At 48.6% G+C, this 115,343-nt stretch carries 105 protein-coding genes and 1 tRNA gene (2 of these 106 cut by a window edge); 45 read left to right on the forward strand and 61 right to left on the reverse strand.

Annotated elements, in window-relative coordinates:
• Positions 1-133, forward strand: the 3' end of a protein-coding gene (locus tag HC229_RS08040) for a purine-nucleoside phosphorylase (protein ID WP_191019967.1). 677 nt of this gene lie to the left of the window's left edge; the window shows 133 of its 810 coding nt (coding positions 678-810); the start codon falls outside the window, past its left edge; the stop codon is at positions 131-133.
• 148 nt (positions 134-281) lie between these two features.
• Here HC229_RS08040 and HC229_RS08045 read toward each other — a convergent pair whose 3' ends face one another.
• The 4 genes from HC229_RS08045 to HC229_RS08060 all read right to left on the reverse strand — a co-directional run bounded on the left by HC229_RS08045 (position 282) and on the right by HC229_RS08060 (position 6,112).
• Positions 282-2,441: an ATP-binding protein gene (locus HC229_RS08045; RefSeq protein WP_191019968.1), complete on the reverse strand. Its 2,160-nt coding sequence runs from the start codon at positions 2,439-2,441 to the stop codon at positions 282-284.
• Between the two features lie 39 nt (positions 2,442-2,480).
• Positions 2,481-3,476 (reverse strand): type I glyceraldehyde-3-phosphate dehydrogenase, encoded by a 996-nt coding sequence (gap, locus tag HC229_RS08050; protein ID WP_191019969.1) that lies wholly within the window; start codon positions 3,474-3,476, stop codon positions 2,481-2,483.
• Positions 3,477-3,555: 79 nt separating this feature from the next.
• Positions 3,556-4,425, reverse strand: a complete 870-nt coding sequence (gene lipA, locus HC229_RS08055; protein WP_191019970.1) for a lipoyl synthase — start codon at positions 4,423-4,425, stop codon at positions 3,556-3,558.
• A gap of 442 nt (positions 4,426-4,867) precedes the next feature.
• Positions 4,868-6,112 (reverse strand): MFS transporter, encoded by a 1,245-nt coding sequence (locus HC229_RS08060; RefSeq protein WP_191019971.1) that lies wholly within the window; start codon positions 6,110-6,112, stop codon positions 4,868-4,870.
• 471 nt (positions 6,113-6,583) lie between these two features.
• Here HC229_RS08060 and HC229_RS08065 point away from each other — a divergent pair, with 471 nt between their 5' ends.
• Positions 6,584-6,793, forward strand: coding sequence for a zinc ribbon domain-containing protein YjdM (locus HC229_RS08065; protein ID WP_191019972.1), 210 nt, complete (start codon positions 6,584-6,586; stop codon positions 6,791-6,793).
• Between the two features lie 101 nt (positions 6,794-6,894).
• Here HC229_RS08065 and HC229_RS08070 read toward each other — a convergent pair whose 3' ends face one another.
• The gene (locus tag HC229_RS08070) at positions 6,895-7,704 is read right to left on the reverse strand and encodes an energy transducer TonB (protein ID WP_191019973.1); all 810 of its coding nucleotides are present in this window, start codon (positions 7,702-7,704) and stop codon (positions 6,895-6,897) included.
• A gap of 437 nt (positions 7,705-8,141) precedes the next feature.
• Between HC229_RS08070 and HC229_RS08075 the strand changes: the two genes are divergently transcribed.
• Positions 8,142-8,714: a hypothetical protein gene (locus HC229_RS08075; RefSeq protein ID WP_191019974.1), complete on the forward strand. Its 573-nt coding sequence runs from the start codon at positions 8,142-8,144 to the stop codon at positions 8,712-8,714.
• Between the two features lie 44 nt (positions 8,715-8,758).
• On the opposite strand, the gene HC229_RS08080 is transcribed toward HC229_RS08075, so the two are convergent.
• The 6 genes from HC229_RS08080 to recF all read right to left on the reverse strand — a co-directional run bounded on the left by HC229_RS08080 (position 8,759) and on the right by recF (position 14,740).
• Positions 8,759-9,307 carry an RNA polymerase sigma factor gene (locus HC229_RS08080; protein ID WP_408610258.1) on the reverse strand — a complete coding sequence of 183 codons (549 nt, stop codon included), beginning with the start codon at positions 9,305-9,307 and terminating at the stop codon, positions 8,759-8,761.
• Complete coding sequence (locus tag HC229_RS08085) at positions 9,304-10,407, reverse strand: glycosyltransferase (protein ID WP_191019976.1); 1,104 nt, start codon at positions 10,405-10,407, stop codon at positions 9,304-9,306. Before HC229_RS08085 ends, HC229_RS08080 begins: the two co-directional genes overlap by 4 nt.
• Positions 10,408-10,906: 499 nt before the next feature.
• Positions 10,907-11,920, reverse strand: a complete 1,014-nt coding sequence (murB, locus tag HC229_RS08090; RefSeq protein ID WP_191019977.1) for a UDP-N-acetylmuramate dehydrogenase — start codon at positions 11,918-11,920, stop codon at positions 10,907-10,909.
• Complete coding sequence (locus HC229_RS08095) at positions 11,920-12,588, reverse strand: DUF2461 domain-containing protein (protein WP_191019978.1); 669 nt, start codon at positions 12,586-12,588, stop codon at positions 11,920-11,922. The genes murB and HC229_RS08095 overlap by 1 nt, the downstream gene beginning before the upstream one ends.
• On the reverse strand, positions 12,588-13,292 hold the full coding sequence (locus HC229_RS08100; RefSeq protein ID WP_191019979.1) for a rhodanese-like domain-containing protein: 705 nt from the start codon (positions 13,290-13,292) through the stop codon (positions 12,588-12,590). The genes HC229_RS08095 and HC229_RS08100 overlap by 1 nt, the downstream gene beginning before the upstream one ends.
• A 368-nt stretch (positions 13,293-13,660) precedes the next feature.
• Entirely contained in the window at positions 13,661-14,740 is a 1,080-nt protein-coding gene (recF, locus tag HC229_RS08105) for a DNA replication/repair protein RecF (RefSeq protein ID WP_191019980.1), read from the reverse strand.
• A gap of 129 nt (positions 14,741-14,869) precedes the next feature.
• Here recF and HC229_RS08110 point away from each other — a divergent pair, with 129 nt between their 5' ends.
• From HC229_RS08110 to HC229_RS08135, 6 genes are all read left to right on the forward strand, one after another.
• The gene (locus HC229_RS08110; RefSeq protein WP_191019981.1) at positions 14,870-15,661 is read left to right on the forward strand and encodes a tetratricopeptide repeat protein; all 792 of its coding nucleotides are present in this window, start codon (positions 14,870-14,872) and stop codon (positions 15,659-15,661) included.
• Between the two features lies 1 nt (position 15,662).
• Positions 15,663-16,181 (forward strand): 6,7-dimethyl-8-ribityllumazine synthase, encoded by a 519-nt coding sequence (gene ribH / locus HC229_RS08115; protein WP_191019982.1) that lies wholly within the window; start codon positions 15,663-15,665, stop codon positions 16,179-16,181.
• Between the two features lie 922 nt (positions 16,182-17,103).
• On the forward strand, positions 17,104-18,993 hold the full coding sequence (mutL, locus tag HC229_RS08120; protein ID WP_191019983.1) for a DNA mismatch repair endonuclease MutL: 1,890 nt from the start codon (positions 17,104-17,106) through the stop codon (positions 18,991-18,993).
• The gene (locus HC229_RS08125; RefSeq protein WP_191019984.1) at positions 18,990-19,811 is read left to right on the forward strand and encodes a rhomboid family intramembrane serine protease; all 822 of its coding nucleotides are present in this window, start codon (positions 18,990-18,992) and stop codon (positions 19,809-19,811) included. The genes mutL and HC229_RS08125 overlap by 4 nt, the downstream gene beginning before the upstream one ends.
• A 1-nt stretch (position 19,812) precedes the next feature.
• Entirely contained in the window at positions 19,813-20,667 is an 855-nt protein-coding gene (locus tag HC229_RS08130; RefSeq protein ID WP_191019985.1) for a rhomboid family intramembrane serine protease, read from the forward strand.
• Position 20,668: 1 nt separating this feature from the next.
• Positions 20,669-21,721 (forward strand): endonuclease/exonuclease/phosphatase family protein, encoded by a 1,053-nt coding sequence (locus tag HC229_RS08135; RefSeq protein WP_191019986.1) that lies wholly within the window; start codon positions 20,669-20,671, stop codon positions 21,719-21,721.
• A gap of 19 nt (positions 21,722-21,740) precedes the next feature.
• Here HC229_RS08135 and HC229_RS08140 read toward each other — a convergent pair whose 3' ends face one another.
• The 6 genes from HC229_RS08140 to HC229_RS08165 all read right to left on the reverse strand — a co-directional run bounded on the left by HC229_RS08140 (position 21,741) and on the right by HC229_RS08165 (position 26,928).
• Positions 21,741-22,379, reverse strand: coding sequence for a WbqC family protein (locus HC229_RS08140; protein WP_191019987.1), 639 nt, complete (start codon positions 22,377-22,379; stop codon positions 21,741-21,743).
• Positions 22,380-22,381: 2 nt separating this feature from the next.
• Complete coding sequence (gene lepB, locus HC229_RS08145) at positions 22,382-23,938, reverse strand: signal peptidase I (protein ID WP_191019988.1); 1,557 nt, start codon at positions 23,936-23,938, stop codon at positions 22,382-22,384.
• 63 nt (positions 23,939-24,001) lie between these two features.
• Entirely contained in the window at positions 24,002-24,700 is a 699-nt protein-coding gene (gene dapB, locus HC229_RS08150) for a 4-hydroxy-tetrahydrodipicolinate reductase (protein WP_191019989.1), read from the reverse strand.
• Positions 24,701-25,255, reverse strand: coding sequence for a DUF5683 domain-containing protein (locus tag HC229_RS08155; protein ID WP_191020196.1), 555 nt, complete (start codon positions 25,253-25,255; stop codon positions 24,701-24,703).
• 2 nt (positions 25,256-25,257) lie between these two features.
• A complete protein-coding gene (locus HC229_RS08160; protein WP_191019990.1) occupies positions 25,258-26,157 on the reverse strand; it encodes a ParB/RepB/Spo0J family partition protein in 900 nt (299 codons plus the stop codon).
• A gap of 6 nt (positions 26,158-26,163) precedes the next feature.
• Positions 26,164-26,928, reverse strand: a complete 765-nt coding sequence (locus tag HC229_RS08165) for a ParA family protein (protein WP_191019991.1) — start codon at positions 26,926-26,928, stop codon at positions 26,164-26,166.
• 389 nt (positions 26,929-27,317) lie between these two features.
• Between HC229_RS08165 and trhA the strand changes: the two genes are divergently transcribed.
• The gene (gene trhA, locus HC229_RS08170) at positions 27,318-27,956 is read left to right on the forward strand and encodes a PAQR family membrane homeostasis protein TrhA (RefSeq protein ID WP_191019992.1); all 639 of its coding nucleotides are present in this window, start codon (positions 27,318-27,320) and stop codon (positions 27,954-27,956) included.
• A 313-nt stretch (positions 27,957-28,269) separates the two neighbouring features.
• On the opposite strand, the gene HC229_RS08175 is transcribed toward trhA, so the two are convergent.
• The 3 genes from HC229_RS08175 to HC229_RS08185 all read right to left on the reverse strand — a co-directional run bounded on the left by HC229_RS08175 (position 28,270) and on the right by HC229_RS08185 (position 30,321).
• Positions 28,270-28,752 carry a GNAT family N-acetyltransferase gene (locus HC229_RS08175; RefSeq protein WP_191019993.1) on the reverse strand — a complete coding sequence of 161 codons (483 nt, stop codon included), beginning with the start codon at positions 28,750-28,752 and terminating at the stop codon, positions 28,270-28,272.
• 34 nt (positions 28,753-28,786) lie between these two features.
• The gene (locus tag HC229_RS08180; RefSeq protein WP_191019994.1) at positions 28,787-29,545 is read right to left on the reverse strand and encodes an XRE family transcriptional regulator; all 759 of its coding nucleotides are present in this window, start codon (positions 29,543-29,545) and stop codon (positions 28,787-28,789) included.
• 326 nt (positions 29,546-29,871) lie between these two features.
• Positions 29,872-30,321: a hypothetical protein gene (locus HC229_RS08185; RefSeq protein ID WP_191019995.1), complete on the reverse strand. Its 450-nt coding sequence runs from the start codon at positions 30,319-30,321 to the stop codon at positions 29,872-29,874.
• Between the two features lie 193 nt (positions 30,322-30,514).
• On the opposite strand from HC229_RS08185, the gene udk reads away from it, so the two are divergent.
• Both udk and HC229_RS08195 read left to right on the forward strand, forming a co-directional pair.
• Positions 30,515-31,123 (forward strand): uridine kinase, encoded by a 609-nt coding sequence (gene udk / locus HC229_RS08190; RefSeq protein WP_191019996.1) that lies wholly within the window; start codon positions 30,515-30,517, stop codon positions 31,121-31,123.
• A 166-nt stretch (positions 31,124-31,289) separates the two neighbouring features.
• Positions 31,290-31,649, forward strand: a complete 360-nt coding sequence (locus HC229_RS08195) for an FtsB family cell division protein (RefSeq protein WP_191019997.1) — start codon at positions 31,290-31,292, stop codon at positions 31,647-31,649.
• A gap of 26 nt (positions 31,650-31,675) precedes the next feature.
• Here HC229_RS08195 and HC229_RS08200 read toward each other — a convergent pair whose 3' ends face one another.
• The 5 genes from HC229_RS08200 to HC229_RS08220 form a co-directional block, all read right to left on the reverse strand.
• Positions 31,676-33,178, reverse strand: coding sequence for an alpha-amylase family glycosyl hydrolase (locus HC229_RS08200; RefSeq protein ID WP_191019998.1), 1,503 nt, complete (start codon positions 33,176-33,178; stop codon positions 31,676-31,678).
• Positions 33,179-33,274: 96 nt separating this feature from the next.
• On the reverse strand, positions 33,275-35,194 hold the full coding sequence (locus HC229_RS08205) for a beta-L-arabinofuranosidase domain-containing protein (protein ID WP_191019999.1): 1,920 nt from the start codon (positions 35,192-35,194) through the stop codon (positions 33,275-33,277).
• A gap of 9 nt (positions 35,195-35,203) precedes the next feature.
• The gene (locus HC229_RS08210) at positions 35,204-36,571 is read right to left on the reverse strand and encodes a sugar porter family MFS transporter (protein WP_191020000.1); all 1,368 of its coding nucleotides are present in this window, start codon (positions 36,569-36,571) and stop codon (positions 35,204-35,206) included.
• Positions 36,558-37,388, reverse strand: a complete 831-nt coding sequence (locus HC229_RS08215; RefSeq protein WP_191020001.1) for a sugar phosphate isomerase/epimerase family protein — start codon at positions 37,386-37,388, stop codon at positions 36,558-36,560. Before HC229_RS08215 ends, HC229_RS08210 begins: the two co-directional genes overlap by 14 nt.
• Positions 37,389-37,390: 2 nt before the next feature.
• Positions 37,391-38,203: a phytanoyl-CoA dioxygenase family protein gene (locus HC229_RS08220; protein ID WP_191020002.1), complete on the reverse strand. Its 813-nt coding sequence runs from the start codon at positions 38,201-38,203 to the stop codon at positions 37,391-37,393.
• Between the two features lie 161 nt (positions 38,204-38,364).
• Between HC229_RS08220 and HC229_RS08225 the strand changes: the two genes are divergently transcribed.
• The 5 genes from HC229_RS08225 (at position 38,365) to HC229_RS08245 (ending at position 44,870) form a co-directional block, all read left to right on the forward strand.
• Positions 38,365-39,222, forward strand: coding sequence for an AraC family transcriptional regulator (locus HC229_RS08225; protein WP_191020003.1), 858 nt, complete (start codon positions 38,365-38,367; stop codon positions 39,220-39,222).
• 35 nt (positions 39,223-39,257) lie between these two features.
• Positions 39,258-40,634: a methylmalonyl-CoA mutase subunit beta gene (locus tag HC229_RS08230; RefSeq protein WP_191020004.1), complete on the forward strand. Its 1,377-nt coding sequence runs from the start codon at positions 39,258-39,260 to the stop codon at positions 40,632-40,634.
• Positions 40,631-41,107 carry an energy transducer TonB gene (locus HC229_RS08235; RefSeq protein WP_191020005.1) on the forward strand — a complete coding sequence of 159 codons (477 nt, stop codon included), beginning with the start codon at positions 40,631-40,633 and terminating at the stop codon, positions 41,105-41,107. The genes HC229_RS08230 and HC229_RS08235 overlap by 4 nt, the downstream gene beginning before the upstream one ends.
• A gap of 1 nt (position 41,108) precedes the next feature.
• The gene (gene scpA, locus HC229_RS08240; RefSeq protein WP_191020006.1) at positions 41,109-43,241 is read left to right on the forward strand and encodes a methylmalonyl-CoA mutase; all 2,133 of its coding nucleotides are present in this window, start codon (positions 41,109-41,111) and stop codon (positions 43,239-43,241) included.
• 267 nt (positions 43,242-43,508) lie between these two features.
• Positions 43,509-44,870 carry a peptidoglycan DD-metalloendopeptidase family protein gene (locus tag HC229_RS08245; RefSeq protein WP_191020007.1) on the forward strand — a complete coding sequence of 454 codons (1,362 nt, stop codon included), beginning with the start codon at positions 43,509-43,511 and terminating at the stop codon, positions 44,868-44,870.
• A 45-nt stretch (positions 44,871-44,915) separates the two neighbouring features.
• Here HC229_RS08245 and HC229_RS08250 read toward each other — a convergent pair whose 3' ends face one another.
• Positions 44,916-46,397, reverse strand: coding sequence for a T9SS-dependent choice-of-anchor J family protein (locus HC229_RS08250; RefSeq protein WP_191020008.1), 1,482 nt, complete (start codon positions 46,395-46,397; stop codon positions 44,916-44,918).
• Positions 46,398-46,600: 203 nt separating this feature from the next.
• On the opposite strand from HC229_RS08250, the gene HC229_RS08255 reads away from it, so the two are divergent.
• A complete protein-coding gene (locus HC229_RS08255) occupies positions 46,601-47,479 on the forward strand; it encodes an SDR family oxidoreductase (RefSeq protein ID WP_191020009.1) in 879 nt (292 codons plus the stop codon).
• 608 nt (positions 47,480-48,087) lie between these two features.
• Here the strand turns inward: HC229_RS08255 and HC229_RS08260 are convergent.
• Positions 48,088-48,162 (reverse strand) — tRNA-Pro (locus HC229_RS08260).
• Between the two features lie 332 nt (positions 48,163-48,494).
• Between HC229_RS08260 and trxB the strand changes: the two genes are divergently transcribed.
• Positions 48,495-49,457: a thioredoxin-disulfide reductase gene (trxB, locus tag HC229_RS08265; RefSeq protein ID WP_191020010.1), complete on the forward strand. Its 963-nt coding sequence runs from the start codon at positions 48,495-48,497 to the stop codon at positions 49,455-49,457.
• A 501-nt stretch (positions 49,458-49,958) separates the two neighbouring features.
• On the opposite strand, the gene HC229_RS08270 is transcribed toward trxB, so the two are convergent.
• The 9 genes from HC229_RS08270 to HC229_RS08310 form a co-directional block, all read right to left on the reverse strand.
• On the reverse strand, positions 49,959-50,789 hold the full coding sequence (locus HC229_RS08270; protein WP_191020011.1) for a GIN domain-containing protein: 831 nt from the start codon (positions 50,787-50,789) through the stop codon (positions 49,959-49,961).
• A gap of 204 nt (positions 50,790-50,993) precedes the next feature.
• Entirely contained in the window at positions 50,994-54,569 is a 3,576-nt protein-coding gene (locus HC229_RS08275) for an ABC transporter permease/M1 family aminopeptidase (protein ID WP_191020012.1), read from the reverse strand.
• 17 nt (positions 54,570-54,586) lie between these two features.
• Positions 54,587-55,459, reverse strand: a complete 873-nt coding sequence (locus HC229_RS08280; protein WP_191020013.1) for an ABC transporter ATP-binding protein — start codon at positions 55,457-55,459, stop codon at positions 54,587-54,589.
• A gap of 115 nt (positions 55,460-55,574) precedes the next feature.
• Entirely contained in the window at positions 55,575-56,348 is a 774-nt protein-coding gene (locus tag HC229_RS08285; RefSeq protein WP_191020014.1) for a nuclear transport factor 2 family protein, read from the reverse strand.
• Positions 56,349-56,704: 356 nt separating this feature from the next.
• Positions 56,705-57,442 carry a head GIN domain-containing protein gene (locus HC229_RS08290; RefSeq protein WP_191020015.1) on the reverse strand — a complete coding sequence of 246 codons (738 nt, stop codon included), beginning with the start codon at positions 57,440-57,442 and terminating at the stop codon, positions 56,705-56,707.
• Between the two features lies 1 nt (position 57,443).
• Positions 57,444-59,216: a PspC domain-containing protein gene (locus HC229_RS08295; protein WP_191020016.1), complete on the reverse strand. Its 1,773-nt coding sequence runs from the start codon at positions 59,214-59,216 to the stop codon at positions 57,444-57,446.
• Entirely contained in the window at positions 59,213-59,551 is a 339-nt protein-coding gene (locus tag HC229_RS08300) for a PadR family transcriptional regulator (protein WP_191020017.1), read from the reverse strand. The genes HC229_RS08295 and HC229_RS08300 overlap by 4 nt, the downstream gene beginning before the upstream one ends.
• The gene (locus HC229_RS08305; protein WP_191020018.1) at positions 59,548-59,775 is read right to left on the reverse strand and encodes a hypothetical protein; all 228 of its coding nucleotides are present in this window, start codon (positions 59,773-59,775) and stop codon (positions 59,548-59,550) included. Before HC229_RS08305 ends, HC229_RS08300 begins: the two co-directional genes overlap by 4 nt.
• A 128-nt stretch (positions 59,776-59,903) precedes the next feature.
• The gene (locus tag HC229_RS08310; protein ID WP_255508178.1) at positions 59,904-60,419 is read right to left on the reverse strand and encodes a DUF4870 domain-containing protein; all 516 of its coding nucleotides are present in this window, start codon (positions 60,417-60,419) and stop codon (positions 59,904-59,906) included.
• A gap of 401 nt (positions 60,420-60,820) precedes the next feature.
• On the opposite strand from HC229_RS08310, the gene HC229_RS08315 reads away from it, so the two are divergent.
• The 11 genes from HC229_RS08315 (at position 60,821) to HC229_RS08365 (ending at position 71,712) form a co-directional block, all read left to right on the forward strand.
• Positions 60,821-61,279, forward strand: a complete 459-nt coding sequence (locus tag HC229_RS08315) for a DUF4442 domain-containing protein (RefSeq protein WP_191020020.1) — start codon at positions 60,821-60,823, stop codon at positions 61,277-61,279.
• Between the two features lie 75 nt (positions 61,280-61,354).
• Positions 61,355-62,260 carry a TIGR01777 family oxidoreductase gene (locus tag HC229_RS08320; RefSeq protein ID WP_191020021.1) on the forward strand — a complete coding sequence of 302 codons (906 nt, stop codon included), beginning with the start codon at positions 61,355-61,357 and terminating at the stop codon, positions 62,258-62,260.
• Positions 62,261-62,669: 409 nt separating this feature from the next.
• A complete protein-coding gene (locus HC229_RS08325) occupies positions 62,670-63,224 on the forward strand; it encodes a nucleotide exchange factor GrpE (protein WP_191020022.1) in 555 nt (184 codons plus the stop codon).
• A 172-nt stretch (positions 63,225-63,396) separates the two neighbouring features.
• Positions 63,397-64,512, forward strand: coding sequence for a molecular chaperone DnaJ (gene dnaJ / locus HC229_RS08330; RefSeq protein ID WP_191020023.1), 1,116 nt, complete (start codon positions 63,397-63,399; stop codon positions 64,510-64,512).
• Positions 64,513-64,720: 208 nt separating this feature from the next.
• A complete protein-coding gene (locus tag HC229_RS08335; RefSeq protein WP_191020024.1) occupies positions 64,721-65,653 on the forward strand; it encodes an ABC transporter ATP-binding protein in 933 nt (310 codons plus the stop codon).
• A gap of 187 nt (positions 65,654-65,840) precedes the next feature.
• A complete protein-coding gene (locus tag HC229_RS08340; protein WP_191020025.1) occupies positions 65,841-67,142 on the forward strand; it encodes an ABC transporter permease in 1,302 nt (433 codons plus the stop codon).
• A gap of 366 nt (positions 67,143-67,508) precedes the next feature.
• A complete protein-coding gene (locus HC229_RS08345) occupies positions 67,509-68,672 on the forward strand; it encodes a sigma-54-dependent transcriptional regulator (RefSeq protein ID WP_191020026.1) in 1,164 nt (387 codons plus the stop codon).
• Entirely contained in the window at positions 68,669-69,094 is a 426-nt protein-coding gene (locus HC229_RS08350; RefSeq protein WP_191020027.1) for a PH domain-containing protein, read from the forward strand. The genes HC229_RS08345 and HC229_RS08350 overlap by 4 nt, the downstream gene beginning before the upstream one ends.
• A gap of 16 nt (positions 69,095-69,110) precedes the next feature.
• A complete protein-coding gene (locus HC229_RS08355) occupies positions 69,111-70,235 on the forward strand; it encodes a DUF695 domain-containing protein (protein ID WP_191020028.1) in 1,125 nt (374 codons plus the stop codon).
• Between the two features lie 15 nt (positions 70,236-70,250).
• Positions 70,251-70,901 carry a DEAD/DEAH box helicase gene (locus HC229_RS08360; protein WP_191020029.1) on the forward strand — a complete coding sequence of 217 codons (651 nt, stop codon included), beginning with the start codon at positions 70,251-70,253 and terminating at the stop codon, positions 70,899-70,901.
• A gap of 97 nt (positions 70,902-70,998) precedes the next feature.
• Positions 70,999-71,712 carry an alpha/beta hydrolase gene (locus HC229_RS08365; protein WP_191020030.1) on the forward strand — a complete coding sequence of 238 codons (714 nt, stop codon included), beginning with the start codon at positions 70,999-71,001 and terminating at the stop codon, positions 71,710-71,712.
• On the opposite strand, the gene HC229_RS08370 is transcribed toward HC229_RS08365, so the two are convergent.
• Positions 71,713-72,933, reverse strand: coding sequence for an MFS transporter (locus HC229_RS08370; protein ID WP_191020031.1), 1,221 nt, complete (start codon positions 72,931-72,933; stop codon positions 71,713-71,715).
• 145 nt (positions 72,934-73,078) lie between these two features.
• On the opposite strand from HC229_RS08370, the gene HC229_RS08375 reads away from it, so the two are divergent.
• The gene (locus HC229_RS08375; protein ID WP_191020032.1) at positions 73,079-73,612 is read left to right on the forward strand and encodes a GNAT family N-acetyltransferase; all 534 of its coding nucleotides are present in this window, start codon (positions 73,079-73,081) and stop codon (positions 73,610-73,612) included.
• A gap of 63 nt (positions 73,613-73,675) precedes the next feature.
• Here HC229_RS08375 and HC229_RS08380 read toward each other — a convergent pair whose 3' ends face one another.
• Entirely contained in the window at positions 73,676-76,915 is a 3,240-nt protein-coding gene (locus tag HC229_RS08380) for a reprolysin-like metallopeptidase (RefSeq protein WP_191020033.1), read from the reverse strand.
• Positions 76,916-77,324: 409 nt separating this feature from the next.
• Between HC229_RS08380 and abc-f the strand changes: the two genes are divergently transcribed.
• On the forward strand, positions 77,325-78,959 hold the full coding sequence (gene abc-f / locus HC229_RS08385) for a ribosomal protection-like ABC-F family protein (protein WP_191020034.1): 1,635 nt from the start codon (positions 77,325-77,327) through the stop codon (positions 78,957-78,959).
• A 79-nt stretch (positions 78,960-79,038) separates the two neighbouring features.
• On the opposite strand, the gene HC229_RS08390 is transcribed toward abc-f, so the two are convergent.
• From HC229_RS08390 to HC229_RS08410, 5 genes are all read right to left on the reverse strand, one after another.
• On the reverse strand, positions 79,039-79,440 hold the full coding sequence (locus tag HC229_RS08390) for a hypothetical protein (protein ID WP_191020035.1): 402 nt from the start codon (positions 79,438-79,440) through the stop codon (positions 79,039-79,041).
• A complete protein-coding gene (locus HC229_RS08395; RefSeq protein WP_223845559.1) occupies positions 79,427-81,361 on the reverse strand; it encodes a vWA domain-containing protein in 1,935 nt (644 codons plus the stop codon). The genes HC229_RS08390 and HC229_RS08395 overlap by 14 nt, the downstream gene beginning before the upstream one ends.
• A 60-nt stretch (positions 81,362-81,421) precedes the next feature.
• A complete protein-coding gene (locus HC229_RS08400) occupies positions 81,422-82,462 on the reverse strand; it encodes a hypothetical protein (protein WP_191020036.1) in 1,041 nt (346 codons plus the stop codon).
• 2 nt (positions 82,463-82,464) lie between these two features.
• Entirely contained in the window at positions 82,465-82,929 is a 465-nt protein-coding gene (locus HC229_RS08405) for an RNA polymerase sigma factor (protein WP_223845566.1), read from the reverse strand.
• 339 nt (positions 82,930-83,268) lie between these two features.
• A complete protein-coding gene (locus HC229_RS08410; protein WP_191020037.1) occupies positions 83,269-84,102 on the reverse strand; it encodes a DUF6929 family protein in 834 nt (277 codons plus the stop codon).
• Between the two features lie 54 nt (positions 84,103-84,156).
• On the opposite strand from HC229_RS08410, the gene HC229_RS08415 reads away from it, so the two are divergent.
• Positions 84,157-85,035: a PPK2 family polyphosphate kinase gene (locus HC229_RS08415; protein WP_191020038.1), complete on the forward strand. Its 879-nt coding sequence runs from the start codon at positions 84,157-84,159 to the stop codon at positions 85,033-85,035.
• Between the two features lie 145 nt (positions 85,036-85,180).
• Here the strand turns inward: HC229_RS08415 and HC229_RS08420 are convergent, their stop codons facing one another.
• Entirely contained in the window at positions 85,181-85,765 is a 585-nt protein-coding gene (locus HC229_RS08420) for a hypothetical protein (protein WP_191020039.1), read from the reverse strand.
• Between the two features lie 280 nt (positions 85,766-86,045).
• On the opposite strand from HC229_RS08420, the gene HC229_RS08425 reads away from it, so the two are divergent.
• Positions 86,046-87,431 (forward strand): MATE family efflux transporter, encoded by a 1,386-nt coding sequence (locus HC229_RS08425; RefSeq protein WP_191020040.1) that lies wholly within the window; start codon positions 86,046-86,048, stop codon positions 87,429-87,431.
• Positions 87,432-87,499: 68 nt separating this feature from the next.
• Entirely contained in the window at positions 87,500-87,727 is a 228-nt protein-coding gene (locus HC229_RS08430; RefSeq protein WP_191020041.1) for a hypothetical protein, read from the forward strand.
• Between the two features lie 28 nt (positions 87,728-87,755).
• Here HC229_RS08430 and HC229_RS08435 read toward each other — a convergent pair whose 3' ends face one another.
• The 3 genes from HC229_RS08435 to HC229_RS08445 all read right to left on the reverse strand — a co-directional run bounded on the left by HC229_RS08435 (position 87,756) and on the right by HC229_RS08445 (position 90,598).
• Entirely contained in the window at positions 87,756-88,898 is a 1,143-nt protein-coding gene (locus HC229_RS08435) for a TlpA disulfide reductase family protein (RefSeq protein WP_191020042.1), read from the reverse strand.
• A 95-nt stretch (positions 88,899-88,993) separates the two neighbouring features.
• Complete coding sequence (gene meaB / locus HC229_RS08440) at positions 88,994-90,094, reverse strand: methylmalonyl Co-A mutase-associated GTPase MeaB (RefSeq protein ID WP_191020043.1); 1,101 nt, start codon at positions 90,092-90,094, stop codon at positions 88,994-88,996.
• Positions 90,095-90,190: 96 nt separating this feature from the next.
• Positions 90,191-90,598: an Rrf2 family transcriptional regulator gene (locus tag HC229_RS08445; RefSeq protein WP_191020044.1), complete on the reverse strand. Its 408-nt coding sequence runs from the start codon at positions 90,596-90,598 to the stop codon at positions 90,191-90,193.
• 152 nt (positions 90,599-90,750) lie between these two features.
• Between HC229_RS08445 and HC229_RS08450 the strand changes: the two genes are divergently transcribed.
• The 3 genes from HC229_RS08450 to HC229_RS08460 all read left to right on the forward strand — a co-directional run bounded on the left by HC229_RS08450 (position 90,751) and on the right by HC229_RS08460 (position 93,937).
• On the forward strand, positions 90,751-91,662 hold the full coding sequence (locus tag HC229_RS08450) for an AEC family transporter (RefSeq protein ID WP_191020045.1): 912 nt from the start codon (positions 90,751-90,753) through the stop codon (positions 91,660-91,662).
• Positions 91,663-91,811: 149 nt separating this feature from the next.
• The gene (locus HC229_RS08455; protein WP_191020046.1) at positions 91,812-92,450 is read left to right on the forward strand and encodes a peroxiredoxin; all 639 of its coding nucleotides are present in this window, start codon (positions 91,812-91,814) and stop codon (positions 92,448-92,450) included.
• 68 nt (positions 92,451-92,518) lie between these two features.
• Positions 92,519-93,937 (forward strand): FAD-binding oxidoreductase, encoded by a 1,419-nt coding sequence (locus HC229_RS08460; protein WP_191020047.1) that lies wholly within the window; start codon positions 92,519-92,521, stop codon positions 93,935-93,937.
• Here the strand turns inward: HC229_RS08460 and HC229_RS08465 are convergent.
• The 7 genes from HC229_RS08465 to HC229_RS08495 all read right to left on the reverse strand — a co-directional run bounded on the left by HC229_RS08465 (position 93,932) and on the right by HC229_RS08495 (position 101,295).
• A complete protein-coding gene (locus HC229_RS08465; protein ID WP_191020048.1) occupies positions 93,932-94,093 on the reverse strand; it encodes a hypothetical protein in 162 nt (53 codons plus the stop codon). The two genes, HC229_RS08460 and HC229_RS08465, sit on opposite strands and share 6 nt — an antisense overlap.
• A 440-nt stretch (positions 94,094-94,533) precedes the next feature.
• Positions 94,534-95,118, reverse strand: coding sequence for a hypothetical protein (locus HC229_RS08470; RefSeq protein WP_191020049.1), 585 nt, complete (start codon positions 95,116-95,118; stop codon positions 94,534-94,536).
• A gap of 9 nt (positions 95,119-95,127) precedes the next feature.
• Entirely contained in the window at positions 95,128-95,700 is a 573-nt protein-coding gene (locus HC229_RS08475; RefSeq protein ID WP_191020050.1) for a hypothetical protein, read from the reverse strand.
• A gap of 82 nt (positions 95,701-95,782) precedes the next feature.
• The gene (secA, locus tag HC229_RS08480) at positions 95,783-99,139 is read right to left on the reverse strand and encodes a preprotein translocase subunit SecA (RefSeq protein WP_191020051.1); all 3,357 of its coding nucleotides are present in this window, start codon (positions 99,137-99,139) and stop codon (positions 95,783-95,785) included.
• A gap of 92 nt (positions 99,140-99,231) precedes the next feature.
• Entirely contained in the window at positions 99,232-99,453 is a 222-nt protein-coding gene (locus tag HC229_RS08485; RefSeq protein WP_022828503.1) for a DUF2795 domain-containing protein, read from the reverse strand.
• Positions 99,454-99,787: 334 nt separating this feature from the next.
• Positions 99,788-100,360, reverse strand: a complete 573-nt coding sequence (locus tag HC229_RS08490) for a cob(I)yrinic acid a,c-diamide adenosyltransferase (protein WP_191020052.1) — start codon at positions 100,358-100,360, stop codon at positions 99,788-99,790.
• 230 nt (positions 100,361-100,590) lie between these two features.
• Positions 100,591-101,295, reverse strand: a complete 705-nt coding sequence (locus tag HC229_RS08495) for an ABC transporter ATP-binding protein (protein ID WP_269808148.1) — start codon at positions 101,293-101,295, stop codon at positions 100,591-100,593.
• A 214-nt stretch (positions 101,296-101,509) separates the two neighbouring features.
• Here HC229_RS08495 and HC229_RS08500 point away from each other — a divergent pair, with 214 nt between their 5' ends.
• The 3 genes from HC229_RS08500 to HC229_RS08510 all read left to right on the forward strand — a co-directional run bounded on the left by HC229_RS08500 (position 101,510) and on the right by HC229_RS08510 (position 103,834).
• The gene (locus HC229_RS08500) at positions 101,510-102,178 is read left to right on the forward strand and encodes a hypothetical protein (protein ID WP_191020053.1); all 669 of its coding nucleotides are present in this window, start codon (positions 101,510-101,512) and stop codon (positions 102,176-102,178) included.
• A 269-nt stretch (positions 102,179-102,447) separates the two neighbouring features.
• A complete protein-coding gene (locus HC229_RS08505) occupies positions 102,448-103,137 on the forward strand; it encodes a hypothetical protein (protein WP_191020054.1) in 690 nt (229 codons plus the stop codon).
• Position 103,138: 1 nt separating this feature from the next.
• Positions 103,139-103,834, forward strand: coding sequence for a hypothetical protein (locus HC229_RS08510; protein WP_191020055.1), 696 nt, complete (start codon positions 103,139-103,141; stop codon positions 103,832-103,834).
• 18 nt (positions 103,835-103,852) lie between these two features.
• Here the strand turns inward: HC229_RS08510 and HC229_RS08515 are convergent, their stop codons facing one another.
• The 6 genes from HC229_RS08515 to HC229_RS08540 all read right to left on the reverse strand — a co-directional run bounded on the left by HC229_RS08515 (position 103,853) and on the right by HC229_RS08540 (position 110,849).
• Positions 103,853-104,632 (reverse strand): O-methyltransferase, encoded by a 780-nt coding sequence (locus tag HC229_RS08515; RefSeq protein WP_191020056.1) that lies wholly within the window; start codon positions 104,630-104,632, stop codon positions 103,853-103,855.
• Positions 104,632-106,083, reverse strand: a complete 1,452-nt coding sequence (locus HC229_RS08520) for a nicotinate phosphoribosyltransferase (protein WP_191020057.1) — start codon at positions 106,081-106,083, stop codon at positions 104,632-104,634. Before HC229_RS08520 ends, HC229_RS08515 begins: the two co-directional genes overlap by 1 nt.
• A gap of 19 nt (positions 106,084-106,102) precedes the next feature.
• Positions 106,103-106,933 (reverse strand): ribose-phosphate diphosphokinase, encoded by an 831-nt coding sequence (gene prs / locus HC229_RS08525; protein WP_191020058.1) that lies wholly within the window; start codon positions 106,931-106,933, stop codon positions 106,103-106,105.
• Positions 106,934-107,003: 70 nt separating this feature from the next.
• Positions 107,004-107,696 carry an NUDIX hydrolase gene (locus HC229_RS08530; protein ID WP_191020059.1) on the reverse strand — a complete coding sequence of 231 codons (693 nt, stop codon included), beginning with the start codon at positions 107,694-107,696 and terminating at the stop codon, positions 107,004-107,006.
• 372 nt (positions 107,697-108,068) lie between these two features.
• A complete protein-coding gene (locus HC229_RS08535; protein ID WP_191020060.1) occupies positions 108,069-109,928 on the reverse strand; it encodes an ABC-F family ATP-binding cassette domain-containing protein in 1,860 nt (619 codons plus the stop codon).
• 192 nt (positions 109,929-110,120) lie between these two features.
• On the reverse strand, positions 110,121-110,849 hold the full coding sequence (locus HC229_RS08540; protein ID WP_191020061.1) for a hypothetical protein: 729 nt from the start codon (positions 110,847-110,849) through the stop codon (positions 110,121-110,123).
• A 195-nt stretch (positions 110,850-111,044) separates the two neighbouring features.
• Here HC229_RS08540 and HC229_RS08545 point away from each other — a divergent pair, with 195 nt between their 5' ends.
• The 3 genes from HC229_RS08545 to HC229_RS08555 all read left to right on the forward strand — a co-directional run bounded on the left by HC229_RS08545 (position 111,045) and on the right by HC229_RS08555 (position 114,332).
• Positions 111,045-111,479: an Hsp20/alpha crystallin family protein gene (locus tag HC229_RS08545; protein ID WP_191020062.1), complete on the forward strand. Its 435-nt coding sequence runs from the start codon at positions 111,045-111,047 to the stop codon at positions 111,477-111,479.
• A 171-nt stretch (positions 111,480-111,650) separates the two neighbouring features.
• Positions 111,651-112,787, forward strand: a complete 1,137-nt coding sequence (locus tag HC229_RS08550; RefSeq protein ID WP_191020063.1) for a glycosyltransferase family 2 protein — start codon at positions 111,651-111,653, stop codon at positions 112,785-112,787.
• Between the two features lie 117 nt (positions 112,788-112,904).
• Positions 112,905-114,332 carry a dihydrolipoamide acetyltransferase family protein gene (locus tag HC229_RS08555; RefSeq protein ID WP_191020064.1) on the forward strand — a complete coding sequence of 476 codons (1,428 nt, stop codon included), beginning with the start codon at positions 112,905-112,907 and terminating at the stop codon, positions 114,330-114,332.
• Positions 114,333-114,379: 47 nt separating this feature from the next.
• On the opposite strand, the gene HC229_RS08560 is transcribed toward HC229_RS08555, so the two are convergent.
• The gene (locus tag HC229_RS08560) at positions 114,380-114,607 is read right to left on the reverse strand and encodes a hypothetical protein (protein ID WP_191020065.1); all 228 of its coding nucleotides are present in this window, start codon (positions 114,605-114,607) and stop codon (positions 114,380-114,382) included.
• A 174-nt stretch (positions 114,608-114,781) separates the two neighbouring features.
• Between HC229_RS08560 and HC229_RS08565 the strand changes: the two genes are divergently transcribed.
• On the forward strand, positions 114,782-115,343 hold the 5' portion of the coding sequence (locus HC229_RS08565; protein WP_191020066.1) for a 3'-5' exonuclease. 212 nt of this gene lie beyond the right edge of the window; the window shows 562 of its 774 coding nt (coding positions 1-562); it begins with the start codon at positions 114,782-114,784; the stop codon falls past the right edge of the window.

Below are 115,343 nucleotides of genomic sequence, written 5' to 3' on the forward strand. Positions count from 1 at the left end.
TGGTGTTTCGGTGATTACCGATATCGGGCATGAAGATTCGATAGCCGAAGTCAACCACGAAGAAGTGTTGCAGGCCGCGGCAAAAGCGGAACCGAAAGTGAGGGCGCTGATTCGCGAATTCATCGGGCGTTGATGTTGTAAGCCGCTATGCGTGAGGGATGGAGCGCCTGTATGAGCTCTTTGCGAAGTGCCAACGCAGCAAAAGCGAGTAGCGACAGCCCGACGGCGGCAACCGCATTTTCTCTATACCACTTTATTTTCGGCCGCCGGCACGCCCAAAATCAGGAAACGGTCATGGCGATTACCCTGTAAAACTCGTTTGGGTCGAATGGTTTTGTGATGACGTCGTTCATTCCGTACGACAACAGCATTTCGCGATTTTCGTTGAGTGAGATCGCCGTGAGTGCTATGATTCTCGTGTGCTGGTCGAAGGTTCGGATGGTTTGCGTGGCGATCGTTCCGTTGATTCCCGGCAAATGTACATCCATCAAAACCAAGTCGTAATAATTGTTCTTGACGGCTTCGATGGCGTCTTCCCCGTTGTCGATGATTTCCACGAGCATCTGCTTTTTCTCGAGCATTTTGGAGGTGATCATCTGGTTGATTTTGTTGTCTTCGATGAGCAGCACTTTTTTATTCACGAAAACATTTTCGTCGTAATCTTCGTCATGCGTGATGATTTGTCCCGAACTTACCTTGAAGTCGAGGTCGAACGAAAACGTCGATCCCTGTCCGATCTTGCTGAGCAACTGGATTTGGCCGCCAAGAATGTCAATGAGTTTTTTGCAGATGTTGAGCCCGAGACCGGTTCCTCCGTATTTGCGGTTGATCTCTATCGAACCTTGGGAAAAACTGTCGAAAATCGATTCCTGCTTGTCTTCGGGAATCCCGATTCCGGTATCGATGATCTTGAAATGTATCGTCGCGACTTCCTCCTCGAGTTTCATCATCTGGGCGATGACCTTGACCTGGCCGTTTTTTGTGAATTTTAAGGCGTTGTTGATGAGGTTCATGAAGATCTGGGACAATTTCGTTGGATCTCCGATGAGGATGTCCGGAATGCGCCCGTCGATTTCTATCGTGTATTTGTTGTTGTTCGAGGCTGCGAGTTCCTTGAGCGAATTCTGGATGTTTTCGAGTAACAGCTTGAGGTTGAAGTTGATGTTTTCGGCCACGACGTGGTTTGACTCGATGCGGTTGAACTCGAGGATCTCGTTGATGAACGTGAGCAGGTAATTGCCGGAAAACTGAAGCGAGGTCAGGTAATTGAGTTGGGATTTCTTAGGGTTTTCGTGTAGTAAAAGATGCGTGATCCCGTTGATGGCATTCAGCGGCGTGCGCAATTCGTGGCTTACGGTCGAAAGGAATTCCGCCCTTGCCTTCGACGCCTTTTCTGCTTTTTCCTTTGCCGCCTGAAGCTCGGTGTTTTTTTCCTTGAGCAGTACGTTCGACTGGTTCCGGATGATGTTGTTCTTGTAAAGCGACAAACTCAAAAGCGACAGGATCGAAATCAACGCGATGGCCAAAATCGAGATCAGTTTGGCGAATTTGCTCGCCTTTTCCTGTTGCTTGTTCTCGTGGTTGAGCTGCTCGATTTTCTTGATGCGCTCGTCTTCCTTGAATTTGACGTAATCGTCGGCGCCCATTTTGGCTTTGTTGACCGACGTGATGCTGTCGCGCAGTTCCAGGTGTTTTTTGAGGAAAAGATGGGAATTGCGCAGGTCGGATATTTTTTCGTATGCCTGGCTCAACACGATGTAAATCTGGGATTTGAGCTCGTAATTGCGATATTGCTCGTTGAGTTGAAGTGCCCGTGTAAGGTAATTGATCGCCAGGTTGTTGCGGTTGCGGCCGGTTTCTATGGCGCCCATTTGATACAAGGCGTCGGCTTTTATTTTATAGGTGTCGTCCTTATCCGGAATGGCGATGATACGCCCGAAAATATTCGCGGCTTCGTCGTTTTTGCCTTTTGCGCGATACAAAATCCCCTTTTGGAGATTCAGCAGTTCGATGGCGTCTGGAATCCGCAGCGCCTGATAGATCGTCTGGGCTTTGTCGAAAGTCGTTTCGGCATGGGAATAGTTTTCCTTCTGCATATAACACAAACCGAGATTGTAATAGGCATACGCTTGTTCGGCAGACGGTTTCAAGGTGTTGAACAATGCGATGGCGCGGTTGAGCACTTCGATGGCATCGTTGTATTTCTTGATTTCGATGTAGAGATTGGCAAGAGACAGGGACGCGCTGGCCTCGCTTTCGATGTCTTTGTTGCGACGCGCGTAATCGATTGCCTTTTGCGTGTAGTCGAGGGAATTGCGGTAATTGTTGATGCGGGTGTTGAACTGGGCGAGCTCGATGTAGTAGTCCGAACTATCCACCGGCTTTTTTTGGGAATAGGCGCACGCGGTAAGCAAGAACACTAAGAATAGCAATCTCCTCATCAGTCCAGTTTGTTCGGTTAGGGAGCTAAATTTAGAGAATTATTTCCGAATAAGGGAAATAAGGTCGACAAGACGTGCGGAATATCCGATTTCGTTGTCATACCAACCCACGACCTTTACCATTTTACCGATGACGGATGTGAGTTGGGCGTCGAAAAGGCAGGAGTTGCGATTGCCCAAAATATCAACCGAAACGATGGGATCTTCGGTATAAGCCAAAATGCCTTTCAGTTTGCCGGAAGCCGCATTTTTAAAAGCCAAGTTGATTTCCTCTATGGAAACCTCGTTTTTCACATAACAGGTAATGTCGGTGAGAGAGCCGTCAGGAACAGGGACGCGTATTCCGCTGCCGCCGATCTTGCCTTCCATTTCCGGAAAAATTTTGGTAAGCGCTTTGGCGGCGCCCGTCGTCGTCGGTACAATCGATTGGGACGCGCCTCTTGCCCGCCTGAGGTCTTTGTGCGGCTGGTCGTGCAGGCTTTGATCGGTAGTGTAGGAGTGGACCGTTGTGATATAAGCCTGTTCGATCCCGCAAAGCTCGTCGATAATCTTGATCATCGGGGCGGCGTTATTTGTCGTGCAACTCGCGTTCGAAAGAATCGTTTCCGATCCATCCAAAATGAAATCATTGACGCCAAGGACTACCGTTTTGATCTCATCGACCTCGCTCGGCGCAGCAAAAATCACCTTTTTCGCTCCGCTCAAAACATGTTCGTTGATTTCCTCGAACGTCTTGAATTTGCCCGTCGATTCGATGACGACATCCACATCGAATTTCGTCCAATCGATGTTTTTGATCCCGCGCTCGTGCAGGAATGCAAAGTGCTTTTCCCCGATAATGATACCGTCGTGGTCAAACGAGACGTCCCTGTCGAGCACACCGTGTATCGAATCGTATTTGGTAAGGTGCGACATCGTGCGGTTGTCTGCGATATCGTTGATGGCGACCACTTCAATCTCGGGATGATCCAAAAGCAGGCGAAAAAGATTTCTTCCGATTCGGCCGAAACCGTTGATGGCGACGCGTGTTTTCAAGGGTTATTTTTGGGTTTGAAGTTTAACGTTTAAGTTCAAATCTGAAGTTCGATCAGGCGCAACTTAAACGTCAAACAAATCAAAGAATATGCTTCTGGGCGTGATAAGACGAACGGACAAGCGCCCCGCTCTCTACATGACGAAAGCCCATTTCCTTGCCGATTTCCTCGTATTTCTTGAATTGCTCGGGTGTGATGAACTCCTTGACAGGCAAGTGTTTTTTCGACGGTTGCAAGTATTGTCCTATCGTGACCACGTCTACATTGGCGTCGCGAAGATCGCGCATTGTCTGTATTACTTCCTCTTCTGTTTCCCCAAGGCCGAGCATGATGCCGGATTTGGTGCGTCTGATGCCTTTTTCCTTAAGGTATTTCAACACTTCAAGGCTTCTTTCGTATTTCGCCTGTATGCGTACCTCACGCGTCAATCGCCTTACGGTTTCCATGTTGTGGGAGACCACTTCAGGATCGGCCGCGACGATGCGGTCGAGGTTGCGCTCGTTCATTTGGAAATCAGGAATCAGCGTTTCTAAGGTCGTCTCGGGATTCATCCTTCTGATGGCCTTCACCGTCTCATACCAAATGATCGAACCCATGTCTTTCAGGTCATCGCGATCGACTGAAGTCACGACGGCATGTTTGATTTTCATCAGCTTGATCGAACGCGCCACTTTTTCAGGCTCGTCCCAATCTACCGTTTCCGGGCGTCCGGTCTTCACGCCGCAAAATCCGCACGAACGCGTACATACATTGCCCAGGATCATGAACGTCGCGGTGCCTTCGCCCCAGCATTCGCCCATGTTAGGGCAACTCCCTGACGTACAGATCGTGTTGAGTTTGTATTTGTCGACCAGCCCGCGCAGCTCGGTGTATTTTTGCCCGATCGGCAATTTTACCTTAAGCCATTTCGGCTTGCCCTGAGGCGGCGCAGATTCTAGAACGGTATTCATGTCGTCGGTTTTAGAATGGCAAATTTAAGCAGAAAGTTTGTTAATTAAGTGCAAACTCAAAATGCGGTCGTGGTTATGAAATAAAGTGTTGGAATTTTGGGCGTTGCCGCTCCCCGAAAACTTGTCGAAAGGTCAAGAATCGTCGTCGCGGCCGGGCTGTCCGCTTCAATCTTTTGCTTCGCAGGCTGCGCAAAAGGATTTTCGCTATCATCCCTAACGCGGGCATCCCGGCACGAAGCGTGGTAGTTGGAGGAAACTACTTTTAGCGTGGAGCGCGATGCGTTTGGCGGCTCCGCTGCGCTGCGCCGCTGCTTTAACCCATCAAGGAAGTTGACGCAAATTAATGTCAATAAATGTTGAGGAGTTGGGCGTTTGGCGGCTCCGCTGCGCTGCGCCGCTGCTTTTAACCATTAGCCAGTTAACGGCTCAACAAAACAACGCCCTACTCCGTGAACTCCAGATCCCGTCCGTGCGTCTCGGGAATCGTAATCGTCGAATAGATCGCCAATGCGAAAACGACGATCCCGACGATGAGAGCCGAAAAAACGACATCAGTCCTGGCCTTGAAGAAATCAAATCCTAGCAACATCACCGGCAAAAGTCCGCGGACCATGTTAGGAACGGTCGTCGTAGCGGTACTGCGAACGTTGGTGCCGAATTGTTCGGCCGCGACCGTGACGAACATCGCCCAATAACCGGTACCCAAGCCGAGCCAGGCGCAAAAAAAGTAGTAATGCGCTTCGGATTTTGAACCTCCAAACAGCATAATGCAAATTCCGACAGCCGTAAAAAGCATCATATATAGGATGGCTTTCTTGCGCGAATGCAATGCATGTGAAATGAATCCGCTGGCGAAATCTCCCACCGAGATTCCGATATACGTCCACATGATGGCTTTGCCGGGATTGATGCTGTCGATGCCGAAATAAGGGGCAAATTGGTTGCCCATCGTGGCCAAAATACCGACGCAGAACCAAGTCGGTAATCCGATTGCGATACATTTGAGGTATTTAATGAGTCGTCTTGTATTGGTGAAGAACGACAGGAAATTCCCTTTGGCTATGTGTTCTTTGTGCTCGATCTGCTGGAACATGCCGCTTTCAAGTACGCCGATTCTCAGGAACAGCAACATCAATCCCAAACCGCCTCCGATAAAATACGCCGTGGTCCAGTTGCCGGCCATTTCAACGGTGAGCTGTGCGACGACCGCGCCTAGCAAGCCAAATCCGGCAACCATTGAGGTTCCGATCGCCCGCAGTTCTTTAGGCAAGCTTTCCGAGACCAACGTAATGCCCGCACCGAGTTCGCCCGCAAGCCCGATGCCGGCAATGAAACGCAGGCCGGCGTAAAGCCCCACGACGTTCGATGTTTGCAGATACGGAAGAAAGCCACATGCAATGTTGGCGAGCGAGTACACGAGAATCGATCCGAACAATACCGAAAGCCGACCTTTCTTATCGCCTAGGACGCCCCACAGAATGCCGCCCAAGAGCAATCCTGTCATTTGGAAATTGAGGATGAGTGTTCCCGCCTTGTCGATGTCCACGTCGAGCGCCTCGAGGCTCGGAATGCGAACGATGCCAAAGAGAAGTAGGTCGTAAATATCGACGAAATAGCCCAAAGCGGCTACGATGACGGGAAAACTGAACAGGTATTTCAGCTTTTCGGATAGGGTAAAGGTTTGCATGTCTGTTGGTTGGTTGGACGAAGTTAATCAGATAATTAAATAATTCGCCAATTCGATTATGGAATCTGACGAAACGCCACATTTGTTTATTTTAATAACTATTCTCCATCCTTCAGATCCAAATGTCCATCTTAAAGACCTTCATCCAATCACCTAATTGTCTATTCACCTAGTCGTCTAATCATCTAATTACCCAATTACCTAATTCCCCAATCATCTAATCCCCAATTATCTAATTCCCCAATCATCTAATTACCCAATTATCTAATTCCCCAATCATCTAATCCCCAATTATCTAATTCCCCAATTATCCAATTATCTAATCATCCAATTACCCGATTATCCAATCATCTAATTGCCCAATCATCTAATTCCCCAATTATCCAATTATTCAATTCCCCAATTATCTAATTATCTAATTGCCCAATCATCTAATTACCCAATTAATCTACCTTTGCCAAAAATCAAAAAATGGAAGTAAAAGACAGCAACGGCAACATTCTCAACGACGGAGATTCCGTGACCGTGATAAAAGACCTTAAGGTCAAAGGTTCAAGCGACGTGATCAAACGCGGTACTAAGGTAAGCAATATCCGCCTGACCGACGATCCCGCCGAAATCGATTGCCGCGTCAACAAGACCGCGATGGTGCTGCGCACGGAGTTCGTGAAGAAAGTATAAGGCTTTTTGAAATCCGAGATTAAATGATAAACTGCCAAATTCAGTACATATAGAAAAAGCAGGCTTTTGGCCTGCTTCGTCATTAAATCTCGTTTTGTGTTTTATTGTTGCGGCTGGATTACGATGGGCAGCGTAAAGATCGTGCGGACGGCTTTGTCGTTTCGGATGCCCGGCTCCCATTTTTTGTTTATCGATTTGAGGACGCGGACGGCCTCTTTTTCGAGATCGGCTCCTGGTCGGTTGAGCACTTTTATGTCCGTCATGCTGCCGTCCTTCTCGATCACGAAAGACATGATGATTTTGATCCGGCTATCGTCAAACATCTCCGGTTTTTCGAAATCACGCGCGATTTTTTTGTAAAATGCGTCCATTCCTCCCGGGAACATCGGTTGTTTCTGCAGCGTCGTCGGGATAGCCGGAGTGTTGTCTGCAACTCCTGACGCCCCTGTGCCTGTCGCTGTAGTTCCTTCCGAAGCTCCGTTTGAACTTCCCGGACCAGGTTCCTGGGCAGCCGTGTTCGGCGCGGAGACGGGACCAGGATCAGGTGTCGCTTGAGCCGCCGAAACCACCTGCGGATCGACCCAGCTCGCAGCCGGAATTTCCGTAACAGTATTTTCAATGGTTTTTGGTTTCATTGGAGCCGGCGGCGTAATCGGCTCATCGAGAGTTACGCGAACAGGTGTCAAAGGTTCGGCGATCGGGTAGGAGATGACGTGTTCGGATTTACTCCCGAACGAACTCAACAAGGTGATGGTTCCTCCGCTTGCGCCTACGAACAGCAATGCATACAACATCGCCAAAAACGTAGTCTTCGGATTCTCGAGTCGAAGTTGGTAAGCGCCGTAGGCTTTGTTCCTTCCTTCGAAGACCAAATCCAGCCAGCGTTTTTCAAAAATACTTGTTTTAGACATAATCAAAAGATTTAATTGGTTAGGTAATTATGCTGCATTTTTGAGTTGGTTTGAGTGATTACTTGTATAACTGTTAAAGGCTAGTGAAAATTGTATTTTGTTGTGATATTTTGTCTGATACTTTCCACTTGTTTTTTACTTAGCCACCCGAGACGCAATCCGGCCTTGGAATTACGTGCGCATTTGTGTAAGCCCGGATGTTGCAGTTCGTCGACAAAACGCATCGATGAACTAAACCTCGATTGTATTTCAACGTTTTTTAAAGCTAGTTACGGGGAAAATTATATCGAAAAGTGAGGCAGTCAGTAATTTAGCCCTCGAAATGAAAAGGTAATTTTTTGAGGAATATGAAACATTGTGCCCACATATTTTTAGTTTTGTCGTTAACCCTATCCGTAGGGTGTTTCGCACAGGGCGGAAACCATGCTCCAGTAAAGATGGGAATCACGCAATTGGTGTCCGAGGTCATGCCCGACAACGGATCGGTAATTATAGCCTACCGTGTCGAAGAGCGCATCAACATGAACTTTGGCGGCAGGATCACAACTTACACCGTACCCAATTTGAACATGGTCAGCACGAACGACCTGGGTCCGAACAATTCCCGCAAAATAACGCCAATTTACGGCAAAGCTAAAGTTCAGGCCATGACGTTGGTTGAGGCAAAGCTAAGTGCTGCTTCAGTTGCCGTTCCGATTGCCTCGGCTGCGATCAGGATTGGTGCGGTCAAGCCCAAGTCGGCGGTCACTTCGGTTAAGATCGATCTCATCGACACTTACGAACGCACGCTTGAGAAAGGGTTTAAATCGGTCGACATGTTAAAGCGTGTAGCCAATGCCCGTTATTTCGAAGGGAACATGGTTTCGGCCGTGAAATGGTACGGCCAGCTATTAGTCGCCGATAAGAATCCCGGCGCTGATTTCTACTATCGCTACGCCTTGGCGCTCAAAGCGGTCGGACAGGTACAAAAAGGAAATGAATTCATGAAAATTTACGAATCCAAAACGTAATAAGCCCAAAAACGAAAGAAGCCGGACCAACTATCCGGCTTTTTTTATTTCCGCTTGTTTTCGATTATTTCGGCAAGTAATTTCTTGGCCCTAAGCAACTTTACTTTGATGTTGGACAGCGGCTCTCCTAAAGTGTCCGCAATCTCCTGATAAGATAATTCCTGGAAATACCGCAACTGAATGACCTCCTGGTAGTGTGGCTTGAGCTGTTTGATGCAATGCAGCAGGCTCGAGAGATTTTGTTCCGTGATGAGTTTGTCTTCAGGCGAAGGAGCCGGATCGGCAACATCGTAAGCCAGCCCGTCGTTTTCATCGTTTATGTCGAGAAACAACGCTCGCTTGCGTTTCCGGATCTGGTCGATGTGGACGTTTTTCGCGATCGCGATAAGCCACGTATTGAATTGAAATTCCGGGTTATAAGCTACAATTTTGTCAAATGCCTTGGAAAACGTCTCAATCGTGATATCTTCGGCATCCGTTTCGTTTTCGGTGCGCTTGAGCATGAAGGCAAACACCTCGTTCCAGTAGCGATCGAGCAAAAACGTAAAGGCCGATTGGTCTCCGCGTATCGCTTTCTCTATGTAACGGCTCACTTCCAATGCACGGGTTTTGAAAAGATATTGGTAATAAAGATATTCATTTGTACGATCACCAGCACGATTTCCATTATCGGAAAAAAGTAAATCGTGTCTTTTTCCTTGAGTTTCCCGGCGGCAAGTCCGAGCGTGATCCAAGTAAACAAGTAGCGGAATCCGATGATCGCCGCCACGTAGATCCACATGAACTGAAACGCCAAAAGGACGATCGGAAGTATAAAGAAAAGTACTTGCACGACAAAAAACAGCCCGAGCTGCAACTGATCGAATAATTTGTAATGGGCGGCGGTCGAAACATGTCGCCGCTTTTGGGTAAACCATTCCTTGAACGATTTTTTTGGCTCGGAATACGTGAAGCTTTCCGGCGTGCGGCAAATCGTCGTATTTTTTCCAGTGGCGGCCTGGTTGATGAACAAGTCATCGTCTCCCGAACGTACTTTCATATGTTCGATAAAACCGTTCACTTTAAAGAATTCCTCTTTTTTATACGCCAGATTGCGCCCTACGCCCATATACGGATTTCCGATTTTTGCCCATGAAAAATATTGGACGGCCGTCATCAACGTCTCAAAGCGCACCAGCTTATTGAGGAAGCCCGGCAATTTTTCATAAGCGCCATATCCCAAAACGATCGTTTTCTCCTGCGTGAAGCGCGAGGTCATTTCCCGTATCCAGTCTTTCGAGGCCGGCCTGCAATCGGCGTCGGTAAACAAAAGGTATTCTTTGCGGGCGGCCTTGATTCCCAGCGTGAGTGCGTATTTTTTGTTTCCCCAAAATGCTTCGTTGTTTTCGACTTTGACCAATCGTACATTCGGATATTGTCGTTCAAATTCCTCAAACAGCTCAAGCGTGCCGTCGCTCGAAGCATCGTCTATGAGCACGAGTTCGAAATCCGGATAATCCTGTTCGGCCAGTATCGGAACGAACTTGCGCACATTCTCTTCTTCATTTTTGGCACAAACGATTACCGACACCGGGATGCGTTTGGGCGTGCTCTTTTGTGGTTTTGAGAACGCAAATTTTCCAAAAACCAGGACGTAATACAGGAATTGGATAAAAACTACCGAAGCGAATACACAAAAAGTAATGAGCAACATAGGCGGGTGTTTTGACGCGGCAAAGATATGATTTGGTTATGTAATCGACGATTTGTTTGGCTGTTTATTTGAAGCTGTTCCCGCTGTCCGCTCAATTCCTCGCCCGAATGCCAAATTTTTATGGTCGCCCCGCGAGCTTCCTGCAGTCGCTGCGGTTCTCCCTAAAAATAAGGCGTACGCGGCTGCGGGATTTCCGCTTCCATCGGGGCTAGGCGATCTCCAATTCCCGAACTCCCGATCCGTGTCAATTTCTCCATGACAAGGGACGTTGTAATAAGTTAGGAACGTGTTTGGCTTATTTCCCGCCGTCAAACCAAAACACATTGCTCGTCAGGCCCGCGGAAATAAATAAGGGTCATTGGCGCTTAAATCGCAACAAACCGGCGCTGTACATGCACTTTTTATGAATCCGGCGTCAGGCTAAGCAGGCGGTCGCAAACTGAAACGCGTCACTGGCTGAGGTCGGGACACATCCAAACGCAGTGAACCAATCGGAACATCATACTACATTGACTTCTGCCTCGATCTCGATCCCGAATTTTTCAAAGACGGCATCCTGGACCATTTTTGCCAATTCGAGTATCTGGGCGCCGGTTGCATTTCCGTAATTCACCAGGACAAGCGCCTGATTTTTGTGCACTCCCGCGTCCCCAAACCGCTTGCCTTTGAAACCGGCCTGCTCGATAAGCCAGCCCGCGGGCACTTTCACCTGGGTTTCAGATACGACATAATGCGGTATTTCAGGGTAATTTGCTTTCGCCTTTTCATAAGTTTCAATCGGGACGATAGGATTTTTAAAAAAACTGCCGCTGTTGCCAAGTTCCTTGGGATCCGGTAATTTGCTCTGCCGAATCGCGATCACGGCATCGCTTACCTCTCTCAAGCCCGGATTTACTATGTTTTTTGACGCCAACTGTTTGATGATGTCGCCGTAACCGGTGTTGATTTTATGATCGCGTCTCGTAAGTCTGAACACGACCGAAGTGATGATGTAGTTGTTCTTTTCGGCATTTTTGAATACACTTTCGCGGTATCCGAATTCACATTCATCCTTCGTGAAGGTTCGCATTTGCTGGGTTTCTATGTGCATCGCATCGCAGCTCACGAAGGTGTCCTTGATCTCTGCCCCATAAGCCCCTATGTTTTGGATAGGTGTAGTTCCTACGTTTCCCGGAATCAGCGACATGTTTTCGAGCCCGCCAAAATCCTGTGAAATCGTCCACAACACGAATTCGTGCCAGGATTCTCCTGCCTGTGACTCCACAAGGACGTAATCGTCATCCTGCCTCAGCACTTGTTTTCCCTTAAAATCAACGTGGATCACCAAGGCATCGATGTCTTTGGTAAGCAGCATATTACTTCCGCCACCAAGAATAAATTTATTCTCGAGCCGGTGCTGTTCCAAAACCTCCCTCAACTCATCGAGAGAATGGACGGCCACGAATTGCCTGGCTTTGGCGTCTATGCCAAAAGTATTGTAGTTTTTAAGCGAAAAATCCGAAATAAGCTGCATTATTCTTCAGTAGTTAGGGCGCGGTTCAAAAAATAGTTGAGCGGCTTGATCAGCGCCAGGTCGGCAGCCGATTTCTGTACGAAATCTTTGTCAAACAGCAATTTGTCGTCAATCGTTTTGGTAACGGTGAACGATTTTAGTTTCAGGTATTCAATCGCAGGATGATCTTTCTCGTAACCCTTCGGCATCGTCTTGAGCGCGTTGTCGCGATCGAACCCTCCAAAAACGGACGCGAACTTCCCGTCGGTAAAAATCGCATCCAACTCGTCGTGGAAAAATGCAATTTCCTTGCGGATTTTTTTGAGGTCGACGTTTTCCGGCTGCCATTTTCCGCCCGCAATAAAACTTTGCCCTTTCTCGATATGGATATAATAGCCGGCGAGGTTGGTGTTTTTTTGCCCCGTCGACAACCAGATTCCCATATGGGTTTTATAGGGCGATTTGTCCTTGGAGAAGCGAATGTCGCGGTTGATCCGGAACGTGCAGTCCTTTACATTCAGCGATTCGAGCGACGCGTCATAGGTCGACATCACCTTTATGAAATCCGAGACCAGGGCGTGATAGTTTTCCTTATACGATTCGTATCGTTTCTTTTGTCCCTGAAACCAGTCGCGGTTGTTGTTCTTGCGTAAATCCTCAAGGAATTGCAGGCTTTCTTTGGCTAACATCACAATTGTTTTTTAAGGTCTTCTTCTGATATGAACCCGTCGTGTTTCCAAGTCTGTTTACCGCCCACATACAGGATGAGACGCGGCAGCGAGTCGACTTTCATTTCTTTCATCAGGGTTTTGTGTTCGTCGGCGTTGAGCCGGACGATTTTGACATCTGTTCGCTCCTTTTCCATTTTGGTCAGGTAAGGCGCCATTTTTTTACATGGCTCACACCAAGGCGCGTAAAAGTCGACGAGCACCTTATCACTTGATTTGATCAATTCCGCATATTCAGGAGACCGCATACCGACAGCTATCTCAGATCCCGCCTCTGTCTGGCTCAAACCCTGGGCATTCCACTTCACATAGCCGCCCTGCAAATCGTACACATTGGCGAATCCCATCTCGGATAATTTAGCTGCCGCTTTTTTCGAGCGCGCACCGGCTGCGCAGTACACGAAAACCGGTTTGGTTTTATCCAGCTTTGCCGCCGACGTGACAAAATCGTCCTTATCATACCAATCGATGTTTTGAGCGTTGTTCAAATGTCCGCCGGAAAACTCCTCAGGCGTGCGTACGTCGAGGATTTGCGCTTCAGGATTACCGTCGAGTTTCTCGGCGAAATCTTTCGGTCCAACCGTTTTTACATGATCCGGAGTTTGTCCCTGACACGAAAAGAGCAAGGAAACGCAGGCGAAAAGGGCCAAAATCTGAGTTTTCATAATCGAAAATAAAAGTGAGCTAAAATACGGTTTTTAGTTTTGGGTTGGGAAACGGAAATTCGAAATGAAGCACCTACGCTCCAATTCCAAACTCCAAATCATATGAAAACGAATTTGTACATGGAATCCAAATCCCCAAACCCTTTCCGAATTTCAACTATCCATACGATCCTGAATCGGAAATCCAAAAACCTAAGGCAAAGGTGCAAAACACCAAACGATGCATCCGGTCATTAAACATTTACTGTCGTTTGTAAACGTTTGTAAACGTTTGTTGTCGTTTAATTCGAATGGGTCACAATCCCAAAAGCGGCGTCATGCCAGGGCAGGGACTTAGATTCGATTGGAGTTCGGAACTTGAGAATTTCTCAAAGATTAAAAATCTTATAGCTTTGATGCGTCTGCTTCACGATCGCCTCGGTGCGTTCAGGATGTGTGTCCGAAATAAAAAGCTGGCCGAACGCGTCGTTGTCTACCATTTCGACGATTTTTGACACCCGCGTTTCGTCCAGTTTGTCAAAGATATCATCGAATAAAAGAATCGGTTTTTGCCCCGATTGTTTTTTCACGAATTCGAATTGCGCCAGCTTGAGTGCGATCAGAAACGATTTTTGTTGGCCCTGGCTCCCGAATTTCTTGATCGGGTGACCATCGATCTCGAACGACAAATCGTCTTTGTGTATTCCCACGGAAGTATATTGCAATGCCCGGTCGCGCTGGACGTGGTCGCCCAAAAGTGCCAGCATGCCGTGCTGAGACAAATGGCTTTGGTAGACGATCTGGACATTTTCGGACGAATTGGAGATCGTTTGGTGGTACTCGTTGAAGATCGGCAGAAACTGCTCGAGAAAATCGCGCCTCTTCTCAAAAATAGGCTGGGCAAGCACGTCGAGCTGTTCGTCGTAAATCACTAGCGTTTCCTGGTCGAAATTACGGTTGGCCGCAAAATACTTGAGCAAGGCGTTGCGCTGCGTCAGTACTTTTTGGTATTGGATAAGCTTGTGGAGGTAAGGCGAGTCAAGCTGGGAAATCACGCTGTCGATAAAGCTCCGCCTGACTTCGCTGCCTTCGAGGATAAGGTCGCGATCGGTAGGAGAGATGATCACCAGCGGTATGAAGCCAATGTGATCCGAGAATTTCTCATAGGTTTTGGCGTTGCGCTTCAGGATTTTCTTCTGGCCTTTTTTGAGGCTGCACACGATCAGCTCGCTCCTGTCGTCTTTCTCGAATTCGCCTTCGACCACGAAAAAGTCCTGATTGTGGCGGATGTTCTGCATCGCAATCGGGTTGAAATAGCTTCGGCCATACGCCAGATGGTAGATCGCGTCGAGCACATTGGTCTTTCCCACGCCGTTTTTTCCGACGAAGCAATTGATCTTGCCGTCGAAATCGAAAGACGCATCTTCGAAATTTTTGTAATTGAGCAGGGAAATCTTGTTGAGGTGCATTGGCAAAAGCGGCTTCGGTAACGAAAATCGGGATTCGGGAAGCGGTCGCAAATTTCCGAAAAAATACAACTTTTAGCTTTCGTTTCTGAATAAAAATTTTATTTTTGCCCCGCATTAATTTAAAGTTAAATGGCAACATATAATAAGAGAGGTTTCAAAGCGCCCAAAGAAAAAGAGGAAAATGACCCAACGTTGGACAACAACTATCTTGAAGACGTAAAAGTCGATGAGAAAGACAGTGCCACGGCAGGTGTTTTCAATACGTTGGACGATACGGCCAACAAGACCGAAGCTTGGGTGGAGAAAAACCAAAAGATGATTTTCGGTATCGTAGGTGCCGTCGCTTTGGCTGCTATCGGATATGTTGCTTACCAAAAATTCGTTGCCGAACCTAAGGAAGACGATGCCGCAGCGGCTTTGTTCGTTGCCCAGCAGAATTTCCAGCAGGCGGTTGACGGCGTAAAGCCGGATTCTCTTTTCGTTCTGGCCCTTAAGGGATCAGAAGGACAGTACGGTTTTGTAGATATCGCCGACAATTATTCAGGGACAGATGCAGGAAACCTTGCCAACTATTACGCTGGAGTTTCTTATCTGAACACAGGAAAATACAATGAGGCTATAGAATCTCTTGATAAGTTCAAGACAGACGACGTCGTGCTTTCTGCATTGGCTCAAGGTTTGAAAGGGGATGCATTCTCTCAGAAAAACCAACCGAAAGAAGCGTTGGAATACTATGAGAAAGCCGCCGCTACGAATAAAAACGAATTCACAACACCAATGTATTTGTTGAAAGCCGGGAAAGCCGCTTTGTCTTTGGGACAAAAAGAAACGGCCCTGAAGCATTTCCAGGACATCAAGGACAATTACGACGCTTCTCCCGAGGCTGCTCAGGTAGACGCGCTTATCGGATTGGCGCAATAATATGGCCACAGCGAACAAGAACTTATCAGAATACGATAAAAACCAACTCCCGGATGCGAAAAACTTCACATTCGGGATTGTTGTTTCTGAGTGGAACACGAAAGTCACCGAAGGCCTTTTCAGCGGATGCGAAACGGCGTTGCTCGATTGTGGCGTAAAACCGGAGAACATCACGCGTTGGAACGTGCCGGGCAGTTTCGAGCTCATCTACGGAGCCGCCAGGATGCGCCAGGCGCTTACCGTCGATGCGATCATTACCATCGGATGCGTGATCAAAGGAGAAACCATGCACTTCGAATTCGTTTGCGAAGGCGTTACCCAAGGCATAAAAGATCTCAACATAAAAGGCGATATTCCCGTGATATTTTGCGTGCTTACCGACAATAACGAACAACAATCGCTCGATCGTTCGGGCGGAAGCCACGGCAACAAAGGTACCGAAGCCGCCATAACGGCAATCCGCATGGCAGATTTGCGAAAGCGCACCTCGGGTCAGAATTTGAAAATGGGATTTAAATAGCGTTTACCTTTTGATAGGAAGCTCGTTCGAAAGAACGGGTTTTTTTGTTTAAAGTTTAAGGTTTGAAGTTCAAAGTTTAAGGTTTAAAGTTTAAGGTTTAAAGTTTAAGGTTTAAAGTTTAAAGTTTAAGGTTTAAAGTTGGGCGTTGCGCCGGAACGGCAAACTGCTTCGTTCCGCGACCTGGGCCGGCGCCGCGCTTTCCACTGTATCTTTTGCTCGTGCCTCGCAAAAGGATGCCGCTGCAATCGCTAACGCAAGCACAATTCACCTACATTCTCACCGCATCAACCAAACCTCACCCAAAACCCTTAACTAAACTTAATTACCTTAATTGTTCAAGAAATCGAGAAATGCGAGTAAGCAGCGGCGCAGCGCAGCGGAGCCGCCAAACGCTTCGCATCCCGGCTCGTCAAAAATCGAAACTCCACACAAAAGCCTTAACTACACTTAACTATCTTAATTGTTCAAGAAATCGAGAAATGCGAATAAGCAGCGGCGCAGCGCAGCGGAGCGGCCAAACGCTTCGCATTCCAGCTCGTTAAATTGAAACAAAAACCCTTAACTAAACTTAATTACCTTAGTTGTTAAAAAAAATTAGTAACTAGCGGCGCAGCGCAGCGGAGCCGCCAAACGCTTCGCATTCCAGCTCGTTAAATTGAAACAAAAAACCTTAACTAAACTTAACTATCTTAATTGTTCAAAAAAATCGTAACTAGCGGCGCAGCGCAGCGGAGCCGCCAAACCTCACACGTTTCCCCTTCGACACACCACCGTCAAACTCAACAAAAAACTCACGTCCGCGCCCCGCCACGACTTCATGAAAAGCCAAACATTAGTGTGCAAAACTTTAACCCGCCCTTCACGTTTGCATCCCGGTTTTTTACGTTAATTGTGGTACATTTGACGTCCACTCAAACAGAACATGTCCAGTATTATCCAACTCCTTCCCGACCACGTTGCGAATCAAATTGCCGCGGGCGAGGTCGTCCAGCGACCAGCCTCCGTTGTCAAGGAATTGATGGAAAATGCCGTCGACGCCAAAGCCGATGACATCAAGCTCATCATCAAAGACGCAGGCAAAACACTCGTCCAGGTAATCGACAACGGCCAGGGCATGAACCCTGAAGATGCCAAATTGTGCTTTGCACGTCATGCTACGTCAAAAATCCGTCATGCAGAAGACCTTTTTTCATTGCATACAAAGGGTTTTCGCGGTGAAGCACTCGCTTCGATCGCAGCCATCGCCCACGTCGAGATGAAAACCTGCCAGCCCCACCAGGACCTGGGAACGCACCTTGTCATCGAAGGCAGTAAGTTCGTCTCCCAGGAGGTCGCCGTTTTGCCACAGGGAACCTCGTTTGCGATCAAAAATTTGTTTTTCAACATACCGGCGCGTCGCAACTTCCTGAAGTCGGACACGGTGGAATTCCGACATATCCTCGACGAGTTCCAACGAGTGGCCATGGCGCATCCGAACATTCATTTTACGATGTACCACAATGGTGGGGAAATGTTCAATCTACCCGCTTCCAACCTGAGACAACGCATCGTCAATATTTTCGGCGGGCGCACGAACGAAAAACTGGTTCCTATTTCGGAATCGACGGAAATCGTCACATTTGAAGGTTTTGTCGGGAAACCAGAATTCGCCAAGAAAAACAAAGGCGAGCAATTCTTTTTCGTCAACGACAGGTTTATCAAGAGCGGTTATCTGCACCACGCCGTAATGGCGGCCTATGAAGGGCTTTTGAAGGAAGGTTGCCAACCGTCGTATTTTATCTACCTGAACGTTCCGCCTCATACGATAGATATCAACATCCATCCTACGAAAACCGAAATCAAGTTCGACGACGAACACGCGCTTTACGCCATTTTGCGCGCTTCGGTAAAACACAGCCTCGGCCAGTTCAGCGTCGCTCCGGTGCTCGATTTTGAACGGGACGATTCTTTGGACACGCCATACGATTACAAAGATCGCGATGCGGTCGTGCCCGTTATAGAGGTAGATGGCGGCTTTAATCCGTTCGGGATGCCGTCCGAAAAGCGGTCAGCGGGCTCTGCTGCGGGAAATTCGTCTTTCGCCTCGGCCGGAAATTACCACCGCAAGACCGAACACGCCAGTTGGGAGAGCCTATACGTTGGCCTCAAAAGTGATTTTGAGACGATTTCCGAACCCGAAGAGATCCAGTTTGAGAGCGGGGAAGAGGTCACGGCCTCATTATTCGACGAATCGGACATCCAGGCCCAGGAAAACCGCATGTACCAGCTTCATCGTAAGTACATCGTAAATCCTATAAAATCGGGGATGGTCATCATAGATCAACAACGGGCGCACCAACGTGTCTTGTACGAGCAGTTCCTGACCAATATGACCGTTCGCCAGGCGTCGAGCCAACAATTGCTGTTCCCGCTGAACCTGTATTTTTCGACGTTGGAACTCAGTTTGATCCGCGAATTGCAATTGTCATTGGAAAATACAGGATTTGTTTTCAGTGAAATCCACCACGACCATATCGTCGTATCGGGATTGCCGATCAACGTGGCCGAAAGCGAGGCATCGATCGTAATGGAGCAGTTGCTCAGCGATCTCCAGGACGGATTGCCCGGAATGAGTTTCAGCCAAAACGATTCCATCGCCAAATCGATGGCCAAAAGCGTGGCCGTAAAAACGGGAACGTTTCTCGCCGAACGCGAACAGGAAAACCTCGTAAATGGTTTGTTCGCATGTAAAGAACCAGATGTTTCACCTTTCGGGAAACCGACTTTCATCACGCTTCGTGTGGAAGATATCGATAAGAAATTCGCACTATGATGCAAATAACGCCGGTTGTCAAGCAACTGCTCATACTCAACGTCATTTTTTTCCTGGGCGCGCAGGCCGTAGCTCCGGCTTATGACTTTCTTTCGCTTCACTATATTCAAAGCGATCAATTCCAACTGTGGCAGCCGTTTACCTACCAGTTCATGCACGCCGCGTTTCCTCGAATAGAGCACATTGTGTTCAATATGTTCGGTTTGTACATGTTCGGTTCGACATTGGAGCAGTTGTGGGGACCGAAGAAATTTTTGTTTTTCTACATATCCTGCGGATTGGGAGCGGCATTGGTCAACACGGGATACGTGTATTTCGAGGTGCATCAGTTCCTGAGCCAAGCGTCAGATTTGGCACTTTCATCCGATCAGGTCCACAAAATACTCAATTTTGATTTCGTCAGGGACAATGCTTATCGAGGGGAATTGTTCGAAGCCAGCTTGCGCAACGTACTGGATGCATCCCAGCAGTCGAGGATAAACGAAGAGAGTTTCGGTGCGCTGTTCCATGCCGCAGCCACGAGCCAAACTACGATGGTGGGTGCATCGGGCGCGATTTACGGTTTGTTGGTGGCATTTGCGTTTATGTTCCCGAATGCTGAGATGATGATGATTTTTCTTCCGATTCCGATAAAAGCTAAATTTTTTGTACCCGGAATCTTGCTTATCGATATATTTTCCGGTATTTCGTCGAGTTCGGTAATCGGTGGGCCAAGTTCAGGCATAGCCCACTTTGCGCATATCGGAGGCGCCTTATTCGGTTTCCTGATGATGTGGTACTGGAAAAAAAACAGTTTTAACGACAACCGCTGGAATTGATATGTCACGCATCCTAAATGATTTAAAGAACGAATATGCCCTTGGCGGCCCTGAAACGCGGCTGATCATCATAAATGTCGCAATTTTCATTGTATCGGCTTTGTATTTTGCGTTTGTGCCAGGCAGCGGTTTTCCGGAATGGCTGGCGTTACGCCCCGGCGTGGTCCTCTACTATCCGTGGACGGTCGTTACGTATTCGTTTCTCCATGCCAATTTCATGCATATCCTGAGCAATATGCTCGTGCTTAATTTTTCGGCTCGGTTGTTCCGCACCTACTTTACGATAAAGCAGTTCCTGGGTGTATATTTCCTCGGTGCAGTTTTCGCGGCCTTGGTCTATATCGCGAACTATTACATTTTTGGGTTGGGCAACGGGCTCGTCGGCGCATCTGCTGCGGTAATGGCCGTTTTGGTGGCGATCACGACATACAATCCGACGATGGAAGTACGGTTGCTGCTCATCGGAAACGTCAAGCTCTGGATCATTACGGGTTTGCTGATTTTCCTCGACCTCATTTCGATCCCAGCAGAAAGTTCCGTTAGCCATTTGTCGCATTTGTCGGCGGCGCTTTTCGGATTCGTATATATGAAACTTTTGCAGAGCGGAACGGACCTTAGCCGAATCGTCACGTCGGTGATCGAGTTTTTCGCCAACTTGTTCAAACCATCGCAAAAAACGAAATTTAAAAAGGTCCATCGCAATTACGACAACAAAGCGTCCCAAAAAAAGCCATCCGTCGTAACGAAAGACAGAACACAGCAACAAATCGATGAAATATTGGATAAAATAAGCCGTTCAGGTTATGACAGCCTGACTAAGGACGAAAAGGATTTCCTGTTCCGCGCAGGAAAATGATATGAAAAAACTCTCGTGGTTCAACAAGTTTATGTGGTTGCTCAACATCGTGCTTACGGTGCTGACGGTGATCGCCTATGTCTTGCCGTTCCTCGCACCAAAGATGTTTCCGCTGCTTTCGGTACTGACCCTTTTCATGCCGATGTTCTTGATACTGAACGCCTTTTTCTTTGTCTATTGGGCGGTTTTGCTCAAGAAACAAGTCGTTCTACCGGCTTTGTTGTTGTTGGCAGGCATCACGTTCATCAATAAATTTTACAAGTTCTCACCAACGGAACTCCCGGATTCCGAAAAGGATTTTACGGTGATGAGCTACAATGTGCGTTTGTTCAATCTCTTCGACTGGATTCCCAACGATGATGTGGGAGCGACCATCCAGGATTTCATCAACGATCAAAATCCCGACATCGTGTGTTTGCAGGAATATTCCGAACGCGCCAACGTCGACCTCAAAGTCTATCCGCACAAGTACATCATGATGCAGGGCAACCAGGTTAAGACGGGCCAGGCAATTTATTCCAAGTTTCCGATTATCGACCAGGGAAAACTCGAACTCCCGAATTCGAACAACAACGTAGTATATGCCGATATCCGCAAGGGCAAGGACACGATCAGGATTTACAGCATGCATCTGCAATCGATAAAAATCACGCCGGACGTCGACGAGATCAACAACGATCATCTCAACAAAATCGACGAGAAAAAGCGAAAGGCAATTTTTAGACGCGCGAGTGAAGCTTTCAAACGACAACAGCAACAAGCCGAGATTATTCGCGACCACAGGCGCTTGTGCAAATTTCCGGTAATTATTTGCGGCGATATGAACAACAGTGCGTTTTCGTATGTGTACCGCGTGATAAAAGGCAAGTTGGGAGATGCGTTCGAAGATGCCGGAAAGGGCTTTGGGCAGACGTATAAATTCAAATATTACCCGGCTCGAATCGACTATATTTTCGCCGATCCTAAATTACAGGTCAAAAGTTTCGTGAATTTTACGGAATTTGAGAACTCCGATCACTACCCGATTATGACGCGGTTGGAGGTTAGGGAGTAGGTTGGTTGAAGTTTAAAGCTTAAAGCTTAAAGTTGGCAGGTGCGATCAAGGTTTGTCTTTTGAGGTAGTCGAGCGCATATCGTCCTTCGTTGAATAGTAAATCAAGAATGCTCAAATTGTTCAGGTAACCAAATTTATCCCCGAAAACCTGGGTATATTCTTCAAACTGGTTTTCATCTTTTTTGCCGTTCGCAAGCATTCGAAGGTCTGCAACGTCGGGAACTTCATGGAAATATTCCGAGGTTTTGTTCACCTCAAACGGCAATCCAAGGCATTTGTAGACGATCTGCAGCGCTTCCATATTCAAATCCATCAGGAATTGGTGTTTCTTGAAGTAAATCGGCGCGATCTCATCCTCGTAATATTCAAAGAAAGGCGAACTTCTGTAAGCGGCTTCAAGCGATTTGAAATGCAGTTTTTGCCAATCGAAATTCTTTTCTATGCGAATGTCCTTCGTTTTCTGATGACCCGCCGAACTCGTGTGCTTTACCGGAACATTGAGCAACTGCTTGCCGTTCGGGCTGTAAATGTACATGCGGTTGCGGTTGGTTTGCTTCTGGAAATTGTCTTCCACTTCCAACGTGACGGAATCGGCTTGCGCAATCGAGACAAATTGGCTGATTGACGGGAAATAGGTGGGAAAAATAAGAATGTCCATTATTATTCCTTTGCGGCTTTTCGTTTGTTGATAAAATAGCTGGCCACGAAGTAAAGTCCCAATGCAATCAGGAAAAACTTAAAATAGGAAGTCGGTTCGCCTTCGCCTCCTACGGTTGTAAACATGCGCTCCCAGCGAATCTTGTCGAACCCGCCTTTGTTGGGATCCAAACTCATCCAAATGAACACCGGCTTTCCGACGACGTGGTTTTCCGGTACAAATCCCCAATACCGGCTGTCTTCGGACCGGTGGCGGTTGTCGCCCATCATCCAATAATAATTCTGCGCGAACGTGTAAGAGGTGGCTACTTTTCCATCGATGCGGATTTCTTCACCGTTTACCTTGAGGTCGTGTCCTTCGAATTCCTCAATTATTTTTTTGTAGAACGGTAGCGAAGTGCGTTTCAAAGCCACCGTTTTCCCTTGCTCCGGAATATAGATCGGGCCGTAATTGTCGATTGTCCAGTTCGTGTAACCTTTAGGGAAAACCACCGATTGGGCATTGCTCTTTTTATCGAGGTTTTTGGTAACGGAAACTACGCCGGGCACTTTGCGAAGCGCTTCGGCACCACGCTCGGTAATGGCGCTGATGAGCAATGTGTCGCGTCTCTCGCTGATAAAGCCTGCACCGTCCGTAACGTCGAGGCTGCGCAACAGGTATTCAAAGTCGATTGGCGTCTTTCCGTCAAATGTCACAAAGTAGGCGGTCTGTGGTCGCGATCTTTCCGGAAGGATGAGTTTCTTGCCGTTGATGACGACGTCCCCGTCCACTATCGAAAGACTGTCGCCCGGCGTTCCCACGCAGCGTTTGACGTAATTCGATTTCTTGTCGACCGGCTTGTTCACGCGAGGCCCCGGAACAAAAAAGCGCTCGACCGTATCGACGGGCCAGTTGAAGACCACAATGTCGTTCTTTTCGATTTTTTCGAATCCCGGAAAGCGGAAGCTCGGCAATTGCGGCTTAAACAGGTACGAACGCTTGTTGATGATCGGAATCGTGTCGTGTACCATCGGAAGCGCCACTGTCGTAGAAGGCGTACGCGCCCCATAATGGAACTTGCTCACAAACAGGAAATCTCCGATAAGCAACGATTTTTCGAGTGAGGATGTCGGAATTGTGAACGGTTGCATAATGTACGTATGCACGACGGTGGCCACGACAACCGCGAAAAGCAGCGAACTCAGCGTATCGCCCGCCTTCGATTTGGAACGCAACTCCCTGTCCGGAATGTGGTTCAGCGGCTGGGTGTAATTGACGTAGTAAATGTAAAGCCCTAAAGTAAAGATCCCAAGCAACGTGTCCTGGGTGGAATTTTTTCCGAAACTCCTGAGCGTCTCCACCCAGACCACCGGGAACATGATAAGGTTTACGACGGGAACGAACAGCAAAATCGTCCACCAAGTCGGGCGGTTGATGATTTTCATGAGCACGATGGCGTTGTAGATCGGCACGGCGGCTTCCCAGCGCTTATGTCCGGCGGCTTCGTATAATTTCCAGGTTCCTGCGAAGTGCACCACTTGCACGATCAGGAAAAAAATAAACCATTGTGTCAATGTCATGTCCGTAAGTTTTTATGCGTAAGTCGGAATCGCGTTCGAGGCGTTACCGTATTGTGATAAATTTTAGATTGCCAGCACGTCTTTCATTGAAAAAACGCCGGTTTTCCCGACGAGCCATTCGGAAGCGATCACCGCTCCGTAAGCAAAGCCCTCGCGACTGTGGGCGGTATGCGTGATTTCGATCCTGTCCACGTCGGAATCGTAAAAAACCGTGTGCGTTCCGGGAACATTTTCGATGCGTTTGGCCTCGATAAGGATTTCATCTGACTTTGCATCCGACAATGCCCAACTTGAATAATCGGAATTTTCGATGATGTCTTTTGCAAGCGAAATCGCCGTTCCGCTTGGAGCGTCAAGCTTTTGCGTGTGATGGATTTCTTTCATGCGGACTTTGTAATCCGGGAATTTTGCCATCATTTTAGCCAATTGCTCGTTGAGATTGAAAAACAGGTTCACGCCGAGGCTGAAGTTCGATCCGTAAAGGAAAGCGCCGTTTTTATCCTCGCACAATCCCGCCATCTTATGGAAGTTGTCGAGCCAGCCGGTCGTACCTGAAACAACGGGAATCCCGCCTTCGAGGCAAGCGGTGATATTTCCAACGGCGGCATCGGGCACGCTGAAATCAATAGCGACATCGGCATTTTCAAGACCGTCAAACGAATCAGCGCTCTTTTTGCGCAACACGATGTCGTGACCACGTTCCAAAGCGATACGTTCAATTATCTGACCCATTCGGCCATATCCCAAAAGCGCAATTTTCATCTAGAATCTATAATTTAAAGTAAGGCCAATCGTGGGTTTGGAATACATGTCCTGCTGGATCAGATCCGGTTCGAGCGTCAAGTCGTTGCTCACGTTGAACTGTTTCAGATGCGCATCGATATTGGCGTCGACGATGTTGAGCACGTAAAATCCGACGGCAAACAAAAGCGAATACTCACGATTTTTCTTATAGCCGCGTTGGGCGCTTATCAAACGCTGATCGTCAAGGTATTGATACTCATCGTCGTAATAGCCGGCAAGTCGTCGCTTGTAGGCATCGCGTACTTTTTTGTATTTGGTGTTCTGGTCGGAATAAAAATACAAGCTCGTCCCGATGGCGCCATAAACCAATGGCACTTTCCAATACCGCTTGTTGTAAACCTGGCCCAATCCCGGCACGATCGCGGAATAAAACGCCGCTTTCGCAGGCCGCAACGGATCGATCACCTTGTTGGTCACGGTCGTATCGGCCTGGGCCAACGCTTCCACTTTCTGCACTTTTTGGCCAAAAGCCGAAAGAGCCGAAAAAACCAGCAATGCTATGAAAGCCCGCATTTTCACGACCCTTGTATCAATTTGACGATGCGGTTGAAATCTTCTTCGGAATGGAACGGGATCGTAATTTTTCCTTTTCCGTTCGCGGCCACTTTCACATCTACTTTGGCGCCGAAATAACCTGCGATCGCTTTTTTGTCGTCAATGTCCACAGAAAATCCGGTCGCTTTCGACTTTGCGGTTTTGGGCTTCTGGCTTTCGTGGTAATTGCGCACCAATTCCTCGGTCTCGCGAACCGAAAGATTCTGGCTGATGATTTTGTGGTAGATATCGGTTTGGGCGTCGTGATCGTCTATGTTGATGATCGCACGGCCGTGTCCCATCGAAATAAAGCCGTCGCGGATACCCGTCTGGATGATAGGATCCAACTTGAGCAAACGCAAATAGTTCGCTATCGTCGAACGCTTCTTGCCGACGCGGTCGCTCATCTGCTCCTGCGTCAACTGGATTTCGTCAATCAAACGCTGGTAGGAAAGCGCAATCTCGATAGGATCCAAATCATGTCTCTGGATGTTTTCCACCAACGCCATCGTAAGGGATTCGTTGTCGTTCGCGATCCTGATGTAAGCGGGAATCGTGGCCAATCCGGCGATTTTGGACGCTCGCAAACGGCGTTCTCCAGAAATCAGTTGGTATTTGTTGAAATCGGTTTTGCGGACGGTAATCGGTTGGATCACGCCCAATTCGCGAATCGACGTCGCCAATTCCTGGAGCGCTTCCTCATTGAAATTCGAGCGCGGCTGGAACGGGTTGATTTCGATGGCCGCAAGGTCGAGTTCGATGATGTTGCCGATGACCTTGTCGGCGTTTTTGTCGTCTATAGATTGGATATTGTTCTCTGGATCCTTCAGCAAAGCCGATAAACCTCTTCCCAACGCCTGTTTTTTGATAGCCTGTGCCATTTCCGCTTAATTGTTTTTCTTGATAATTTCCTGGGCAAGGTGCAAATAATTCGTCGCCCCTTTGCTCGTCGCGTCATAATTGATGATGCTCTCGCCATAACTCGGCGCCTCGCTCAATTTCACGTTTCTCTGGATGATCGTTTCAAAAACCATGTCCCCGAAATGTTTCTGGACTTCCTCGACCACCTGGTTGCTCAAACGCAGACGCGAATCGTACATCGTCAACAGCAAGCCTTCGATATCGAGGTTCGGATTGTGGATTTTCTGGACGCTCTTGATCGTATTTAACAGTTTGCCGAGACCTTCCAACGCAAAATATTCGCACTGAATCGGAATTACTACAGAATCGGCCGCCGTCAGCGCGTTCAACGTCAAAAGCCCGAGAGAAGGAGCGCAGTCGATGAGGATATAATCGTAATTTTCGCGTGTCTCGGCAAGTGCCTGCTTGAGCATGTATTCTCGGTTTTCCTTGTCGACGAGTTCGATCTCGATGGCAACAAGGTCGATATGGGCTGCAATCATGCTCACGTTTGGAGCCGATGTCGGCACGATCGCCTCTTCCGCCGTGATGCTGTGTTCCAAAAGCTGGTACGTCCCTTTTGTCACGTTCTCTATGTCAAGCCCGAGGCCCGAACCGGCATTGGCCTGAGGATCGGCATCGATAAGCAATACTTTTTTTTCGAGAACACCAAGCGCGGCAGCGAGGTTGACCGAAGTTGTCGTCTTTCCGACACCGCCTTTCTGGTTGGCAATGGCAATGATTTTACCCATGAATCAGTTTGAAATTTTGAGCCGTAAAAATACAATTATTTGCGGGTAAATCAAGGCAATTGGCAATAGACAATAGACAATTAACAATTAATAATTAACAATTTCGGAAGCGGTTGGAAATTAAGAAGTTGTATTGTTTTTTTTGGCAGCTTTTTCCCGCTCTCCGCTGCAAGTTTTTCGCGGCTTGCGGCATTTTGCAGCGCCTGACGCGCGCTTCCTGCGGTCGCGTCGTCAGGCACGCAAAATGGGCCGCGATCCGGCAAAAAAGCTTTTCGCTGCGATCGGGGCTGGAACCTATCGCGCAAACCGACCAACGGTTAAAAAAACTTTATCATTTCCTTAAAATCACATCTCGCGGGCTCTTCCTAAATTTACGGCAAACCAGCCTTATGATACTCAAACGCAATCGGGCCAAAGAAGAATTTTGGAACGTCGCAACCCACGGACTGGGTGCATTGCTGTCTATTGTGGCGGCAGTCTTCATGTTTGTTTTTTCGTGGCGCAACGGAAGCGCGATCGACCTTGTGGCATCTGGTGTTTTTGGGTTCACACTGATTTTGCTGTACTCGGCCTCGACCGTTTACCACGCCATGACCCGCCTGCGGTGGAAGCGTCTTTTTCAGCGAATCGACCACCTCTGTATCTATTTGCTGATCGCGGGCACTTATACGCCTGTGGCCTTGCTCGGTTTGAAAGGAACTTGGGGCTGGATTTTATTCGGGATGAGTTGGGCGTTCGTGGTGGCGGGTTTCGTCTTTAAGTTTTCACCTTTGCGCCGTTCCGAAAAATTGTCGCTCGTTTTATACGGGCTCATGGGTTGGATGGCGATCCTCGTTGCAAAACCGCTTTTGGAAACCTTGGCGCCCGGCGCGCTGTGGCTGATTTTGGCTGGCGGTTTGTGCTATACTTTCGGGATTTATTTCTACGCGAAACAACGGAAACCCTATTATCACGCGATTTGGCACGTATTCGTTTTGGCGGGTAGCGCCTGTCATTTTTTTAGCGTTTTCCTGTATTTGGTGCCGTGAATCGTAGCGCAGGCATTTCGGTCAAAACAAAAAGGCGTCGACAAGATCGGCTAAAAAAGCGGGAGTCAGAAATTTCTGATACATAAAAAAGCCACCACCACCCACCCGTAAATTTATCGGAATTCAACATGCGGCCAATACAGAAAAACTGTACAAATCCTTAAACTTTTCCACGCAACACCTCCGCATCCCAACAAACCGACAACCCGCGGCGATCCCGCATCAAAACACAACCTGATCCGCATCATCATCCAAGCGTTTGCCAAGCTGCCAGCAATCAACTAAACGGTTCCGCTAAAAACCAAGCAGCCCTTTAATCCAATCTGTACACAAACTCCTCAATTTCCCTTTTTCGAGCGTTCGCATAACCTTTATCGGTTCCAATCCTGATAAAACCGCAACGTTCCAACACCTTTTGGGAACCGATATTGTCGAATGCGACGCGACCGAAAAGCGGCCGTTGGCGTTCCGTGGCGAGCAATTCCCCAAGCGCTGCCGATGCGATGCCGCCTCCCCAAAACGCCCGGTCGATCCAATACGTGATTTCTGCCTTCGAGTCGATCTCGAACTTGGCGATGCTTCCCACGATCACATCGCGTTGCCATATCGTGAAGTTGTTCACCGACGGATCTGCGAACAGTCTTGTGAATTTCTCGATGTAAGCCTTTTTATCGGCAGGGTCGGCAGCGGTAAAGGCGGCAAGATGGTTCGCTTTTTCATCGAGCTGGAACTCGAAAAGGCGGTCGAGATCGTCAAGCGTCGTCTTCCTGAGCACAAGGTTGTGTTTGGTTTCCATGCCGTTTGTTTTGTGTTTTGCTGACGGTTTGCAATCAGCCTTTGCCTAAAAGCGATTTCAGGCTCACGAAACCTTCCCTCATTTCTCGCGTAAGCTCGTCGAGCGAAGAAGCCGGGTGGCCCAGGTTACTTGTGATTTTTGCAGTCACCCGCCACATTTCCCTGACGTCGGCCGGTTGTAAGTCGATCGGCGGATAGAGGGAATTGAGCGATATGAGCCGCAGTCCCGAGGTCGTAAGTTGCGCTTTCTTGACCACTACGGTATCGGCCAGGACCACGACATAAACGGAGTTTTCAGACAGTCCGGCGAGCGATTCCTCGGCTTTTGCAATGACCCATTCGCCCTGTTGCAAAACCGGTAGCATGCTGTCGCCTTGCACCTGGAAAGCGCGGAAACTCGCATTCCGGTACTCGGGCAGCGGAAGCCGGAATGCCGGCAGTGTGTCGTACCATTCGGGATCCTGCAAATTGTGGGCGTAACCGGCCGAAGCTTTCACATTCACCATCGCGATGTTTTCGTTGCTCTCCACGTCGAGCGTAACCACTTTTGGCATAAGCGGAACGGTCACTTCGAGGTGCCGTTGCTCGCTTTCACCGTAAAGCCACAGAGGATTGATGCTGTAAACCTGTAACAAACGGGCTACGACCGCGCCGGAAAGACGGGTTTTGCCGCGCTCGATATCGGCGATGCTGCCTTTGATGCGCAAAGCTTTGGCAAACGCCTGTTGCGTCATGTTGAGTTCTTGCCGCAATTGCCTGAACCGCAGCGTTTCGATGAGGAGTTCTTCTGCCATGTCGGCAAATATAGCGATTGGAATTTGTTTTTCGAGGTGTTTGTAGGAGAAAATCCAGTAGGCGAATGGAAATATTCCAATGTGGTTTTGGACCGAAGTTTTGGAATCGTGACGGCTATTGCGTTTTGCACGTGCAGCCCCGATGGAAGCGGCAGCCCCGACGCCCTTTCCCGTACTTTTCACGCGGGGCGCGGCGACCGTAGGAAGCCCGCGCCCCGCCGATGAAAAGAAGAGGCAAGGGCAAGGGCTAAAGCGCACAGCGGGAAATGCTGCCTAAAAAAAAACCGGCACTAGGCCGGCATTTTCAAAAAATATCTCACAAGGTATTAGTCCACTTTCGAGAAAGTCAACTCTTCTGTAAAGTTCACGCCTTGAAGTGTCGTAACATATTTCACTTTTAGTTTTGTGGCAGAAACGCTCATTACTGTAAAAGTTTCAGCCTCTGTTCCTTCACCAACAGTGATGTCTTTACCGTCACGCGTCCAGGTTGTTACATCTGTGTCAAGATCGCACTCGCTGCTCCAGTAGTCGCCGTAAGTGAACGCTCCGGTTTCACCAAATTGGATAAAATCTTTCGCACATCCTGCTTCGTTGTCAGAATACGGCTGCTCTGGTTGCAATACTTGCCCTCCGGCTACGACTCTTTCTGTTTCGTGCGCCCATTTTCCTACAAGTTTAGCGTCAGAAACTCCTCCGCCTCCGTTGTCGTCTGAACTACATGAGTTAAGCGATAGAGCCAATACTGCTGCCGAAGCAAGCATAACTAATTTTTTCATGATTATCGTTTTAGGTTTGGGTGCAATAATAGAAAGAATTGGGATTGATTAACACATTTTTTACAAGAATTTTACGGTTTGCATATGACATTTTTATAAGTTATCTGAAAATCAAAACATTAGCGTAATGTCGGGCAATGTATCGATGAAAGCCGCGGTTTGTTATCTTTGCGGGCGAAAACCCAGAAACCTTATGCTGATTATTGGAATTGCCGGCGGTACCGGAAGCGGAAAAACAACAGTGGTACGTCAAATCATGAACGAGATTCCCGATGAGGAAGTGGGCGTGATTTCCCAGGACCATTATTATCGCGAGAACAACAACCTCTCTTATGACGAGCGCTCGCTGATCAATTTCGACCATCCGCGCGCCATCGACTTCGAGTTGCTCACCAAGCATCTCAAAGCGCTAAAGGCCGGGGAAACCATCGACCAGCCGGTGTATTCGTTCGTGACGCACAACCGCACCGACGATACGATTTCGACGCATCCGAGAAAAGTCATGATCGTAGAAGGCATCCTGATCCTGGCGAATCCCGAATTGCGCGAACTCTTCGACATCAAGATTTTCGTGCACGCCGATTCGGACGAGCGCCTCATCCGACGCCTCAAACGCGACATAGCCGAACGCGGACGCGACATGGACGAAGTGCTGCAGCGCTACCAAAAGACGCTCAAGCCCATGCACGAGCAATTCATCGAGCCGACCAAAGCCCACGCAGACATCATCATCCCGAACGACAAATACAATACGGTGGCCATAGACGTCGTGCGCGCGGTAATTCATCAGCGGATATTGTAAATTTGTTTACTTTTAGGAGCTTATCCGGCTATCCGCTTTAGCTTTCTTTTGTATCCCGGTTTTTGCGACAGCGCCAAATGGCTTCCTGCGGTCGCCTTTGCCACTGGCAAAAACACGGTCACAACGCGAAAGGCTGCCGCTGCTATCCGGGCTAAACCAAAACGACATGTCAGAGGAAACTGTAGAAAAGAAAGAAAAAAAGACCAAACGCAAATGGATGCGGTTCATTGGAAACCGCTACGTGCTCGTGTCTTTGTTTTTCATCGTCTGGATACTGTTCCTCGACAATTATTCCCGCTTGAACCACCGCATGCTCGACAAGGAAATCGAGGAACTTGAGGAAAACCGCGAATATTACAAAGGCGAGATCAAGCGGGATTCCCAGAACATCAAGCTGCTCAAAAATCCGGACCAGGTCGAAAAGTACGCTCGCGAGAAGTACTATATGAAGCGCGACAGCGAAGACATCTACATCATCGAATACGAAGGGGAAAAGAAAGATTCGAGCACGTACGTCCCGAACTGAGCCGACGACTAGATTTTGACCACCGATTAACCGTAAGCCGGCAATGTCACCGAAACGCGTCCGATTTCGAAGGTCGCGGTTTCACCCGCCAGGGTTTCGATGTTGCGCGTGTCTATCGTCGACAACGTAGCTTGCTGTTCGCCCGAAAGGTTCACAAAAATCAAGAGTTTTTCTCCTGAATCGCTTCGCCCGAAACTCAATACGTTGGGATTTCCGTTGGCAATCGCCGAGTATGGACCGCTGCGCAGCGCGCGATGGTCTTTCCGGAGTTTTAAAAGTGAGCGGTAAAAATGGAATAACGAGCCCGGGTCTTGCTTTTGCTCTTCATACGACACGCCGTCAGCTGATTTATTGAAGCGCTGTTCCCACCAAGGCCCAGTGTCTTTATACCAATTAGCTGTTCCCTTGCCTTCTTCGCTGCGATACCATTCAAACGATTCGCGCACGCCGATATCGTTCCCATCGGTCATCCCGAACTGGCGTTGCTGCCCTTTCATGCCGAGTTCCTGACCGTAATAAAGCGACGGGATTCCGCCTATGAGCAATTGGATCGCCGCGGCCGCTTTGGATTTTTCAGCGGTCATTCCGGGTTCGGACGCAAAGCGCTTCGTGTCGTGGTTCTCGATGAACACAAAGTGGTTTTTGCCTTTAGGATTATGCAGGAATGTACTGTCGGCGGCTTTTTCGATTAGTTGCTTGTCCATTTTGTCGATGGCGAATTTCAACCGGAACGCGAACACGAAATCGACGTTGCCTTTGGTAAAATAGTCATGCCCATACGAGCCCCAATCGGCTTGTTCGGCCACGAATTTGAGCTTCGGGTTTTTGGCGCGCAGGTTTTTGAACAATGGCGACCAGAACTTTTCAAACAGGTTCGTCAGCTTTCCGGCGTTGTCGAGGTTGTCCATCATGTGATCGAGGCGGAAACCGTCCACGCCGTCGTCGAATTTGCCGTCTTTGTTGGGATCGACCCAAAAACGCAACACTTTTTCGGTATAATCGAACACCTTTTTGTCGTACATGTTCACCACGATGATCTTCTCTTTTCGGTTGTCGTAGAGCGTGAATTCATCGGCTCCCCAAAAATACCAAGGCTTTTTGTGACCGGCATCTTCGTAAACCAGGTAATCGCCGAATTGCGATTTCGGATTTCCGTACGCTTCCTTGAACCACGGATGCGTCCCGGCTACATATTGCATTTCGACGTCCTGGTAGATCTTCATGCCGCGTTTGTGGACTTCCTTGACGAGCAGCAGATAATCGTCCATCGTGCCGTATTCCGGGTCGATTTTCTCAAAATCGGACGCGAAGTAATTATGGTAAAAATCCGATACGTACAAAGGCGTCAACAAGATTGTGTTCACGCCCAGTTCTTCGAAATAATCGAGTTTTTGGTGAATGCCTTTGAGGTCGCCGTGTCGGTCGCCGTCCGAATCGAAAAAGCTGCGTTGGAAGACATGGTAGAACACCTCGTTTTGAGCCTGGACCGAGGTAATGAGGAAAAGTAGGGGAAGGAGTGCTTTTTTCATGTTGCGGGAGAAACCTCAAAGGCTTAAAACATTTGAGGTTTGAAAATTAAAAATACTTAAAATCGAACCGTTGCGGCAAAACCGCACATTTCACAATCAACGCTTAAAGGTCACTTGTCTCAGGATCGTGCGGGCCATCGGCTGCAACACGACCTTTTCTTCGTTCCCGGTTTGCGGGTCGACCAATGAAGTCGCAAATTTTGAGTCGCCCAAAGCTACTGGTTTTGACGGTTTTCCGAATTGGTACACGACCGGATTTTCGGCGGTGTAGTTAACGTCCGAAAATTCACGCAGCGCATACGTTTTGGTGACTTGCGGTATTCCTTTGATCGGATGCGCCAAAACCAAAGCGCCATACGAAAAATAAAACTCGTCGTTCAGGTCCTGTCGGGTTTCGACGGTCGGGTGCAACGTCAAAATCACCGATTCCGTTCCTGACCACTTGCGGGAAAAAATTAAATATCCGTTTTCTTCCTTGTAAGATAAATTGCAGTCGAAACGCTTGAGCCATTCCGGTTTGCGTATTTTGAGGTCGAACTTTCCGTTTGCCGTGACCTGAAATTCGATGCGGTCCTCGAAAGGATAGGCGGTTTTTTCGACAACGCTTACTTCGATATTGCCGATTTTGGTCGTCACTTCAGACGGGCCCAGCAAAGCCGCCACGAGCGAATTTTTGTCTTTGAGCCACATGTGTTGCACGAAATACGGTGCGATTCGGCCAGCGTTCGGAACACAGCAGACGGCCGCTTCCTTGTGAACCGGGGAATAGCGGTAGCGGGTTTGTTTCGCATCAGACTTGTCCCCGTTGAGTCCGCCGGTCATTTCATATGAATTGTCTGATTTCAGGTAGGCGATGCAACTTTGTTCAGGATGGCGCGCGCCCTGAGCCGCATTGAAGAACAGTTTTTCGACCTTGTCGGCATACCCGGATTTTCCGGTTTTGGCCAACAAGCTTTCGTAGCTGTGCATCAATTCCTGTAGCGAGCAGTATTCGTAACCGCGATTGGTGGCGTCGGCTTTGCGCGAACCGATCCACTCGTCCCCGACGGGTCCGCCGCTGGCTGTGGTTTCCAATTTTATCTTGTTTTCAAAACGCTCCCGTGCTTTCAAAAGTTCGGGATTTCCCGAGGCATTGTAGGCAACGGCAAGCGATCGCAAATGTTCGTACGTGTGGACGCCGTGACCGTTGAGCATGAGGTTTTCATCCATAAGCTTGGCGTATTGGGCGTCTTCGTTGAGTTTGTTTTCCGAAAAATCCTTGTACAGGAACAGTGCGTAGTCGAGATATTTCTGGTTTTTGGTCAGACGATACAGATCTTCGAGCACATCGGTAAACGTCAAACCATGCGAAAGCCCGCCAACGTTCGCATTCTTGGAGTAAAACGGATGCGAGGCATTTATCGGGAAACCGTTCATGGTGTTGTCTACCGCTCGCTTGACGGAGTGAAGCACCTTTTCGTCCTTCGAATAATCGTACCACGCCAGAAGCCCGCGCAGCAACGACGCTTTAGCCCAAAGTTCCCCATTTTCGTTGTCGAATGTGTACCGCAATTCTTCGTCGTAAATCCCGAGATAACCATCTTTGTCCTGGCTCGCGAGAATCTTATCGACGTAGGTCTTGATTTTTGACAGATGCGCTTCGTCATTGGCCAGGATCGCACTTCGGATATAACCGTCCCGCCAATTGCTCTGGGTTTCGGAATTCCACCAAAGGAATTGCACCTGCCAGTCGCCTTCGCCACCAATGGCGCCCACGTCCTTGCTCTTGACTTTTTTGCTGAGGCGGTTTTTGTCGTAAATATCGTCTGAAACGATAAGGTCGGGAGCGAGTTGGTCGAGATGGCCAGTGAATCCGTCGAGGTTGTGGATGATTTGTTCTTTGATCCAACCGTGCGGCTTTACGGCGTTCAACGGCAAGATTTCCAGTTTCTCGGGTATCGGATTGGTTTTTTTATACGGATCGGTCTGGGCCGAAACGGTCAGGGTAAACAGTGATAGGTAAAGTATTGTTTTCATGATGATGCTTTAAGTGCTTCGTTTTTCCCACATTTCATCCATTTCTTCAAGGCTCATTTTCTTGGTCTCGGGAACAAATTTCCACACGAAGAAAAGCGCCAGAACCGTGAAGCCTGCAAATACAAGGAAAGGGAACGCTCCGTGAAACCGCTGCTGGAGGGATTCGGTTTCGACCAACATCGGGAAACTCTGGGAAACCGCGAAATTGGCTCCCCATTGTATGAAAACCGAAATCGACAGCGCAAGGCTCCTGACGCGGTTCGGAAATATCTCCGCCAAAAGCACCCAAACGACCGGTCCCCACGAAATCGAAAACGACGCCATAAAAAGCATAAGGAAGCCCAGCAGCCAAGGCCCGGTCATTTGGTTTTGCAGCGAATAACCCACGACGATCAGCGATACCAACATGCCCACACTGCCAATGTTGAGCAATGGTTTGCGTCCGATTTTATCCACCAAGCGAATCGAAATCAATGTAAAGACCAGGTTGACCACGCCGAGAAGGCTGGTTTCCAACAAGGAGGCGTTCACGTCGCTTCCGAAACTTTTGAAAATTTCCGGAGCGTAATATAAGATCGCGTTGATTCCGGTAACTTGTTGGAATATGGACAATCCGATTCCCACCACCAAAGCCAGTCGCAATTGAGGTGCGAGCAGTGCGCGCCATGGTTTTTCGTTGGAAACGTGCAGGGACGAGCTGATTTCTTCTGCCAACCGGGACGCATTTTCGCCAGGGTTGAATTTTTTAAGGACGTCTATCGCTTCTTTCTGCCGGCCCCGGCCAAGCAGCCAACGCGGGCTCTCCGGGATAAAAAAGATGAGGATCAGATAAAGTACCGACGGAATCGCTTCTGAGGCGAACATCCAGCGCCATCCCCAATTGAGGTTCCATTCCGCATCGCCCTGTAGCGCAATCAGGAAATTGACGAAATACACCACGACGATCCCGATGACGATCGCCAATTGGTTATAAGCCACGAGCTCGCCTCTTTTTTCGGCCGGTGCGATCTCGGCGATGTACATCGGCACGACCATAGAGGCCAATCCGACGCCGATGCCGCCCACGATCCTGAAAATCACAAAAACCGAGAACGATTCGGGTATCGCCGTTCCTACCGAACACGCCAAAAAGAGCAAGGCCGCGATGACCATGCTTTTGCGACGCCCGAACGTGTCGCTGCAATAATCCGATGCGAATGCGCCGAGCAGGCATCCTACCAAAGCGCTTGAAATCGCCCAACCGGTCTCGGCCGGAGAAAGTGTGAAGTATTCGGTAAGGTTTCCGATAGCGCCCGAAATTACGGCGGTATCGTATCCGAAGAGCAAACCGCCAAGGGCTGCGCTCAGGGTTACAAAGCGCAGGTCAGTGGCAGCCATTCAGTGTGGTATTTAAATAGTTTTTCATCTTTGAATTTATTTGCCATTGATCGGCGAGATTTTCGCGCGAATAAGGCATTTGCGGCATATAAGGGAAAGGTCCGGCTTCGGGTGTGATCGTCATTGATTGGCGTCCGGTCCTGATATGACGGTCGATTATTTTTTGCCACCACGAAACAAAAGTCGAAAGGTGATTTTCCCATTCAGGCGCGAACGGATCGTTCACTTGTGCCGATTGTTGCCATCCGACGCGGGCGTGGACATGGCTGACGTTCGGAATGATGCGCTCCAGCATGTCTTGTTGTTCCTCGAGCAAGCTTTCCGAGACGTTGCACCAATGCGAAATATCGGCGCAAAGCTGCATATCGGGGAATTTCCCGAGATAGGGTAGAAGCGTCGGCAAATGAAAAGTGAAGCGTCCGCGGTGCGTTTCATGTACGATAGGGATGCCGGTTTTTGCGCTAAAATTCTCGGCGCTTTCGATGATCCGGCAGTTGTCGTCGAACGAATAAAAATCCTTTCCCGTATGGGAATTGATGAAATCCGGCTCAAATTCCGACAGCATGTGCAAGCGTTCGTTCAGACGAAGAATGTGTTGCTCGACCGATTCTATTCCCGGATCGGGAACCTGCTGGGCGATGAACACGAATCCGTCCCCGCGCAAAACCTCGAGCGCCTCCCGGAATGTATGGTCAAAAAACCCGGCAGCCAGATTGATTTCGGCCCCAGAAAATCCGTCACGAACGACATCTTTCAAAAAATCAATCGGGCTTTTTTCTTCACAGCCCCAATGCGTACAGCAAAATTTTAATTGCATCTTCAGGGATATAAAACCGGGTTTATAGGTGTGTCTATCGTCTTTCCGATTTCGGCTCCCGGACACCAGGTGTGCCAATCGTGTTCCTGGTTCTTGTTTTCGGGCGCTTTTAGCTTCATGTCGGCATCCATGTAGATCACGGTCATTACCTTTCGCGTTTCGTCGGTTTGGTTGGCTCCGGCGCGATGGAAAACCCATCCGGAATGGAAGCTGATTTCGCCGGCGTCGAACGGTTCGATGACGTGTTTGAAATCGGTGACGCGCAATCTTTGGGTTATGATATTTTCAGATTCATCACCAATGGCGAGCTCTCTTCCGTCCACGATGATATGGCTTCCGGCGCTGAATTCGAGTGGTCCCATTTCGAGTGGCGTCGCCTGAAGCGGAATCCATGCGGTAACCGTGCGGTCGGAATCCAACGGCCAGTAGTATTGGTCTGCGTGCCAGGGCGTTATCCCTCCGCCTCCTTCTTTGAAAAGCGCCTGGTCATGGTATATTCGCACTCCGCGAACTTCCATTAGCGCTGCAGCGATACCTGCTATTCGTTTACTGAAAACCAGTTCTTTAGACGCTTCGTCTTCAAGCCATAAATTAAATAGCTGCAGAAACGCTTTGCCATAGGTGTCCCGGTTTTCGAGCGGCACTTCCTGTGTGTTCATGCGCGCTACCTGCTCGGAAATCACATGGTTGAAATGCGCTAAGGTCGGCTCGTCAAGAACGTCTTTTAATTTGATATAACGATTTTTCTGATAAAAGTCGATCTGTTCTTTTGTCAGTTCGTAAGGCTTGTCGAGAATGTCCCGATTGTGATCCATAATTCAAAAATTTATTGTGTGGGCCGACCGTCAATTCGTTGTCTTGTGCCTCGAAAACAAAACTATTCGAAATCGGTTTCGCAACCCAACACGTAAAAACCAAAATGTAACACTATATTGACTAACTTTGTTTTTATTGTCAGTTCAATAGTCCAATTGGTATGAAAGCCGCGTTAGAAAACGTACAGACGATCAAAGGAAAGGACGCGTTCGTCGCCTATGGATTCACGTTGCCATTCTTCGATTTCAAATGGCATTACCATCCGGAGTACGAATTGACGCTGATAACCGAAGGCTTCGGAAAGCGCATCATCGGCGACAGCCACGACAATTTCGTATCGGGCGACCTGGTGCTCATCGGGCCCGAATTGCCGCATACGTGGTCGAATGAAAAGTTCGGGGCCAGAAAATCCTCGGCCGTCGTGATCCAGTTCACGCGCGAGTTCAGCCAGCGCTTTTCGACGTTGCACGAGGGTCGGAATATCCTGGATTTACTCGAGCGATCGTCAAGGGGAAGTTTTTTTCCACACCCGGACTCCGAACTTATTGAAAAAATCCTCGCGTTACCCGACAAAACCGGGATTTCAAAAATTACCGCCTTGTTGGAAATCCTTGAAAAATTGTGCGGGACCGAAAGTACTTCACTGTCGAAAGCCGCGTATTCCGGCAGCCGCAACCCTGAAAACGCGACGCGCATCAACAAAGTCTGCCGTTACGTTTACGAAAATGCTGCCCAGGAAATTAGTTTGGAACAAGCGGCCGCCCTGGTGTCGCTTTCCAAAAGCGCATTCTGTAAGTTTTTCGGCAGGACGATGAATACGAATTTTTCCGATTACGTCAACGAGATCCGCATTGCCAACGCTTGCCTGTTGCTCGCCGACAGCGACAAGACCGTGCGCGAGATCGCATCGGATTCGGGTTTTGAAAGCCTTACGTATTTCAATCGCGTATTTCTCAAAAAGAAAGGCCTGACGCCCGTCAAATTTCGCGATAGCGTGGCAAAGACGCGTCCGGCTTAGGCGTTTTGCCTATATTTGCGCAAGAAGATTTTACAGTGAGCACAACTTCAAACCGATTATTCGAAGAGTTCGACGCCGTTTCGTCCAAGCAGTGGAAACAGCAGATACAATACGAACTCAAAGGAGCCGATTTTAACGAAACCCTCGTTTGGGAGTCGCCCGAAGGCATAAAAGTCAAGCCGTTTTATCACGCCGATGAACACCGCGACTTTTTTGATGCGAGCGCTTCGGAGCCGTTTTCGATCTGTCAGGAAATTTTTGTGTTCGATCTCGAAAAGTCGATCCGACGGGCAAATGATTCGCTAAACCGCGGAGCGGAAAGCTTGCGTTTTGTGATATCCGACGAGAAAATCGATGTGGCGCAACTGATCGCGGGATTGCCATCTGAAAAGCTTACCCTTTACTTCGATTTGAGGTTTCTTTCAATCGATTTCGTAGCCAAGCTCGACAATGCGCTCGAAGGACGTAATTTTGACGTTTTCGCCAGCATCGATCCGGTCGGACACTTGGTTGCCGATGGGAATTGGTTCGGAAAAACCGATGATTACGAAACACTCAAAAAAATGTCATCCGAAGCGAAAAACGTTTCGGTATTTTCGGTCGACGCGCGGATTTACCAGAATGCCGGGGCGAACATCGTCCAGCAATTGGCATACGCACTTTTGCACGCCACCGAATATTTCAACCGGATTGCGATCGATAAGCCGATGTTGTTGCAGGTTTCGGTCGGGCCGAATTACTTCTTCGAGATCGCGAAGTTAAGGGCTTTGCGTATTTTGTTCAGACTGGTCGCCGGCGAGTTCGGCATCACTTCCGGCATCCATATCCTGGCGACGCCTACGAAGCGCAACAAAACGCTTTACGATTACAATGTCAACATGCTGCGCACCACTACCGAATGCATGAGCGCGATTTTGGGCGGAGCCGACTCAGTGTGCAACCTTCCTTACGACGCGTTGTACCACAAGAGCAACGAATTTGGCGAAAGGATTTCGAGAAACCAATTGCTGATCATGAAGCACGAGAGCTACCTCGATAAAGTAGCGAATGCATCAGACGGTGCCTACTATATCGAAAACCTCACGGGCCAACTCGCCCAGCAGGCGCTTGCGCTTTTCAAGGAAATTGAAGCTCAGGGCGGATTGGTTGCGAAATTAAAAGACGGTACGATCCAGCGAAAAATAAAAGAATCGGCCGAAAAGGAACAGGCATTGTTCGATTCCGGCAACGAAATCCTTATTGGAACCAACAAGCATCCGAACAAAAACGATCGTATGAGCGACGATCTCGAACTGTATCCGTTCGTCAAGCAAAAGCCGCGAAAGACTTTGTTTACGCCTTTGGTCGAAAAGCGTTTGGGCGAAAAGTTGGAGCAGCAGCGACTCGAATCCGAAAAAAATGCGAACCTATGAAATCGATTTTCGCCCTTGCGTGCGTGATGTTTGCTGCCATCGGGATGAGCGGTCAGGTTACCGACAGATTTCCGGATGACAACACGCCAAAACCGTATCAGAAAACCGAAAAGGAAGCCGATGACGTCATTTATTCTCATGTTGGAATAGACAAATTGCCCGAATTTCCAGGCGGGATACGATCGTTTTACAAATTCGTCGACCTGAAATTCCGCAAACCATCGGCAGATTTTAAAGAAAGGATCGTCGTAAGCATGGTCGTGGAAAAGGACGGCAGCCTCAGCAATCTCAAAGTGATAGGGAAAATGCCGCCGGAGCTGTCAAATGAGATGATCCGCACGTTGAAAATGTCGCCGAATTGGGTTCCGGCACAGCAAAATGGCAAAGTGGTGCGCTGCGCCTATACGTTCCCAATAGTATTTCCACTTGAACTTTCCGATAGAAACGCGACGTCAATCCCAGATAAAAACTAACATGAAGAGAAAAGACCTGCAACAGCTCTCGCTTCAGTCCAAGGCAAAGGAAACAAATGACCGGCAATCCAAATCAGACCAATTCCTCACAGCCGAAGGAATTTTAGTAAAGTCGCATTACACGACCTCGGATGTCGAAAATCTCGAACACCTCGATTTCGCCGCCGGTTTCGCACCGAACCTGCGCGGGCCGTACGCGACGATGTACGTTCGCCGTCCTTGGACGATACGGCAATACGCCGGGTTTTCGACTGCCGAAGAAAGCAATGCATTTTACAGACGGAATCTCGCAGCCGGACAAAAAGGGCTTTCGGTCGCATTTGACCTGGCGACGCACCGCGGTTATGATTCGGATCACGAGCGTGTCGTTGGAGACGTTGGAAAAGCGGGCGTAGCGATCGATTCCGTAGAAGACATGAAAGTGTTGTTCGACCAGATTCCGTTGGACGAAATGTCCGTATCGATGACGATGAACGGGGCGGTTTTGCCCATTATGGCGTTTTACATCGTGGCGGCCGAAGAACAGGGTGTAAAACCCGAATTGCTTTCGGGAACCATCCAGAACGACATCCTCAAGGAGTTCATGGTGCGCAACACCTATATTTATCCGCCGGCTCCATCGATGAAGATCATTGCCGATATTTTTGCGTTCACGAGCGAGAAGATGCCCAAGTTCAATTCGATCTCGATTTCGGGCTATCACATGCAGGAAGCGGGCGCTACCGCGAATATCGAACTGGCCTACACTTTGGCGGACGGTCTCGAATATATCCGGACCGGATTGGCCGCCGGAATGAAAATAGACGATTTTGCGCCGAGGCTATCGTTCTTTTGGGCAATCGGCATGAACCATTTTATGGAAATCGCCAAGATGCGCGCAGGACGGATGTTGTGGGCAAAATTATTGAAACAGTTCGATCCTAAGGACGAGAAATCGCTGGCGTTGCGAACCCATTGCCAAACTTCGGGTTGGAGCCTCACGGAGCAAGATCCGTTCAACAACGTGGCCCGGACGTGTATTGAAGCCGCCGCCGCTGCCTTTGGCGGAACCCAGTCGCTTCACACGAACGCGCTCGACGAGGCTATCGCGCTTCCGACGGATTTTTCCGCAAGGATTGCAAGAAATACCCAGCTTTTTCTTCAGGAAGAGACCAAAATCACAAAAACCGTCGATCCGTGGGCCGGCAGTTTTTACGTGGAAAAATTGACTTCCGAAATCGCCGGGAAAGCGTGGGCCCTCATCGAAGAAGTCGAGGAACTCGGCGGCATGACCAAAGCGATAGAAGCCGGAATCCCGAAATTGCGCATAGAGGAAGCCGCCGCGAGAAAACAGGCGCGCATCGACAGCGGACAGGACGTTATCGTCGGTGTGAACCAATACAGGCTCGCCAAGGAAGATCCGCTTCATATTTTGGATGTTGACAACCAACTCGTTCGCAGCCGACAGATCGAGCAGCTTGACAGGATAAAATCCGAACGCAATTCCGATAACGTAAGACAATGCCTCGAGAATCTGACCGAGAGCGCAAGATCCGGAAACGGAAACCTGCTCGAATTAGCCATTGCAGCGGCGAGGAACCGCGCTACGCTCGGCGAGATCAGCGATGCGCTCGAATCTGTTTTCGGCCGATATAAAGCACAAATAAAATCCTTCAGCGGCGTGTACAGCAAAGAAATCAAGAATGACGAAAGTTTTGAAAAGGCGCGCCAACTCGCCGACGAATTTGCGAAATCGGAAGGTCGCCGACCTCGCATCATGATCGCCAAAATGGGTCAGGATGGGCATGATCGGGGCGCCAAAGTAGTGGCCACAGGTTATGCCGACGTCGGCTTTGATGTCGATATCGGCCCGCTTTTCCAAACGCCTGCCGAAGCGGCCAGGCAAGCGGTCGAAAACGACGTGCATATTTTGGGAGTTTCATCGCTTGCCGCGGGCCACAAAACACTTGTTCCCCAAGTAATCGCTGAGTTGAGCGCTTACGGGCGCGATGACATCATGGTAATCGTCGGAGGCGTGATTCCGGCCCAGGATTACCAATTTTTGTTCGATTCGGGCGCGACGGCCGTGTTTGGGCCCGGCACGAAAATCAGCGAGGCGGCCATAAAAATATTGGAGATCTTGCTTGAGAAATAAAATTTGCACCAATTATAAAGCGCCAGTCGAGGCGCTTTTTTTTTGACGCCCGCCCGCTGACGGCTCGCTTGATATGTCGTGGAAAAACAGGCCTGGCCGGCGTTTCGCACCGAGGTAAAAGCGGTTGACGTTGATAAATTATTCCCCGTCATGTGATTGGAATTGAATCACTATTGATATATTTGGCTAATTCCACAAACAAACCACCACTACGTCGTTCTGCCTGCTTTTGCAGGTTTTTTGTGTTTGTAACCAACTAGATTCACCATGATAAAAATCTACACGATTGCAGTGCTTTGTTTAAGCGCCGTTTCTTTTGCGCAAGAAGGGCCGTTCTCGGCCGAATACCGCTTTAATCCGGACAATGTCGATTGTCTGCCTGAACAATCGCGTTCGGCGATCAAACAGCGTCTGGCCGGAACAGTCGCCGAGTTGAAAAGCCAGGGCAGGTTATCGTCCCAAATGCCTCAGGGCGCTCACATACTATTTGACTGGCCCGTAGTGAAAAATCCCGGGACGACGTACAACAATGTCTGGAGCATCAGCAACCACGTCGATCACAACGCAGCGTTCCCGAACGCACTCAGCGATTACATGTGCGGTACACGCACCTATGACACCGGAGCGGGTTACAACCACAAAGGCGTCGATATTTTTACCTGGCCGTTTACCTGGTACCAAATGCAGAACAATCAATCGTGGGCCGTGGCTGCCGCCGATGGCGTAATCATCGGGAAAGACAATGGCAACGCCGATCAAAGTTGCACCTTCAACAGCAATCAATGGAACGCGGTTTACGTGTTGCACGAGGACGGAAGCGTGTCGTGGTACGGCCATCTCAAGAACAATTCGCTTACGCCGAAAGTGGTAGGCGATGCGGTGTCGAGCGGCGAATATCTTGGCGTGATAGGAAGTTCAGGGAATTCTACCGGGCCTCATCTCCACTTCGAAGTTTACGACGCCCAGGACAATTTGGTAGATCCATACGCCGGATCATGCAATACGTGGAACGACTCGTGGTGGGAAACGCAAAAACCATATCTAGACCCTAAGATAAACGCGGTGTACACACATAGCGCCCTGCCGATATTTCCGAATTGTCCTCAGGTAGAGACGCCTTTTTTCAAAGACGAGTTCAACGTTGGCGAGGCCGTATACGCTATGGGCTATTTCTCCGACCAGGCTGTCGGAGCTAGCGTGACCATCAATCTTTACAGGCCCGATAGCACTCTTGCGTATACTTCGTCCGCAGTGTCGAACAATTTGTGGTATTCCTCATATTGGTATTGGATTTTCGGTACGACCCAATTGAATCAGACAGGGATTTGGACGCTGTCCTTCACGTTCGCAGGCCAGACGGTTTCGCATCAATTCGCTTACGGAACATCGCTTGGTGCAGAAGCGTTCGAAGCGGATCGCCAATTGGCTTTTTATCCGAATCCGGCCAACGACAGGATTACATTCAACCGCGCAATCTCAAACGTACAAGCGATTACGGCCGACGGGAAGCGCGTCGAATTGTCCGTCAGTGGCGAAACTGCCGATATTTCTGGCCTTCCGACGGGGCTTTACATGCTCAGGGCGACATCGGAAGAAAAGCAAACCATACTGAAACTCGTCAAACACTAATAAAAAAGCGCCCGTAAAGAGCGCTTTTCGATAAGTTTGCGTGTGTTATTGCTTCATGATTTTAAGTCGTCTGCTGCCTTCACCAAACTCAACATCGACAAAATAAAGGCCATTTGAAAGATCGGACATATCGATTTGGGTTAGCCCGGATTCCGCATCACGCCGGATCACCGTTTGGCCGAGCTCATTGTAGACGCGAACCGATCTGATAATCGTTTGGTCGTGGGTCAAATTCAAAGTCGAGGTGACCGGGTTCGGATAGAAGCGCAAGCCGTCGCGCTCGAAGCCAGAGTTCGCCAACGATTCGCTGAACGCCGAAACGAGGAACGAGCCATCGATCACGCCAAGCAATCCGTTCTGATAAACGGCGATGTAAACCGTGCTCCCGGGATCAAGGCCGTCGACGGTCACGCTCGAGAAAAGATTGAGCAGTCCGGTGTTGTCGTTGCAAGCTACCTGGGTCAGATCGCCGCAAGTCCCGGTGTAGACGGCGACCACTGTGTCGAGATTCAGCGAGCCCAATGCAAGCGCGGTTTGGACCGTGAGGCTGCCATTGGTGGGAACGACGGCCGTAAACCAAACGTCGCCGCTGACTCCGATGCCGCAGCTAGGCGTATCTTCGTTACTCATGGTGGCGCCGATGCTTGTCGATAAAACCGCACCGCTCGCAAAATCGGTTCCTACTGCCAGGTTGATCGCCCCGGCACAATCATCATTATCGGTATCGGCGGTGAGACTGAGATCGAGTTGTATCCAATCGCTGAAGTTGCCATCGCCGCAATCGGTACGGATATAGACGTCAAGGTCGCCGTTGAGCGTGAGATTGGTAAGTGGGAGCAATAGCGTGTTGCTTAGGTTGACTACGGTACCTGTTCCCAGCGCAAAACCGGATGGCCCGTACTCAATCTGCACATTGTTGCCAAGGCCTGCGCTAAGCCAACTCAGGATGGCCGAATCGGCCGTGATGTCCGTTGCTATAAATCCGCTTGGCGCTTCGCAATCCGGCAATGCCGTGTTTACGATATCGTCGAGGTCGACCGCTACCGAAGCATCCGCGGAAGCGTGAAAAGCGAGGTGGATCGTCTGTCCGACATAAGCGCTGAGATCGATGCCGTAACGGAAAAAGTCAAGCCCGATCGGCGGATTTACCTCGGCTTCGAGCGTCGTATCGAAATCAACGAGGTCGGTTCCTGTTGTAGAAACCAATACGTCGATGTCTGCGGTAAGATCCAGACCGCGATTGCGCGCCCAAAAGCTTATGTAGTCGTTGACGCCCGCTGTAACGGTGATGGCAGGTGAAATCAGGTAATCGTCCTGGGCACTGACAGTGGCATCCAACGTAACCACATTGCTGCCGGAAACCGCCAGGAAGCCCGTGGCGGAGAGATCGAGAATCGTCCAGGTACTTTCGTCACCTGAATTTAACGTGAGCCAACCGGACATACCGGCCTCAAAGTCTTGTGTAAATTGCGCGCGGCCGACTAACCCGCAGCAAAAAGCCAATAGCGCAAGGGTAAATTTCTTCATGATAATGGGGATTTAAGTTACTTGAAGTTAGTTCGATATTCGCAAAATGTCAATTAAAGCTATAATTTTTAGGAAAAAATTAGTCAAAAAGCGAATATCGTTAAAGTCTAGGAATGAAATGCTCGACATTTCTTAACGATTTTGGCAACGCCCCATACTTTTTTGTTCGGTTCGGAATCGTTACATTTAGAAAAAACAAACAAATGGACTTTTCAGCCAAAATGCTCAGGGATGACGCCCTTGAAGGAAAAACGATTGTGGTTACCGGCGGTGGGAGCGGCCTCGGAAAATCAATGACGAAATATTTTCTCGAACTGGGAGCCAATGTCGCCATTACTTCGCGTGACATCGATAAGCTCAAGGCGACGGCGTCCGAACTCCAGTCCGAAACAGGCGGCAACTGCCTGGCCGTGGCCTGCGACGTACGCCATTACGAACAGGTTGAGGTCATGCTCAAGACAGTGCTTGACAGTTTCGGACGAGTCGACGTCCTGCTCAACAACGCCGCCGGCAATTTTATTTCCCCGACCGAAAGGCTGTCGGCAAACGCATTCGACACCATCATCGACATCGTGCTCAAAGGTTCCAAAAACTGCACGTTGGCCTTCGGGAAACACTGGATTGACGCCAAGCAGCAAAGTGCTGTCGTCCTCAATATCGTGACAACTTACGCCTGGACAGGATCGGCTTACGTCGTGCCCAGCGCTACGGCAAAAGCCGGCGTTTTGGCCATGACGCGCAGCCTGGCCGTGGAATGGGCCAAATACGGGATTCGTACCAACGCGATCGCGCCCGGGCCGTTTCCTACAAAAGGAGCTTGGGACAGATTGCTTCCCGGAGATTTGAAAGACAAGTTCGATCTCGCCAAAAAAGTGCCGCTAAAGCGTGTTGGCGACCATCAGGAGTTAGCCAACCTTGCGGCTTATCTCGTTTCGGATTTCTCCGGATATGTGAACGGGGAAGTTATTACGCTTGACGGAGGCGAGTGGCTCAAGGGAGCGGGGCAATTCAATCTGCTCGAGGCGATTCCGGAAGAAATGTGGGACATGCTGGAAGCGATGATAAAGGCGAAAAAGGCATGATTCAGGCCGCGACCCGGAACGAATAAAGGCTCCGATTGCAAATACAGGCCGGGTCGGGCTGTCCGCTGTATCTTTTACAACCTCAAAGGTTTTCAGGACTTTGAGGTTTGTAAAAGGATGCCGCTTCCATCCCTCGCGCAAAGCCGCCGAAACGCAAACACATTTTCCGGAACACGCTCCCGGCCGCTCCCGCAAAAAACTTATCCAGCGATGAACCAATACACCTGATTACTGAAATGTGGCCAAAAAAATTACACCTAAGCGAAAACCTTTGCTTCGAAGAAAAAAGTCAATTTCGCGAGTGCATGGATTGCATTTTTTCAGGGGAAAATCGCGATGGCGCACGACGTAATGTGGAGCTTCGGGTGGGAGTAAAGCTTGTTTCGGTGCGGTAAAACTGCGGACTACTTAATAAGTATAGGGATTTTTCAAGAGGCAGGATTACGCGGTTGCGTGATCCTGAGTGGTGGGTCGATTCAAAGGAAATCCTTTTCTGCAGCCTGCGGCCGCAGGTTTTTTTATTTTGTGTCAAGAATCTCAAGTGAGCTTGGCTTCTTGGCACAAAATAAAAAAATCCCTCCGCACTGCGTGCAGAAGGATTTCTTTTGTCGGGGTGGCAGGATTCGAACCTGCGACCTCCTGGTCCCAAACCAGGCGCGATGACCGGGCTACGCTACACCCCGAGTGACAGCTAGACTCATTTGTAAAGCTCGTGTCGGTCAATCAGGGTGCAAATATAGAACTTATTTTGATGTTGGCAAGCAAATTTTTTAATCTCGGGGAAATTCTTTCCAAGCAACCTGACCGTCAATGGCAATCGCGAAAAAAACGCGAATTAAATTTTGAGTCGCATCTGTATTTTTTTAATTAGGTAGCAGTGAACAGCTGGCTTGCCCGAGCACGCCCGGGCGCCAGCCTAAACTTATTCACATATAGGCAAAAGTAATCTACAAAGCGATTTTTGATCGGTCAAAATCAGCTAAATTTGCAGTCGAAAATCCAACAACAAAACGATATGTCAGATACAATCGAAAGAGTAAAATGTTTGATCATAGGATCCGGCCCCGCTGGTTATACGGCTGCAATTTATGCGGCTCGCGCAGACATGCACCCGGTGATGTACACGGGTCTTGAGCCAGGTGGACAACTCACGACCACTACCGAGGTGGACAACTTTCCGGGTTATCCCGAAGGAATTGACGGCCCTTCGATGATGGTACAGTTGCAGCAACAAGCCGAGCGTTTCGGAACCCAGGTGCGCATCGGTATGGTCACGATGGTGCAGTTCCACAAGGAAGAAGGCGGCTGGCACAAGATCATCGTCGACGGAACAACCGAGATCCATGCCCAAACCGTGATCATTTCCACGGGAGCGACTGCGAAATATCTGGGGCTTCCAAGCGAGCAACGATTGAGGGGAGGCGGAGTTTCAGCCTGCGCGGTATGCGACGGCTTTTTTTACAAAGGACAGGATGTCGCCATAGTAGGAGCCGGAGATACAGCAGCAGAAGAAGCGACGTATTTGGCCAATATCTGCAGAAATGTCACGATGCTTGTCCGCAAAGGCCATATGCGCGCCTCGAAAGCCATGCAGCACCGCGTCAACAATACGCCGAACCTTACGGTTTTGTACAATAGCGAAGTCGACGAAGTGCTGGGCGACCAGGTGGTCGAAGGCATACGCGTTTACGATAACGTGACAGGTGAAAAGCAAGAGATTCCGGTAACGGGATTGTTCGTCGCCATCGGTCACACGCCGAATACCGAAATTTTTAAGGGACAATTGGAAATGGACGCTACAGGCTATCTGATTACCCACGGAAAATCCACAAAGACAAATTTGCCGGGTGTATTCGCTTGCGGCGATGTCCAGGACAATATCTACCGCCAGGCGGTAACGGCAGCCGGAACAGGTTGTATGGCAGCCCTGGATGCGGAACGTTATCTCGTATCGATCGAGGATCACGCTACGGTGTAAGATTGCAAAACTGCTTTTAAATATAAAAATCCCGTCTTTGAACGGGATTTTTATATTTAGGGTAATTCAGTCCATTTTTTGGTAGCTGAGACTCAATCGGTCGGGGCCGTGCGGGTCGGAATCGATTGAACTGTCAATGAACTCAATTTCGAGGTTGGTCCCAGTAAGATTGATGACCCTGTACTTTTTTTATAGCCGTTGTCCATAATCATCACCAGCGATTTGCCTTTATTGGAAAAAACCATGTTTTGGGTCAAAACGTGACAAGGGTCCTCACTGACGGAAACCAGCATGCGCATAAGCGTGCCATCGTCTAAGAACTGGAGCGTTGACTTGAATTCACATGCCGTAATGGGACTTAATTGCCCTCCCCAGGTTCGTTTGTATTGTCTTCATTGACCGTAGATCAGTTGATTGTTTCCAGATTCGTCCGATGAGCAGGAAATCAATGCGAACAGTGAAAGGGCGGCAGCGAAACGGCATAATTTGACAGCCATAAACCTATTTTACTCTGTTATTTTTTTTCGAGATCATCGCATTGTCGCTGAATTTGTTGATCTCGATCTTTTGCTCGCCGTGAAGGTCGATTTCCGATTTTCCGGAAGCCGCGATCACCGCTTTTTCTACGATTTCAATACTGCAATTGCTCGAGCCCTCCGTGGTAAGGTCTGCGATTTTGGTGGTAAGGTTTTTTCCGACGAAATTCGTGTTGTTGTCCAACCGAAGTTTTAGCGAATTCACATCGCCTTCGATGGCAGCCGACGCCTTTTGGTACATGTCGAAAGTCAGTTTATCCGAGGAGATCAATGCCTTTAAATTCGCATTGTTGTTGAGTTCGACGACGGTTTCCGCAGCCGAAACATTGAGCTCGGTTTTGGACTTGTCGTTGGCCATCAACGTGAATTTTTTGCCTTTGACGGTAGCGAAAACTTTGGCATTGTCGTGCGATTTAATCGTGAAATCGTCGAGTTGAAGATCGGTTAGTGCCGTGACGTTGGCGCCTCCTTTGGCGGTGAGCAATTTCAGATCGTCCGTGTAAATGACTTTGACGCTGAACTTTTTATGGCTGCCGATTTGCTGTGTGGCCGAAATCCTCAAAATCCCGACGCTTTGCGTGATCGATATCGACTCGTGAAGGTTGTCGTCGGCTTCGATTTCAGCTTCTGATTTATCGCCTTTGGTCAGGAAAACCTCGACGTTATCGGTAACTTCTATCGCTTCGAAATTTTCGATTTCCTTGACGGACGTCGTTACGATTTTCGATCCCTTAAGTTTTTGCGCGCTTACCGAATAACTGATTCCGATAAGCAAAACGAGTAAAATTTGTTTCATGTGGTTTAACTACGCTCTGTTCGGCCGCCGGCCTGGATTGATTGTGCACAAATATAGAAATTCAGTCGACAGGTAGGTCAAGTTTCTTGCGATGCGTTCGGCGGCTCCGCTTCGCTGCGCCGCCACCCTCCCAAGATCAGCATCAATCAGCAAAAAAAAGTAAGCCGCGAATACACTAACCCGCGGCTTACAAAATAATTACTATCAGTCGAACTTCTTGACATTGTCGTCCGGCACCCTGTCAATGAGATAATTGTAGGGATCGATGCCTGCATTGAACGGTTTTTTCTTTACCGTAAACTGGAACACATTGTCTTTTTTGTTGACTTTGATGCGTTTCTTTGCGAGGATTTTCCCGAATTGGGCATCTTCTTTGGGTTCGGAAAACACTGCCACATCCATATAGTCCATAATTGGGACCGGTTTTTCATTCCCTATGGAATCCGACCGGAACTTCTCTGATTTTGTCTCCAAAGTCACCAGATAATCAGCACCTTTCTTTTGGTAACTCGCTTTCATCATGCGATTGCTGAATAACGTGATGTTCTCGAACATATCCGAAATCAGGTATTGCAGCGAATCCGGCGTGACTTTCCTGAATTCCCGTATCGCGTAGTTCGACGTCGCATAAGGTGGTTCCTTGTAGGCGAATTCGTTCAGCAGATTGCGCAACGCCTGGTTGGTTTTGTTCTCCCCGACCATTTCCTTGAGGTAGTACATTACGACGCTGGCTTTGTTATAGTGGATGTACTGCTGGCTTTCGGTCTTCATCAAAGGTCGTTCGGCTTCAGGCTCGGAGCTGCGTCCGGAAAGGTAATCATCCATTTCATACTTGAGGAATTTCTTCATTTTGTCTTTTCCATATTCCTTTTCCATAACCATCAGAGCCGAATATTGTGCAAAACCTTCGCTCATCATCTCGCTTCCCTGCATATTGGCGCCACAAAGCTGGTGCGCCCAATACTGGTGGCCCATTTCGTGTGCGACGACATAAAATACCATGTCGATGTCATTCTCCTTGACGTCGCGCAAATCCGTGATGAAACCTATCGATTCGCTATACGGCATCGTGCCCGGAAACGCCTGGGCAAAACTCGAGTAGCGCGGAAACTCTATGATTCGGCATTGCTTCTGGTAATAAGGGCCGAAATTTTCCGTGTAATATTCGAGCGATTTCTGCATCGAATTAAGCATGTTCGGAACGTTGAACGCATGTTTCTTATCGTAGTAAACCTCGAGCTCGATACCTCTCCACTTTCTGCGCGCCACTTCGTATTTGGCCGAAATGAACGAGTAAAAGTTGAGTGCCTGATGGTCGAGCTTGTATTGGAAATAACGGCGGCCGTCTTTTTTCCATTCCTTTATAAGCGAGCCCGGGGCGATGGCGATCTGGTCGGGAGCTGTGCTGATCGTGGTGTTTACCGAAACCCAATCGGAATCGTTGCCGATATACGTGTTCGAGCGTGCCTTCAGGTTGTGGTCGTCGAGCCTCGGCATGCGCTGGCGAACCGGAAGCTTGAGTTTGGCGCGCTTGTTCTTATCCTGGATTTCGTACTCGCGCTGGTAACCGAATCGCGGCAACAAATTATCGCTGTTGAAAAAAGTGCCGTTCTGGGTCAATCCGGTAAAGCTGACTTCGTTTTCAAAGCCGCGATTTACTTTGGACAGTTCAATCGTGATTTGCGTGGAATCTCCGGGCTGCAACGGTTTGCCAAGCGAATAGATGCGATAGAGCAGGCGGGTGTCCTTGAGTTTTTCCTTCGCATTCGCAATCGTGACTTTGACGCTGTCAGTCAAATCCGGCATCGTAAAATGTAGTTCGGAAATGGGCTTATCGGATTTGTTGACCGCCCAGGCCGTGACTTTGGCTTTCATGCTTCGCTGTTCCGGAATGAGGTCGATGGCGTAATCGAATCGGACATAACGCGGCTGGTTCAGCCCTTCGTACTTTTTGTATGTTTTTTCGTAAGCCACGATTTTGTCTTCGCTTTCCTTTCCGGAATCGTAGGTGTTGAGCACTAGTGTGTTGTAGTAGACGAATCCTCCACAAAGGATAAAAGCCGCCAAACTTGCTGCAATCGCAATACTTTTGCCGGCCACGCGACGTTTTGCATTATGCCATCTCGCTTTGAAATGTTCTTCCTTGCCTCGGATGTAAAAAGCCGAAATCACAAAAAACAAGAGCAGGCAAAACAGCGACCAATACAAACTGAACCAGGAAACGCCCTCGACGAAAGGACCGTAACCGTTCATGTCCGAATATCGCGTGTACGGGCGCGCGCCAAATGCGACCATGTTGGTCCCGATTTCCAGGACGCCCCAGATAAAACTGTTTACGATAAGGAACGCGATGAAGGCGAACCACGCAATATAGCGGTTGTTGATCAGGTAGTGGAACAATAGCGAAAGCGTCGTGAGGAACAGGATGCGCGACATCTGCAACAGGATAAGTTCCTTGAAGTACACGCCGGGCTCGAAGTTCGTGTAACCGTAAAAAAGCTGCGTCACCATTCCCAAGCCGATCGAAATCACCATCACGATAAGCAATGCGATAAAAATGGCGACGAATTTTGAGGTGAACAACATTCCCGAAAGAACGGGCGTCGCGTCTTGTATTTCGTTGATTTTCGCATCTCGTTCTTTCCAGACGAGCACGCCAGTGTAGAACGCAATGAATCCGTAGAAGAATATTACGTAAGAATCGGCTATGCTGTCGGCCACGATATAACTCGTCGGATAACGCGTCGTGCCGAAACTGTCGGTCAGCGTACAGAATCCGACGATCAAAATGATGAATCCGATCGCCATCACGGTAATGTAAACCGGGTTTTTGATCACGGATTTCGTTTCGAACTTAACCAGATGCAACCAGGATTTGAAAGTAAAGACGCCCGGATTCTTAGGTTCGAAAACCGCGTTCGTGATTAGAGGCGTTTTTTCCGATTTTACCCTTCGGACTTTTGCTTTCTGGCTTTTCATGTTGAACGAGAATTTCCAGTAGATCAGCAAAAGGGCAACAAACGCAATCCCGATCCAAAGCAAACGGTTCCAAAGCAATTCGCCTTCGAGAGGCACGACACTGTAATTCTTTTCGTTTATCGTCAGGTATTTGGTCATGATGTCGAACGGGCGTGTCCCGAAAGGGTCCGTAACGACAGAAATCCATTCGGTTTGCAAATCTCCGAGATAACTGTCCGAAACTGCATAGAACACGATCATCAGCACCGTTCCTACGAACGAAACGACCGTATTCCTAAAAATGATCGCAAGCCCGAAAATCAACGTTCCTGAGATGAAAACGTTCGGCAAACCGAAAGCGAGAAAGCCCTGCAAATGGGCCGTCCAATAAGTATCGCCATAGCGCTCAGCCGGCGTCAGATCGAAAGTGACAGCCAGGATAGGAGCGAGGAGCATGCCGATGACGATGCCCAACATCGGAACCAATGAGACGATGAAAGCACCGAGAAACTTCCCAAAGAAATAATCTCGTTTTTTGATTGGGGACGAAAAAACGAACTGGTACATGCCTGTTTCGAAATCGCGATTGGCCGTAGCGTTCATGAATGCCGTCGTGAGCACGAGGAAGATGATCGACAGCGCCGCGTAAAAACTTACGATTTGGTAAGGGGCGTTTTTGAAGATATTGGCCGGGTTGCCACCGATGATGATGCTGTCCGAAGCCGTGGCCCCAAAGGCGAACAGCGCGTAGATGAACATAAAGATCCAGACCATGGGAGTGCGCGACCAATACCGCAACTCATATTGTAGAAATTTCCACATAAGATTTTGGTTTTGGGTTAGACGAGTTCGTGGATTTTGGCAAAAAAGACATCTTCGAGATTTTCTTCGGCTCTGGTGAAGCCGCTCGAAGGATCGCTGTCTGAAAAAACGTGGATCAGCGGATTGCCTCCGACGAGCTTGTTCGAAATCACCTTGTAATCTGTTTGGTATTGCGCCAACGCATGCTTGTCGATTTTTTTCTCCCAAACGCGCCCTTTGATTTGTTCGAGGGCTTCGTCCGTATTGCCGCTGAACAGGACCTTTCCTTTGTCCATAATGGCCATTTGCGTACACAATTCGCGCACGTCCTGGACGATATGCGTCGACAGGATCACAATTACGTTTTCACCGATTTCGCTCAAAATGTTGTAAAAGCGGTTGCGTTCCCCGGGATCGAGCCCGGCTGTGGGCTCGTCTACAATTACCAGTTTCGGGTTTCCGATAAGGCATTGTGCGATCCCGAAACGCTGTCGCATCCCGCCGCTGTAGCTGCTCACGGCGTTCTTGCGATGCTCCCAAAGATTGACTTTTACCAAGAGTTCGCCTACGATCTGGTTGCGCTCCGATTTATTGTCAAAGCCCTTCAGCAGCGCGAGATGGTCGAGCAAGTCAATTGCCGAGGTGCGAGGATAGACGCCAAATTCCTGTGGGAGATAGCCGAGCACCTTGCGAAGCGATGCTTTGTCGTTCAGAATGTCAATTCCGCCCAAATGAGCCGATCCGCTATCGACGTCCTGTAACGTGGCAAGGGTCCGCATCAAAGAGGATTTTCCGGCACCGTTGGGCCCGAGAAGCCCGAACATTCCTTTTTGGATAGTTAGCGAAACATCGTGAAGTGCGTGAACGCCATTCGGATATTTCTTGTCGATGTTGTTGATGACAAGTTCCATAAATGCGATTTTTGATTGATGATGAATGTTTGTTGGTCGTTGTAATGTAAGGAATTATGCGCAAAAAAAATCCCGCATGGTCAAGACGGGAATTTTGTTGGCAGGGTTGCATGTGTCAATCCGATTTTTTTGCACGCGCCACGACACCGCCATTTTCCGTGACGACCAACTGCGCGATTTTGTTACCGGATTTAATGAACCCGAACGTGAGATCGCGTTCTTTCGTAAAGAATACCGCCGCCGATTCGGGAAAAATATCAAAATTTTTGTCTCCCAAGGAAAGCGACAGATACGTTTTATTTGGCGTGACTGTAATTACGCCGTCCGCACTGTCGTATTTGCCTTGGAATTGCCTGAGTTGTTTGGGTGACATCCTGATCGACTTGCGCATATTCACATAAGGAACAGGGCCGTGATCGTAACTCAGGATGCGCGTCATCTTCCAATTTCCGTTTTCGAGCAGCCACAAATGGGTGAATTTTGCTACTCCGGATGCGAATTCCGGTTGGCCGTTTTCAGTCACGTAAAATTTGTGGTCGCCGGATAGGATCGCGCCGTAGATTTTCCCGTTTGACGCCATCGGATAAAATTGGATGCTGTTCTCGATCGGTTCCCGTCTGAGTCGCCAACCAGTCCGCGAGCAAAGGTTTTTTCGCGAGGTTTCCTCAAATGTTTGCCAGCCTTTTTGTAAGCCGCCTTTGTCGTGGTAGAATTCTACGTCATCGGCTATGAAGCGATGCATGCCGTCGATGTCGCAATTGTTGTATGCGGTCCAGAACGACCGGTCGCTTTCGCGTATGATGTTCTCAACATCAGTGGTTTGTCCGAGGCAGGTGAGGTTCAAAAAAAGCAACAGCAACCCGGCCCAATTTTGTAAAAATGGTTTCATGACTATAAGATAATGGGTTGCTGGTACTTTCTGAATTAATGTAGCATCCGGAATGGAGCCCCGAGAATTAATTATCCAATCTTCAAATTATCTAATCTTCAAATTATCAAATTATCTAATCTTCAAATTATCCAATCTTCAAATTATCCAATCTTCAAATTATCCAATCTGCAAATTATCCAATCTTCAAATTATCCAATCTTCAAATTATCTAATCTTCAAATTATCTAATTTTCAAATTATCCAATCTTCTAATTATCTAATCTTCAAATTATCCAATCTTCAAATTATCCAATCTTCAAATTATCTAATTATCTAATCTTCTAATTATCTAATCTTCTAATTATCTAATTATCTCATTGTTTCGAAACGCTTCCGCCCGAACTTTCGTCCTTAGTGAACGATTTTGGATCGTTGTTGTATTTCACCGAACCTCCGCTTGAGGCGCTTCCGTCAAGTTTAACGAGCGGGTGCACCAACGTGCTGCTTCCCGAACTTGCATCCGAGGTAATGTCGTTGGCCAAAAGGTCGCCTGCCTTGATCACGCTTCCGCTGGACGAATCGGTCTGTAAATCGAGCGCTTTGCCCGAAACTTCCATATTGCTGCCGCTCGAGGCTTCGACTGTCAGCTTTTCGGCTTCTATCGTTACAGTCATTGCGGCCCCGCTTGAGGTGGACAAATCTGTTTTTTCGCTGCGGATGATGCCTTCCGACTTGATATTGGATCCGCTTTCGGCATCAAGTCCTGAAACCTTTGGCATTTTTATCGTCACTTTTTTCGATGAAACGTTCGAGTAACTGTTGTATTCCGAAGTAATCACAAGAGTTTTGCCCTCGAGTTTGGTTTCGATCTTCGGCAACAGATTGTCATCGGCCTCGACCACGACGCTCACTTGATCCGATTGGATGATTACCACATCCAGGCCTCTTTCTGACCTCACATGGTCGAATTCTCCCGCGATCTGTCTCGTTTCGGTCTTTACGTTTCCGCTGCCTACGATGGTTTTCATATCGAAGTCACCGCATGAATTAAGGCTTAGCGTCAACAGCGCGGCGGCTGCAAAGGTGATGGTCGATTGGATGATGTTTTTCATTTTATTCGGTTTTGATGATTACTCCGTTTTCGTCGAGTTTCAAACTTTTCAATTTTCCCGACTCTGATTTTTGGCCATTTTCGATGCGGACGCCGTTTTTGTCGATCGTGATGGTTTTGGTACTGTCTTTTTCATTTCGGATCACCCAGCCGCCTGTCGTGTCGTTTTCGTCAAGGTCGGTTGCTGCATCATCCCAATCGTTTTCGTCAGCAGGACAGTCGAGGCAACGTACTTTGTCTTTTTCTACCTTATAATTGTATTCCCCAGAATAGTGCAGATTGAAGAAGCTGTCGTCGCTCCAGTCGTAATTTTCGACACTCTCGTCAGGTTTCAGGTAGATTCCGGCCGGGACGAAAAGATAGATTTCGACCTTCTGCTTGCGGAATTTGTTCTCGACCTGCGTAAGCAAATAATTGTCTAAAGTTAACTTATTTCCTTCAATGGTAAAGCCATAGTTGATTTTTTCCGAACGTTTGCGGGCATCCGAAAGCGATTTTCCGCGTGCGATTTTCTCAATTTGGATGTAAGGCAGCTTCTCGTCTGTTGACTGGATTGTGATGTGGACGTTATTCGAATAAATCACGTCATTGCCTTTCTCATCCTGGGTGAATTCGAATTCCTCGTGTCGGAAATCTTTCGCATAATAGTCATTGTACCGGAATTTTACGTGAAGCGTGTCTCCGGCGGAAACGTTCATCGTTTGTTTTTCGACAGTCATGCCGTCATACCCGATTTCCGTAGCTTGCTTGACGCCAAGGACGATCAATATCCCGACCGAGATCAGCCACAAGGCCAGCAATGTATATTTGGCAATGTTACCAATCGATTTGAGGTTGCTCACCAACAGTTTCAATCCCAGGATGAGCAGGAAGAATGTCGGAATCCCGAGTGCGAAAAATATTAGCGTTGCTACCATCCACAGCGAAAGGTCGGTGTAATTCACGGCCTCTGCATAACGGTTCAGCGGCATGTCTATGAAAAACGTCGACGATCCTAACGTAAACAGGCTGATGAATCCTATTATTAGCCAAAATGCGCAGGTAACGACGATCAGCGCGCCGAGCACTTTAGCGAACGCCTTGAATATCTTTCCCAAAACGTCGAGGATGTTGTTGGCAACGCGCTCGGCTCCGGTCTTGGCCTGGCTGCCTATTTGGCCGTAATTGGCATTTTTGAACTTGTCGGTTACGTTCTCGAACTCTTCCCGAACCTTCTTTTCGATGTTCGAAATGTTGACCGGTTCTCCTCGCATTTCCAGCTTTTCGGCCGTGGTTTGGGCGGCTGGCGTCACGATCCACAACACGAAATAAGCGATGATCCCGGTTCCGAAACCGGCAAAAACGAAGATTAAGAACAGGATCTTGATCCAGACGGCATCGATCCCGAAATAATGCCCGAGGCCTGTCGCAACACCGCCAACCATGCCTTTTTCAGTATCGCGGTACAATTTCTTCATGCGCTTGGTTCCGGGAATATCATACGAAGCGGCAGCGGCGGGTTGTCCGTCGTCTTCGATGCGGTAATCTTCCGGCTGGCCCATGATGGTGATCACCTCGTCAACTTCGCGGGAATTGATGACCTGTTTGTCGTGGGCATGCTTTTCGGATATGATCTCCGCAATGCGCATTTCGATGTCCTTGATGATTTCATCCTGACCGGTAGAATTGTTCAGCGAGCGTTTGATCGCCTCGAAGTAGCGGCTCAATTTCTGGTAAGCGTCTTCGTCTATGTGGAAGAACATTCCGCCGAGGTTAATATTTACAGTCTTGTTCATGATTGCGATTTTTGGTTGGTGATTATGTTGACGGCATCCGATAGTTCTGTCCAGGTACCGTTGAGTTCATTTAGAAAAATTTTGCCGTTTTCGGTCAGTCCGTAGTATTTGCGCGGCGGTCCCGAAGTAGATTCTTCCCATCGATAGGTGAGAAGTCCGTCGTTTTTTAACCTTGTGAGCAGCGGATATACCGTTCCTTCAACCACAAGCAGTTTGGCGCTTTTCAATGTTTCAAGGATTTCTGACGTATAAGCTTCCTTTTCGCGAAGGACGCTCAGGATGCAGAATTCGAGTACACCTTTGCGCATCTGGGCTTTTGTGTTTTCAATATTCATAATTCCACTTTTAATTGTGATGACGCCATCGGGTATTCGAAATAAGCGATGGATTCTGATTCGATGATTCGGTGTTGCGGCGCGATGGCCGGGCAGAGCGTGATCGCCCTGATTGGGCTTCCGTCCCGAAGTTCCGGTTCGGAAGTCGTTTCGGAAGTGACATTTGGCGGCGGTGCCAGTGTTCCAACGAGGAACATACAAAGCTGAGTGATGATTTTTAACATGTCCGTTTTTTGATTTTTTCCGCTGCGCTCCGAACAATTGGTTGCGCCTCGGCGATGAATGAAACCCGTGATGGATGATTGATGATGATGTGGGCTGATTAGACCCGGTAATCGATACAACTGGTTGATTAGGCCGTTGTCTGGTTGATTGGCGATTGGACTTCTCCTTCTTGAGGTAACTGATCCGACGGTGCAACTTCCTGCGGTTGATTAGGCGCAGCAAGAAAAGGAATGCATAGCGGATAGCGGTATTCGACTCCGTCGACAGCTTTCACGGCCGCATAAATGACAAGGAAGAATTCGGCGACTTTAAGGAAGAAGCAAAGCACGACCGCCATGATGCCCAATATTACGATTCCTGAAATATTCTCAGGCGTGTGGTCGGGCCCGACATAAAAACCGTCGTTGACCATGTGCTCGAAAGGAACATTCTTGAAAACCGTGAAGATGAAGATCGGAATACCGATAAGCGCCAGTACCAAAATATACGTGAAGATGCTCAATTGAAAGTTGAGCGCCTGACGACCGTGGTGATCGATGAAACGCGATTCTTTTTTAAATGCGCTCCAAAGGATTAGTGGGAATACGAAGCTTCCGAAAAACGGGAAGATCCATTGACCGAAAGTGCTTAGGTGCACTAACATTGCGGTTGATTTGTTTGCTGATGTTTCCATGATGATTGATTGACCTAGTAATTTCTTATGCAAATATATATATGAAAGCAAGTATCTTGTTTTGCATAGTACTAATATTTAACAAAAAGTTAACAGATGCGATGTTTTGATACGCTTTTAATGTATGTTTAAAAGGCTTACTGCCAGATGATTCACGGCAATTTTCGACAAGTTCGCAAACTTCGGGCAAGCTAATTACTAAATTCGCAGACTGCTCCTGCCAGCATTATTCAGTAAGTTAAACGTAAGATCCATAAGACCTAACAGGTCTATAAGACCTAACAGGTTTAAGACCTAGAACTCTAAATCCTACCGACGCGCGCCAACCAGTTTTCCGGAAATCGTTAACTTAGCAAAAAACCGCAGTATTCATGGGTATTTCCGCGAGCCAGTTCAACAAATTCCTGTTTTTTAAATTGCCGTCCGCTTATTGGTGCGGCGTCCGCGTTAAATCTATAGACGCGCAAAAGTGCGAGACGTCCGTGAAATTCAAATGGATTAACCAAAACCCGTTCAACTCGATGTACTTTGCGGTTCAGGCGATGGCTGCCGAGCTGGCGACGGGCGCGCTTGTCACCAATGCGATCAGGTCGTCGGGCGAGCCGGTTTCGATGCTCGTCGCCTCTAACAAATCATCGTTTTCCAAAAAAGCGGTAGGGCGCATCACCTTTACTTGCTCCGACGGAGAAAAAATCCAACAAGCCGTCGACGAAGCGATCCTCACAAATCAGGGAGTGACGTGCTGGATGCAGACAGTGGCGGTAAATGATAAAGGCGAGCAGGTTTCCGTCATGGATTTCGAATGGACCCTTAAACGGCGCCAGCGTTAAAACTGTGATAATTAACGTCTCTTTTCCTACCGCGCCCAGTTGCCGGTGCTATCTTTAGGGGAAAAACCATACGAAATGAAAGTACTCATTAGCGGCGCGACCGGTCTCATCGGGAAGCAACTCATCGCAAGGCTCGCAGCCCATCAGGTAAGCGTGCATTACCTTACGACGAAAAGGCAGGAAATTAAGAGTGAGCCGCATCTCAAAGGTTTTTTCTGGAATCCGGCAAAGGAGTTCATCGATGAGAAAAGCCTCGACGGCGTTGACGCGATCATCCATCTTGCTGGCGCGAACATTTCCAAGCGCTGGACACGCAAATACAAACAGGAAATCGTCGAGAGTCGCGTGTTGTCCGCCAATTTGTTGCTCAAGGCGCTAAAGGAAAACCCAAATTCCGTGCGCCAATTTATTTCCGCTTCAGCGATTGGCATCTACAAAGACAGCCTGACCGTCTACCACACGGAGAATTCAAGAGAGACGGAGCCAAGTTTTATAGGCTGTGTCGTAAAGAAATGGGAAGCTGCCGCCGATCGTTTTGCTTCGATGGGCATAAAGGTCTGCAAGGTAAGGACGGGCCTGGTGCTTGCCAGGGAAGGAGGAATGCTGCCTCAGGTGGCGCAGCCGGTCAAATTCGGTTTCGGAGCGGCATTCGGAAGCGGAAAGCAGTGGCAATCGTGGATTCACATAAACGACCTTGTCGAGATATACATTGCGGCATTGCAACAGGGTTGGGAAGGAACGTTCAACGCAACAGCGCCTGTTCCGGTAACAAACCAGGAAATGGTCGCCGCGATCGCCAAGGCATTGAATAAGCCGTATTTCATGCCGAACCTGCCCGAATGGCTCTTAAAGCTGATGCTAGGGGAAATGGCGACATTGTTGTTCCTCTCACAAAAAGTCAGTCCGGAGCGAACCATAGAAATGGGCTATCGTTTCCAGTATGAAACGATTGAAAAAGCACTTCCCGCATTACTCAAATAAAAAAAGCCCCGATTTCGATCAGGGCTTTTCCTATTAACAGGTGAATTAATAATGTCTTATGCCCGAGGGCTTAACCTTTGAATTTTTTCTTTCAAACAAACATAACGAATCGAAATCGAAATAGTTGTAAAAAAAACGCTAAAATTTGAACCCGGGCTGTTTTTCGATGATCTATTGTGGATTTCGTTCCGATATTTCCCATTGACTTGTCATTGTCATTTCTCTATAATTGTCATCCGGCTTTTTTAAAATGACAATTTGACATTTGTCCGATTTTGGAACTACATTTGCACCCTCGCGCACGCCTTGTTTTTTCGGCAACATTGAAGCATCGGATTATCATTCTGTCTTCAGCCGAATAGACGATGCGCATCCGAATAAAATCAACAAATCAACAATAAATCCAGCAATGGCGACAGATAACAACGAAAACATCCACGACAACAAACCCGAATTCGACGAACAAACCCTGGAGGCAAATGCCAATGGAGAACAGGTAATTGTTGACCAATTGTCAGTCGAGGAACAGCTTCGCGAAGATTTGGGCAAAGAGAAAGACAAGTTTTTGCGACTTTTTGCCGAATTTGAAAACTTCAAGAAACGCAATGCCAAGGAACGCATCGATCTTTTTAAGACTGCAAACCAGGAAGTGCTTTTGGCATTGCTGCCGGTTCTCGACGATTTTGATCGCGCTATGGCCGAGATAAGCAAAGCCGGAGATGAAAATCTTCTCAAAGGCGTTTCCCTGATCCACGATAAGTTCAGGAATACGCTTTCGGCTAAAGGATTGGAGCAGGTCGAAGTAAAAGCAGGCGATGCATTTGATGCTGATTTTGCCGAAGCCATCACGCAAATTCCCGCTTCATCTGCTGAATTGAAAGGCAAAATCGTCGATGTGATCGAAAAAGGGTATAAGTTGGGCGACAAGATCATCCGCTTTCCGAAAGTCGTGACCGGTCAATGATAATTAGCAAATGTGATAATTGGCGAATTAGCGAATGTGATAATTAGCGAATTAGCGAATTTGGGAGTTGGCAATGTAATACACTATGCGCTGTGCACAAATCCGATGCAGTGAACGTCAGCGAAGTACGCAGTTAGAAAATCAATTTTGAGCTGAATCAGCCTGAGAGAAAATGAAAAAAGATTATTACGAAATATTAGGTGTCTCCAAGCAAGCGGACGCTGCCGAAATCAAGAAAGCATATCGCAAGAAAGCGATCGAATACCACCCTGACAAAAATCCGGGCGATAAGCAGGCCGAGGAAAATTTCAAGACGGCGGCCGAGGCATATGAGGTATTGAGCGATCCGCAAAAGCGCCAGCAATATGACCAGTTCGGTCATCAGGCGTTCAATGGAGGCGGTGGTTTTGGCGGCGGCCAGCACATGAATATGGACGATATCTTCAGCCAGTTCGGCGATATCTTCGGATCCGCGTTTGGAGGCGGTTTCGGTGGCTTTGGCGGCGGTGGCGGCCAACGTCGCGCCAAGGGGAGCAACCTGCGTATCAAAGTGAAGTTGACGCTTGAGGAAATCGTCAACGGAGTCGAGAAAAAAATAAAGGTGAAACGCAAGGTGCAAGCCAAAGGTGTTACTTATAAAACGTGTCCGACGTGTAACGGCCAGGGTCAGGTGATGCGTGTGACCAATACTATTTTGGGACGCATGCAGTCGGCCTCGACCTGTCCGCAATGTCAGGGTATCGGTCAGATTATCGATAACAAGCCAAAGGATTCCGACGCTTTCGGAATGGTTGCGGAAGACGAGACCGTATCGATCAAAATCCCGGCAGGCGTTTCGGATGGCATGCAACTCAAAGTCGCCAATAAAGGAAACGACGCTCCCGGAAACGGCATTCCCGGCGACCTCATTGTCGCCATAGAGGAAACCGAGCACGAATTCCTCAAGCGCGAAGGCGAAAATCTCCATTACGATCTCTATATCAGTTTTCCCGAAGCCGTTTTGGGCATTGCGAAAGACATCGATGCCGTCAACGGGAAAGTGCGCATCAAACTCGAAGAAGGCATACAATCCGGAAAAATATTAAGACTCAAAGGCAAAGGCGTACCAAGTCTTAACAGCTACGCGACCGGTGATTTGTTGGTTCACGTAAACGTCTGGACGCCACGGGAGTTGTCAAAAGAGCAAAAGCAATTCTTCGAAAAATCGCTTAACGATGCGAATTTTGCACCTTCGCCGGAAAAGAGCGAAAAATCTTTTTTTGAAAAAGTCAAGGATATGTTTTCATAATTGGAAAAACCTTGTTATTTTTGACATTGTTACTAGGTAACTAGTAATTTCTTTTTCATAGCAATTTTTCCCATCCTTGTGCAAATAAGGGTGGGTTTTTTTTGGTTTGAGGTTTAAAGTTATAGGTTTAAAGTTTAAAGTTGTCGACGAGGGTTAACATTGAACTTTAAACAATTTTAAACTACTTTTACGCCACTAAAAAACCAACATGACCAACATTCTCGAAGTGCGTAACGTCGTCAAGCAATACGGCGACTACACGGCCTTGAACTCCGTTTCGCTTTCCGTGCCCAAGGGCAGTATTTACGGGCTTTTAGGGCCTAATGGAGCCGGAAAGACGTCCCTGATACGCATCATCAACCAAATTACTTATCCAGACTCGGGCGAAGTTGTGCTCGACGGCGAAAAGCTCGGGCCGAAACACATCGGGCACATCGGATACTTGCCGGAAGAGCGCGGCCTTTACAAATCGATGAAGGTGGGCGATCAATGCTTGTACTTGGCCCAGCTCAAAGGATTGTCGCATGCCGAAGCCAAGCAGCAACTCGAATATTGGTTCGACCGCCTCGAGATAAAAGGATGGTGGAACAAGAAAATCCAGGAACTTTCGAAGGGAATGGCCCAAAAGATACAGTTCGTCGTCACGGTGCTGCACAAGCCGAAACTGCTGATTTTCGACGAGCCTTTTTCCGGATTCGACCCGGTGAATGCCAATATCATCAAAGACGAAATCCTCGCGCTCAAAAAGCAAGGTGCCACGATCATTTTTTCGACGCACCGAATGGAATCCGTAGAGGAATTGTGTGATGACATTGCGCTGATCCACAAATCCAACAAACTCATCGAAGGCAAACTTATCGACGTCAAGCGAGCGCACCGCACTCAAAATTTTGAGGTCGGCATCGTTACGGACAATGTCGAAGGGCTGATGTATGATCTTACGCAGCAATTCATGGTTTCCCAGGCCGACTTCAAATCCCTCAACGACGAATTGAAACTCAGTATCCAGATCGGCGACGCCCGTCCGAACGAGTTGTTGTCGCTGCTTACCAACCGCGGACAAGTGACCCACTTCGTAGAGAAAATCCCGAGCGTGAACGACATTTTTATACGGACGGTTACGGAGAAGGTTGAGGTTTGAAGTTTAAGGTTTAAAGTTTAAAGTTTGAGGTTTAAAGTTTGAAGTTCAAAAATGAAAGTACGGACCTTATCTTGGACAACACCAAATTGAATACTACGGAGCCTAGGATCCAGAATCAAATAAACACCCGGGGCGCGGCCGGATCGTATGGAGCGCAACAGAATAAAATCAAACGAATCAATAATACATGAGTGCCCTTACCCTGATCATCAAACGCGAATTCATCGCCAAAGTCCGCAATAAATCGTTTATCGTCATGACGTTCCTGAGCCCGTTGATCTTCGCCGGGATTGCGTTGCTTATCGGATATCTGGGATCGCTCAAAGCCGACCAGAAGACGATTGCCATCCACGACGAGACCGGCCTGTTCTTCCACGATTTCAAGGCGGACGACGAACACCGCTTCGCCGATTATTCCCAAACCGACGTCAAAACACTCCAGGATTCCGTCGGCGGCCACGCTTACGAAGGCGTGCTCGTCATTCCAAAGGCCGCGTCCAACGCGGAACTCCAACAAAGCATCGTCTATTATTCCGATGAAGATCCCGGCATCATGTTCATGGAAAACATCGAAGACGTAATCGCCCGCCGTCTTACAAAAGACAATTACCTCAAGTCAGGACTCGATTCGCTAAAGATCCAACAGGCCAACGCCGATGTTTCCATCAAACTCAAAAAATCATCAGGAGAAGACAGCATCAAAGGCATCAACTGGCTTAAAATTACACTAGGCGGGCTTTTCGGCTACCTGATCATGATGTTTATCATCATTTATGGCAACATGGTCATGCGCAGCGTCATCGAAGAAAAGACGAACCGCATTATCGAGATCATCATTTCGTCGGTAAAGCCGTTCCAGCTCATGATGGGCAAAATCATCGGGACGTCACTTGCAGGCGTGCTCCAGTTCTCGATTTGGGCCATCATCGGGCTCGTGATCATGGCGGTAGCGACCTCTTTGTTCGGCGTCGACATGCCAAGCGCCCAAGCCTCGACCCAGGCAATGGCGATGGCCGAAAATTCCGGAACGATACAGGTTTTGATACGCGAAGCCGGCAACCTCCCGATCATTACGATGATTGTTTCGTTCATTATTTTCTTTGTCGGAGGTTATTTCCTTTACAGCTCGCTTTATGCCGCCATCGGTGCCGCCGTAGACAACGAAACCGATTCCCAGCAATTCCTTTTGCCCATTATGTTGCCTCTCATATTAGGCGTCTATATCGGATTTTTTACCGTCATCAACGACCCTCACGGCGGTGTAGCCACTACGTTTTCGTTCATTCCGCTAACATCTCCTATCGTGATGCTGATGCGTATACCGTTCGGCGTGCCTTGGTGGCAAATCGTCCTGTCGATGGCGATCTTGTTCGCAACCTTCCTCGGCGTGGTGTGGTTTGCCGCCAAAATCTATCGCATCGGCATTTTGATGTACGGCAAAAAACCGACATGGAAAGAGATGTTTAAGTGGATGAGGTATTCTAATTAGCGAATTAGCGAATTAGGGAATTAGCGAATTGGCGAATCGACACATTTCCGTCCGTTAATTATCCCATTCGCTAATTAGTAGCAATTCCGGCTGTCCGCTACCAGTTTTGCGGGCCGGGGGCTTTTTTGCAACTCGTTTTGCGGGCTTCCTTCGGTCGCCCGCACACTTCGGCAAAAAAATGCGCCACGGCCCACAAAAGCTGACCGCTTCCATCCGGGCTAGGAATTCCGTCCCATGTCCGAAATTTGTCAAAACCATATCATCTGTTTTTGCGCGAACTTTCGTAAATTTCCCTGCTAAGCAAAAAAAATGATAAGCGAACACACCCATTCGCTAATTCGCTAATTATCACATTCGCTAATTAAAATGTCCAGAATCCTCCTCATAGAAGACGAAGCCGCCATCCGCCGCGTTCTCGGTAAAATCCTTTCCGAAGAAAACGACACCTACAAAGTCGAAGAAGCCGAAGATGGCGTGCAAGGCCTCGAAAAAATAAAAGCCAACGATTACGACCTCGTGCTGTGCGACATCAAGATGCCCAAGATGGACGGCGTCGAGCTGCTTGAAGCCGTGAAAAAGATAAAGCCGGAAATCCCGATGGTCATGATTTCGGGTCACGGCGACATGGAAACGGCCATCCACGCGATGAAGCTTGGCGCATTCGACTACATCTCGAAACCGCCAGACCTGAACCGCCTTTTGAACACGGTGCGCAACGCCCTAGACAAAAAGCAGCTTGTCGTCGAAAACAAGATACTCAAAAAGAAAGTCAGTCGAAACTACGAAATGGTCGGCAATAGCGAGCCCATTTTCCATATCAAGGAAATGGTCGAAAAAGTCGCCCCTACCGAAGCGCGCGTGCTCATAACCGGCCCAAACGGCACCGGAAAGGAACTCGTCGCCCACCAATTGCACGAAAAAAGCGAGCGGGCGAATGCCCCGCTGATCGAAGTGAATTGCGCCGCGATCCCGTCCGAACTCATCGAAAGCGAATTGTTCGGCCACGTCAAAGGCGCGTTTACGTCTGCCGTGAAAGACCGCGCAGGCAAGTTCGAAGCCGCCGACAAAGGCACGATCTTCCTCGACGAGATCGGCGACATGAGCTTATCGGCCCAAGCCAAAGTGTTGCGCGCCCTTCAGGAAAGCAAGATTTCACGCGTCGGGGACGAAAAGGAAATAAAAGTCGACGTGCGCGTGATCGCCGCTACCAACAAAGACCTCAAACACGAAATTTCCGAAGGCCGCTTCCGCGAGGATTTGTACCATCGACTGGCCGTGATCCTGATCAAAGTGCCGGCTTTGAACGAGCGCCGGGACGACATTCCGCTTCTCGTCGAACATTTCGCATCGAAAATAGGAGAGGAGCAGGGCAAGGAAACCAAGCGTTTTTCGGACGCGGCCCTCAAGCTGTTGCAGGAATACGATTGGACGGGGAACATACGCGAGTTGCGCAATGTCGTCGAACGCCTGATTATTCTCGGCGGGAGCGAAATATCAGAAAACGACGTCAAACTTTTTGCCAGTAAATGATGAGGTTCCGTTCAAAAATAGGCATTGAATTGCTGGTCATCGTCGGTGTTGCCGTGGGTGCGACCGCTTATGGTTTCATAGAAGACCACACCGTAATCGGCTTGGTGCTCATCAGTGTTTTTGCCGCGTATTTTCTGTACATGGCGGCAAACACTTCATATTGGATCGAAGGTGGCTTGCTCCACATCCGTTGCGGGCTTTGGAGGCGGAAAATCGACGTTTCCAGGATTCACAGGATCGAGACATCGCGAAACCTCGTCAGCTCTCCCGCCATGTCGCTCGACCGGCTCGAGATTTATTATGATAAAATGAACTCGGTGGTAATCTCCCCAAAAGATAAGATTGGTTTCGTAAAGGCGCTTAAAAATGCCCAGCCCAACCTCGAGATAAGGGTCAAAGGATGGGATATGGCCACGGTCTGACGCAAAAAAAGCATGCATGAAGTTCTTAAAATTATTCCGGAAACCCGAATCGATTGCGACCAATTACGCGGAGTTTTGGGCTTGGTTCACGCACCACGAGGCCGAGCTTTTCCGGATAATCCGAAAAAACAACGACATCGAACGCAACTTCCTCGACCGCGTCTTTGCGCAATTGAGCCAGATCAACAGTTCTATTTTCCTGTTGGCGGGAATGTCGGGCGATAATCAGGCCGAGCTGGTTTTTTCTCCAGACGGTTCCATCGGAAACATCGTTTTTACCGAAGAACTCGTGGCGGCGGCGCCCCATTTGAAGCGATGGAAATTTACGGCATTGAAACCCGCGATCAATGACGTCAGCATCGATTATTCCGGATATGTGTTTTCGGTAGCCAATCTGTCGTTCTCGGTTCGCCAACGTCCCGAGTTTCCGGATGAGATCAACCTGGCCGTAATTTTTCCCGATTTTACGGAATCCGAAAAGGACAACATCCTGAACGGCGTGATGATTTTCCTCGACAATTTCCTCGGAGAACTTGAAACCGTGACCCAAATCGACGCCGTAGCGGTAATCGCCACTGCCGAACCGGGATCGGAAATCATTCCGATGTCGAAACTTCCTGATTACCTCAATTGGCGCGAAAAAGAGTTCGTGGAAAAATACGAAGGGCGCCGCAAGAATACCCAAAACGATCGCTACACGAGCACCGAAGTGCTGCTCGACGACGGTTCGCCCATCCTTTCCCTCTACAATTCCGATTTGCTCGAATGGGACGCAAAAGCCTCTCATCCGTGGATTTTACATATCGAGATAGAGTACGACGGCCTTGTCAAAAACGGCGGCATGCCAGACGTGGAAACCTATGCGTTGATGGACGCGTTCGAGCAACTGCTCATGGACGAACTCAGGGACGCGAACGGTTATCTCAACGTTGGGCGCGAAACCGGATGCAGCCTGAGGGAAATTTTCTTCGCCTGTAAAGAATTTCGTCATGCATCAAGGAAAGTTTCGGAAGTTATTGCCAACTTTGCCGACACTTTGCCGGTGTTCTATACGATTTACAAGGACAAATACTGGCATTCGCTCGAGCGTTTCCGAATCGCCGAAGACGATCAGGGCCTCGACGAAACCGACGAATTTTAATTTAAAGACAACAAATTGCAACTCAAGAAAATAAATCCGAATCTCCAAAAAGCACTTGCCGAAAGCGGGCTCGAAGACGCGTTTGAACTGATATCCGACACCTGGTCGACGATCAAGAGCGGTGCCGACTGCGTGGCGGCTTCTCCCAAACAATCCGGAAAGTCGACGATGTTGGTCCTGCATGCGATCCAAAAACTCCAAAAGGCGGAAGGGGAAAGTACGAGGGCTCTGATCTTGACGGAAGACAAGGAGAGTGTGCTCGAAATGGTGTCAATCTTCGAGCAATATGCTGAATATACCAACTTGCGCGTGTTGGGGACACACGACAAAGGCGACATCGATTACGACAAAAACCAGATTTCACTAGGTGTGGACATTTTGGTCGGGACGCCTACAAAGATCAACGCCCTTTTCGCCTCGGCTGGTTTTAACCTGACGACCGTAAAATTCTTAGGGATTGACGACGCAGACGTTTTGTTCAAACTGCGACACGACGCGGTAATATTGCGCCTGGCGGAAAGTATCGCCAAGACACAGTATGTTTTCACATGTTCGGAAATTACCGAAAGGGTGGAAATACTGGCAGACAAAATCATGACGGAGCCTTTGTTTTTTGAGGCGGGAGACGACGATGAACAGGATGATTCCGGAAGTGAAGAAGAATAGGAAAGGCCGTTTTTTTCGGCGGTTGCTTCGCGTTTTCGGCGTCTTGTTGCTGATTCACTTGCTGGCGCTGACATTTCTATATTTTTTTCAGGAAAAATTGATTTTTCACGCGCCGCCTGCGCTCGCCCAAAATTACAAGTTCGATTACCCGGCCTCTTTTGAGGAAATCCGTATTCCCACCTCAGGGAATGTTTCGCTTCACGGATTGCTTTTCCACACCGAAAAACCGGCGAAAGGACTCGTTTTCTACCTTCACGGAAACGGCGGGTCGCTCGAGGGCTGGGGCTACATGAGCGACGTTTACACCAAATTGGGTTACGATCTGTTCATCCTCGACTATCGCAGCTACGGCAAAAGCGGAGGCGAGATAACCGACATGCAGGAATTTCTCGACGATATCCGGACGGCTTACAATAAGATGAAAACCCGTTATCGGGATGAGAAAATCATCGTTGCGGGATTTTCGATAGGAACCGGCCCGGCGGCTTGGCTTTCATCGGTAGAACATCCCCGAATGCTGATCTTGCAGGCGCCTTATTACGATTTGGCGGCTGTCGCTGGAAAGCGTTTTCCGATGGTGCCGATGTCGTTGCTGCGCTATAATTTTACGACATCCGCCTATTTGAAGAATGTGGATTGTCCGGTTTTTATGTTCCACGGAACCGCCGACAGGGTCGTTGCATTCGACAATTCACCTCGGATAAAGTCAGAAAACCCAAACGTCAATTTTTTTCCGATCGAAGGCCTCGGCCATATTCGGTTCAACGACGACCCGGAATTCCAGCGTCATCTCGAAGCAATCCTCAAATAACTATCGGATACTCTTCACGAATCTTACCAACAGCGAGATCAAAATTCCGAAAATCGCGACAAATGCAAACGAATAACGCAAGCTCGATTCCTCTGCTATATAGCCTATGACGGGCGGGCCGGTTAGAAATCCGAGGAAACTTACGCTGGTCACAACCGTCAGGGCGGCGCTGGTCGGAACATTCGGGTTTGATCCGGCGATGCTGAACACAATCGGGAAAATCATCGAAACGCCAATCCCTACGAGCATAAAACAAAATGTGGCCGGAATCAGGTACGGAAAGGCAACCGAGCACGCCAAACCGATTGAGACGGTAATGCCACTGACGATGAGAATGCGGCGGCGGCCGAATTTCGCCACGAGTTTGTCGCTCAAAAAGCGTCCGAAAGTCATCGTGATCATAAATGCGGAATAGCCCAACATGGCAAGTGCACCTTCTGCGTTGACCACGTCCCGAAAGTAAACGCCGCTCCAGTCATACATGACGCCTTCGCTCGTTCGGCAACAAAATGCGATCAGGCCCAGCCACGGCAGGACGCCCGAAAATGCAGCCCAAAAGCTGGTTTCCTGTTGTTGCTGGCGTGGTTTGGCCTTTACGAGGTATTTGTAATTGGTCAGGATGAGGAGCAACACCACGATTGCGGTAAACATAAAATGGATCGCCGGCGAATAACCCAACGCGTTCATTCCCATACCGGTGAGCGCGCCAAAAAATCCGGCGAGGCTCCACGATCCGTGGAAAGAACCCATGATTGGTTTTGGGAAAAGACCTTCGGCATACACGCCTTGAGTGTTGATGGCAATATTGCAAAAGTTGCCGGCGATCCCAAAAAATACCAACGCCAGGGCCAAATGCCACGATTCCTGCGAAAGCCCCAACGTGACCAACGCGCAGACATAAAGTGACAACGCGATAATCGAAACCTTGATGCTGCCGTACTTCACCACGGTTTTGCCCGAAATTGGCAACGCGATCAATTGTCCGATAGGGATGGCAAACAAAATGGTTCCCAGGTCGGCTTCGCTGAGGTCGAGGTTATTCTTGATATCCGGAATACGGCTCGCCCACGATGCAAAGGCGTATCCCATGCCAAAGTAAAACAGCGTGACGGCCCAGCGCACCCGGTTGAGATAGGACTGTTTGGCATTCCGGAACGACTTTTTATACTTGGGTTTCGGAAGGATTTTATCGAGGAAATTGCTGTAATCTATCAGAGGCATGATCAGGAATTTGCTGCAAAATTAAACATTCGCGCCCAAAGGTTGCTTGTGATTCGACGTCTGGCCGGCAGTAAAAGCTTGCGATAGCTGTCATTAAGCGCGGCCTATGCTTTCTTAGCGCCGGAAAAAGCCCTAAATTTAACGAATGCAAAACTCAATAGAAACACCAAGGTTGCTGCTGCGCCCAATCGAAATCTCGGATGCGGACGGTCTTTTCGCTTTAGATTCAAATCCTGACGTCCATATTTATCTCGGCCGCAATCCCGTAAAATCGATGGATGTCATTTACGAAGTCATCGACAGCATACAAAGCCAGTATAAATCGAACGGGATAGGGCGTTGGGCCGTGGTCGAAAAGTCCAGCGGGAAATTTCTTGGCTGGAGCGGGCTGAAATTTGAAAAAGACGTCAACGGACGTTCGAATTTTTACGATTTCGGATATCGCCTGCGCCAGGAATTCTGGGGAAAAGGTTTTGCAACAGAAGCCGGTCGCGCCTGGATCGAGCACGGTTTCGACCAAATGAAACTCCCGCTGATCAATGCTTTCGTCTCCGCCGGAAATGCCGCCTCGAGACGTGTGCTTGAAAAATGCGGATTACAGCATACCGAAAGTTTCGAATACGACGGCGGGCCCGAGTGCTGGTACGAAATCCGCAACCCGAAGTTTCCCGAGGAATAACATATGAATATTTGTCTAAAATAAAAATGGCCGGAATCACTTCCAGCCATTTTTGTACTGCTTTTACCTGACGATGAATTTTTTGATTGCGCGTCGGCCCTGGCTTTCCACTTCGATCATATAAATTCCCGCTTCGGCGTTGAGGCTTACATGTTGCAGAAGCAGTCCGCCGTCCGAGAGCGCACGCTTTTCGAAAATTTGCCGTCCTCTCATATCGTAGACCTTAAACTGGAAATCACCGCTGTAACCGTTCAATTGTACGGTGAAACTACCGCTGTTCGGATTCGGATAAAGCACAAAATCTAGGTTTTGGTCGTCACCGACTGAAAGCGCGGGTTCGATGCTGCAGAGATTCAGCGTCCACGACTCGATCGCGCCACCGTCATCGGCCCAGTTGTCGTAAACGGCGAGTGTCCATTGGCCCTGGCCGTTTTCGCCTACGAGCGCACTTAAAGGTGTTTGAGGCTGGAAAGTTCCGTCGATTACAGGCGTTTCTCCTGAGCACGACAAAATAGCTCCGCTGTCGCTGAACGTAGCGGAAATGTCGTCACTTTCCCCGCAAACATTGCTGAAAAGCTCGATCGTATTTCCGGAAGGCGCAATCAATGCTACGGCCAGATCCCCAACCCAAGTGTGGGAAATGTCGACGGACACTGTTGCACGGGAAATCGCAATAGCCTCGGCAACGTTCATCGTCGCAAAAACGGTAGTGGAACTGTTCGAGGGGATTGCAACCGGAAGCGCAGCTGTCGCGAAATCAGAGCAGACCGTCTGGCCGGTAGCGAATGACGAAACCACACTCTCCTGGCCTTCGCAACCTGCGTTTCGAGGCGTGACGCTCCAATAATATTGTGTGGCTTCGGACAAAGCGCTAACGGAAACCGAATTCGTGTTCGATGTATACGTTTGGAAAAGCTGTGTGCCCGCTTCATCTAGATAAATCGAAATTTCGTAATGGGACGCATTAATGTCAGCCTCCCATTCCAGGGTCGTCGTGGTCGGAATTCCCGTTTCGAGATTTGCCGGGGACGTCAGGGCGATGTCGGTAAAGACCGGACTTTGCAGGTCAAGGAACACAGACGACGTTCTCACGGTGCTACCCGAGGTCGCCGTAAGCAACACCTCATAAATTCCCGTTGGGGACGATGTCGTATTCGAAATCACGAGCGTAATGGTTGCGCTTTCAGTAGCCGACATCGGTGCAATATTCGACGTCGCGCCCGCTGGCAAACCACTTACCGTGAAGTTTGTCGTTCCGGCGAAACCGGCAATAGTGTTGTATTGAAAACTGTAGGTAGCATCGGCGCCCTGACAGATGCTCGCAAATTGCGTCCCGGCCTGAAGCAGTGTGAACGTAGGTGCTGACGGAGCCGATATCGCAAAGTTCTGGTTCGACAAATCGTAGAAGATGTTGCCGTGGCCGCGCACCATGATGCGGTTCGTATTTCCGGGAAGGTTCGGGATCGTCACAGATTGAAGGCCGTCATTCGGAACATTTTCAGCTAAGGTATGATCGAAACTCTGGCCACCGTTGGTAGAGAGCAGAATGTCCACGTTGCTCGTATTGACGCCATTGCCGATGGTTCCGGCTACGTTCCAAGTGATGTTCTGGTTCGATCCGGCGATCCAGTTGACGGCCGTGTTCGGACTCGTCACGACGAATGGCCCAGCCGAATTCGAAACGGTGACTTTCATATAATCGGTTCTCGATTCGCCTCCGCCAGGGTTATTGTCGCGCACCGTGAAAGCGAAATTATACTCGCGTCCGACGTTGGAAATCACTTCCCAGGTAGGCGTGAGGTTGTTGGCCAAAACGTCCGGAAGCTGCGGCAGGTAACGCACCGGAACATCGGTAATGATTTGCGGCTTGAAGTTCGGTCCGGCCGTAGAGCTGGCAGACGGCGGTTGAACCGATAGCTCCTTATCGTATTGTTCCCACATATAAGTCAATGCGTCGTTGTCGGCATCGGTAGCCGAACCGGTCAGGATAAACGCCGTCCCTTTTGGGATCGTGTAGTCGGTTCCTGCATTCGCCGTCGGACGTGAATTGCCGTTCGTAGCGGGAGGAACACAACTTCCGCCGCCTCCGTTTATCGTATTGCGTATCTGGAAGATGCTCCCTGCGTGGAACTGGGCGTTGGAATTATTCTGGATATTGGGATCGCAAATTCCGGCGTAGGCCATGATCGAACTTCCGCTTCCCGGCTCGTACGACCAATTGGAGTCGCGGTTGCCGCCACATTCGTTGTTGAACGTATGGGCCGCACCGAATTGATGCCCCATCTCGTGGGCGACGTAATCGATGTCGAACGGATCGCCCACCGGAGCTCCCAATCCTGTAGCTCCGAACGCTTTTGCGCCTTCCGCACACGGTTGGCCGCCACCGAGACCGCCTCCGGAAGTGCCGACGCCGTGTCCGAAATCGTAGTTTTCAGTTCCTATGATTTCGTCGAGCGTTTCCTGGGTTTCCCCGATCAAGGCCCCGACGTCATTGTCGGTAAGGTTGTCGGTATCGATGAAAATCACATCTTCCTCATTCGGGATCAATTGAAAAAACACCGACAGGTCGCGTTCGAACATGGAATTCACGCGTGTAATCGTGACGACCACAGCGGCAAGGACGGCTGCTTTTTTCTCGGCGAGCGTCCCGAATTGCACGCCGGCTTCGGCAATGTGGAAATCTGAAAATTCCACCGTCGTTACGATACCTGTTCGGTAGGTCCGGTAGACGCCGTTGTCCATTGGGAGTGCGTCGGTGATATCAGGCCGCATTTCCGGCTCGCTATCGGAAACCAGGCAACTGAAACTGCGGCTAGAGGAAAGCCCGAGACGCGAATACGCCATATAATATTGGCGGTCGCTTGAATAAGGGTCAATGTAGGACGTGCCATCGTTAGCGGACGACGTCATGGCGTGCAATCCGAAAAGGGTGACGCTGAAGCGGACAATACTCGATTTTTTCCCGATTCCCTGTCCGATATAGGATTTGATTTCCTGGTGTCTGCCTGCCAGTTCGGGATGCATCACAGGCGCTTCCCAAATGCGGAAGTCCTGCAAATTCCCGTTGGCATCCGGAAACGGCAAAATCAGGTTCGACGTTCCACCTCGCATAGGAGCCGCGGTCAACGCTTGTTTGAAAGCCGCCATATCGAGCCTGAGGTAAGCTTGTTGCTTCGGTTGGGAAGTGCGTTCTTTTTTGCCAGATCGCGACGCTTCGGTTTCAGTGGCCGTCTGCCAATAAGTTTGCGAAAAACCTATTGAAAAAGACAAGGTCGCAATAAGGGTAAGTAAATGTTTTTTCACGAGTTGTGGATTTAGTTGGAAGACGAAGATAGTTAATTAGCGAGTTTGATGATTAGCGAATTTGATAATTAGCGAATTAGCGAATTAGCGAGTTGAATAATTAGATGATTGAGATAATTAGATGATTGAGATAATTAGATGATTGAGATAATTAGATGATTTAGGTAATTAGTCGGATAGGGATTTTGGGGAAGAATGGTTTTCAATGCTGTGCTTGCGTTAGGGATGGCGGCATTGTCGAAGCTCGTTTTGGAGCCTGCGGAAAAACAGCGACTGCCGACAGCCCGGCCGCGGCATCTAAAAACTTGATTTTAACGCGATGATCGGGGCCGCGGAACGCCCAAAAAACTATCTTTGCCGCTTCAAAAAATCAAATAAACGATTCAACGCATAAACACATAAACGACAAATGATTACTGTCAACGACATCGCCGTCCAGTTTGGTGGCACGACGCTCTTTTCGGACGTTACTTTTTCGATCAACGAAAACGACAAGATTGCCTTGATGGGCAAGAACGGCGCGGGAAAATCGACACTTTTGAAGATTGTCGCGGGTGTCAACAAGCCGAGTTCGGGCGCAATTTCGGCTCCGAAGGAAGCCGTGATCGCGTATTTGCCGCAGCATTTGCTGACGCAGGACGATGCGACGGTGATGGAGGAGGCCTCGAAAGCGTTTGCCGAAGTCTTCAAGATGAAAGCTGAGATCGATGCGCTCAACGAACAGTTGACCGTGCGCACCGATTACGAAAGCGACGATTATATGAAACTCATCGAGCGCGTTTCGGAATTGTCGGAGAAGTTTTATTCGATAGAAGAAATCAATTACGAGGCGGAAGTAGAGAAAGTCCTGAAAGGCCTCGGATTCGAAAGAGAAGATTTTTCGCGCCCGACGTCTGAATTTTCTGGCGGTTGGAGAATGCGCATCGAACTGGCGAAGATACTTTTGAGAAAGCCGGACCTTATCCTGCTCGATGAGCCGACAAACCACATGGACATCGAATCCATCCAATGGCTCGAGGAGTTTTTGGTAAATTCCGCCAAGGCCGTCATCGTGATTTCCCACGACCGGGCGTTTGTCGACAACATCACAAATCGCACGATAGAGGTTACGATGGGCCGCATTTACGACTACAAGGCCAAATATTCGCATTACCTCGAATTGCGCAAGGATCGACGCGCCCACCAGCAAAAGGCTTACGAGGAACAGCAAAAGATGATCGCTGAAAATACCGAATTCATCGAGCGTTTCAAGGGCACGTACTCGAAGACGCTCCAGGTGCAATCACGCGTTAAAATGCTCGAGAAACTCGTGATGGTAGAAGTCGATGAGGTCGATAATTCGGCTTTGCGATTGAAGTTTCCGCCTTCGCCGCGATCGGGTCAATATCCGGTCGTGGTCAACGAATTGTCCAAAAATTACGGTGACCATGTCGTGTTCAAGGACGCGAATCTCGTGATCGAGCGCGGCCAAAAAGTCGCTTTCGTAGGAAAGAACGGCGAGGGTAAATCGACGATGATCAAGGCGATCATGCAGGAGATAAAGCCGGATTCGGGTAAAGTCGAAGTCGGGCACAATGCACAAATCGGATATTTTGCCCAAAACCAGGCCTCGTTGCTCGATGGCGACCTGACGGTTTTCGACACGATCGACCGCATTGCCGTTGGCGATATCCGCACCCAAATCAAGAATTTGCTCGGCGCGTTCATGTTTGGAGGAGACGATACGCAAAAAAAGGTAAAGGTGCTTTCAGGAGGCGAAAAGACGCGTCTTGCGATGATCAAATTGTTGCTCGAACCCGTGAATGTCCTGATTCTCGATGAGCCGACGAACCATCTCGACATGAAAACCAAAGACATCATCAAGGATGCGCTCAAGGATTTCGACGGAACGTTGATCCTGGTTTCCCACGATCGCGACTTCCTCGACGGATTGGCGACAAAAGTTTTTGAATTCGGCAACAAGCGCGTGAAAGAACATTTTGAGGATATCAAAGGCTTTCTGGCAAATAAGAAGATGGAAAGTTTAAAGGAAATTGAGAAGTAGTGATGGTATTGAAGTGCTTCTGCATAAAAAAGGGACGCTAACCCAACGTCCCTCTCTAACTAAACCAACTTTAACCAACTTATTTTTTGCGTTTTCTTTTGCCGTAAGCTTCCAGCGAAGAGACGAACTTGTCGAGTTCTTCGCGGCTTATCGCATGTAACGGCAGGGTTATTTCATGGCGGCTGTCACCAAACGGGTTCTGGCCGCGACAGTTGAGGATGACCGTTCCGCTTCGGTCTTCGTGATAGATTTTTTTATAGACGATCGCACGTCTCAAATCGATCGTACCTTTTCCGTGTTTTAGGACCGAGTCTGTCATGAGGTGGCGTTGGGTCCAATCGAAACTCAAAATGCTGTCCGCGATCGAGACATTGTCGCTTTTGTGCTGTCGTAAGAAGGCGTTCAGCTCTTGCTCACTGAATGTTTGCTGTCCGTAAAGCGAGCCAAACGCCAAAATCAATAAAAAACTAATTCTTCGCATAACCCAAAGTTTGTACACTTTCCACAAGTCGGATGAATTCTGAGCGATAACCGTCCTTGTCGGTAGAAAGTCCTTGTTTGGCCAGTTTGCGGATGTCGTCCGACGAAATGTTGGCGACTAACTTCGATTCCCTCAATTTCAGTCCGAACCAAGCCACGGCCGAGGCAAATTTCATGTCCGCGGAAGCATTGCCGATCTTGTCGCCGATCACATGAACCATTTCAATGCTTTTTTCGCCATCGGGCTTTTTGTAACGGAATTTTACCGTTGCCAGTTCGTCCTTGAATTTTGGGTCGACATTCTTTTGGTCGGTGTATTTGAGATTCGTGGATTCGGTGAAGAACGTGCTTTTGACGCCTTGGGGAATTACCTCGTACAAAGCCGTCACATTGTGCCCGCTTCCCAGTTCGCCGGCGTCGATGGCATCGTTCGTGAAATCTTCAGGCCGAAGCTTCCGGTTTTCGTATCCGATAAGGCGATAGCTTTGAACGTGTTTCGGGTTGAACTCGACCTGGATTTTCACATCCTTGGCGATAGCGTACATCGAGCCGCCGAATTCCTTGACCAAAAAGCGGTTGGCTTCCTGGATGTTGTCGATGTAAGCGTAGTTGCCGTTGCCTTTATCGGCGAGAATTTCCATTTTGGAGTCCTTGTAATTGCCCATTCCGTAGCCCAAAACCGTCAGGAAAACACCGGTCTTGCGCTTTTCTTCTATTAGTTTTTCCATATCGGAATTCGTGGTGCTTCCTACGTTGAAATCGCCGTCTGTGGCCAGAATGACGCGGTTGTTTCCATTCTTTATAAAATGTTCCGACGCCGTTTTGTACGCCAGTTCGATCCCGGCTCCGCCCGCGGTGCTTCCGCCTGCCTCAAGGTTGTCGAGGGCCGAGAGAATACGTTCTTTCTCGTTTCCGTCGGTAGGCGGCAACACCAATCCGGCGGCACCGGCGTAGACAACCATCGATACGCGGTCTTCGGCGCGCATCTGGGCCACGAGGAGTTTCATCGACGCTTTGAGCAGCGGCAGTTTGTTGTAACTGGACATAGAACCGGAAACGTCGATCAGAAATACGAAATTCGATGCAGGCAAATGATCCGTCTCGATTTGTTTGCCCTGAAGCCCGATCTTGACAAGTTTGTTGCCGGAGTTCCAAGGGCATTCGGCGACCTCGGTGACGATCGCAAACGGATGTTCCCCGGTTGGCTGAGGATAATCGTATTTGAAGAAATTTACCATTTCTTCTATCCTGACGGCGTCTTTCGGAATCTTTTGGCCGTTGTTCAAAAAACGCCTCACGTTCGTGTACGAAGCGTTGTCGACATCGATAGAAAACGTCGAAAGCGGCTCGTTCTTCGGGCTCGTGAACGCATTTTCCACAAAGGTTCCGTACTCTTCGTCGTCCGTTGTCGTGGCGACATGCCGATTTGGAATCCCGGGGGCATTGTCGTCCCGCTCGATCAATGGAGAAGCGGTAGGCGCGGCGCTTCTCGTAAGAGCTTCCGACCTGATGTGAACTTTGCGCGACTTTTCTTTCTGGATGCCCAACGCTCCCGTTACGACGACTTCAGACAATGCTGCGCCTTGCGTCAGTGTCACGTTTATGGTTGTCCGCTTGCCGACTTTTACGTGTCGGTCTTGCATTCCGATATAACTGAACACCAACGTTTCCCCTTGGTTTACCTTTATGCTGTATTTCCCGTCGACATCGGTTTGCACTCCGACGTTCGTTTCTTTGACGATTACATTCGCACCCGGAAGCGGGCCTGACGAGTCAGATACTCTTCCGGTAACGGTAATCTGTTGACTGGTAACTGCTTGAGCGTCGCGGTCGAGAAAAAGTACCCGAAGCCCAGCGGATTGATGCGTGGCCAAACTTATGAGCATGGCTACGCCTAACGAAACGATTTTGGACTGTTTCATGGCTGTATTATTTAGGTTGTAATTGATATTTCGGCTTTCGGATCGGTGCCGACGTAGCCTTTATTTGCGGGTTTTGCTTTCTGCTGGTTTTCCGTTTCTGGTAGTTACGACGACAACGCCGTTCCTGCCTTTTTCGCCATAGCGTTTAACGGCGTCCTTTCCCGTATAAATCCGGGTTTTCATGCCTTCCTCCTGAAGGTTCAACGGAGCGTATGGGCTCGTCGGGTTCGTGCCGAACAGCGATTCTTCGGTATATTCCTTTCCGTCGATGATGTAAAGCGGTTCTTTGAGGTAGAAAACGGTGTCGCGTTCCGTGGGCACGGTTTCCATGACGGCGGCTAGTTTGGCGTCGTACTCTTTTTGGTTTTCGGCCAGGAGCGGCTTTCCATCTACGATCATCAGCGGTTTTGGCCGATCTTTGGCGATTTGCTTGGTCCTTTTCTCAGCAGACGCGCTTTTTTCCTGTTTCTCGGCTTCTTCGGACGTCACGATTTGCGCCTCGAAAACCCGTCCTCTTGCCATGATCCCTTTCACGCGTTCGCGTCTGATAAAATCTTCTGATTCGTCATCCTGTCCCGACAACAGTTCAAACGACCGTGCCTCTTTTGCTTTTACAGGAACCGAACTCATTACCGGCGCGCTGATGCGTTGGGTTTCCTTCGATTTTACCGTTTCGGCATCGCTTTCGGAATGCAGGCTTATCGCGTCTTCTCTTGAAGCTACCGATTGTTTTTCCAACTGTTTGTCGAGTATTCTTTCGGCTTCGATCCTGAGCACCGACGTCGAATCTGCCGGAACTGCAACCACTTGGCTTTGAGGCGTAAGCTGCGGTTGCTCCTGCGGTTTGGCCACCACTTCACGAGAAGGTTTGACGGGAGCGACAGATTCAGGCTTGAAGAGCTGATAACCCACCGATACCACTGCCACGATCGATGCCGCAACGGCCCATTGTTTCCATTTTTTGTTCTGCTTCGAGAGCGCTTTGTTGTCGAGTTTGTCTTCGACGCGCGACCAAACCGACTCCAGACCGGGAAATTCCCTCGACTCGGCTTTGTCGGCAGCCTGTTTCATTTGTTCGAAAATTTTTTCCTGATTCTCCATGTTCATTTTGCTTGCCGGTAATAGTAGTTGTTTACAAGCTCTTTGAGTTTGGTCTTGGCCACGTTGAGCTGGGATTTTGACGTTCCTTCTGAGATTTTGAGCATATCCGCGATTTCCTTGTGTCCGTAACCTTCGATTGCGAAAAGGTTGAAAACAGTGCGGCAGCCCGTTGGGATCAGCGTCAAAAGCTTGAGAAGGTCTTCTTCCTCGAGTGTGTTTTGCGGGACGTTATCGGTCACTGAAATCGTTTTGTGATCCTCGAGATAAAGATTGAAATTTACGTTGCGCCTCAATTGCTGCAGGCACATGTTTACCGTAATCCGGCGCGCCCACGCCTCGAAGGCCCCATTTTCCTTAAGTTGTTCGAGTTTGGTGAAAATAGTGTAAAAGGCATCCGCCAAGGCTTCTTCGATCTCTTCCTCCTTTTTGAGATACCTTTTACACGTACGGTACAACTTTGGCGCCATCGCGTCGTAGACTTTGCGCTGGGCGTCGCGTTGCGATTTGCGGCAGGCTTGTATGAGATTGTCGTCGATCACGTTGTTGGTTTTTTATGTAGATGGCGAGGTTGGGGAAAAGGTTGGGATTGAATTAGCGAATTTGTCAATTAGCGAATTAGATAATTAGTCAATTAGATAATTAGTCAATTAGATAATTAGTCAATTAGATAATTGCGTTGGGCGTTGCGGTGCTTGCAAAAAGCTGATCGCATTTTGCAAGTACCGCCGGGCTTTTGCCACTCGCTTTTGCTCCACTGCGTTGCGCAAAGAGCTTAAACAATGGCGCAATCCCTAACGCGGGCGTTTTCAATCCAGGCTTAGTGTAAGCTTGAAAATACCGGACTCCATCCCGTCGGTGTCATTGTCTTCGCACAACAAAAAAACAATTTCGGAATCGGATCTGGAGAAAAACGTCAATCCTTCAAATTTTTGTCGATCGGTAATTTTTTCGGAATAAACGATCTTCATGGTCTCATAATCGATCTTGCCGATGATGCTGCCCAAAACCTCACCGTCGTCGTACGTAGATTGGGTGTCTTCGGCCGTAGCCAGGAACCAGATCGCATCCCCAACCAAAATTGCATCGGTGAAACTCGTCATGACGTGCTTTATTTTGGGCAGCGCCACCGGAAAATATTTGATTTTGTCAGGACTTTCAAGACTTCCGATAACCTTAAATACGCCGTTGTTGCCACCGTTTCCGTTTCCTCTTTGAAAAAAGAACCAGGCATTTTCAACACCAATCGCGCCCTCGAGATTGAAATTGTCAGCGTCGATTTTCGATGCAGTGCGCATTTTGTCGTACAATCCAGCCAAATCGCGTCGTTCCACTTTTTTCGTGCTGAGGTCGACGATCGAGACATTCGTTCGGTTTTTTGTGGAACCAGAACCAAACAAATAGAGTTTCCCGTCGCGTTCGGCCAACGCCTCGAAATCTGGCTTAATTTTCTTCGGAATATTTTCAAGCACATCTGAATCGAACAACGGAATTTTTGCAAGCGAGGCGTCGTCGGCGTGAAATTCGTAGAGGCAGCCGGCGTTGTCCGACGCGATGAAAACCGAACCGTCGCGATAGAACAGTCCTGAAGCAGATCCTATCCCGACGATGTGGTAAAGCAATTCAAGCGAGAACCGTTTCATGATGCGAGGTTTTGTTTCGCCCTAAAATTACCTATATTTAAAGAAACAAAACCTATGAAAAGCATTTCCGAAGACGATTTCCGAATTACGGCAGGCGCAAAGCTCGCGCACATTCCTACGAATTATGACCTGAATTCCGATAAGGAGGCGATAGAGGGTGCGCTTGGCGAAATCAGGGAAGAGCTAAGCAAGATTCAGGACAAAATGTACGCACATAACCAGTACGGTGTGTTGATTTGCCTCCAGGGAATGGATACGTCCGGTAAGGACAGCCTGATACGCGAAGTGTTCAAGGAAATCAATCCGAGGGGCGTCGTCGTACACAGTTTCAAAACGCCTTCGGCAACCGAACTGGAGCATGATTTTCTGTGGCGGCATTACGTGGCGTTGCCCGAGAGAGGCAAAATGACCGTATTCAATCGTACGCACTATGAAAACGTCCTGGTAACGCGCGTGCATCCGGAGTATATCCTCAACGAAAACATTCCGGGAATAACATCGACTAACGATATTACCGAAGCCTTCTGGAACGACAGGTTGGAATCGATCAATAATTTTGAACAACACCTGTCGCGCAACGGCGTGATCGTCCTCAAGTTTTTCCTGCATCTGTCAAAAGAAGAGCAACGGCAACGGCTCCTAAGACGATTGGAGGAAGAGAAACACAATTGGAAATTCTCGCCCGGCGATCTAGAAGAGCGTGCGCTTTGGGACAAATACCAACATTATTACGAACTTGCGATAAACGCGACGTCAAAGAAAACGGCGCCTTGGTTCGTGATTCCCGCAGACGATAAAGCGACGGCGCGTTACATAGTCGGGAAGATAATCCGAGACGAACTCAAAAAATATAAGGACATAAAAAATCCCGAACTTGACGTGGAAGTGCAGGAGAATATTTCAACTTTCCGGAAACAGCTTGAAAGCGAGTAGAATTAAGGTTTAAAGTTTGAGGTTTAAAAGTTTAAAGTTTAAAGTTTAAAGTTTGAAGTTTTGTAACCTAAGTTCGATTTACACAAAAAAAAAACGCCTCCCGAGATCGAAATAGGAGGCGTTTCCAAATAGATGTCTTGAGAGCTTATAGCTTGAATCCGTAAGCGAATCGAAGCGCAATTTGATGGTTTCCGTCGCTTGGTGTGTTGTTGCTGTAACCCGGGAAGTCCGCATAGTATTCATAACGCACACTTACGTCGAAATATTGGTTGGCCCATCCGATACTAGGAGAGAGGATAGCCGATACGTCTTTCGCACCTGCATATTCGGCTCCCGATACGGCGAATCCGGCACCGGCTTCACCCATGGCGTAGAACTGGTCTTCCCACCAGAATGCCTTGAAACCCGCTTTTACAGGAACGAATCCGAGGTCGTCGACTTCAAATCCGTCGATTTCTTTCCCGAACAAATGCGAATATCCTGTCGTAAGCGTTACGGAGTAGCGTTTTGAAAAGTCGTATTGCAAGCGGACATCTCCACCCAATCCGAATCCGTACGGATCTTCCAGGACATATCCGGGAGCGATACCGAACCCGAGTCGGAACCCTCTGTCGTATGAGGCATCGCTCGCAGGAGAGGAGGTAACACCGATTTCCTGAGCCGATGCGAACGTCGTGAATAGTGCGGCCGCCGCCGTCAGCAATACTGATCTTAATTGGAATGATTTCATGATATAGAGTTTAGGTTAACATTTGGAGGCACAGGGCCGGTTTAGTGATTTCAAAGATAGAAGTGACGTTTTTGCAGGTGTTTACACAGTTTACAGATTATTTTATATCCGATTTCCGATCAATTTCCAATCCCTTTGTCCACAAGGCTTTAGTTAATATTCTCCAATTTTATGGTTTGTTGAATGTCGCACGATAGCTTAACAAATTTTAACATTTGGCATCGCAATGGCCCGCGTTTTTTCGGAATATCGCCATTACCTTTGCCGACGAAATCCGGCTATGACACTCTCAATCTACACAAAAGAATTTTCCCAGAACATAAAACTGGCGTATCCTGTCATTTTGGGCATGATCGGTCATTCGCTCATTCAGATCGTCGACAAGCTCATGGTCGGCCGTCTTGGCGCGACGGAACTGGCCGCGGTTTCGCTCGGAAACAGTTTTATTTTTATCGCGATGTCGGTCGGGATCGGATTTTCTACCGCCATTACGCCCATCGTAGCCGAAGGTCACGCCGCTAAAAATGACGATCAGGTGCGCTCGGCCTTTCACAACGGCCTGTTTTTATGTACGGTTTTGGGGCTCTCGATGTTCACGGTCATCTACTTTTCAAAACCGCTTATGCACTTCATGGGCCAACCTGAAGAGGTCATTGCCCTGGCCAGGCCGTATTTGGATTGGGTTGCGTTTTCGCTGATCCCAATGATCATTTATCAAGGCTACAAACAGTTCGCCGATGGCATGTCGCTTACCAAATATTCAATGTATGCGATCGTCATGGCCAATATCATCCACGTCCCGATCAACTTCGTGCTGATATACGGCATATGGATTTTTCCGAAGATGGGAATCGTCGGGGCGGCGATGGGAACGGTGATTTCGCGTATCGCCATGGTAATTGCAATGCATTTCATGTTGTCGAGGCGACAGGAACTCGAAAAATATTTCCAGGGCTTTTCGTTTGCCGAACTCAGGAAAAGCGTGATCCGGAAAATCATTGCCATTGGCGGGCCGTCGTCGATGCAGATGTTGTTTGAAGTAGCGCTGTTCACAGCTTCGGTTTGGCTTTGCGGAAACCTGGGGCGAACGAGCCAGGCGGCAAATGAAATCGCGTTGAGTCTCGCGACCTTCACTTATATGTTCGCGATGGGATTCAGCGTCACGGCAATGATCCGGGTAAGCAACCAGCGAGGTTTCAACGATTTCAGGAAGCTCATCGTGGTGGCGCGCTCGGTGTTTTTGCTCACGGTGATCATCGAAGCTGTATTTGCGGCACTGTTCATCGTTTTTCACGATTATCTGCCGCAATTCTTTCTCGATACCAAAGATGGTTTGCAGGCGCACGACAATTTGGAAGTGGTCGCCATCGCATCCCAATTGCTTGTGATCGCCGCATTATTTCAACTGTTTGACGGCATTCAGGCCGTCGTGCTCGGCGCGCTTCGTGGCATCCAGGATGTCAAGGTTCCAATGTACATCACGTTCGTTTCCTATTGGATTTTCGGTTTCCCGATCTCGTTCTACCTCGGCCAATATACCGACCTCGGCGCATTTGGTGTCTGGATCGGATTGCTGGCCGGATTGGGCGCGGCCGCCATATTTTTGTACCTTCGCTTTGAAAACGTCACACGCAAACTCGTTCGCGACAACGATCCAACTCGCTAACCGCCCCATCATCTCATTATCTCATTATCTCATCATCTCATTTTCTAATTATCTAATCACCTAACAACATGGAACTTCCTAAATTCTTACTCGGCGACAACACCGACCATCCGGACGATATTTTTGTCATCCACCTCGACTATCCGCGTTTTATCATCAACCTCAAAGACGATGAGATTGAAATAATGGATGAAGTGGAAGAGGACGAAGAGGAAGAGTTGCAGGCCGAAATGGAAAATCTTGTGAAGCTCGCCAACGAATTCTACGACAGGGAAATAGCGCGGTACGAGGAATAATCGCGAAGGCAAATGGCTGGGAATGAGCTCAAAGCCGTTTTTCCAGTTCGTTTCGTACCTCGTCGGCTGAAGGGTTTATCGCTACGATTTTTCCCTTTGGGTCAATAAGGAAAATACCGCCGCCTCCGTTTCCTACATTGTATTTTTCCCAGATCCCGTTTTCGCGGTCAAGCTCCAAAAGATGTAGCCAGGGCCATTTTTCTTCCTCCAGAAATTTTACAAGGCGTCGGCTGTTCTTAAATTCACCGGCAACGCCGACAATGTCAAATCCTTTGTTTTTGAAATCCTGATATACAGGAAGCATTTCGCGCGTGTGACGGATGCAGGACGAGCACCAGGTTGCCCAAAGGTCGAGCAATATCATTTTGTTTTTTATCTGTTCCGAAAGCACTATTTTCTTTCCGTTGAGGTCAGGTGCGGTAAAGTCGACAAAAGTTCCGCCGACCTTTATCTGCTCAATCCCATTGACGAGATTGTCGATCGCTGCGTTATAGGGATGGCCCGGGTTCGCGTTTGCCAATGATTTTTGATTCTCTTTTGCCAGTTGGATATCGGGTTGCTCATCGTACATCAGGTCTGACATGACTAAATAGTAGGCAGGCAAAGACCTGTTTTGCTCGATAAATTTTTGTTGGAATTTTCTGCGTTCGGAATATATTACTTCGGCTTTACGATCGAGCGCCAGCCCTTCGGGCGACTTGTCGAGCTTGTTTTTGCGCAATGCGGCGATTTCCTTTTCGGCAGTTTGATAATCTTCTTCGTTACGGGCATCACGGCGCTTGTCGAGCGCTTTCTTCATCGGATTGCTGTGAGAAGAGCCGATGTCACGAAGCGAATCCTGTCGTGCGTAAACCGAATTCAGCCTTGCCCTGAACAAACTCTCGCTATTCCGGACGTATTGTCGGTAAGCGTCATTGTGTTTACCTCCGGTAATCTCGTTTTTCGAAAAATCATGTTTTGGGTTGATCACCGCGTGAATCGTCCCATTTTCAAGGAACACGATAGAGAATGGCCCGCCTCCTTCGACCAGCGCGTCACCGGGCATCAGTTCGCGGATTTCATCGTGGTCAAATGCTACTTTATAGTCGAACTTTTGATTGATGACAGGAATCTCGACGACCGAATCGAACCTTAAATCCTGGCCCATCTTCTTGAGAATAACTGATTTCATGTTGGAATCGGAAACAACGCCTTGCAAATGACAAATTTTGCCTTGCGAGAAAACCGGCATGCAGGCGAAAAATAATAATGTCGACACGAATTTTTTCATGATGTTCCGGCCTGCTTAAAATAATTGGCGAGCATTTCCTGAGCCGCCTTGAATGGTGAAATGCGATTGTGAAGCACATCATGGCTGAGCTGTTCGAGCAATTTACCGATGTTTGGGTCGGAATAAAATCGAAAACGCAGTTGTTCCGCTATCGTCTCCCGCATCCAGGCGAGGTTTTGTTCGCTGCGCCTCTGCTCGAAAAAACCGTTTCCTTTGGTGAGTTCGAGATAATCCGAAACGATTCCCCAAACCTCGTCGATGCCGTCTTTCGTTACGGCGCTACACGTAGTGGCTTTTGGCATCCATCCCGAACTTTTCTCGGGAAAAAAATGCAGTGCCCGCCCAAATTCGGTTTTGGCTAATTTCGCTCTTTTGACGTTGTCGCCATCGGCTTTGTTGATCGCGATCGCGTCCGCCATTTCCATGATGCCGCGCTTGATGCCTTGAAGTTCGTCTCCGGCGCCCGCTATCTGCAAAAGCAAAAAGAAATCGGTCATGCCATGCACCGCCGTTTCGGATTGGCCGACGCCAACGGTTTCAATGATGATCGTATCGAATCCGAACGCCTCGCACAGCGTTATCGTTTCCCTGGTTTTTCGCGCCACGCCTCCCAACGTTTCTCCCGAAGCCGACGGTCGGATGTAAGCGTTTTTATCCTTTACGAGCTCTTCCATGCGCGTCTTGTCTCCCAAGATGCTGCCTCGGGAAAGCGAACTGCTGGGATCTACGGCGAGCACCGCAACTCTTTTCCCGATTCCTGTCAGGTACGTCCCGAAGGCTTCGATGAACGTGCTTTTGCCCACACCGGGAACGCCCGTAATCCCGATGCGTACCGAATGGTTGGTTTTTGGCAGGCAAGCCGAGATGACATCCGAAGCCTTCTGTTGGTGTTCGGGATTGGTGCTTTCCACCAATGTAATGGCACGGCTCAACGATGTGACGTCACCAGAAAAAATACCGTTTACCAAGTCATCCGCCGACGGTTGTCTATGGCGTTTGGAAATGACATTCTTAGCCACTTCACGGCTGAGGCTGTCGGGTTGGTCGACTCCTGTCTTTTCTGAAAGGGCAGAGGTTTTATCGCGTTTATCTTCCACGAACGTAAAGTTACGAAACAAAAACAGTTTCAAAACCGGGGCCTTGAAACTGTTGTACCAAATAAATAAAAAATTTCGTCAGGGATGAAACTAAAATCAGAAAGTATCCGCAAAGTTCGATAACGAAACCTCGCTGAGCTGCTTGCTGATGTTATTGTTCAAGTCATCGTAAAGATTGTTGAGATTGTTGTTGATGCTTTTTCCGACGGGGCAATTCGGATTGGGCTCGTTTTTGGCGTAACCCAATGTTACGTGATCGAATGTCATCTTGAAGATGTCGTCCAACGTAATGTTCTCGGCAGCGGCCAATAAGCGCGTACCGCCGTTCTTTCCTTCACGGCTTTCCACCACATTGTTGCGCTTCAGGTTGGCTATTTCCTTGCGCACCAAAACAGGATTCATGTTAAGGCTCGTAGCGATGGATTCCGAGGAAAGAAACTCATCCTTGTGCTTCGAAAGCAACGTAAGGATGTGAAGGGTAATGGCAAACTTTCCTGAAATCATTGTGTTGTCGTTTCTGTAATAAATATGTTTGCGAAAATACGCCCAATGATTTGCCGTTGGTCGAGCAGCGGTGTAAAGTTTAGTTAAAATCGATGAAATGCGTTAAAATTTAAAGATGCCGCAATCTATAGGAAAGCCCTATTTTTGCAGCGATGGAAAGTATTTTGCTCTTGTTGGTGTGTCTCGCCGTAGGTGTCGGTTTGCAATATGTCAAGTCGTTCCCGCCTAACGCTCACCAGGTACTGAACCAGTTTGTGATCCATATATCACTGCCCGCGCTGGCCTTGTTTTACATTCCCAAAATCGTCATTTCAACCCGGTTATTGTTCCCTTTGGGCGTGGCCTGGATCGGGTTTGTACTGATGTGGATTTCGTTCGCATTCATGGGCCGTTTGTTCGGCTGGTCGCGCAAACTCACGGGTTGCATGATTTTGCTTACAGGGCTAGGCAATACTTCCTTCGTCGGATTTCCGATCATCGAAGCGCTCTACGGCAAAGAGGGCCTGAAGACGGCCATCATCGTCGATCAGCCGGGATCGTTCATGGTCATGGCGACACTAGGCATAACGGTGGCGGCCTTGTACTCGCGTGGCGTTCCCGACGCGAAAGCCATCGCGAAAAGGATTGCGTTCTTTCCGCCGTTCCTGGCATTTGCCATCGCCATAATTCTTAATTTAAGCCATGCCGATTTTCCAGAAATGTTACAGATTGTATTTCAAAAACTCGGGACTACTGTAACTCCCATTGCGTTAGTTGCAGTCGGTATGCAACTGAGGTTTGGTCAGAAGAGCAGGCATTGGCCGTTCCTGGCGCTCGGTCTTTTTTTCAAGTTGTTCGTGACGCCTGCATTCTTTCTTCTCGCCTACAAATTTGCTTTCGACGAAAACGGGTTGGCAATAGACGTCTCAATTATGGAAGCCGCAATGGCGCCTATGATCACGGCTTCTGTTCTCGCCTCGAGCCATGGTCTTAAGCCTAAACTGAGCAATATGATGATCGGCATCGGGATACCGTTGTCATTTTTGACACTTGCATTCTGGTATTGGATTTTGGGGAGAATTTGACTCATTGAACCTTCAAGGTTTTTAAAACCGACGAGGCTCGGAAACTACATCGTTTTCGCTTCCCAATTGCGATAAATTTAACGCTGTCAGGCGGTTAGGTGCGTCTCCAAATTGATTAATTTTAGGCGTAACCTTAAAAAAAACTCGACATGTCAGCACTGCGCTTGGGCGATATAGCGCCCGATTTTACGGCAAATAGTACCGAAGGAAAAATTAATTTTCACGAATGGCTTGGCGGATCCTGGGCCATCTTGTTTTCGCATCCGGCCGATTTCACGCCGGTTTGTACGACGGAATTGGGCACGGTGGCCAAATATCTTCCGGAATTTGAAAAACGAAACACAAAAGTGATCGCGCTGTCTGTCGACAATATCGACTCCCACTTCCAATGGGTGAAAGACATAAACGAAACCCAGGGCACGACCGTCAATTATCCTATTATTGCCGACGAGTCAAAACAGGTGGCGCTTTTGTACGATATGTTGCATCCGAATGCGAGCGAAAATTTTACGGTGCGTTCGGTTTTCATCATCGGACCCGATAAAAAAATCAAGCTTACGATGACCTATCCGAGTTCGACCGGACGCAATTTCGACGAGCTGCTGCGCGTCATCGATTCGCTTCAGTTGACGGCCTATCACTCCGTGGCGACGCCCGCCAATTGGAAAGATGGGGAAAACGTCGTGATCGCCCCGGCCGTTTCCGACGAAGATGCGTTGCAAAAATTCCCGAAAGGATATGAAACCGTAAAGCCGTATTTGCGCATTACGCCCCAACCTAATAAATAGTCGGTCAGACAGGGAACCGGTGGCTCAGTCACCCAAAATAATGTATTTTTGGGGCTCATTACGCAACCATGGACTTTTCCGAAATAAACCACGAAATGATTGCCCAGCTCCAAGCGGTGGTTGGGCCGTCTTTTGTTTTTACAGATGCCGAAACCCGAAGCGATTACGGACACGATGAAACCGAGGATTACAACTTTCCTGCGTCGGTTGTCGTAAAGCCCGCGACGCCTGAAGAAATCGCTACGATCCTGAAGTTCGCCAACCAGTGGAACGTGCCGGTCACGCCCATTGGCGGCCGAACAGGCTTGAGCGGAGGGGCGTTGCCGATACACGCGGGAATTGCGCTCTCAATGGAACGCTTCGACAAGATCATTCATATCGACGAACAGAATTTGCAGGTTTTGGTAGAGCCGGGCGTGATTACGCACACCCTGCGCGAAGCAGTTAACGCGAAAGGATTGTTCTATCCGCCGGATCCAAGCAGTTTGGGAAGTTGTTTTATCGGAGGAAACGTCTCTGAAAATGCCGGAGGGGCACGAGCGGTGAAATACGGCGTGACAAAAGATTACGTACTCAATCTCGAAGTCGTGCTTCCCAGTGGCGAAATCGTCTGGACGGGCGCCAATACGCTTAAAAATTCGACGGGTTACAATCTGACGCAACTCATGGTGGGAAGCGAAGGAACATTGGGTATCATCACAAAAATCGTGATGAAATTGCTTCCGGCCAATCGCCATAACATCCTGATGCTCGTGCCATTTTACGATGGAACACAGGCTTGCGAAGCCGTTTCGCAAATTTTCAAAGCAGGGATCGTCCCTAGCGCACTCGAGTTTATGGAACGCGACGCCATCGATTGGACAATGCGTTTCATAGACGGCGTCAACGTTCCGATAAAGCACGGCATCGAAGCACATTTGCTCATCGAAGTGGACGGCAATTACCCTGACGTCCTGTTTTCGGAAGCCGAAAAAATTACCGAAGTGCTCAAGCAATTCCAAATAGACGAAATTCTGTTTGCCGATACAGAGGATTACAAGAACGCGCTGTGGAAATTGCGTCGCGCGGTAGGAGAGGCGGTCAAGTCGAATTCGATCTACAAAGAAGAAGATACCGTCGTGCCGCGTTACGAGCTTCCGACATTGCTCAAAGGCATAAAAGCGATAGGGGAAAAGTACGGTTTTAAGTCGGTTTGTTACGGTCACGCCGGAGACGGCAATTTGCACGTCAATATCGTAAAAGGCGAAATGTCCGACGAAGCCTGGAAAACCGAAGTGCCAAAAGGAATCCGGGAAATTTTTGAATTGACGGTTTCCCTCAAGGGAACACTTTCTGGAGAGCACGGCATCGGATACGTCCAGAAGAACTACATGGACATCGCTTTTTCACCAACCTCGCTGAACCTAATGAAAGGCATCAAAGACCTTTTTGATCCCAACGGCATTCTAAATCCCGGCAAAGTATTACCCGACCGGCTTTTTTTATAATCCGTCGCCAACGTCGGTTTCATTTTTCGGTTTGCTTTGGTTGTTCAGATAATCTTCATATTCCCTGCGATCTTTTTGGTTCTGCCTGAAAAGGTGCACCACGAGAAGTATCGCGGCGATCAACACTATTCCGACAACAATCCAGTTGGCTTCCATACTGCGCTTTTCCCAAATATAAAAAGGACGATGTTAAGGCAATGTGATTTTTGAAAGCGGCAGTTTAAAAATTTGGCGTTCAAAATACGGCATATGACGTATTGCAGGATTGTAACGGCACCGATAACTTTGATTTAGGGCAATTAAAACGTTAATGCCGAGAGGCAGTTCGTGGAAGAAGACGTTTTAATATTTTGTTTTAGTTTTTTTAAAAAGAAAACCACCGTGTCGTTGCGGTGGTTTTTCGTTTTAATCTTTCTTGTTTTTTTTCTTTTCTTGTTTTTCAAGTCGTTTTTCCTTCAGCGTCTTCGTCGAATCTTTTTTTTGTTCTTTGCGGGCATCTGTACCTTTTGCCATGATGTTACGTTTTAGGTTATGATTTGTTTAAACGGATTTGCGAGTGGTTTCGTATCCTAAAATTAGCAAAACCGATCTGATTTTTACAAACCCAATTGCACTTTTTCGGTTGCGAAATGCGAGTTGAAAATTTCGAGTTGCTGCAAGTCGTCGAAGTTGAAGAATTTCCACTGGCCGTTTGTCGAGGCATCCGAAACCGCCACGAATTTGGAAATTCGCTTCACGTTGATAGAGTTGCGGTTAGGCTCGCCAAAAACTTCTTTTGTCGACGCGACCTGCTTCCATTTAATGACTTGCTCGTTCATTTCCCCGGGCGACAACTTCTCTTCGTAAAAATAGCGGGTAGGGTTGCGAAACGAGATCAAGCAGAACTTTTTTGAGCCGATCGACTTGACCGGACCAACCTGAAACACCGGAGCAGTAAGTTGCAGCCGCTTTCTGAACTCCGGATTTTGGTAGTCGGCGTCTATTTTGGAAATGAATTTTTGTTTCCCTCCCAGTTGCTCGACGGCTTCGGGATACGTAAAGCCTGCGATCGACTCGAAATCCATATTGTAGTTAGCGTCGTACAATTCCGAAGCTCTTTTGAGAATTTCGGGTTCCTGTGCCTGTGATGAGGCAAATAAGAGGAAAAATAAGGTCAGGAGGGATTTTTTCAACACATTCATAATTCCAAATTAAAGGCCGAGCTCTTTTTTGATCGTTTCGTTGAAAACGATATTGAACAGCTCTTTGTTGTCATAATTTACGAATTCCCATTCGCCTTTTGTCGATTCGTCAGCGACCGCCACCATGATGCCATAGCCCTCAATAGTGAAACTGTTCGTCTTTTCATCATATGTCACCGAAGCGTAATTGCCCGCTTCTTTCATACCGTCGGACATTGCCTTGATCACAGACGCATCCAGCTTTTGTTTGAGATGCAGCTTCAACGAATTTTGGTAACGGATCACGCTGAATTTCCGGTTTGCGATGGTTTTGATCGCATCTGCTGTAAACGGTTGCGGGCTCGGATTGGTAAATTCGATCGTCATATATTCGTTGTCTACGGCGGCCGTCATCGACTCGAGCAGGATGGCGCGGTCGGCATTTCCGAAGGCCTTGTTGTAGGTCAAATTCAACACTGTTTCCATATCGAGGTTGTTCGTGGCCTCGAACAGCTTGGCGACGCGGGTTTTTAGGGATTCCGAGGTTTGGGAAAATCCGCTTATCGCAAACAGCAAGCCCAGGATCATCAGTGTTTTTTTCATCTTATGCAAGTGGGTAATGAAGATACGAAATAAAAATCCCCAACAGGAACTGAAGGGGATCTTGATCGTTTGTATCCGAATGTTAATCGTTCACCAAAACCCATTCGCCTGACGCAAGCATGCTTTCGGCTTTTTTGTATTTCATGGTTTCGGTTTTTCCGCTCATTACATGCTTGATGGTCACATTGTCGTTGCGGTTGATTTTCGGCATTTCGCGAACGATGGTTTCCGTTACCGGACGTTGTTGCGTCTGCCCGGCCTCGCGAGCCTGTTGTGCCAGCTCATCGCTATTCGGGATGTCATCTTTCGAAGTCGTATAATTCTCGTCCTGTCGCGGCAATTCGACCGCTTCCTGGATTTGAGGCTGTTGCTGTTGCGGCAGATCGCCTTTGAAGAGGAACGAAATCACTTCTTTGTTCACATCGTTGATCATATTGCTGAACAATTTGAACGCCTCGAATTTGTAAATCAACAGCGGATCTTTTTGTTCGTGCACCGCCAATTGTACCGATTGCTTGAGCTCGTCCATCTTGCGCAGGTGTTTTTTCCAGGTTTCGTCGACGATGGCAAGCGTGATGTTTTTCTCGAAATCGGAAATCAACGAACGTCCTTCCGTTTCGTATGCTTTCGGAAGATCGGTCACGACGTTGAGCGATTTGACGCCATCCGTAAACGGAACCACGATGCGCTCGAACATATTATTGGGCTGTTCAAATACGTTCTTGATCACAGGGAAAGCCTCGCGGGCGCTGCGTTCGGTCTTTTCGGTGTAGTAAGCAAGAGCGGCTTTGTAGACCTTTCCTGCGAGTTCCAATTCGCCGAGGCGTTCGAATTCGGCTTCGGTTACCGGAGACGTAATCGAAAAATAACGGATCAGCTCAAACTCAAAATTCTTGAAATCTTTGGTGACTTTATTTTGCGTCGCGATCAATTCCGCCGTGTCGTACATCATGTTGGCGATGTCGAGTTTAAGGCGTTCGCCGTGCAAAGCGTGCTTTCTTCTTTTGTAAACGACTTCGCGCTGTGCATTCATGACGTCGTCATATTCGAGCAAACGCTTCCGGATCCCGAAGTTGTTCTCCTCGACTTTTTTCTGCGCTCTTTCGATGGATTTGGTCATCATCGAATGCTGTATGACTTCCCCTTCCTTCAAGCCCATCCTGTCCATGATCTTGGCGACCCTTTCGGATCCGAACAAACGCATCAGGTTGTCTTCAAGCGACACATAGAACTGCGAGCTTCCCGGATCTCCCTGACGTCCTGAACGACCTCTGAGCTGGCGGTCGACGCGACGTGAATCGTGACGTTCCGTACCGATGATGGCCAAACCTCCGGCCGCTTTGACTTCCGGCGAAAGCTTGATATCCGTTCCACGACCTGCCATGTTGGTTGCGATCGTAACGACTCCGGCCTTACCGGCTTCTTCGACGATTTGGGCTTCCTGTTTGTGCAATTTCGCGTTCAAAACGTTGTGTGGAACGTTTCTCATTTTGAGCATTCGGCTGAGCAATTCTGAAATTTCTACTGACGTCGTACCGATCAAAACCGGACGCCCTTCTGCAGACAATTTCGACACATCTTCTATCACCGCGTTGAATTTCTCGCGAACCGAGCGGTAGATCAAATCCTGGTGGTCTTTGCGCGAAATGCCTTTGTTGGTCGGAATTTCGACGACGTCCAATTTGTAGATTTCCCAGAATTCGCCTGCTTCCGTAACCGCCGTTCCCGTCATTCCGGAAAGTTTGTTGTACATACGGAAGTAGTTTTGGAGCGTGATCGTGGCGAACGTTTGCGTGGCCGCTTCGATCTTGACGTTTTCCTTGGCTTCGATGGCCTGGTGCAATCCGTCGGAATAACGGCGCCCGTCCATGATACGGCCGGTTTGCTCGTCGACGATAAGGATCTTGTTCTCCATTATTACATACTCAACATCCTTCTCGAACAATGCATAGGCTTTCAGAAGTTGTGTCAGCGTATGGATGCGCTCGCTTTTTACGCCGAAATCCTGGAAAAGCCGCTCTTTCTCTTCTGCCTCGGCATCTTTGTCGAGACCTTGTTTCTCGATGCGGGCAATCTCGGTTCCGATATCCGGAAGAACGAAGAAATTGTCGTCCGTATCTTTCGAAAGATATTTGATCCCGTTATCGGAAAGTTCGACCTGGTTGTTTTTTTCTTCAATGACAAAGTACAGTGCCTCGTCTATCTTGTGCATGTCGCGGTTGTTGTCCGCCATGTAGGTATTTTCCGTCTTCTGCAAAAGCTGTTTGACGCCTTCTTCCGATAGGAATTTGATCAATGCTTTGTTTTTCGGAAGTGCGCGGTGGGCGCGAAGTAGGTTGAAGCCGCCTTCTTTGCTGTTTCCTTCGGCTATCAGTTTTTTTGCGTTGGCAAGAAAGCCGTTGGCCAATTGGCGTTGTTCGTTGACCAATTTCTCGATCAAAGGCTTGAGCTCGTTGAATTCGTGTCGGTCGCCTTGGGGAACCGGGCCAGAGATGATCAAAGGCGTTCTCGCATCATCGATCAAAACCGAATCGACCTCATCGACAATGGCGTAATTGTGCTTGCGTTGAACAAGGTCAGACGGCGTGTGCGACATGTTATCGCGAAGGTAGTCAAAACCGAATTCGTTATTCGTTCCGTATGTGATGTCCGCTTCGTAAGCCTTGCGTCTGCCTTCGGAGTTGGGTTGGTGGTTGTCGATGCAGTCCACAGTCAAACCGTGGAATTCGAACAATGGCGCTTTCCAGGTGCTGTCGCGCTTGGCCAGATAGTCGTTCACGGTTACAAGGTGGACGCCGTTTCCGGTTAATGCGTTGAGATAGAGCGGGAGCGTCGCCACGAGGGTTTTACCTTCACCGGTTTGCATCTCGGCAATTTTGCCCTGGTGCAACACCATACCACCGATAAGCTGAACGTCGTAATGAATCATGTCCCACGTAATCGGCTTTCCGGCAGCACTCCAGGAGTTGGCCCAAATGGCGTCGTCTCCGTCGAGTTCCACATATGTTTTTGAGCCTGAAAGTTCGCGATCGGCAGCGGTAGCTTTCACACGGATTTGCGTATTTTCCTTAAAACGGCGCGCTGTTTCCTTTACGACCGCAAAAGCTTCGGGCAATATATCGTTCAATATTTTCTCGGAGATTTCGTACGCCTCTTTTTCAAGGCCGTCAATGGCTTGGTAAATCTCTTCTTTCTGGTCGATGTCTACGGTAGCCTCCGCGTCCAGTTTGAGTTGGACGATCTTGTTGTCTTTTTCGGCTCGCGCTTCTTTGATCTTCGCTTTGAATTTTACCGTGCGCTCGCGGAGTTCATCGTGGGAAAGTGCCTGAAGCTCAGACTCGAACGCCTTGATTTTATTCACGTTCCCTTGCAAGGCCTTGATATCCTTTTCTGATTTATCGCCTATGAAAGCCTTTAAGATACTGTTGATGAAACTCATGTGTAAAGTATAATTCTGTTATGAAAAGTGTGCAAATTTACGCAAAAAAAAAGCCTCTGATGAGACTTTTGGTGTTGATTTTATTTTTCCGATTAATATTCGTCCTCGTTCCAGAGATAGTCTTCATCGGTTGGGTAATCCGGCCAGATTTCCTCCATCGATTCGTAGATTTCTCCCTCGTCTTCAATGGATTGAAGGTTTTCTACAACCTCTAGCGGAGCACCTGCGCGAATCGCATAATCGATAAGTTCGTCCTTTGTTGCAGGCCACGGCGCATCGCTGAGATATGACGCCAGTTCTAGTGTCCAATACATGTCTGTCGATTTAAATTTATGCAAAAATAAATTTTCTACTGAAAAAGTCAAGTAAAAATGAATTTATTTTAAAAAAAGTCAAGAACGTTATGTTAATTTGTTTGAAATCAGATAGTTGCTTGTGTAATTAGCGAATTAGCGAATGATAAAATTAGCGAATTAGCGGATTACAAAGAATCAACGTCAGAGGCGAAATATTTCCTTAACGGCTTTATACGCATTCGCAAATCAGTTTCCAATACTAACGCGGCTCTCCGTCCGCCTATTTCTCCACTTGGATTGGCTAATTCCACACTTGCCAATTGATTGTTTCCATTCGCTATTAACAAATTCGCTAATTATTGCCAGGAATCCATTTCACTTCGTCGGCATTCAGATCAGCAGACAACTTCCTTGCCAGCACGAACAAATAGTCAGAAAGTCGGTTGAGATACGTCAGGACAAGCGCATCTACAGGCTCGTTGTGTGACAAAGCGACCGAAAGCCGCTCGGCGCGACGGCAGACGCAACGCGCGATGTGACAATATGACACCGTAGTATGGCCGCCTGGAAGTACGAAATGTGTCATCGGAGGCAGCGCCGCTTCCATGGCATCGATCTCATTTTCGAGAAGGACAATGTCGTATTCGCTGATTCTCGGGATATCGAGGCGTGGTTTTCCGTTTTTGAGTATTTCCTTCTCAGGTGGCGTGGCCAGGATGGCGCCGGCGGTAAACAGGCGGTCCTGGGTCCGGGCCAAAATGCTCTTGTAATGATCGTCGATTTGCTGGTCGCGTATCAGGCCAATGTAAGAATTGAGTTCGTCAACGGTTCCATAGCTTTCTATGCGGATATGATCTTTGGGAACGCGTGTCCCACCAAATAATGCGGTCGTGCCCTTATCTCCGGTTTTGGTGTATACTTTCACGGGTGTGATTAAAAATTAAAATGAATAATGAATGATTGGTATCGCGTGATCAATATTGAGTGCTGTTTTCAGCGACATAGCGATCGCTTGTGACACTTGGTAGGCGGAACCTAATTCTGTGTACTATCTTCGATCTGGGAATATTTAATTAGTAGGGAATAGATTGTACAATAGAAATTTCCAACACTAGGGGCGTCAATTGATGCAGTATCAGTACCGAATTCGCCAGATCAAGGTTTAGGCGCATTAATCCCATCCGTATCGCTTTCAATGACGCCATCTCTCAGGCGAATCACCCGTTTGGCGTATGCGGCGATGTCCTCTTCGTGAGTGACGAGGATCACCGTATTGCCGTTGCGATGGATCTCCCCGAACAAATTCATGATTTCTACTGATGTCTTGCTGTCGAGGTTACCCGTGGGTTCGTCGGCGAGAATGATCGACGGCTTGTTGACCAAGGCACGCGCGATGGCCACACGTTGCCGTTGTCCGCCGGAAAGCTGGTTCGGTTGGTGATCCATCCTGTCGGAAAGATTTACCTGGGTAAGCACTTCGGTGGCACGCTGGCGCCGTTCGGATTTGGAATACCCGGCGTAAATCATCGGCAGGGCAACATTGTCGAGTGCCGTAGTTCGCGGCAACAGGTTGAAGGTCTGGAAGACGAAGCCGATCTCGCGATTGCGGATGTCGGCCAACTCGTCGTCGCTCATCTGACTGGCATCCTTCCCGTTGAGGATGTAATGTCCTGAAGTAGGTGTGTCGAGGCATCCCAAGAGATTCATCAACGTCGATTTTCCGGATCCCGACGGACCCATCAACGCCACATATTCGCCCTTTTTTATCTCAAGGTCGATTCCTTTTAAAACATATACGACCTCACTACCTAGAACGAAGTCTCTTTTGATATTGGTGATTTTGATCAGCGATTCGGCCATTGGATTGATTTGAGGCCTAAAAGTAGCTAAAATTTATGTTATAATGTAACGCGGTTTCAAGCAACTCGTTTACATAATTCCCATTTAATATATCAAATTATTCATAATTTATGTTTAAATATTAAACAATTCATAATGTATTTGGTTAAAAATTGTGAATGTGTGTAAATTTGACCCTGTTACTGATAAGTATTAAATCTAAACCTAAATAATCATGAAAAGATTCAATCTAATTCTCGGTGCCGCATCTGTTGCTGTGGCGCTGACTTCTTGTAAAAATGAAAATGAAACGAAAGCTGAGAAGACCGTCGACACCTACGTTGTTTACGTAGATTCTATCGGAGGTTTGGCTGCAGCCGACGCACAAGCCAACTGGGCTGCGATCGAGGCCGATTACCAGCAGCGCACAATGGAAGCCGAAGCCGCGCTAGCCGACATGAAAGACAAGGAAGCCGCGCAAAAAAGGCTCGACGACAGCAAGGCAAAATACGAAGAACTGAAATCAAAAGTGCAATCTCAGGCTGCGGCGTCTAATCCGGACAGAAAAACGGAAATCAGAACATCGCTCTTCCCTGCCGGCACGATCGGAGACGATATGAGTTTTGCCTGGGTCAACAAGGACAACATCCTGAAAGTCTACAATGATTTCTATAATGCTTTCGACAAAAACCAAGAGTCGTACAGCCGTGAAGACCTCGACGAAATCAAATTGCTTTATGAAGCATTGGACAACCGCAAAAACACTGTGGAAAAAGAAGGACTTAGCGGGCCGGACAACCGTAAGATTGCAGAACTTAAAGTGAAATTCGCCCCAAAATTCAAATGGGAGCGTATCACCACAAAAGGTGAAGAAAATAAAGAAGCCAAACAGGCTGCTGAATAGCAATATCGTTGATTATTAATTCAGGAAAGCGGTTGCCGAAAGGTAGCCGCTTTTTTTTTTTGATTTTTTTTCTGCACCATAGTGCAAATTGAAATTTGGAAATCCATCGAGATATGCCGTTTTGCGAACTTTCAACCGCACTTTTTTTCCAAATATCTCATAACCCGAATATTGTCTTACGGGTTTCCTCAATTAACACTTTCTTGATGTTGCTATCTGTAAAGAACGTCTCGATTTTCTTACATTTGTCAGTCAAAAAAAATAATCTTATGCGCCGTTTCGCCAGTGTTTGCGCTGCTTTTTTCGCTTGGTCGGCAGGTATTGCGGCCCAGGTCGGAATCGGCACGGCCAACGTTCACCAAAGTGCGCTGCTTCAACTGGAAAGTACAAAAGCAGCCTTTGTGTTGCCGCGCATGAGCGACACGCAAATGACGGCGGTCCCAAATCCTGAAATTGGTTCGATGGTGTTCAACACTTCCGAGAACCTACCGTATTTTCGCAGTTCCGCCGGTTGGTCCGGTTTCGATCTCAATTCCAATCCGACGGTAATTTTGTCGCGAAGTGGCGGTAATTTGACGACGTCCACCACGAATACCTATTCAATGCAGCTTTCGTCGGCGAACACGGTTTCTATCAGTTCTGCTTATTTCAACGTTGACGGGCCGGGCGCCATTACCGTGAATCGTGCCGGTGTCTATTTGTTTTCGGCCAGCATGGCAGTTTCCAATATGCCGGTCGGAAGCCGAAACTACCATTTGGGCATCTACCGTTCCGGGGCGCTTGTCGGCTACCTGTCGCGATCGCGGCTTGAAAACACGTCGGTCGATTATTGGGGAATGACCGGGACATTGATGTATTATGCCGAAGCAGGCGACCAATTCACGTTCCGATATTTCATCCACCACACCGCGTCCCTGTCCAACGTTATCCAAACCATTTGTATCACCAAACTGAACTAGCATGAGCCGATTTTTCCTATTGTCGGTTTTGGTCGCCTCCAGCGTTTCGGCCCAGGTTGGGATCGGCACGACAAACCCTAGCGCGAGCGCCATCCTCCAACTCGAGAGCACCAACAAAACCTTCGTTCCACCGCGAATGACCAACGCCCAGATGCTCGCCATCGTATCCCCGATAAACGGTTCGATGATCTTCAATACGACGCACAACGCCATGTTCGTCCGAACTTCGAATGGTTGGAAGAACTTCTTCGAAACCTCGAACGCATCGGTCGTGCTGAACAAAGTTTTCGCCTCGGGTAATGGACAGGTTGCCACTGTGAACAACAATTACACGAACTTTCCGCTGACGGCATCGGACGCCATGACGGTTGACAACGCGATTTACACAGTTCTGGGCGCCGGAAGAGTCAGGGTTTCGGAAACAGGCGTCTACATGATAAGCGGAAGTTTTTCGGTAACGAATATGCCGTCAGGAATCCGAAAGTACATCATCGCCGTGTACCAAAATGCCACTTTGGTAGGTTACCTGACACGCGGGACGGCCAATCTCGACGTCGCCGACGAATGGGGAACCAGCGGCTCGCTGAGCATTCCGGCAAACGCAAATGACATAATTGAACTCAAATACGTTCTCAACAACGGCGGAACGGCTCTCGACGCGCGTATCTTCAACATGGGAGTAACCAAGCTGAAATAAGTGGCCCGCTAAATACGATCACACGCGAATGGTGAAATGTTCGCGTTCCTGTTCCCGTCTGAAAAAGACGAATCCCCACTGGAATGTATCGATCGCAACGATGACCTTTGGGTGTTTTTTTATGATCTCCCACGCTTCGGACATCCCGGGCGACCAGTGGATGTCATCAAAAATCCACACCGAATCATTGGTTGCGGTTGGCAAAAGGCGCTCGAAATAACGCAGTGTCGCCTCTTTTTGGTGGTTGCCGTCAAAATAGATGAGATCGAACGTCGCCTCCTGCGCATCGGGGAAGTCGAGCGTCGAAGCGAACTCTCCTGTATCGATCCGGACGTTTTTTAAATTGAACTCCGCTAAGTTTTTCGCAGCTTCCGACGCTGTTTTCTCGCAACCTTCGAGCGAAATAATGTGTCCGGATGGATTTCCCAACGCCAAAGCCGAAGTCGCCAAACCCAGCGAAGTCCCAAGTTCGAGCATGGTTTTAGGTTGGAAATAGCGCGCGAGCCGGAATAGTAATTTTGCGCGTCCGGGCGAGATGCCGGCAGTTTTTGTAATGTCCGAAATCCTGCGCTCTTGCGATTTGAACACGCGGGAACCAGCGCCGAAGTCGGTCACGGAAATTGTGTCGTCGTTTCTGAGAAGTGATTTGCGGTACATTTCCAGAATCCGATATTCCGAAAACTCCGATTTGTCGTAAAAACACTTCGTCACCAGGTCGAAGACGAATGGCGAATGTACGCCGTGCTGATTCGTCGACCTGATGAGAAAGCGGAGGTAAGCCTGGATTTGGTACCGCATTATTTTCTGGCTCGTTGGCGAATTTCGGATAGTTTTTGGTCGACCAGCATTTTCCCGTCCCGGAACACTTCTTTGAGTTCGCCCGTTTTTTCGTCTTCCCATGAAACATTGTCGTGCAATACGAAAGTGCCGTTTTCGGACGTGATTTTCATCAAACCCTTAGCCGATTTTTTCGTGCCGTCGTCCGTGATCGGATCTTTGAAAATCGCGCGTCCTTCGCCATTTACCTCGCCGTAGGTCGCCTTCATCGCAAATCCGAACGTGTCGCGGGTGTTGTATTGGTAGGTGAACGATCCGATGCCGAAAACGATGTTCGTGCTCGCGAAACCTTTTGCCTTAAGGCGTTCGCATATGATCGTGGCGCGTTCGGTGGTGATGCTGTCGCCGTAAATAGCGCCAATCTGGGGCACGAGTTCCCTAAATCCCTTCTCGTTCGTACTTCCGCCGAAAACGTCCCAAAGCAATTCGATGACGCCTTTTCTCTCGTTTTCGTTGTTTCCGTCGGGATTTCCGCAAATGATATCGACCGGGTCGCCGCTGTCAGGACGGATCACGACTTTCCCTTCACGCGAAACGATGATGTCTTTCAAACGCGGTAAATAGTCGGTCAGCACTTTCCACAAATCCCAGGTGTCGGATACGATCGAGACGATGCCTTTCGGATAGATTTCGGTAATCAAACGCTCAAATGTCCTGAATTCGCCTTCGGTCGTACCCATGCACATTACGCTGTGTTCGGTCGCGGCAACCGATCCTCCGATGAGTTCGCTGTCGGAATCGGCGTTGTAGAATTCTTCGAGGAAGTCGATGGCCGGAACGGTATCGGTTCCCGTGAAATACAATAAATGACCGGACGATGAAGTCAGGGAAGCCTCGATTCCACCCATGCCGCGCATCGAGAAATCATGTGCCTGCCAATCGACGAATTCCGGTTGGGACGATGTCTCGGAAGCAAATTTCTCGAGAATTTTTCGGTATTCCGATGCAATCGTGGCGGACGTGCACGGCAACCAGATCACGGCCGACAAAAGCGTTTCAAAATAATTCGTCAGCCAGAAAAACTCAGGCAACGTGTTGTAGAGCGTGAACATCGGCACGCGAAGCGGAACTTTCGACCCTTCCGGCAAGGCTTTGAAGACCATGGGAATGTAACCCAGGTCGTGAAGATCGGCAATGTGCTCGGTCCCAATTTGGTTTTCGCCCAGGTAATTATTGATGCGGCGCGTGTATTTCGAGAGGATTTCCTGTTTGGGTTTTCCGAAAAAATTCGCGTTGAAATCGTCGATCACATATTTTTTAAGGAAGTACTGAAGCCCGAAAAAAACAACTTCATTCACTTGCGGAAGGCGGCTTTTACGAGGCGTCCAATTCGAGTAGACGAGCGTCGTGCCGTCGGGATATTGTCGTCTGTGGTCGAGTTTGTAGCCGTCTGTCAGGAGTAGCGGATTCATGGTAATTAATAATTCAGAATTAATAATTAAGGAAAATCGGAAGTTGGACGATCTTGTTCCCGGAAATATTGCGGAAAGAATTCGTCGTGAAAACCGTGTCGAAGATTTGCGTCAGGCTGTCGGTTCCTTTGCTGAAAATGCCATGGGAAACCGCGAGATACAGTTTTCCGGCGCCTTTCGCTTTCAGGGCTTCGGCAAGTCCGATAAAGGTTGCGCCACCATCGCAAATATCGTCGACGACGAGGCAATCGGCACCGGCAAGATCATCGGTAAAGACTTTAAAACCCGAGAGTTTTCCGGTTTTGACATCGCGATTTTTGGAACATTCGGTAACTTCCATTCCGCCAAGGAAAGCCGAGACTTTGTAGATTTTCTTGAGCGCGCCTCCGTCAGGGGAAACGAGTTGGGAAACATTTGGGATTTGACCGAGGACCTCGGCGATGAATTCGTGGTTCGGAATCACCTCGCAACGCTCTACCACGGCGGGTGTGACCTCAGAATGCGCATCGAAAACATAGACTTTATCGAGTTTCAGGCTATTCAAAATCGTGGCGTAGACTTTCACGGTCAACGGTTCGCCGGGAACCATCAGACGGTCCTGGCGCGCTGCCGGGAAATAAGGTATAACGGCTTCGATGTGTCGGACGCCCATATTCCGAAGCGCGTCGACGGCAGTTAAAAAGAGGCCAAAGTCGTTGAACGAATTGACCCGTTGTGTGACGGTGACTTTTTGCGTCGTGTCGAAAGCCTCGATTTTGATGTGAGGTTCGCCTCCCGAAAACGTAAACGCTTTAAAGGCAATATCAGTTCCGTTAACGGGCTTGAAGTTGGGATCGAGGTGGAGTACCATTTCTTATTTTGTGTAAATTATACGCAAATATAAAAAAAAATTTCAACCGACAAATTCTTTTGTGTAAAAATTACGCAAATTTGATTTCGAACAGGAAATTTTCTTTTGACAGTTGTTCGTAACGGGTTTTGTCAAATTGGAAAAGGTTGGCCGGACGACCCTTGCCAGAGGCGATTTGCGCGTCGGTCTCGCGTAAAAATCCGAAGCTCATGATCTTTTTGCGAAAGTTGCGGCGGTCGATTTCTTTTTCGAGAATGGACGCATACAGGTTTTCAAGGTCTGAAAATGGAAATTTGTCGGGCAGCAAATCAAACCCGATGGGTTGATACGACAACTTGGCGCGCAACCGTTCCAAAGCCGTTGCTACGATTTCCGGGTGATCATAGCCAAGTGGAGGCAACTCGTTTATCGCGAACCATCGCGCGGCTTCGGCGTCCGTTTCGGTTTTTTCCACAAGCGATAATTTTGAAGGATCGACGAGCCCGAAATACGCCACGGAAACCACGCGCTTCCGGGGATCGCGGCCGACGTTTCCGAATGTGTACAATTGTTCGAGATAGTTGACGGAAATTCCCGTTTCCTCAAGCAATTCGCGCTCGACGGCTTGCCTCAGCGACTCCTCTTCATTCACGAAACCGCCGGGAAGGCACCAAACGTTGGCGAAAGGGCCAGATTTAGGCTTGATGAGCAGCACGAACAGATGGCTTTTTTTGTAGCCGAATATGATGGCGTCGACGGCGAGGTGGATGTTTTGGACGGGCATCGGCAATTAGATAATTAGGTAATTAGATAATTGGAAATGGGTTGGCAGGGTTCATTCGTGTCGATTCGGCCCGCGATCGGATTGTCGAACAATAAATTTTGTCGGACAACTTAACTTTCCCCAATAGACTGACGGTTTAAATTCAGCGAACGATCCGCCTGGCTAACAATCTTGTCGGACAATGTAATTTCCTCAATAGATTGACGGTTAATTTCAGCGAACGATCTGCCTGGCTAACAATCTTGTCGGACAACGTAATTTTCCCCAATTGACGGTTTGAATTCAGCGAACGATCAGCCTAATATACTAATTCATCAGATGACTTACCTTCCCTAAACGCGCTTAATGGTGCAATGCGGCGAACCGAAACGTTTAGCCTTCCATTTTCGCGGTCAGTTCGAACCAGCGCTCCTCTTTGCGTTCCATCTCCAAAATGATTTTCTGAAGCTCATCCGCTTTAGCCGAAATATCGGTATCTGCGATTTTTCCGTCCGAAAACAATGTCTCGATCTCCTTTTTCTTCCACTCCAAATCCTTGATTTCCTTCTCGATCTTGGCGAATTCCTTTTGTTCGTTGAACGACAATCCCGTCGAAACCTTGTTTTGCTTCCAGTTGTTTTTTTCTTTCGGCCCGTCGTCCTTCGTCGGTTCGGAACTGTCCTCATACGCCCGGAAGTCCGAATAATTGCCTGGGAAATCTTCGATTACGCCCTGTCCGCGGAAAACGAACAAATGGTCGACGATTTTGTCCATGAAGTAGCGATCGTGGGAAACCACGACGAGACAGCCCGGATAATCCATCAGGAAATTTTCAAGGACGTTCAGCGTAACGATGTCCAGATCGTTGGTAGGCTCATCGAGAATCAAAAAGTTCGGGTTCTGGATCAAAACCGTGCACAAATACAAGCGTTTCAATTCGCCTCCTGACAACTTTTCTACGAAATCGTGCTGTTTTTTCCGGTCGAACAAAAAGCGTTCGAGCAATTGGCCAGCCGAAATCGTGCGTCCTTTGGCAAGCGGGATATATTCTCCGTATTCTTTTATGATATCGATGACTTTCTGCCCCACTTTCGGATTGATGCCGCTTTGCGTATAATAACCAAGTTTGATCGTGTCGCCAATGACGACCTTTCCCGAATCTGGCTCGAGCGCTCCCGTGGCGATGTTCAGAAAAGTAGATTTCCCGGTTCCGTTCTTGCCGATGATCCCGATCCTGTCGCCTCTCTGGAAGTCGTATTCGAATCCGTCAAGGATGATTTTATTGTCGAATTTTTTCGAAACTTTGTGCAGTTCGATCACTTTCGATCCCAAGCGCTCCATGTTGATCTCAAGTTCCACAGTTTGCTCTTTTCGACGGCTGCGCGCCTTTTCCTGGATCACGTAAAAGTCATCCTGTCGCGATTTGGATTTGGTCGTACGCGCTTTTGGCTGGCGGCGCATCCAGTCCAATTCTTTCACGAAAAGGTTCTGCGCCTTGTCTACGCTTGCGTTTTCCGAAGCGATGCGCATTTCCTTTTTCTCGAGATAATACGAATAATTGCCTTTGTATTGGTAGAGTTTGCCGTTGTCGAGCTCGATGATTTCGTTGCAGACGCGCTCCAGGAAAAAGCGGTCGTGCGTGACCATGAAAAGCGTCATGTTCTCCTTGGCGAAGTAATTCTCGAGCCATTCGATCATCTCAAGGTCGAGGTGGTTCGTTGGTTCGTCGAGGATCAGAAGGTCCGGTTTTGAGATCAGGATGATGGCCAGCGCAAGCCGTTTTTTCTGGCCTCCGGAAAGATTCTTTACTTTGAGTTTCAAATCCTCCAGTTTGAGCTTGAAGAGAATCTGCTTGAATTGTGTCTCGAAATCCCAGGCATCGTGGCGATCCATATCGTCGAACGCTTTTTGGTAAACATCGGCGTCTTCCGGGTTTTCCAGCGCTTTTTCGTATTGCTCGATGACCTTGAGTATTTCGTTATCCGATGCGAAAATCGATTCCTCAATCGTCAGCTCGTCCTGCAATTGCGGCACCTGCGACAAAAACGCCATCCTGATTTCCTTGCGCATCACGACCTGTCCGGAATCCGGCTCGTCGACACCCGTCAGGATATTCATGATCGTCGTCTTTCCCGATCCGTTTTTGGCGATAAAAGCGATTTTCTGGTCTTTGTTGATCCCGAACGAAATGTTCTCAAACAGCGTGCGTTCGCCGTAATGCTTGGAGATATTCTCTACTGAAAGGTAATTCATGGCGCAAAGGTAACTTTTTAGGTGGAAGACTAAAGTCGAAAATCCAAACTCTGATGTCGAATGTGATCCGTACACGTCTAACCGACAACCTGAGCGGTTTTCTGAAAATAATTAAGTCTAGCCGAATTCAAAGCAAAAAAAATCGTCCGAACCAAAAAGCCCGGACGATCCTGTGTAAATTATCCAAAAATACTATGGACGATACGTATACGTCGCAATGGACGAAGAGCTTTCTCCGTACTCGTTGCTGGAATTGAACGTTCCGGAAGTAGCGTATCCGTCGGCATCGTAAGTGTACGTCGCCGTAACCTGGGATACGATCGTTCCGTCAAGGCGTTTTACCACAAAACTCTTGGGATTGTTTACGAACAACAATTTTTTGGCCATGATCAATTCCGGGGATTGGGGAACCGAACTCATATTGAGCTCCACATTTTCCAACACTTCGATGATTCCTGCCGCCTTCATCGTATAATAGAAAGGGTTCGGCTCGCTGTCATAGGTAATGTAGGCTTTGTACTCCTCGAGGATGCTGTCGTCGTAATCTCTTTCGTAAAGGCGAAGCTCCGTTGGATTTCCGTTGCTGTCGTACGCGACAACGTCTCCAACTTCGAATCCGTTGTAAGGTTCTTGATACAACTCGGACATTGAAAGCGGGTCGCTGCCGCCGCTGACGTTGTCCAGATCGCCATTGCTCGAATAATTGAGCGTATGGGTTTCGGTTCCGTCGTTGACACTGATCACTTTGCCACTGGCATTGTAGGTCACAAACAAGCTTTGGGGAGTATCTTCAGATGAAGACGTTTCGACGCTGAGGATGTACTTTTCAGTCGATGTGACCGCCGACGGGCTGTCGTCGCTTCCGCAAGATGCGAGCAACAACGACATCGCAGCGGACAAAAATAAAATTGGTTTTTTCATTTTGGTTTTGATTAGGCGGCGAATATAGGAGTTTGGTTTTCAATGGCAAACAAATCGCTCTATATAGTTATGCACAATTACGATATTCTCGAAATAGACAATTTGGCAGTTTACAGGTCATTTTGTCGCTAATTCCGCGTAGGTACGAATCTTGTCTAATTCCGGGCGTAACAATAACCATAAAATAGTTTAGATATGAATTTGGTAAAAAAAACAAACGGACATTATTTTCCATCGGTTTTCGACGAACTGTTCCGCCCGGATTTCGGCGGACGCCAAATGAATTTCAATGCGCCGGCAGTTCCGCCGGTGAACATCAAGGAAACGGAAGCTGCTTTCGAAGTCGAATTGTCGGCGCCCGGTAAGCAAAAGCAGGATTTCAACATCGAGATCGACAACGGTCTGCTGACGATCTCTTCTGAAATCAAGTCCGAAAACAACGTTGAGGAAGGCAAGTACACCCGTCGCGAATTTTCGTTCGCCTCGTTCAAGCGCTCGTTCACGCTGCCGGAATCGGTGAACGACTCCGAAATAAAGGCAGCCTATGAAGCAGGCGTACTTAAGATCTTCCTGCCTAAAAAAGATGAAGCACTCCCAAAAGCGAAGAGGGTTATTGAGGTTAATGATTGATTGATTGTGAGTGTTTAGTGAGAAGGCGTCCTGAGAAGGGCGCTTTTTTAGTTTAAGGTTTGAAGTTTAAGGTTTAAAGTTTAAGGTTTGAAGTTTAAGGTTTGAAGTTTAAGTTGTGGTGTGTTGTCAACTTTGAACTTCAAACGTTGTACAAACCATTATCTTTGCCGCATGCAGCTTTCCGTCGTCATTTTAAACTACAACGTCCGCTATTTTCTGGAGCTCTGTCTGGCCTCAGTGCAAAAGGCCATCGCCGGTATCGATGCCGAAATCATCGTGGTTGACAACAACTCTCCCGATGATTCCTGTGAAATGGTAAAAGCGCTTTTCCCGACGGTGACGCTCATCGAGAACAAAGAAAATGCAGGCTTTCCGAAAGGCAATAATGTCGGCGTTTCCGTGGCTAGGGGAGAGTTTATTTGTATTTTGAATCCTGATACGGTTGTAGCCGAAGATACGTTTGCCAAAATTCTCGCGTTTGCCGAATCGAAATCCAATTTGGGAATCGTGGGCTGCCGATTGATAGACGGAACAGGTAACTTTCTCCCGGAGAGCAAGCGCGGTGTTCCTACGCCGTTTACCGCTTTTGGGAAAGTCACTTCGCTTTACAAAGTGTTTCCGACGGTATTTGGAAAATATTACGCGCCCCATCTCGCTGAGAACCAGTCCGGGGAAGTCGATATTTTGGTAGGAGCGTTTATGGTGATGAAGCGCGCCGACTATCTCTCATTGGGCGGGTTCGACGAAAACTGTTTTATGTATTCCGACGATATCGATTTGTCATATACGATGCTCAAATCCGGGAAGCGGAATTTTTATTGCGCCGACACTACCGTCATTCATTTCAAAGGAGAAAGCACGGTTCGGGACGGGTTGTATATGAGGCGGTTTCGGGAAGCGATGAATTTTTTTTACCGCAAGCATTTCAGGGTTTCTCCCATATTCGACCTTTTCATGAAGGCTGGAGCGTTGCTGTTCTCGTTCAAAAAGAAGGTCGATGCAAAATCCGATATGACAAAACCTGAATTGTCCTGTGCGGTGCCGAACTTGCCCCAAACTTTGGAAAAGACTCAAAAATTGTTAGGAAAAAATGGGTTTCCCGAATGCGAAGCCGACGAAAAAAAACTAAATTCGTCACAATCAAAACGCATTCGGTTCTGGTTGGACGCTGAGGAAATGAGCTTTGCAGACCTCATCGCGTTCATGCAAAGCCGCTCCAAACCAGGCAATACGTTTCGGATTATGTTGAAAAACGCGGCCGTAGGCAGTGATTCGAGCAATGACAGGGGCGAAATCCTGACATTCTAAAACCGATACGCGAAAACGATTGCATATCGTCTAAAAATTATTGTATTGTTATTGTAATCGGATATAAATCGGTAATTTCGCAAACAGATTTTAAATTATAGCGTTCAGCTTATCAATATGGCAAGATACGAACTCAAACTCCCTAAAATGGGAGAAAGTGTTGCGGAAGCGACGATCACCAACTGGCTAAAACAACCGGGCGACCACATCAGTACTGATGAGGCTGTGCTTGAAATAGCGACCGATAAAGTCGACAGCGAAGTACCCAGCGAAGTTTCAGGAACGCTTGTCGAGCAACTTTTCCAGAAGGATGACGTCGTAAAAGTAGGGCAGACCGTCGCTATCATTGAGGTTGAAGGTGGTGTCGTGGTCGATGCGCCGAGTATTCCCGCTGCCGAAATTTCACCGGCTCCGGAAGTGGCGGCCGCTGCGTCCGAAATTGAAAAAACCGTCGACAACGCCCGCCAGTTTACTGCAGCGCCCGTTTCGTCGGGAACGCCTCCAACAAAAGAAGAATACCATAATTCCGATAAGTTCTATTCGCCTCTCGTCAAGAATATAGCGCTTCAGGAAAATGTTTCCATGTCCGAGCTTGAAAATATTCCGGGCACGGGTGCCGAAGGGCGCGTTACCAAAAACGATATTCTGGCGTACGTAGCAAGTCGTAAAAATGCGCCTCAACAAGCCACTGCCCCTCAAACACCGATTTCTCAACCGACACAACCCGTCCAGCAGGCACCAGTCGAGGAGGCGCCAAAACCGGTTGCCGCTCCCCAAGCTGCCGCTTCGAACACTGCTGCACCTGCCCCGGCCAAAGTTCCGGTGTCAGTAAACGGGCAGGACGAAATCGTGGAAATGGACCGCATGCGCAAGCTTATCTCCAAGTATATGGTCGAGTCGGTGCAAACATCGGCACACGTGCAATCGTTCATCGAAGTCGATGTGACCAATATCTGGGACTGGCGCGAGAAAAACAAAGACAAGTTCGAGAAAAGGGAAGGCGAAAAGCTGACCTTCACGCCTATATTTATGGAAATCGTAGCCAAAGCGCTCAAAGATTTCCCGATGATGAATATTGCCGTCGATGGCGACTACATTATCAAGAAAAAGGCGATAAACCTTGGTATGGCGGCCGCTTTGCCTAGCGGAAACCTTATTGTTCCCGTAATCAAAAACGCCGATCAGCTCAACCTTCTCGGCATGGCCAAAGCCGTAAATGACCTGGGTGCGCGCGCTAAAGCGGGCAAACTCAAACCGGACGATACCCAAGGCGGAACCTATACGGTTACTAATGTGGGAACGTTCGGATCCGTTTTCGGGACGCCTATCATCAACCAGCCGCAGGTGGGAATTTTGGCACTCGGCGCGATTCGCAAAGTGCCGGCGGTAATTGAGACGCCCGAGGGTGACTTTATCGGAATCCGCAAAAAAATGTTCCTGTCACACAGTTACGACCACCGTGTCGTAGATGGAGCGCTTGGCGGAAGCTTTGTGAAACGCGTAGCGGATTATATGGAAGCTTTCGACGAAAATCGCGACTTCTGATCTACAATAACGTACGAACCTCGGCAGCCACCGAGGTTTTTTTATGCCTATTTCTTTCGGGTGACGACCAGAAATGTCAATAAAATGATCATCGGGACGGCGATTACGAACAGGCTTTTCAGGATCTTGAACATCAGCACGAAAACCGCCACAGCCAAAACCGAAAAGAAAAGAAACATCACGCCGCGCTGGGCTTTTGGCGGAAATAGTCTTCCGAAGACGAAGTTCGTCATCCAAATCAAAACCAGCAAAAGCAAGAGGATTGCGAGCGTCATGTGTTATCTTTAGGTTTGGATGGCAGCGTGGTGTGTAAATGCAAATTTGCCCAAAAGTACCACAATTCCGCGCCGGCCTGGCGTCTGCCGACAGTAAATCTTGTGAAAATTCCTTCAATCGATCACCGAGTGTGCGCTACAAAAAGCCCTATCTTTGCGTTCCAACAATATTTTATGGAACTAAAACTCACGCGTCCCATTTGTTTCTTCGATCTCGAGACTACGGGAATCGATATCTGTAAAGACCGAATCGTCGAAATCTCCATACTCAAGGTATTTCCCAACGGCAACCGCGAAAGCAAGACCTGGCTCGTGAATCCTACGATTCCGATTCCACCTTCATCGACGGCCGTCCACGGGATTTCCGATGAAAAAGTGGCTAACGAGCCTACGTTCAAGGAACTAGCGCCCCAGGTGTACGCGATGATCAAGGACAGCGACCTGGCGGGTTATAATTCCGATCGCTTCGACATTCCGTTGCTTGCGGAAGAATTGCTGCGTGTGGAATACGACTTCGATATGAAAAACCGGGTTTCGGTAGACGTACAGACTATTTTTCACAAGAAAGAGGAACGTACCCTGAGTGCCGCGTTGAAATTTTACTGCGGAAAAGCGCTCGAAAACGCGCATTCTGCCGAGGCCGACACGACGGCGACGTACGAAATCCTCAAAGCGCAACTCGATCGTTATCCGGATCTGGAAAACGATATGAAGACGCTTTCGGAGTATACGACAC

The organism is Flavobacterium selenitireducens, assembly GCF_014748335.1.
Taxonomy (GTDB): Bacteria; Bacteroidota; Bacteroidia; order Flavobacteriales; family Flavobacteriaceae; genus Flavobacterium; species Flavobacterium selenitireducens.

Excerpts from the sequence above, each read along its gene's own strand:
- HC229_RS08305 (WP_191020018.1), bottom strand. The coding sequence starts at position 59,775 with ATGTTAAAAATCATCACTCAGCTTTGTATGTTCCTCGTTGGAACACTG.
- HC229_RS08180 (WP_191019994.1), bottom strand. The coding sequence starts at position 29,545 with ATGGCAGAAGAACTCCTCATCGAAACGCTGCGGTTCAGGCAATTGCGG.
- secA (WP_191020051.1), bottom strand. The coding sequence starts at position 99,139 with ATGAGTTTCATCAACAGTATCTTAAAGGCTTTCATAGGCGATAAATCA.
- HC229_RS08505 (WP_191020054.1), top strand. The coding sequence starts at position 102,448 with ATGCGCCGTTTCGCCAGTGTTTGCGCTGCTTTTTTCGCTTGGTCGGCA.
- HC229_RS08335 (WP_191020024.1), top strand. The coding sequence starts at position 64,721 with ATGACCAACATTCTCGAAGTGCGTAACGTCGTCAAGCAATACGGCGAC.
- HC229_RS08205 (WP_191019999.1), bottom strand. The coding sequence starts at position 35,194 with ATGAAAACAATACTTTACCTATCACTGTTTACCCTGACCGTTTCGGCC.
- ribH (WP_191019982.1), top strand. The coding sequence starts at position 15,663 with ATGGCCACAGCGAACAAGAACTTATCAGAATACGATAAAAACCAACTC.
- HC229_RS08270 (WP_191020011.1), bottom strand. The coding sequence starts at position 50,789 with ATGAAACAAATTTTACTCGTTTTGCTTATCGGAATCAGTTATTCGGTA.
- HC229_RS08125 (WP_191019984.1), top strand. The coding sequence starts at position 18,990 with ATGATGCAAATAACGCCGGTTGTCAAGCAACTGCTCATACTCAACGTC.
- HC229_RS08280 (WP_191020013.1), bottom strand. The coding sequence starts at position 55,459 with ATGGAACTTGTCATCAACAACATCGACAAGAAATATCCGAATGGCGTT.
- HC229_RS08370 (WP_191020031.1), bottom strand. The coding sequence starts at position 72,933 with ATGCCTCTGATAGATTACAGCAATTTCCTCGATAAAATCCTTCCGAAA.
- HC229_RS08535 (WP_191020060.1), bottom strand. The coding sequence starts at position 109,928 with ATGAATTACCTTTCAGTAGAGAATATCTCCAAGCATTACGGCGAACGC.
- HC229_RS08175 (WP_191019993.1), bottom strand. The coding sequence starts at position 28,752 with ATGGAAACCAAACACAACCTTGTGCTCAGGAAGACGACGCTTGACGAT.
- HC229_RS08140 (WP_191019987.1), bottom strand. The coding sequence starts at position 22,379 with ATGGACATTCTTATTTTTCCCACCTATTTCCCGTCAATCAGCCAATTT.
- HC229_RS08195 (WP_191019997.1), top strand. The coding sequence starts at position 31,290 with ATGTCAGAGGAAACTGTAGAAAAGAAAGAAAAAAAGACCAAACGCAAA.
- recF (WP_191019980.1), bottom strand. The coding sequence starts at position 14,740 with ATGCACCTCAACAAGATTTCCCTGCTCAATTACAAAAATTTCGAAGAT.
- scpA (WP_191020006.1), top strand. The coding sequence starts at position 41,109 with ATGAAGAGAAAAGACCTGCAACAGCTCTCGCTTCAGTCCAAGGCAAAG.
- HC229_RS08290 (WP_191020015.1), bottom strand. The coding sequence starts at position 57,442 with ATGAAAAACATCATCCAATCGACCATCACCTTTGCAGCCGCCGCGCTG.
- udk (WP_191019996.1), top strand. The coding sequence starts at position 30,515 with ATGCTGATTATTGGAATTGCCGGCGGTACCGGAAGCGGAAAAACAACA.
- murB (WP_191019977.1), bottom strand. The coding sequence starts at position 11,920 with ATGCAGCTTATTTCGGATTTTTCGCTTAAAAACTACAATACTTTTGGC.
- HC229_RS08250 (WP_191020008.1), bottom strand. The coding sequence starts at position 46,397 with ATGAAGAAATTTACCCTTGCGCTATTGGCTTTTTGCTGCGGGTTAGTC.
- mutL (WP_191019983.1), top strand. The coding sequence starts at position 17,104 with ATGTCCAGTATTATCCAACTCCTTCCCGACCACGTTGCGAATCAAATT.
- HC229_RS08430 (WP_191020041.1), top strand. The coding sequence starts at position 87,500 with ATGGAACTTCCTAAATTCTTACTCGGCGACAACACCGACCATCCGGAC.
- HC229_RS08555 (WP_191020064.1), top strand. The coding sequence starts at position 112,905 with ATGGCAAGATACGAACTCAAACTCCCTAAAATGGGAGAAAGTGTTGCG.
- HC229_RS08295 (WP_191020016.1), bottom strand. The coding sequence starts at position 59,216 with ATGAACAAGACTGTAAATATTAACCTCGGCGGAATGTTCTTCCACATA.
- HC229_RS08540 (WP_191020061.1), bottom strand. The coding sequence starts at position 110,849 with ATGAAAAAACCAATTTTATTTTTGTCCGCTGCGATGTCGTTGTTGCTC.
- HC229_RS08315 (WP_191020020.1), top strand. The coding sequence starts at position 60,821 with ATGGGTATTTCCGCGAGCCAGTTCAACAAATTCCTGTTTTTTAAATTG.
- HC229_RS08045 (WP_191019968.1), bottom strand. The coding sequence starts at position 2,441 with ATGAGGAGATTGCTATTCTTAGTGTTCTTGCTTACCGCGTGCGCCTAT.
- HC229_RS08550 (WP_191020063.1), top strand. The coding sequence starts at position 111,651 with ATGCAGCTTTCCGTCGTCATTTTAAACTACAACGTCCGCTATTTTCTG.
- HC229_RS08095 (WP_191019978.1), bottom strand. The coding sequence starts at position 12,588 with ATGTTAGCCAAAGAAAGCCTGCAATTCCTTGAGGATTTACGCAAGAAC.
- HC229_RS08235 (WP_191020005.1), top strand. The coding sequence starts at position 40,631 with ATGAAATCGATTTTCGCCCTTGCGTGCGTGATGTTTGCTGCCATCGGG.
- HC229_RS08245 (WP_191020007.1), top strand. The coding sequence starts at position 43,509 with ATGATAAAAATCTACACGATTGCAGTGCTTTGTTTAAGCGCCGTTTCT.
- HC229_RS08515 (WP_191020056.1), bottom strand. The coding sequence starts at position 104,632 with ATGCGGTACCAAATCCAGGCTTACCTCCGCTTTCTCATCAGGTCGACG.
- HC229_RS08345 (WP_191020026.1), top strand. The coding sequence starts at position 67,509 with ATGTCCAGAATCCTCCTCATAGAAGACGAAGCCGCCATCCGCCGCGTT.
- HC229_RS08395 (WP_223845559.1), bottom strand. The coding sequence starts at position 81,361 with ATGAAACAGTCCAAAATCGTTTCGTTAGGCGTAGCCATGCTCATAAGT.
- HC229_RS08320 (WP_191020021.1), top strand. The coding sequence starts at position 61,355 with ATGAAAGTACTCATTAGCGGCGCGACCGGTCTCATCGGGAAGCAACTC.
- HC229_RS08530 (WP_191020059.1), bottom strand. The coding sequence starts at position 107,696 with ATGCCCGTCCAAAACATCCACCTCGCCGTCGACGCCATCATATTCGGC.
- HC229_RS08460 (WP_191020047.1), top strand. The coding sequence starts at position 92,519 with ATGGACTTTTCCGAAATAAACCACGAAATGATTGCCCAGCTCCAAGCG.
- HC229_RS08135 (WP_191019986.1), top strand. The coding sequence starts at position 20,669 with ATGAAAAAACTCTCGTGGTTCAACAAGTTTATGTGGTTGCTCAACATC.
- dnaJ (WP_191020023.1), top strand. The coding sequence starts at position 63,397 with ATGAAAAAAGATTATTACGAAATATTAGGTGTCTCCAAGCAAGCGGAC.
- HC229_RS08455 (WP_191020046.1), top strand. The coding sequence starts at position 91,812 with ATGTCAGCACTGCGCTTGGGCGATATAGCGCCCGATTTTACGGCAAAT.
- HC229_RS08435 (WP_191020042.1), bottom strand. The coding sequence starts at position 88,898 with ATGAAATCAGTTATTCTCAAGAAGATGGGCCAGGATTTAAGGTTCGAT.
- abc-f (WP_191020034.1), top strand. The coding sequence starts at position 77,325 with ATGATTACTGTCAACGACATCGCCGTCCAGTTTGGTGGCACGACGCTC.
- HC229_RS08520 (WP_191020057.1), bottom strand. The coding sequence starts at position 106,083 with ATGAATCCGCTACTCCTGACAGACGGCTACAAACTCGACCACAGACGA.
- HC229_RS08255 (WP_191020009.1), top strand. The coding sequence starts at position 46,601 with ATGGACTTTTCAGCCAAAATGCTCAGGGATGACGCCCTTGAAGGAAAA.
- HC229_RS08410 (WP_191020037.1), bottom strand. The coding sequence starts at position 84,102 with ATGAAACGGTTCTCGCTTGAATTGCTTTACCACATCGTCGGGATAGGA.
- HC229_RS08165 (WP_191019991.1), bottom strand. The coding sequence starts at position 26,928 with ATGGGTAAAATCATTGCCATTGCCAACCAGAAAGGCGGTGTCGGAAAG.
- HC229_RS08130 (WP_191019985.1), top strand. The coding sequence starts at position 19,813 with ATGTCACGCATCCTAAATGATTTAAAGAACGAATATGCCCTTGGCGGC.
- HC229_RS08310 (WP_255508178.1), bottom strand. The coding sequence starts at position 60,419 with ATGTTAGTGCACCTAAGCACTTTCGGTCAATGGATCTTCCCGTTTTTC.
- HC229_RS08225 (WP_191020003.1), top strand. The coding sequence starts at position 38,365 with ATGAAAGCCGCGTTAGAAAACGTACAGACGATCAAAGGAAAGGACGCG.
- HC229_RS08420 (WP_191020039.1), bottom strand. The coding sequence starts at position 85,765 with ATGAAATCATTCCAATTAAGATCAGTATTGCTGACGGCGGCGGCCGCA.
- HC229_RS08405 (WP_223845566.1), bottom strand. The coding sequence starts at position 82,929 with ATGGCGCCAAAGTTGTACCGTACGTGTAAAAGGTATCTCAAAAAGGAG.
- HC229_RS08500 (WP_191020053.1), top strand. The coding sequence starts at position 101,510 with ATGAAAAGATTCAATCTAATTCTCGGTGCCGCATCTGTTGCTGTGGCG.
- HC229_RS08390 (WP_191020035.1), bottom strand. The coding sequence starts at position 79,440 with ATGCGAAGAATTAGTTTTTTATTGATTTTGGCGTTTGGCTCGCTTTAC.
- HC229_RS08085 (WP_191019976.1), bottom strand. The coding sequence starts at position 10,407 with ATGTTGCTCATTACTTTTTGTGTATTCGCTTCGGTAGTTTTTATCCAA.
- HC229_RS08470 (WP_191020049.1), bottom strand. The coding sequence starts at position 95,118 with ATGAATGTGTTGAAAAAATCCCTCCTGACCTTATTTTTCCTCTTATTT.
- HC229_RS08340 (WP_191020025.1), top strand. The coding sequence starts at position 65,841 with ATGAGTGCCCTTACCCTGATCATCAAACGCGAATTCATCGCCAAAGTC.
- HC229_RS08060 (WP_191019971.1), bottom strand. The coding sequence starts at position 6,112 with ATGCAAACCTTTACCCTATCCGAAAAGCTGAAATACCTGTTCAGTTTT.
- HC229_RS08215 (WP_191020001.1), bottom strand. The coding sequence starts at position 37,388 with ATGCAATTAAAATTTTGCTGTACGCATTGGGGCTGTGAAGAAAAAAGC.
- HC229_RS08560 (WP_191020065.1), bottom strand. The coding sequence starts at position 114,607 with ATGACGCTCGCAATCCTCTTGCTTTTGCTGGTTTTGATTTGGATGACG.
- trhA (WP_191019992.1), top strand. The coding sequence starts at position 27,318 with ATGATACTCAAACGCAATCGGGCCAAAGAAGAATTTTGGAACGTCGCA.
- HC229_RS08200 (WP_191019998.1), bottom strand. The coding sequence starts at position 33,178 with ATGAAAAAAGCACTCCTTCCCCTACTTTTCCTCATTACCTCGGTCCAG.
- HC229_RS08285 (WP_191020014.1), bottom strand. The coding sequence starts at position 56,348 with ATGAAACCATTTTTACAAAATTGGGCCGGGTTGCTGTTGCTTTTTTTG.
- HC229_RS08545 (WP_191020062.1), top strand. The coding sequence starts at position 111,045 with ATGAATTTGGTAAAAAAAACAAACGGACATTATTTTCCATCGGTTTTC.
- HC229_RS08110 (WP_191019981.1), top strand. The coding sequence starts at position 14,870 with ATGGCAACATATAATAAGAGAGGTTTCAAAGCGCCCAAAGAAAAAGAG.
- HC229_RS08155 (WP_191020196.1), bottom strand. The coding sequence starts at position 25,255 with ATGCGGGCTTTCATAGCATTGCTGGTTTTTTCGGCTCTTTCGGCTTTT.
- HC229_RS08495 (WP_269808148.1), bottom strand. The coding sequence starts at position 101,295 with ATGGCCGAATCGCTGATCAAAATCACCAATATCAAAAGAGACTTCGTT.
- HC229_RS08485 (WP_022828503.1), bottom strand. The coding sequence starts at position 99,453 with ATGTATTGGACACTAGAACTGGCGTCATATCTCAGCGATGCGCCGTGG.
- lepB (WP_191019988.1), bottom strand. The coding sequence starts at position 23,938 with ATGACATTGACACAATGGTTTATTTTTTTCCTGATCGTGCAAGTGGTG.
- lipA (WP_191019970.1), bottom strand. The coding sequence starts at position 4,425 with ATGAATACCGTTCTAGAATCTGCGCCGCCTCAGGGCAAGCCGAAATGG.
- HC229_RS08325 (WP_191020022.1), top strand. The coding sequence starts at position 62,670 with ATGGCGACAGATAACAACGAAAACATCCACGACAACAAACCCGAATTC.
- HC229_RS08075 (WP_191019974.1), top strand. The coding sequence starts at position 8,142 with ATGGGAATCACGCAATTGGTGTCCGAGGTCATGCCCGACAACGGATCG.
- HC229_RS08065 (WP_191019972.1), top strand. The coding sequence starts at position 6,584 with ATGGAAGTAAAAGACAGCAACGGCAACATTCTCAACGACGGAGATTCC.
- HC229_RS08445 (WP_191020044.1), bottom strand. The coding sequence starts at position 90,598 with ATGATTTCAGGAAAGTTTGCCATTACCCTTCACATCCTTACGTTGCTT.
- HC229_RS08185 (WP_191019995.1), bottom strand. The coding sequence starts at position 30,321 with ATGAAAAAATTAGTTATGCTTGCTTCGGCAGCAGTATTGGCTCTATCG.
- HC229_RS08450 (WP_191020045.1), top strand. The coding sequence starts at position 90,751 with ATGGAAAGTATTTTGCTCTTGTTGGTGTGTCTCGCCGTAGGTGTCGGT.
- HC229_RS08070 (WP_191019973.1), bottom strand. The coding sequence starts at position 7,704 with ATGTCTAAAACAAGTATTTTTGAAAAACGCTGGCTGGATTTGGTCTTC.
- HC229_RS08475 (WP_191020050.1), bottom strand. The coding sequence starts at position 95,700 with ATGAAAAAAACACTGATGATCCTGGGCTTGCTGTTTGCGATAAGCGGA.
- HC229_RS08100 (WP_191019979.1), bottom strand. The coding sequence starts at position 13,292 with ATGAAAACTCAGATTTTGGCCCTTTTCGCCTGCGTTTCCTTGCTCTTT.
- HC229_RS08375 (WP_191020032.1), top strand. The coding sequence starts at position 73,079 with ATGCAAAACTCAATAGAAACACCAAGGTTGCTGCTGCGCCCAATCGAA.
- prs (WP_191020058.1), bottom strand. The coding sequence starts at position 106,933 with ATGGTACTCCACCTCGATCCCAACTTCAAGCCCGTTAACGGAACTGAT.
- HC229_RS08300 (WP_191020017.1), bottom strand. The coding sequence starts at position 59,551 with ATGAATATTGAAAACACAAAAGCCCAGATGCGCAAAGGTGTACTCGAA.
- HC229_RS08220 (WP_191020002.1), bottom strand. The coding sequence starts at position 38,203 with ATGGATCACAATCGGGACATTCTCGACAAGCCTTACGAACTGACAAAA.
- dapB (WP_191019989.1), bottom strand. The coding sequence starts at position 24,700 with ATGAAAATTGCGCTTTTGGGATATGGCCGAATGGGTCAGATAATTGAA.
- HC229_RS08210 (WP_191020000.1), bottom strand. The coding sequence starts at position 36,571 with ATGGCTGCCACTGACCTGCGCTTTGTAACCCTGAGCGCAGCCCTTGGC.
- HC229_RS08510 (WP_191020055.1), top strand. The coding sequence starts at position 103,139 with ATGAGCCGATTTTTCCTATTGTCGGTTTTGGTCGCCTCCAGCGTTTCG.
- HC229_RS08275 (WP_191020012.1), bottom strand. The coding sequence starts at position 54,569 with ATGTGGAAATTTCTACAATATGAGTTGCGGTATTGGTCGCGCACTCCC.
- HC229_RS08465 (WP_191020048.1), bottom strand. The coding sequence starts at position 94,093 with ATGGAAGCCAACTGGATTGTTGTCGGAATAGTGTTGATCGCCGCGATA.
- HC229_RS08160 (WP_191019990.1), bottom strand. The coding sequence starts at position 26,157 with ATGGCACAGGCTATCAAAAAACAGGCGTTGGGAAGAGGTTTATCGGCT.
- HC229_RS08425 (WP_191020040.1), top strand. The coding sequence starts at position 86,046 with ATGACACTCTCAATCTACACAAAAGAATTTTCCCAGAACATAAAACTG.
- HC229_RS08350 (WP_191020027.1), top strand. The coding sequence starts at position 68,669 with ATGATGAGGTTCCGTTCAAAAATAGGCATTGAATTGCTGGTCATCGTC.
- HC229_RS08400 (WP_191020036.1), bottom strand. The coding sequence starts at position 82,462 with ATGGAGAATCAGGAAAAAATTTTCGAACAAATGAAACAGGCTGCCGAC.
- HC229_RS08415 (WP_191020038.1), top strand. The coding sequence starts at position 84,157 with ATGAAAAGCATTTCCGAAGACGATTTCCGAATTACGGCAGGCGCAAAG.
- HC229_RS08355 (WP_191020028.1), top strand. The coding sequence starts at position 69,111 with ATGAAGTTCTTAAAATTATTCCGGAAACCCGAATCGATTGCGACCAAT.
- trxB (WP_191020010.1), top strand. The coding sequence starts at position 48,495 with ATGTCAGATACAATCGAAAGAGTAAAATGTTTGATCATAGGATCCGGC.